Source organism: Luteibacter sp. 621 (assembly GCF_050435445.1).
Classification (GTDB): Bacteria; Pseudomonadota; Gammaproteobacteria; order Xanthomonadales; family Rhodanobacteraceae; genus Luteibacter.
On record NZ_JBNDKI010000003.1, the window covers coordinates 222284 to 337626 of the forward strand.

101 protein-coding genes and 3 tRNA genes (2 of these 104 running past the window's edge) are annotated in these 115343 nt (G+C 64.0%); 49 read left to right on the top strand and 55 right to left on the bottom strand.

The genetic code is table 11. The annotated features are described in order from the left end of the window. The 3 genes in view from ABIE56_RS05440 to ABIE56_RS05450 are tightly spaced (at most 6 nt apart) and all read right to left on the bottom strand, a layout consistent with a single transcriptional unit that may run on beyond the window. Positions 1 to 507 carry the beginning of a sensor histidine kinase gene (locus tag ABIE56_RS05440; protein WP_429242813.1) on the bottom strand. Its footprint begins 693 nt before the window's first position, so the window shows 507 of its 1200 coding nt (coding positions 1-507); the start codon lies at positions 505 to 507; the stop codon falls past the left edge of the window. A gap of 6 nt (positions 508 to 513) precedes the next feature. Then, positions 514 to 1293: an ABC transporter permease gene (locus ABIE56_RS05445; RefSeq protein WP_429242814.1), complete on the bottom strand. Its 780-nt coding sequence runs from the start codon at positions 1291 to 1293 to the stop codon at positions 514 to 516. Then, a complete protein-coding gene (locus ABIE56_RS05450; RefSeq protein ID WP_429242815.1) occupies positions 1290 to 2210 on the bottom strand; it encodes an ABC transporter ATP-binding protein in 921 nt (306 codons plus the stop codon). The genes ABIE56_RS05445 and ABIE56_RS05450 overlap by 4 nt, the downstream gene beginning before the upstream one ends. A gap of 256 nt (positions 2211 to 2466) precedes the next feature. On the opposite strand from ABIE56_RS05450, the gene ABIE56_RS05455 reads away from it, so the two are divergent. The 4 genes from ABIE56_RS05455 (at position 2467) to ABIE56_RS05470 (ending at position 8155) form a co-directional block, all read left to right on the top strand. After that, positions 2467 to 3963 (top strand): aminotransferase class III-fold pyridoxal phosphate-dependent enzyme, encoded by a 1497-nt coding sequence (locus ABIE56_RS05455; RefSeq protein ID WP_429242816.1) that lies wholly within the window; start codon positions 2467 to 2469, stop codon positions 3961 to 3963. 193 nt (positions 3964 to 4156) lie between these two features. Next, positions 4157 to 4471: a PsiF family protein gene (locus tag ABIE56_RS05460; protein WP_429242817.1), complete on the top strand. Its 315-nt coding sequence runs from the start codon at positions 4157 to 4159 to the stop codon at positions 4469 to 4471. A gap of 164 nt (positions 4472 to 4635) precedes the next feature. Continuing rightward, on the top strand, positions 4636 to 5274 hold the full coding sequence (gene upp, locus ABIE56_RS05465) for a uracil phosphoribosyltransferase (protein ID WP_429242944.1): 639 nt from the start codon (positions 4636 to 4638) through the stop codon (positions 5272 to 5274). A 145-nt stretch (positions 5275 to 5419) separates the two neighbouring features. Further along, a complete protein-coding gene (locus ABIE56_RS05470; protein ID WP_429242818.1) occupies positions 5420 to 8155 on the top strand; it encodes a lamin tail domain-containing protein in 2736 nt (911 codons plus the stop codon). A gap of 160 nt (positions 8156 to 8315) precedes the next feature. Here ABIE56_RS05470 and pip read toward each other — a convergent pair whose 3' ends face one another. Next, the gene (pip, locus tag ABIE56_RS05475; RefSeq protein WP_429242819.1) at positions 8316 to 9272 is read right to left on the bottom strand and encodes a prolyl aminopeptidase; all 957 of its coding nucleotides are present in this window, start codon (positions 9270 to 9272) and stop codon (positions 8316 to 8318) included. Positions 9273 to 9362: 90 nt separating this feature from the next. Beyond that, entirely contained in the window at positions 9363 to 10745 is a 1383-nt protein-coding gene (locus tag ABIE56_RS05480; RefSeq protein WP_429242820.1) for an FAD-binding oxidoreductase, read from the bottom strand. A 118-nt stretch (positions 10746 to 10863) separates the two neighbouring features. Between ABIE56_RS05480 and serA the strand changes: the two genes are divergently transcribed. The 3 genes from serA (at position 10864) to ABIE56_RS05495 (ending at position 16278) form a co-directional block, all read left to right on the top strand. Continuing rightward, a complete protein-coding gene (gene serA, locus ABIE56_RS05485; RefSeq protein ID WP_429242945.1) occupies positions 10864 to 12105 on the top strand; it encodes a phosphoglycerate dehydrogenase in 1242 nt (413 codons plus the stop codon). 80 nt (positions 12106 to 12185) lie between these two features. Continuing rightward, on the top strand, positions 12186 to 14156 hold the full coding sequence (locus tag ABIE56_RS05490) for a trypsin-like peptidase domain-containing protein (RefSeq protein WP_429242821.1): 1971 nt from the start codon (positions 12186 to 12188) through the stop codon (positions 14154 to 14156). A gap of 103 nt (positions 14157 to 14259) precedes the next feature. Then, complete coding sequence (locus ABIE56_RS05495) at positions 14260 to 16278, top strand: trypsin-like peptidase domain-containing protein (RefSeq protein WP_429242822.1); 2019 nt, start codon at positions 14260 to 14262, stop codon at positions 16276 to 16278. A gap of 15 nt (positions 16279 to 16293) precedes the next feature. On the opposite strand, the gene ABIE56_RS05500 is transcribed toward ABIE56_RS05495, so the two are convergent. Then, positions 16294 to 17754 (bottom strand): GGDEF domain-containing protein, encoded by a 1461-nt coding sequence (locus tag ABIE56_RS05500; RefSeq protein WP_429242823.1) that lies wholly within the window; start codon positions 17752 to 17754, stop codon positions 16294 to 16296. Between the two features lie 214 nt (positions 17755 to 17968). Between ABIE56_RS05500 and ABIE56_RS05505 the strand changes: the two genes are divergently transcribed. Beyond that, positions 17969 to 18286: an EF-hand domain-containing protein gene (locus ABIE56_RS05505; RefSeq protein ID WP_429242824.1), complete on the top strand. Its 318-nt coding sequence runs from the start codon at positions 17969 to 17971 to the stop codon at positions 18284 to 18286. A gap of 5 nt (positions 18287 to 18291) precedes the next feature. Here the strand turns inward: ABIE56_RS05505 and ABIE56_RS05510 are convergent, their stop codons facing one another. From ABIE56_RS05510 to uvrB, 19 genes are all read right to left on the bottom strand, one after another. Beyond that, positions 18292 to 19356 (bottom strand): linear amide C-N hydrolase, encoded by a 1065-nt coding sequence (locus ABIE56_RS05510; RefSeq protein ID WP_429242825.1) that lies wholly within the window; start codon positions 19354 to 19356, stop codon positions 18292 to 18294. A 106-nt stretch (positions 19357 to 19462) separates the two neighbouring features. After that, on the bottom strand, positions 19463 to 19903 hold the full coding sequence (locus ABIE56_RS05515; RefSeq protein ID WP_429242826.1) for a hypothetical protein: 441 nt from the start codon (positions 19901 to 19903) through the stop codon (positions 19463 to 19465). A gap of 166 nt (positions 19904 to 20069) precedes the next feature. Then, positions 20070 to 20146, bottom strand: a tRNA-Pro gene (locus tag ABIE56_RS05520). A 47-nt stretch (positions 20147 to 20193) separates the two neighbouring features. After that, a complete protein-coding gene (locus tag ABIE56_RS05525) occupies positions 20194 to 20550 on the bottom strand; it encodes a MerR family transcriptional regulator (protein ID WP_036114913.1) in 357 nt (118 codons plus the stop codon). Further along, positions 20531 to 20830 (bottom strand): integration host factor subunit alpha, encoded by a 300-nt coding sequence (gene ihfA, locus ABIE56_RS05530; RefSeq protein WP_144909793.1) that lies wholly within the window; start codon positions 20828 to 20830, stop codon positions 20531 to 20533. The genes ABIE56_RS05525 and ihfA overlap by 20 nt, the downstream gene beginning before the upstream one ends. Before the next feature lies 1 nt (position 20831). Further along, positions 20832 to 23213, bottom strand: a complete 2382-nt coding sequence (pheT, locus tag ABIE56_RS05535) for a phenylalanine--tRNA ligase subunit beta (protein WP_429242827.1) — start codon at positions 23211 to 23213, stop codon at positions 20832 to 20834. A gap of 35 nt (positions 23214 to 23248) precedes the next feature. Then, positions 23249 to 24241 carry a phenylalanine--tRNA ligase subunit alpha gene (gene pheS, locus ABIE56_RS05540; RefSeq protein WP_429242828.1) on the bottom strand — a complete coding sequence of 331 codons (993 nt, stop codon included), beginning with the start codon at positions 24239 to 24241 and terminating at the stop codon, positions 23249 to 23251. A 100-nt stretch (positions 24242 to 24341) separates the two neighbouring features. Continuing rightward, positions 24342 to 24701 (bottom strand): 50S ribosomal protein L20, encoded by a 360-nt coding sequence (rplT, locus tag ABIE56_RS05545; protein WP_072322974.1) that lies wholly within the window; start codon positions 24699 to 24701, stop codon positions 24342 to 24344. A 13-nt stretch (positions 24702 to 24714) separates the two neighbouring features. Beyond that, the gene (rpmI, locus tag ABIE56_RS05550) at positions 24715 to 24912 is read right to left on the bottom strand and encodes a 50S ribosomal protein L35 (RefSeq protein WP_045831437.1); all 198 of its coding nucleotides are present in this window, start codon (positions 24910 to 24912) and stop codon (positions 24715 to 24717) included. A gap of 186 nt (positions 24913 to 25098) precedes the next feature. Next, on the bottom strand, positions 25099 to 25626 hold the full coding sequence (gene infC / locus ABIE56_RS05555) for a translation initiation factor IF-3 (RefSeq protein WP_429242946.1): 528 nt from the start codon (positions 25624 to 25626) through the stop codon (positions 25099 to 25101). 44 nt (positions 25627 to 25670) lie between these two features. Continuing rightward, positions 25671 to 27572 (bottom strand): threonine--tRNA ligase, encoded by a 1902-nt coding sequence (thrS, locus tag ABIE56_RS05560; RefSeq protein ID WP_429242829.1) that lies wholly within the window; start codon positions 27570 to 27572, stop codon positions 25671 to 25673. A gap of 182 nt (positions 27573 to 27754) precedes the next feature. Further along, positions 27755 to 29647, bottom strand: a complete 1893-nt coding sequence (recD, locus tag ABIE56_RS05565) for an exodeoxyribonuclease V subunit alpha (protein WP_429242830.1) — start codon at positions 29645 to 29647, stop codon at positions 27755 to 27757. After that, complete coding sequence (gene recB / locus ABIE56_RS05570) at positions 29644 to 33297, bottom strand: exodeoxyribonuclease V subunit beta (RefSeq protein WP_429242831.1); 3654 nt, start codon at positions 33295 to 33297, stop codon at positions 29644 to 29646. The genes recD and recB overlap by 4 nt, the downstream gene beginning before the upstream one ends. Beyond that, on the bottom strand, positions 33294 to 36719 hold the full coding sequence (gene recC, locus ABIE56_RS05575) for an exodeoxyribonuclease V subunit gamma (protein ID WP_429242832.1): 3426 nt from the start codon (positions 36717 to 36719) through the stop codon (positions 33294 to 33296). Before recC ends, recB begins: the two co-directional genes overlap by 4 nt. A 70-nt stretch (positions 36720 to 36789) precedes the next feature. After that, positions 36790 to 37212 carry a CopD family protein gene (locus ABIE56_RS05580; RefSeq protein WP_429242833.1) on the bottom strand — a complete coding sequence of 141 codons (423 nt, stop codon included), beginning with the start codon at positions 37210 to 37212 and terminating at the stop codon, positions 36790 to 36792. Between the two features lie 68 nt (positions 37213 to 37280). Beyond that, positions 37281 to 37676 (bottom strand): hypothetical protein, encoded by a 396-nt coding sequence (locus ABIE56_RS05585; protein WP_429242834.1) that lies wholly within the window; start codon positions 37674 to 37676, stop codon positions 37281 to 37283. A 113-nt stretch (positions 37677 to 37789) separates the two neighbouring features. Further along, positions 37790 to 38500, bottom strand: coding sequence for an rRNA pseudouridine synthase (locus ABIE56_RS05590; protein WP_429242835.1), 711 nt, complete (start codon positions 38498 to 38500; stop codon positions 37790 to 37792). Positions 38501 to 38588: 88 nt separating this feature from the next. Then, positions 38589 to 38663 (bottom strand) — tRNA-Val (locus tag ABIE56_RS05595). A gap of 76 nt (positions 38664 to 38739) precedes the next feature. Further along, positions 38740 to 40761, bottom strand: a complete 2022-nt coding sequence (gene uvrB / locus ABIE56_RS05600) for an excinuclease ABC subunit UvrB (protein WP_429242836.1) — start codon at positions 40759 to 40761, stop codon at positions 38740 to 38742. A gap of 125 nt (positions 40762 to 40886) precedes the next feature. On the opposite strand from uvrB, the gene ABIE56_RS05605 reads away from it, so the two are divergent. Next, the gene (locus ABIE56_RS05605) at positions 40887 to 41411 is read left to right on the top strand and encodes a GspH/FimT family protein (RefSeq protein ID WP_429242837.1); all 525 of its coding nucleotides are present in this window, start codon (positions 40887 to 40889) and stop codon (positions 41409 to 41411) included. 47 nt (positions 41412 to 41458) lie between these two features. Then, positions 41459 to 41535 (top strand) — tRNA-Asn (locus ABIE56_RS05610). 43 nt (positions 41536 to 41578) lie between these two features. On the opposite strand, the gene ABIE56_RS05615 is transcribed toward ABIE56_RS05610, so the two are convergent. From ABIE56_RS05615 to ABIE56_RS05625, 3 genes are all read right to left on the bottom strand, one after another. Next, positions 41579 to 41812 carry a hypothetical protein gene (locus ABIE56_RS05615; RefSeq protein ID WP_429242838.1) on the bottom strand — a complete coding sequence of 78 codons (234 nt, stop codon included), beginning with the start codon at positions 41810 to 41812 and terminating at the stop codon, positions 41579 to 41581. Beyond that, entirely contained in the window at positions 41809 to 41997 is a 189-nt protein-coding gene (locus tag ABIE56_RS05620; protein ID WP_429242839.1) for a DUF3606 domain-containing protein, read from the bottom strand. The genes ABIE56_RS05615 and ABIE56_RS05620 overlap by 4 nt, the downstream gene beginning before the upstream one ends. Positions 41998 to 42063: 66 nt before the next feature. After that, complete coding sequence (locus ABIE56_RS05625; RefSeq protein WP_429242840.1) at positions 42064 to 42336, bottom strand: DUF2845 domain-containing protein; 273 nt, start codon at positions 42334 to 42336, stop codon at positions 42064 to 42066. Between the two features lie 173 nt (positions 42337 to 42509). Between ABIE56_RS05625 and ABIE56_RS05630 the strand changes: the two genes are divergently transcribed. Further along, a complete protein-coding gene (locus ABIE56_RS05630; RefSeq protein WP_429242841.1) occupies positions 42510 to 43646 on the top strand; it encodes a serine hydrolase domain-containing protein in 1137 nt (378 codons plus the stop codon). 84 nt (positions 43647 to 43730) lie between these two features. Here ABIE56_RS05630 and ABIE56_RS05635 read toward each other — a convergent pair whose 3' ends face one another. From ABIE56_RS05635 to grxD, 10 genes are all read right to left on the bottom strand, one after another. Then, on the bottom strand, positions 43731 to 44336 hold the full coding sequence (locus ABIE56_RS05635) for a DNA-3-methyladenine glycosylase (protein ID WP_429242842.1): 606 nt from the start codon (positions 44334 to 44336) through the stop codon (positions 43731 to 43733). Beyond that, entirely contained in the window at positions 44336 to 44470 is a 135-nt protein-coding gene (locus ABIE56_RS05640) for a hypothetical protein (RefSeq protein ID WP_429242843.1), read from the bottom strand. The genes ABIE56_RS05635 and ABIE56_RS05640 overlap by 1 nt, the downstream gene beginning before the upstream one ends. A gap of 80 nt (positions 44471 to 44550) precedes the next feature. Further along, entirely contained in the window at positions 44551 to 44706 is a 156-nt protein-coding gene (locus ABIE56_RS05645) for a DUF3309 family protein (protein ID WP_429242844.1), read from the bottom strand. Between the two features lie 131 nt (positions 44707 to 44837). Then, positions 44838 to 46235, bottom strand: coding sequence for a nucleotide 5'-monophosphate nucleosidase PpnN (gene ppnN, locus ABIE56_RS05650; protein WP_429242845.1), 1398 nt, complete (start codon positions 46233 to 46235; stop codon positions 44838 to 44840). A gap of 263 nt (positions 46236 to 46498) precedes the next feature. Then, positions 46499 to 49867: a TonB-dependent receptor gene (locus tag ABIE56_RS05655; RefSeq protein ID WP_429242846.1), complete on the bottom strand. Its 3369-nt coding sequence runs from the start codon at positions 49865 to 49867 to the stop codon at positions 46499 to 46501. A 411-nt stretch (positions 49868 to 50278) separates the two neighbouring features. After that, on the bottom strand, positions 50279 to 52735 hold the full coding sequence (locus ABIE56_RS05660) for a TonB-dependent receptor (protein WP_429242847.1): 2457 nt from the start codon (positions 52733 to 52735) through the stop codon (positions 50279 to 50281). 542 nt (positions 52736 to 53277) lie between these two features. Continuing rightward, a complete protein-coding gene (locus tag ABIE56_RS05665) occupies positions 53278 to 54990 on the bottom strand; it encodes a lysophospholipid acyltransferase family protein (protein WP_429242848.1) in 1713 nt (570 codons plus the stop codon). A 190-nt stretch (positions 54991 to 55180) separates the two neighbouring features. Next, positions 55181 to 55789: a YhgN family NAAT transporter gene (locus ABIE56_RS05670; RefSeq protein ID WP_429242849.1), complete on the bottom strand. Its 609-nt coding sequence runs from the start codon at positions 55787 to 55789 to the stop codon at positions 55181 to 55183. 26 nt (positions 55790 to 55815) lie between these two features. Next, positions 55816 to 56583 carry an SDR family NAD(P)-dependent oxidoreductase gene (locus tag ABIE56_RS05675; protein WP_429242947.1) on the bottom strand — a complete coding sequence of 256 codons (768 nt, stop codon included), beginning with the start codon at positions 56581 to 56583 and terminating at the stop codon, positions 55816 to 55818. Between the two features lie 2 nt (positions 56584 to 56585). Beyond that, a complete protein-coding gene (gene grxD / locus ABIE56_RS05680; RefSeq protein ID WP_429242850.1) occupies positions 56586 to 56909 on the bottom strand; it encodes a Grx4 family monothiol glutaredoxin in 324 nt (107 codons plus the stop codon). Positions 56910 to 57018: 109 nt separating this feature from the next. On the opposite strand from grxD, the gene sodB reads away from it, so the two are divergent. Further along, the gene (sodB, locus tag ABIE56_RS05685) at positions 57019 to 57600 is read left to right on the top strand and encodes a superoxide dismutase [Fe] (protein ID WP_429242851.1); all 582 of its coding nucleotides are present in this window, start codon (positions 57019 to 57021) and stop codon (positions 57598 to 57600) included. 155 nt (positions 57601 to 57755) lie between these two features. Here the strand turns inward: sodB and ABIE56_RS05690 are convergent, their stop codons facing one another. Beyond that, on the bottom strand, positions 57756 to 58856 hold the full coding sequence (locus tag ABIE56_RS05690; protein ID WP_429242948.1) for a 5-(carboxyamino)imidazole ribonucleotide synthase: 1101 nt from the start codon (positions 58854 to 58856) through the stop codon (positions 57756 to 57758). Positions 58857 to 58906: 50 nt separating this feature from the next. Next, positions 58907 to 59422: a 5-(carboxyamino)imidazole ribonucleotide mutase gene (gene purE / locus ABIE56_RS05695; protein ID WP_429242852.1), complete on the bottom strand. Its 516-nt coding sequence runs from the start codon at positions 59420 to 59422 to the stop codon at positions 58907 to 58909. A 72-nt stretch (positions 59423 to 59494) separates the two neighbouring features. Here purE and ABIE56_RS05700 point away from each other — a divergent pair, with 72 nt between their 5' ends. The 4 genes from ABIE56_RS05700 to ABIE56_RS05715 all read left to right on the top strand — a co-directional run bounded on the left by ABIE56_RS05700 (position 59495) and on the right by ABIE56_RS05715 (position 63445). Beyond that, entirely contained in the window at positions 59495 to 59785 is a 291-nt protein-coding gene (locus tag ABIE56_RS05700) for a Trm112 family protein (RefSeq protein WP_429242853.1), read from the top strand. Positions 59786 to 59863: 78 nt separating this feature from the next. Next, positions 59864 to 62149, top strand: a complete 2286-nt coding sequence (locus ABIE56_RS05705) for a DUF1631 domain-containing protein (protein ID WP_429242854.1) — start codon at positions 59864 to 59866, stop codon at positions 62147 to 62149. Between the two features lie 4 nt (positions 62150 to 62153). Beyond that, entirely contained in the window at positions 62154 to 63011 is an 858-nt protein-coding gene (nadC, locus tag ABIE56_RS05710; RefSeq protein WP_429242855.1) for a carboxylating nicotinate-nucleotide diphosphorylase, read from the top strand. 41 nt (positions 63012 to 63052) lie between these two features. Beyond that, a complete protein-coding gene (locus tag ABIE56_RS05715; protein WP_429242856.1) occupies positions 63053 to 63445 on the top strand; it encodes a DUF3301 domain-containing protein in 393 nt (130 codons plus the stop codon). A 41-nt stretch (positions 63446 to 63486) separates the two neighbouring features. Here the strand turns inward: ABIE56_RS05715 and ABIE56_RS05720 are convergent, their stop codons facing one another. The 5 genes from ABIE56_RS05720 to petA all read right to left on the bottom strand — a co-directional run bounded on the left by ABIE56_RS05720 (position 63487) and on the right by petA (position 67399). Then, positions 63487 to 63912, bottom strand: a complete 426-nt coding sequence (locus ABIE56_RS05720) for a ClpXP protease specificity-enhancing factor (protein ID WP_429242949.1) — start codon at positions 63910 to 63912, stop codon at positions 63487 to 63489. A gap of 123 nt (positions 63913 to 64035) precedes the next feature. Continuing rightward, positions 64036 to 64680 carry a glutathione S-transferase N-terminal domain-containing protein gene (locus ABIE56_RS05725; protein ID WP_429242857.1) on the bottom strand — a complete coding sequence of 215 codons (645 nt, stop codon included), beginning with the start codon at positions 64678 to 64680 and terminating at the stop codon, positions 64036 to 64038. Between the two features lie 70 nt (positions 64681 to 64750). Next, positions 64751 to 65503, bottom strand: coding sequence for a cytochrome c1 (locus ABIE56_RS05730; protein WP_429242858.1), 753 nt, complete (start codon positions 65501 to 65503; stop codon positions 64751 to 64753). After that, entirely contained in the window at positions 65496 to 66797 is a 1302-nt protein-coding gene (locus ABIE56_RS05735) for a cytochrome b (RefSeq protein ID WP_429242859.1), read from the bottom strand. Before ABIE56_RS05735 ends, ABIE56_RS05730 begins: the two co-directional genes overlap by 8 nt. After that, on the bottom strand, positions 66797 to 67399 hold the full coding sequence (gene petA, locus ABIE56_RS05740) for a ubiquinol-cytochrome c reductase iron-sulfur subunit (RefSeq protein ID WP_429242860.1): 603 nt from the start codon (positions 67397 to 67399) through the stop codon (positions 66797 to 66799). The genes ABIE56_RS05735 and petA overlap by 1 nt, the downstream gene beginning before the upstream one ends. A gap of 189 nt (positions 67400 to 67588) precedes the next feature. Here petA and ABIE56_RS05745 point away from each other — a divergent pair, with 189 nt between their 5' ends. Next, complete coding sequence (locus tag ABIE56_RS05745; RefSeq protein ID WP_429242861.1) at positions 67589 to 68770, top strand: S1C family serine protease; 1182 nt, start codon at positions 67589 to 67591, stop codon at positions 68768 to 68770. A 53-nt stretch (positions 68771 to 68823) separates the two neighbouring features. Here the strand turns inward: ABIE56_RS05745 and ABIE56_RS05750 are convergent, their stop codons facing one another. Beyond that, a complete protein-coding gene (locus tag ABIE56_RS05750) occupies positions 68824 to 69927 on the bottom strand; it encodes a lytic transglycosylase domain-containing protein (protein ID WP_429242862.1) in 1104 nt (367 codons plus the stop codon). Positions 69928 to 70174: 247 nt separating this feature from the next. Between ABIE56_RS05750 and miaB the strand changes: the two genes are divergently transcribed. From miaB to ABIE56_RS05775, 5 genes are all read left to right on the top strand, one after another. Then, on the top strand, positions 70175 to 71524 hold the full coding sequence (miaB, locus tag ABIE56_RS05755; RefSeq protein ID WP_429242863.1) for a tRNA (N6-isopentenyl adenosine(37)-C2)-methylthiotransferase MiaB: 1350 nt from the start codon (positions 70175 to 70177) through the stop codon (positions 71522 to 71524). Beyond that, positions 71521 to 72504, top strand: a complete 984-nt coding sequence (locus ABIE56_RS05760; RefSeq protein WP_429242864.1) for a PhoH family protein — start codon at positions 71521 to 71523, stop codon at positions 72502 to 72504. The genes miaB and ABIE56_RS05760 overlap by 4 nt, the downstream gene beginning before the upstream one ends. Continuing rightward, positions 72501 to 72968, top strand: coding sequence for an rRNA maturation RNase YbeY (gene ybeY, locus ABIE56_RS05765; RefSeq protein WP_429242865.1), 468 nt, complete (start codon positions 72501 to 72503; stop codon positions 72966 to 72968). The genes ABIE56_RS05760 and ybeY overlap by 4 nt, the downstream gene beginning before the upstream one ends. 63 nt (positions 72969 to 73031) lie before the next feature. Then, positions 73032 to 73883, top strand: coding sequence for an HlyC/CorC family transporter (locus ABIE56_RS05770; protein WP_429242866.1), 852 nt, complete (start codon positions 73032 to 73034; stop codon positions 73881 to 73883). A gap of 124 nt (positions 73884 to 74007) precedes the next feature. Next, on the top strand, positions 74008 to 75207 hold the full coding sequence (locus tag ABIE56_RS05775; protein ID WP_429242867.1) for a DUF4105 domain-containing protein: 1200 nt from the start codon (positions 74008 to 74010) through the stop codon (positions 75205 to 75207). On the opposite strand, the gene ABIE56_RS05780 is transcribed toward ABIE56_RS05775, so the two are convergent. Continuing rightward, positions 75208 to 76605, bottom strand: a complete 1398-nt coding sequence (locus ABIE56_RS05780; protein ID WP_429242868.1) for a hypothetical protein — start codon at positions 76603 to 76605, stop codon at positions 75208 to 75210. 215 nt (positions 76606 to 76820) lie between these two features. On the opposite strand from ABIE56_RS05780, the gene ABIE56_RS05785 reads away from it, so the two are divergent. The 9 genes from ABIE56_RS05785 to ABIE56_RS05825 all read left to right on the top strand — a co-directional run bounded on the left by ABIE56_RS05785 (position 76821) and on the right by ABIE56_RS05825 (position 86149). After that, positions 76821 to 77843 carry a magnesium and cobalt transport protein CorA gene (locus ABIE56_RS05785; RefSeq protein WP_429242869.1) on the top strand — a complete coding sequence of 341 codons (1023 nt, stop codon included), beginning with the start codon at positions 76821 to 76823 and terminating at the stop codon, positions 77841 to 77843. A 171-nt stretch (positions 77844 to 78014) separates the two neighbouring features. Next, complete coding sequence (locus ABIE56_RS05790) at positions 78015 to 79691, top strand: dihydroxyacetone kinase family protein (RefSeq protein ID WP_429242870.1); 1677 nt, start codon at positions 78015 to 78017, stop codon at positions 79689 to 79691. A gap of 113 nt (positions 79692 to 79804) precedes the next feature. Beyond that, positions 79805 to 80095, top strand: a complete 291-nt coding sequence (locus tag ABIE56_RS05795) for a hypothetical protein (RefSeq protein ID WP_429242871.1) — start codon at positions 79805 to 79807, stop codon at positions 80093 to 80095. 98 nt (positions 80096 to 80193) lie between these two features. Then, positions 80194 to 81678, top strand: coding sequence for a multicopper oxidase family protein (locus ABIE56_RS05800; protein WP_429242872.1), 1485 nt, complete (start codon positions 80194 to 80196; stop codon positions 81676 to 81678). 71 nt (positions 81679 to 81749) lie between these two features. After that, on the top strand, positions 81750 to 82868 hold the full coding sequence (locus ABIE56_RS05805) for a hypothetical protein (protein WP_429242873.1): 1119 nt from the start codon (positions 81750 to 81752) through the stop codon (positions 82866 to 82868). Further along, the gene (locus tag ABIE56_RS05810; protein ID WP_429242874.1) at positions 82868 to 83416 is read left to right on the top strand and encodes an SCO family protein; all 549 of its coding nucleotides are present in this window, start codon (positions 82868 to 82870) and stop codon (positions 83414 to 83416) included. Before ABIE56_RS05805 ends, ABIE56_RS05810 begins: the two co-directional genes overlap by 1 nt. A gap of 54 nt (positions 83417 to 83470) precedes the next feature. After that, positions 83471 to 83749, top strand: a complete 279-nt coding sequence (locus ABIE56_RS05815) for a hypothetical protein (protein WP_429242875.1) — start codon at positions 83471 to 83473, stop codon at positions 83747 to 83749. A 333-nt stretch (positions 83750 to 84082) separates the two neighbouring features. Continuing rightward, complete coding sequence (locus ABIE56_RS05820) at positions 84083 to 84910, top strand: helix-turn-helix transcriptional regulator (protein ID WP_429242876.1); 828 nt, start codon at positions 84083 to 84085, stop codon at positions 84908 to 84910. Between the two features lie 969 nt (positions 84911 to 85879). Next, positions 85880 to 86149: a hypothetical protein gene (locus tag ABIE56_RS05825; RefSeq protein WP_429242877.1), complete on the top strand. Its 270-nt coding sequence runs from the start codon at positions 85880 to 85882 to the stop codon at positions 86147 to 86149. A gap of 4 nt (positions 86150 to 86153) precedes the next feature. Here ABIE56_RS05825 and ABIE56_RS05830 read toward each other — a convergent pair whose 3' ends face one another. Genes ABIE56_RS05830 through ABIE56_RS05840 form a run of 3 tightly spaced genes read right to left on the bottom strand, consistent with a single transcriptional unit; the run spans position 86154 to position 89430 of the window. Continuing rightward, positions 86154 to 86666, bottom strand: coding sequence for a hypothetical protein (locus ABIE56_RS05830; protein WP_429242878.1), 513 nt, complete (start codon positions 86664 to 86666; stop codon positions 86154 to 86156). Between the two features lie 27 nt (positions 86667 to 86693). Then, the gene (locus ABIE56_RS05835) at positions 86694 to 87299 is read right to left on the bottom strand and encodes a hypothetical protein (RefSeq protein ID WP_429242879.1); all 606 of its coding nucleotides are present in this window, start codon (positions 87297 to 87299) and stop codon (positions 86694 to 86696) included. Between the two features lie 34 nt (positions 87300 to 87333). Beyond that, positions 87334 to 89430, bottom strand: coding sequence for a prolyl oligopeptidase family serine peptidase (locus ABIE56_RS05840; protein ID WP_429242880.1), 2097 nt, complete (start codon positions 89428 to 89430; stop codon positions 87334 to 87336). A gap of 192 nt (positions 89431 to 89622) precedes the next feature. On the opposite strand from ABIE56_RS05840, the gene ABIE56_RS05845 reads away from it, so the two are divergent. The 13 genes from ABIE56_RS05845 to ABIE56_RS05905 all read left to right on the top strand — a co-directional run bounded on the left by ABIE56_RS05845 (position 89623) and on the right by ABIE56_RS05905 (position 105005). Beyond that, positions 89623 to 90987 (top strand): hypothetical protein, encoded by a 1365-nt coding sequence (locus tag ABIE56_RS05845; RefSeq protein WP_429242881.1) that lies wholly within the window; start codon positions 89623 to 89625, stop codon positions 90985 to 90987. Positions 90988 to 91060: 73 nt separating this feature from the next. Further along, a complete protein-coding gene (locus ABIE56_RS05850) occupies positions 91061 to 91504 on the top strand; it encodes a pilin (RefSeq protein WP_429242882.1) in 444 nt (147 codons plus the stop codon). 308 nt (positions 91505 to 91812) lie between these two features. Next, a complete protein-coding gene (locus ABIE56_RS05855) occupies positions 91813 to 92271 on the top strand; it encodes a pilin (RefSeq protein ID WP_429242883.1) in 459 nt (152 codons plus the stop codon). Between the two features lie 72 nt (positions 92272 to 92343). Next, entirely contained in the window at positions 92344 to 94302 is a 1959-nt protein-coding gene (locus ABIE56_RS05860) for a tetratricopeptide repeat protein (protein WP_429242884.1), read from the top strand. A 49-nt stretch (positions 94303 to 94351) separates the two neighbouring features. Continuing rightward, entirely contained in the window at positions 94352 to 96304 is a 1953-nt protein-coding gene (locus tag ABIE56_RS05865) for a hypothetical protein (protein WP_429242885.1), read from the top strand. After that, entirely contained in the window at positions 96301 to 97521 is a 1221-nt protein-coding gene (locus tag ABIE56_RS05870) for a DegT/DnrJ/EryC1/StrS family aminotransferase (RefSeq protein WP_429242886.1), read from the top strand. Before ABIE56_RS05865 ends, ABIE56_RS05870 begins: the two co-directional genes overlap by 4 nt. Then, entirely contained in the window at positions 97518 to 98240 is a 723-nt protein-coding gene (locus ABIE56_RS05875; RefSeq protein ID WP_429242887.1) for a WbqC family protein, read from the top strand. The genes ABIE56_RS05870 and ABIE56_RS05875 overlap by 4 nt, the downstream gene beginning before the upstream one ends. Next, positions 98237 to 99235, top strand: a complete 999-nt coding sequence (locus ABIE56_RS05880; protein ID WP_429242888.1) for a hypothetical protein — start codon at positions 98237 to 98239, stop codon at positions 99233 to 99235. Before ABIE56_RS05875 ends, ABIE56_RS05880 begins: the two co-directional genes overlap by 4 nt. Before the next feature lie 536 nt (positions 99236 to 99771). Continuing rightward, a complete protein-coding gene (locus ABIE56_RS05885; RefSeq protein ID WP_429242889.1) occupies positions 99772 to 100539 on the top strand; it encodes an ATP-grasp domain-containing protein in 768 nt (255 codons plus the stop codon). Next, on the top strand, positions 100539 to 101969 hold the full coding sequence (locus ABIE56_RS05890) for a lipopolysaccharide biosynthesis protein (RefSeq protein WP_429242890.1): 1431 nt from the start codon (positions 100539 to 100541) through the stop codon (positions 101967 to 101969). Before ABIE56_RS05885 ends, ABIE56_RS05890 begins: the two co-directional genes overlap by 1 nt. Positions 101970 to 102301: 332 nt before the next feature. Continuing rightward, entirely contained in the window at positions 102302 to 103087 is a 786-nt protein-coding gene (locus ABIE56_RS05895; protein ID WP_429242891.1) for a glycosyltransferase, read from the top strand. Then, a complete protein-coding gene (locus ABIE56_RS05900; RefSeq protein ID WP_429242892.1) occupies positions 103084 to 103992 on the top strand; it encodes an NAD-dependent epimerase/dehydratase family protein in 909 nt (302 codons plus the stop codon). The genes ABIE56_RS05895 and ABIE56_RS05900 overlap by 4 nt, the downstream gene beginning before the upstream one ends. Then, positions 103989 to 105005, top strand: a complete 1017-nt coding sequence (locus tag ABIE56_RS05905; protein ID WP_429242893.1) for a glycosyltransferase family 2 protein — start codon at positions 103989 to 103991, stop codon at positions 105003 to 105005. Before ABIE56_RS05900 ends, ABIE56_RS05905 begins: the two co-directional genes overlap by 4 nt. A gap of 11 nt (positions 105006 to 105016) precedes the next feature. Here ABIE56_RS05905 and ABIE56_RS05910 read toward each other — a convergent pair whose 3' ends face one another. From ABIE56_RS05910 to ABIE56_RS05920, 3 genes are read right to left on the bottom strand one after another with little or no spacing between them, the layout of a single operon-like run. Further along, complete coding sequence (locus tag ABIE56_RS05910) at positions 105017 to 105991, bottom strand: glycosyltransferase family 2 protein (protein WP_429242894.1); 975 nt, start codon at positions 105989 to 105991, stop codon at positions 105017 to 105019. Positions 105992 to 105994: 3 nt separating this feature from the next. Continuing rightward, positions 105995 to 106771 (bottom strand): class I SAM-dependent methyltransferase, encoded by a 777-nt coding sequence (locus tag ABIE56_RS05915; RefSeq protein ID WP_429242895.1) that lies wholly within the window; start codon positions 106769 to 106771, stop codon positions 105995 to 105997. Between the two features lie 9 nt (positions 106772 to 106780). After that, entirely contained in the window at positions 106781 to 107635 is an 855-nt protein-coding gene (locus ABIE56_RS05920; protein WP_429242896.1) for a glycosyltransferase family 2 protein, read from the bottom strand. A 149-nt stretch (positions 107636 to 107784) separates the two neighbouring features. Between ABIE56_RS05920 and pilB the strand changes: the two genes are divergently transcribed. The 4 genes from pilB to coaE all read left to right on the top strand — a co-directional run bounded on the left by pilB (position 107785) and on the right by coaE (position 112472). Then, positions 107785 to 109512: a type IV-A pilus assembly ATPase PilB gene (gene pilB / locus ABIE56_RS05925; RefSeq protein WP_429242897.1), complete on the top strand. Its 1728-nt coding sequence runs from the start codon at positions 107785 to 107787 to the stop codon at positions 109510 to 109512. A gap of 144 nt (positions 109513 to 109656) precedes the next feature. After that, positions 109657 to 110922 (top strand): type II secretion system F family protein, encoded by a 1266-nt coding sequence (locus ABIE56_RS05930; protein WP_429242898.1) that lies wholly within the window; start codon positions 109657 to 109659, stop codon positions 110920 to 110922. Between the two features lie 81 nt (positions 110923 to 111003). After that, positions 111004 to 111873, top strand: a complete 870-nt coding sequence (locus ABIE56_RS05935; protein ID WP_429242899.1) for a prepilin peptidase — start codon at positions 111004 to 111006, stop codon at positions 111871 to 111873. After that, positions 111870 to 112472 (top strand): dephospho-CoA kinase, encoded by a 603-nt coding sequence (gene coaE, locus ABIE56_RS05940; protein WP_429242900.1) that lies wholly within the window; start codon positions 111870 to 111872, stop codon positions 112470 to 112472. The genes ABIE56_RS05935 and coaE overlap by 4 nt, the downstream gene beginning before the upstream one ends. A gap of 31 nt (positions 112473 to 112503) precedes the next feature. Here coaE and ABIE56_RS05945 read toward each other — a convergent pair whose 3' ends face one another. Then, complete coding sequence (locus ABIE56_RS05945; protein ID WP_429242901.1) at positions 112504 to 113757, bottom strand: putative bifunctional diguanylate cyclase/phosphodiesterase; 1254 nt, start codon at positions 113755 to 113757, stop codon at positions 112504 to 112506. Then, complete coding sequence (locus ABIE56_RS05950) at positions 113754 to 115004, bottom strand: HD-GYP domain-containing protein (protein WP_429242902.1); 1251 nt, start codon at positions 115002 to 115004, stop codon at positions 113754 to 113756. The genes ABIE56_RS05945 and ABIE56_RS05950 overlap by 4 nt, the downstream gene beginning before the upstream one ends. Before the next feature lie 139 nt (positions 115005 to 115143). On the opposite strand from ABIE56_RS05950, the gene msrA reads away from it, so the two are divergent. After that, a protein-coding gene (gene msrA / locus ABIE56_RS05955; protein ID WP_429242903.1) for a peptide-methionine (S)-S-oxide reductase MsrA crosses the window boundary here: on the top strand, positions 115144 to 115343 show its start. The gene runs 475 nt beyond the window's last position; 200 of the gene's 675 nt are visible here — the first part of the coding sequence; its start codon is at positions 115144 to 115146; its stop codon lies off the right edge, out of view.

Consider the following 115343-nt stretch of genomic DNA (forward strand, 5'->3'; position numbering starts at 1 on the left):
CGCGATGGCGACGAACAGGTAGACCATGCCCAGGATGAGCGTCGGCTGCCAGCCCCAGGCGCGCACGACATCCGCAACAATGATGTAGCCCGCCAGTACCGCCACGATGCGCGCGATGCAGACGCGGACCGAGCCGGTGTACGCCATGAACGAGCCGGCGAAGATCACATAGGACGTGCCGCCGGCCGAATTGACGCCCAGAGTGGCAAAGCCCAGCAGCGCCATGGCCAGGCCGTACCACGGGGTATCCCGGCACGGCCGGATGTAGGCCAGCGCATACAGGGCAAGGAACGTGACGAAGGACAGCGCCGTCACCCACCACCAGTCGTCGGTGACCGTGCCGTTGAAGGCGACATCGGCGAACGCCCAGACCACCCAGACCAGATTGAACATGGATGCCACGCGCGCCTTGCCACGGTTCGCAAGGCGAACCCACAGCGAATCGGGGGCAGGCTTGAACCACGACGACGCAGGCATGGGCAGTTCCGTGGAAAGGCTGGCTGCCATGCTACTTCAACCGTGCCGGGCCAGACGACGGGCGGCCAGGGTGAGGAACCCCGCCGTGAATGCCGCCAGTGCCACCACGTGGATCCACTCCCCGCCCTGCCCCATGCCGATCGCCGAGAGCGCCAACTGATCCAGGTGGTAGGCCGGCCACAGCGGTGCGATGGCCTGGATGAACTTTGGCATGACCGAGAGCGGGAACCAGAGACCGGAGAGGAAGGCCATGGGCAGGTACACCAGGTTCACCAGGCCCGGCGCCGACTGGCCCTTGGCCAGCGTACCCAGCAGCAGGCCCAGCGAGCAGAACGCGAGCACGCCCAGCACCTCGGTCACGAAGAACGTGGCCGCCTGGCCCGCGGTGAGTTGCACACCACCACCGAAGCGGGCGAGGCAGAGCATGAGCGTGGTGACGACCGCGGCCATCATCAGCGCCATGCACATCTTGCCGACAAGGTAGGCGCCGGGCGGCATCGGCAGCGCGCGCTTCAGCGTGAGCAACCCATGCTCACGATCGATGGCCAGCGACACACCGAAACCGAACAGGCCAGGCGCCATGACCCCGAACGTGCCGTACGACGCCAGCAGGAAGCGAGCCCCATCCGGCGAGTTCTGGTGCGCAAGGATGATGCCGAACATGAGGTAGAACACCGACGGGAACAACATGGTCGGCAACAGGAAGCCCGGCAGGCGCAGGTAACGCAGCACTTCCGCACGTGCTTCCTGCACGTAGGCATTGAACACCTGGCCCGTGCTCATAACCGGCGTGGCGGTGCTCTCGATGATGTTCATGCGGCCTCCTGCGCGGCATTGGCCGCTTCGCTGTCGCGGGTGATTTCGGTGAAGGCTTCGGCCAGGCCGGCACGCTGCACTTCCAGTTCGGCCAGGTCGGCATCGATCGCAAGCAGGCGGCGCACCACCGCTTCAGCATGCTGCGTGGCGATGACCATATGGCCCTGCTGCTGGGACGCCGTGTCCACTTCCGGCCATGCTGCGATGGTTTCCGCCGGCACGCTCGTCAGGCAGCGGATCCGTCGCACGGAGACATGGGCACGCAAGGCATCCACCGTGCCCTCGGAGATGACACGCCCGCGCGCAATCACACAGACGCGATCGGCCAGGGCTTCGGCTTCTTCGAGGTAATGCGTGGTGAGCACCACCGACGACCCGCTGGCCACCAGGCTGCGAATCGACGCCCAGAGCGCCTGACGTGCGGAAAGATCGAGCCCGACCGTCGGCTCATCAAGAAACAGGAGTTCCGGGTTGCCCGCCAGCGCCATGGCGAACTGCACGCGGCGCTGTTGACCGCCGGAAAGTGCCACATAACGGCGATCGAGCAGATCGGTGATGCCGGCGATCGTCGCGCACTCGGCGACGGACCGCGGGTTCGGATAGTAGCTGGCGGTGACGCGAACCAACTCACGCACCTTCAGCGTAGGCGGCAGGTTGGCCGATTGCAGCATCACGCCGATACGACGGCGCGCTTCGATGTCCTGCGGATCCTTGCCGAACAGGGAAACGGTTCCCTGGTCGGCGCGGTGCAGCCCAAGCAGCAGGCTGATGCTGGTGGTCTTGCCGGCGCCGTTCGGCCCCAGCAGCGCCAGCAGCTCGCCGCGGTGGATGGTGAGGTTAATGCCGTCCAGCGCGGTAACCGCGCCATAACGCTTGTGAACGCCTTCAAGGCGGGCGATGCAGGTGTCTTGGCTCATGGTGTCCTCCCTTGCGTCGCAACATAAACGGGCGCAACCCCTTGGCGGCAGTCGTTTGCGTCATTGTGCGGATGTGACAAGCGTCACCCGGGGGTTACGGGGCCAAAATGCGCATGTTATGCTCGGCCAATAATCCCTTTAAAGATAGATAGTTAGGGATATATCGAAGGATATGGGCCACGTCGGATCGCGCCCACGCGCGCTCCAGGAATATACGGCGGCAATGCCGCTACCACTGTAAGGGCGAGGAAGCTTTATGCACGTCATCGGTACCCTGCGCGAGATGCGCGACTTCGGCGGCAAGGCCCGCACCACCGGTCTGCCCGATGCCACCATCGAGCGCTTTGCCGCCCATGACGCCAGCCTGCGCCGCGCCATCGAAGATGCTGCCGCTTACCACAAGGGCCTGCAGGCTGAGATGGGCGATTTCCTGCGCATGGATGAAGACGCGCAGATCCACCACCTGCAGTGCGGCCTGGTGAACTTCTACCCCGATGACGGCGTGAACCCGTACGTGCCGGCCGCCGCGCGGGGCCCGTGGGTGGTGACGCTGAAGGGTGCGGTGCTGCACGACGATGGTGGCTACGGCATGCTCGGCTTCGGCCACAATCCGGAACACATCATCGAGGCCATGTCGCGCCCGCAGGTCATGGCCAACGTCATGACGGCCAACGTCTCGCAGCTGCGCCTGTGCGAAGCGCTGCGCAAGGAACTGGGCCACACCCGTGGCGGCAGCCCCTACTCGCATTTCCTCTGCCTGAATTCCGGTTCGGAATCGGTGACGCTCGCCGGCCGCATCGCCGACGTCAATGCGCGCCTGATGACCGACCCGGGTGCGCGCCACGCCGGCCGCACCATCAAGCGCCTGGCCGTGAAGGGCGCCTTCCACGGCCGCACCGAGCGTCCGGCCATTTATTCGGATTCCTCCCGCCGTAACTACCAGCAGCACCTGGCCAGCTTCCGTAACGAGGACACGCTGATCACGGTCGAGCCGTACAACGTCGCCTCGCTGAAGGCGGCCTTCGCCGAAGCTGACCGCAACGGCTGGTTCATCGAAGCCATGTTCCTCGAGCCGGTGATGGGCGAAGGCGACCCGGGCCGCGCGGTGACGCCGGAGTTCTACGCCGCCGCCCGCGAGCTCACCCGCGAACACGGCACGTTGCTCCTGGTCGATTCGATCCAGGCCGGCCTGCGTGCCCACGGCGTGCTGTCGATCATCGATTACCCGGGCTTCGAGAACCTCGATGCGCCGGACCTGGAGACCTTCTCCAAGGCGCTGAACGCTGGCCAGTACCCGCTGTCCGTGCTCGCCGTTTCCGAGCGCGTGGCCGGGCTGTACCGCAAGGGCATCTACGGCAACACCATGACCGCCAACCCGCGCGCGCTGGATGTGGCCGTGGCGACCATGGCCGAGCTCACCGACGCCGTGCGGAAGAACATCCGTGAGCGCGGCAAGGAATTTTTGCAGAAGCTCGAAGGCCTGAAGTCCGAGCTCGGCGGCCTGATCACCAAGGTGCAGGGTACCGGCCTGCTGTTCTCCTGCGAGCTGGCCCCGGAGTTCAAGTGCTACGGCGAAGGCTCCACCGAGGAATACATGCGTGAGCGCGGCATCGGCGTGATCCACGGCGGCGCGAACTCGCTGCGCTTCACCCCGCACTTCCGCGTCACCAGCGCCGAGGTGGACCTGATCATCGACGAGGTGCGCCACGCGTTGAAGGAAGGCCCGCGCCGCTCCGAAGAAAAGGCCGCGTAACGCCAAGGTTCTGTGTAGGAGCGCGCTTGTGCGCGATCGGGTCTTGCCGCAAGCACCCATCGCGCGCAAGCACGCTCCTACAAGGTCTATGCACGACAGTCGCCCAGCGCCAGCGACCTGCGACATCCCGGCGGTTGAGAAAAGGCGTAAGCTGCCCCACGCCGGGTTGGCCGGCGTCACGTAGGGGTTCGCCATGCGCGTGCAGTTTCGTGTCCTTGCCGTTTCCGCCCTCTTCGTTTTCGCCGGCTCCGCCTTCGCGGCAGGCCAGGCAAAGAAAGACCTGACGCCGCAGCAACAGCGGATGTCCACCTGCAACACCCAGGCCACCGGCAAAAAGGGTGATGAGCGCAAAGCCTTCATGTCCAGCTGCCTGAAAGGCGAGCAGCCAGCGGCTCCGGCCAAGATGACCCAGCAGGACAAGATGAAAGCGTGTAACGCCGATCCGAAGGCCAAAACCCTGAAGGGTGATGAGCGGAAGGCGTTCATGAGTTCGTGCCTTAAGGGCTGATTCGTTTAGGCGAGCACCCATCGCGTGCAAGCACGCTCCTACAAACGCCAGCCAGTACCTGCGCTGCGCGCTTTTGTAGGAGCGTGCTTGCACGCGATCCACGCATGCGCCAACGCCCGATCGTGCGAAAATGCCGCATCGAAACCAACGCCACCCAGCTGCCCATGAAAATCGTCGAAGTCCGCCACCCCCTCATCCAGCACAAGCTTGGCCTGATGCGCGCCGCCGGCATCAGCACCAAGGAGTTCCGCGAACTCGCCTCCGAAGTCGCCGCCCTGCTCACCTACGAGGCCACGGCGGATATGGAAACCGAGTGCAAGACAATCCAGGGCTGGGCGGGCCCGGTCGAAGTCACGCATATCAAGGGCAAGAAGGTCACCATCGTGCCCATCCTGCGCGCGGGCCTGGGCATGCTAAGCGGCGTGCTGGAAATGATCCCCGCAGCCAAGGTGAGCGTGGTGGGTCTGCAGCGCGATGAAGAAACCCTGCAACCGGTGGCGTACTACGAAAAGCTCAGCGGCCGCATGGATGAGCGCACCGCCATCATCGTCGACCCGATGCTCGCCACCGCCGGCACCCTGGTCGCTACCGTCGACATGCTGAAAGCCGCGGGCGCCAAGCGGATCAAGGGTTTGTTCCTGGTCGCCGCGCCGGAGGGCCTGAAGCGGATCGAAGCGGCGCACCCGGATATCGAGATCTACGTGGCCTCGATCGACGATCACCTGAACGAACTGGGCTACATCCTGCCGGGGCTGGGCGATGCAGGTGACAAGATCTTCGGCACCAAGCAGAAACCCGAATAACCCCCTGCAGGAGCGGGGTTCGTCACACCGGCTGTCACAAACTTGCGGCAGAATCCTGCGGCGGACCTGACAGGGGGAGCGCCGCCGCAGGGGATTGCGGGCGTCTTGGGTCGCGTACAACTCAACGACTCGAGGGGATTTTCGAATGCGTTCGACCAAACAGCAGCGCGCCCTGTGGGCGGCGCTTGCCGGCCTTATGGCCGCCTCGTCGCTCCAGGCGGCGGATCTTTCCATCACCCAGTTCCGCGTCCGCGGCCCCGCTGGCGGCAACGACGAATTCGTCGAAGTCCAGAACAGCGGCACCGCGCCGCTGGATGTGTCGGGCTACAAGCTCAACGCCTCCAACAACGCGGGCACGACCGGCACCCGTTTCACCTTCCCCGCCGGCATCACCATCGCCCCGGGCTGCTATTTGCTGCTGGCAAATACGGCAAGCGCGGGCTACTCCGGCAGCGTGGCGTTCGATCAGAAGTATTCGACCGGCGTGACCGATGACGGCGGCCTCGCGCTGCTGGATGCCTCGGGCACGGTGATCGACCAGGTCGGCCTGAGCGCCGGCTCGGCCTATAAGCTGGGCACGCCGCTGGCGAGCCTGGGCAGCACCAACGGCGACCAGGGCTACGGCCGCAAGACCAACGCCGCCGGCTTCCCGCAGTCCACCGGTGATAACTCCGCCGACTGGGTGAAGGTCGCGCCGACCACCCCGCACAACAGCGCCAGCACCTGCGTCGCGCAGGGCCCGAGCCTGTCGATCGCCGATGCCTCGGTCAGCCTGCGCAACGCCGATGACGTGCCGATGCCGTTCACCGTGACGCTGAGCCAGGCCGGCGCGGCGGACGTGACCGTGCATGCGGCCACGGCCGACGATACGGCCACCGTGGCCGCGGGCGACTACGACGCGGTGAACACCGATGTCACCATCCCGGCCGGCCAGACCACGGCCACCGTGACGGTGAACGTGCACGGCGCCAAGGCGGCCGGCCCGGACAAGGCGTTCAAGGTCAACCTGACCAACGCCTCGGGCGACGTTGCCCTGGCCAAGCCCACCGCCGTGGGCGCCATCCTCAACGAGATCCCGGTCGCCGCCGAAATCTGGCAGATCACCGGCCACGACCAGGTCTCGCCGCTGCTCGGCAAGCGCGTTTCCACCACCGGCAACATCGTCACGGCGGTGGGCCCGGCTGGCTTCACCATCCAGACCCCGGATAGCCGCGCCGACAACGATCCGCTCACCTCGAACGGCATCTACGTGTTCACCAGCACGGCGCCGACGGTGAAGGCCGGCGACCAGGTGAATGTCGAAGCGACCGTCGACAACTACTTCAACCTGCCGGAACTGAAGAACGCCACCATCACCACCACCATGCACGGCGCACGCCTGCCGACCGCCGTGGTGTTCAACGACAAGGTGCCGTCCAACGATCCGAACGCCCTCTCCTGCGGCACGACGAACTTCCAGTGCTTCGTGGGCATGCGCGTCTCGATCAACACCGGCATGATCACCACCGGCAACCTGCGCTTCAGCAACGAGCCGTTCGCCGAGGTGTACATCACCGCCAACGGCCAGCGCTCGCTGCGCAAGCCGGGCGTGCGTTACACCGTGCCGGTGCCCGATGGCGTGAACCTGCCGAACTGGTCGGGTAACCCCGAAGTGCTGAAGATGAACACGGCCGACTTCGGCGCCGTGGCCGCGAACACGCCGTTCAACGCCGGCACCACGTTCAAGGCCGAAGGCGTGATCTCGTACGCGTTCGGTGCGTACACCTTCATCCCCAGCAAGATCACCATCACCAAGGCCAACCCGCTTCCGCGCCCGGTCGACAACAAGCCGTTCTACGCGGTGCGCGTCGGCGCGTTCAACATGGAGCGTTTCTGCGATTCGGACTTCAACACCACCTTCACCTGCAGCGGCGGCAGCACCGAGCCGACGCCGGACGAAGTGAAGCTGAAGACGCAGCGCCTCTCCGCGTATGTCGGTAGCGTGCTGAAGCTGCCGGATATCCTTTCGGTGGAAGAAGTGAAGAGCCTGGCCGTGCTGCAGGGCCTGGCCAAGCAGCTGGGTGACGATTACCCGGCGCAGTACGAAGCGTTCCTGCAGCCGGGCCACGACCCGAGCGGCATCAACGTGGGCTTCCTCGTCCGCACCGACCGCGTCCGCGTGGTGGATGTGCGCCAGCTCGATGCGGACGCCACATGGGATGACGGCGGCACGCAATCGTTCCTGCATGACCACCCGCCGCTGCTGCTCACGGCCGATGTGCCGTCGATCATCGGCCGCATGCGCATCAACGTGATCTCGGTGCACCCGAAGGCACGCCAGAACGTGGACAAGACCGGCACGACCGCCGATCGCGACCGCCAGAAGCGTTTCCTCCAGGCCCAGTCGCTCGCGAAGCAGGTGCAGGCGCTGCAGACCGACCGGAAGAACCTGCTCACCCCGATCATGGTGGTGGGTGACTTCAACTCGTACCAGTTCAGCGATGGCTTCACCGATGTGGTGGGCCTGGTCTCGGGCAAGTACGACGATAGCCAGAACCTGCTGAAGCTCGGCAAGAACATCGTGAAGCCGGCCCTGTGGAACGCCGTGGATTCGGTGCCCGCCCAGGATCGCTACTCGTTCCTGTTCACCGAGAACTTCGGCAACATCCAGGGCCAGGCCCCGCGCTCGGTGCCGACGCACCAGGTGCTGGACCACGCGCTGCTGAACACCGTGGCCCGTGGCCTGTTCCTGCAGATGGAATACGGCCGCGGCAACCTGGATGCCCCGGTGCAGACGCTGGATGATGCGGCCAAGGAAACCGGCGTGAAGAAGGCGCTGGGTTCGTCCGACCACGATGGTTTCGTGGTGGACCTGCTGACGCTGCCGTCGATCCTGTTCTAAGCGAGAAACAAAAAGGGCGCCCGGGTAACCCCGGGCGCCTTTTTTTTGTGTGCGATGGCTCTGTGTAGGAGCGGGGGGGGGGGGGGGGGGGGGGGGGTGGGGGGGCCCCCCCCCCCCCCGCCCCCCCCCCCCCCCCCCCCGCTCCTACAAGGACGCGGTACTACCGGGCGAACTGATCGGTGGCGCGGACGAGCTCGCGCGTAATCCCCGGCTCGAATGCCGAATGGCCGGCATCCTGCACCACGCGCAGCTCGGCTTCCGGGAACGCACGATGCAGATCCCACGCACTACGCATGGGGCAGACCACGTCATAGCGGCCCTGCACGATCACCGTGGGGATGTGCCGGATCTTGCCCACGTCACGCAGCAGCTGGCCATCGACCTCGAAGAAACCGGCGTTGACGAAGTAATGGCATTCGATGCGGGCGAACGCGAGCGCAAACTCATCTTCACCGCTGGAGGCCATGTGGCCTTCATCCTGGTAGAGATAGCTGGTCGCAGCCTCCCACACCGACCATGCACGGGCCGCAGCGACGCGCGTGGCGGCATCCGCGCTGGTGAGGCGGCGGTGGTAGGCACTGATCAGGTCGCCATGCTCGGCCTGCGGAATGGCCGAGAGGTAGGTTTCCCACGCATCCGGATAGAGCTGGTCGCAACCGCCCTGGTAGAACCATTCCAGCTCGCTGCGGCGGAGCATGAAGATGCCGCGCAGCACCAGCTCACTCACCTGTTCGGGATGCGTCTGGGCATAGGCCAACGCCAGTGTGGAACCCCACGAGCCACCGAAGACCTGCCACTTATCGATGCCCAGGTGCTTGCGCAGGCGCTCGATATCTTCGACCAGATCCCACGTGGTGTTGTCGGTGAGCTCGGCATGCGGCGTGGACTTGCCGCAGCCGCGCTGATCGAACAGCACGATGCGGTACTTCTTCGGATCGAAGAACCGGCGGCAGCGCGGGTTGGTGCCGCCGCCCGGGCCGCCATGCAGGAATACCACCGGCTTGCCGTTCGGGTTGCCGCTCTGCTCGTAGTACAGGATGTGCAGGTCGGAAACCTGGAGCGAGCCGGTCTCGTACGGCTCGATCGCGGGGTACAGGTCGGGGGATTCCTGGGCCATGGTGGGGTGGTGCCTTGGGGGAAAGGGGGACGATAAGGGTAACGCCTGAGGGAAGGCTGTTGCGAGCCGGGGCGCCCCAAGCCCCCGAGGCTAGAGCAACTTCCCAGGGTTCATGACCCCATGGGGATCGAGCACCGCCTTGATCCCCCGCATCAACGCGATCTCCTCCGCGGACCGGACGCTCCCCAGCCATGGCTTCTTCACCAGCCCGATGCCGTGCTCCGCGGAAATGCTGCCCGCGTGCCGTTCCAGCGTTTCCACCAGCAAGGTGGTCACGTGCTCGCACTGCTCCACGAACGCCGGGTAATCCAGCCCCTCTGGCTTCAGCACGTTGATGTGCAGGTTGCCATCGCCGATGTGGCCGAACCACACCACATCGACATCCGGATAGCCCTCCTCCAGCAGCGCCTGCATCTCCGCCATGAACGCCGGCACGCGGGAAATGCGCACGGAGACGTCGTTCTTGTACGGCTTGTACTTCGCCAGGCTCTCGGTGATGCCCTCGCGCAGGCGCCACAGCGCGGCGGCCTGGGCATCGGATGACGAGATCACGCCATCCACCACCCAACCCTGCTCCAGGCAGGCCTCGAAGAACGCCAGGGCGCTCGCCTCCGCCGCCTCATCTGCCGCATCGAACTCGGTCACCACGTAGAACGGGTAGGTCTCGTCAAACGGCGCCTGCGCCCCATGCGCCAGCACGTGGTGCAAGGCGCGATCGGTGAAGAACTCGAACGCCTCCAGGCGCAGCGTGCGCTGGGCCTCGGCGAATACCTTCATCAGCGCATCCATCGCCGGTACCGCCAGCACCATCACCTGCGAAGCCGGCGGCGGGGAGGTGAGCGCCAGGGTGGCCTCGACCACGATGCCCAGCGTGCCCTCCGAGCCGATCATCAGATGGCGCAGGTCGTAACCCGAGGCGTTCTTGATCAGGCCCTTGTTGAGATCCAGCAGCTCGCCGCTGCCCGTGACCACCTTCAGCCCTGCGACCCATTGCCGCGTGTTGCCGTAGCGGATGACCCGAATGCCGCCCGCGTTCGTGGCGATGTTGCCGCCGATCTGGCACGAGCCGCGCGCGGCGAAATCCACCGGGTAGATCAGGCCGTGCTCACGGGCAGCGTTGTGCACTGCCTCCAGCGCGATGCCCGGCTGCACGGTCAACGTGCGGTCCACCTCGTTGAACGCCAGCACCTTGTTCATCCGGTCCAGGCTCACCACCAGCTCGCCGTGGGCGGCCACGGCGCCGCCCGAGAGGCCGGTACGGCCGCCGGAAGGCACCACCGCCACGCCATTTTCGTTGGCCCAGCGGACGATGCCCTGTACCTCGGCGATATCGCCGGGAAACGCGATGGCCAGCGGCGCCGGGGTCCAGCGCCGGGTCCAGTCACGGCCATGGTGCTCCAGGTCGCCTGGTTCGGTGGAAAGCTTCAGGCCAGGCAACTGGCTGGCAAGGTCGGTGAGGCGCGGATCGCTCATGGGGCTCTCGGATAAGGGGCCACCCGAGGGTGCCAGCGCGGCCGCCAGCCGTCCACTGCACTGCAACATCCCCGCCACGTTCTGGCATAGTGGGGGTTCGTTGAATTGACAGACCGGGCTGACCATGAAGCGCACGTCGTACCCCAAAGAGGACATCAAGGTTCTACTCCTGGAGGGCGTCAGCCGCAGCGCGCTGGATACCTTCCGCCAGGCCGGCTACACCCAGATCGAGTTCCACGAGAAGTCCCTGCCCGAGGATGAACTCCGCGAACGCATCGCCGATGCGCACATCGTGGGCATCCGTTCGCGCACCCACCTCACCGCCGAGGTGCTTGCCGAGGCGCGCCGCCTTATCGCCGTGGGTTGCTTCTGCATTGGCACCAACCAGGTCGATACGGCCGAAGCCGAACGCCTGGGCGTGCCGGTGTTCAATGCGCCCTACTCCAACACCCGCAGCGTAGCCGAGCTGGTGATCGCCGAAGCGATCATGCTGATGCGCCGCATCCCGGAAAAGAACGCGCAGTGCCATCGCGGCGGCTGGTCCAAGTCGGCCGCGGGCAGCTTCGAAGTGCGCGACAAGGTGCTCGGCATCGTCGGCTATGGCCATATCGGTACCCAGGTCGGCGTGCTCGCCGAATCGTTGGGCATGCGGGTGATCTTCCACGATGTGGAAGCGAAGCTTTCGCTGGGCAACGCGCGCCCGGCGGCTGACCTGGACGACCTGCTCGAACGCGCCGACGTCGTGACGCTGCACGTGCCGGAAACCCCGCAAACCAAGCTGATGATCGGCGCGGAAGAGATCGCGCGGATGCGCCCGGGCAGCATGCTGATCAACGCCTCGCGCGGCACGGTGGTCGATATCGATGCGCTGGCGGCGGCGTTGCACGCAAAGCACCTGGCCGGTGCGGCCATCGACGTGTTCCCGGTTGAACCCAAAGGCAACGACGATCCCTTCGTCTCGCCGCTGGTGGGCATGGATAACGTGATCCTTACCCCGCACGTCGGTGGCAGCACCGGCGAGGCGCAGGAAAACATCGGTATCGAAGTCGCTTCCAAGCTGGTGCGCTACAGCGATAACGGCAGCACGCTCTCGGCGGTGAACTTCCCCGAGGTATCGCTGCCCGGCCACCCGACCAGCCGCCGCCTGTTGCACATTCACCGCAATATCCCGGGCGTGCTGTCGAAGGTGAACGAGGTGTTCTCGCGCGCCGCGGTGAACATCGATGGCCAGTACCTGCAGACCTCGGGCCAGGTGGGCTATGTGGTGATCGATGTCAGTACCAGCGAAGAACACGCGGCCGCCTTGCGTAATGAGCTTGCGGCGATTGAAGGCACGTTGAAAGCCCGCGCACTTTACTGAGGCTTCATCGCAGGAACTTGCCAGTTCAATTCAGGCCTTTGCCTGCATTACCCTGCGGAAAATCCCCAGGGAAGATGAACATGGCGGTTCTGTTGAAGTGGTCGCTCGCGCTCGCCATCGGTAGCGCATTCGCATCGGCCGCTGCGGCGGCCACGCTTGATCCGGCGTTGCTGCCCACCGTGCGAGCGGCAACGTTTGAAGTCGTGGCGGCCAAGGCCGATGACAGCAACGTGACCTATGAGCGACCCTTGCCGCTCGACCAGTTGCCGTACCAGGAACGCAACGACCACTACCGTTCGATCGGCACGGCCTTTGCGATCGGCGAGGGGCGCTTCGTTACCGCCTTCCACGTTTTCCTTGATGGCGTGAACAGCTTGCAGGGGCCTTTGATGCTCCGCGATGAGCAAGGCCATGTGTTCGCGATCGACAAGGTACTGCGCACGTCGCCGCAGGAAGACTTCGTGGTGTTCAGCCTGACGAACCCGCCCTCCGTCGCGCCGCTACCGGTCGAACGTTCACCTGCGTTGAATGAGGCCGTCTTCGCGGTGGGCAACGCACTGGGTACCGGCATCGTGCTGCGCGATGGCCTGTACACATCGCAGACGCCCGAAGAAGTGGATGGCCGCTGGAAATGGCTGCGTTTCTCGGCCCCGGCCTCGCCTGGCAACAGCGGCGGCCCGCTCGTGGATGAGAAGGGCAAGGTCATCGGCGTGGTGCTGCGTAAATCGCCGAGTGAAAATCTGAACTTCGCCTTGCCGATCGATCGGGTGCTCGATGCGTCCGACAAGACGGCGAATATCGATGCCCCCGAGCATTTCACCGTGCCGTTCAGCCAGGAAACCCGCAACAGCCGTCTGAAGGCCACGCTGCCGCTACCCATGGCCTATGCGGAATTCAACAAGCGCTTCGGCGACATCTTCGACCACTGGGCGCACGACGAAGCCCAGGTCTGGATGAGCGCCCACCAGGCCACGCTCTTCCCCGAGGGCAAGGCATCACACGACCTGCTGACGCGCGGCCCGTGGACCGATAGCCTGCCGATCATGGTGAGCCAGGACAGCGATGGTAACTGGGTGCGCCGCCAGCCCCAGCGCAAGCGCACGCCCATGGCCAAGGGCTTCATCGAACAGACCGCCTACGGCCAGACCATGGTGTGGCATATCCACGCCGATGACGATAAGCCCGCCCTGGGGAATGGTGGCCGCAAGGTCATGGACCTGCTGCTCACCCAGGGCATGATCATGCGCGACATGGGCCAGGACAAAATCCGGATCACGTCGCTGGGCGCGCCGGTGGCCTCGGAAACCGTCACCGACCGCCAGGGCCGCAACTGGACGCTGCAGACCTTCGCCCTGTCGTTCAACGATGGGGCCGTGGTGTTGGCCACCACGCCGACCCCGGATGGTGCCGTAGGCATGTTCCGCTTCGCGCTGGCGCGGGATGCACGGCAAATCGCCCTGCAGCTGCGCCTGATGGCGGACATGGAGGACATCGCGTACCACGGGAGCCTGCCCCAGTGGCAGGCCTTCCTCGCCAACGGCACGCCGGCTACGGTGCTACGCGATGCAACGGTACGTCGGGAGGGTAACGTCGTGACCGTGGCAGTCGATGGCATGAAGGCCAACTGGCCAGGCGATCTCGTGCCCCTGGAAGGCCGCGCCGAAGTGGCGGTGGAACCCAGTTGGACCGACGAGGACGGGAAGGCGGCCCTGCATGTACGCACCATCGTGCTGCAGCAGCGCGATACGCCCGAGCCGCTGGTCCGGCTGGACCGCTACGAACGCTATTTCGAGGATTCCCAACCCCAGGCGCAGAGTTTCTGGCACGACTTGATGACCCACGCGCACCCACGCGACGGGCAGCCTGTGGACAAGGATGACCGGCGCAGCATCGCCGAGGTATACGACCCGGCCCATCCGGACCGCGCAAAGCACGCCTTCGGGGTGACCTACGCCGTGGGCGGCAAGGTGAGCGACGATGACATGCGGGCGCGGCTGAAGCAGGCGGCGGCAGGCGTGGACGTGCCGGACAGGAAGCCTTCGGCACCGTAACGGAACCCCGGCCACCCAGGGCGCCCTCGCGGCGCCCGCAACCCGTCTTCAAATCGCCCCCATGGGTCGCGTACGCTGTAGCGACCAACCAGGGGAATTGAACATGGCAGTTCTGAGGAAACGGATGATCGCCGCCGCGATGGCGCTGGCTTGTGCCGGCACCGCGGCCCACGCGGCCACACTGGATGCGGCCCTGCTGCCCAGGGTAAAGGCCGCCACCTTCGAGGTCGTCGCGGCCAAGGCCGATGATGGCAAGGTGGTTTACGAGAAGCCCCTGCCCCTCGACCAGATGCCGTACCAGGAACGGACCGACAAATACCAGTCGATCGGCACCGCCTTCGCCATTGGCGATAACCGCTTCGTTACCGCCTGGCACGTCTTCGCCAGCGGCGTGGGTAGCGTGCGCGGCCCGCTCTCCCTGCGCGACGAGCAAGGCCACGTGTTTGCCGTGGACAAGGTGGTGAAGTTCTCGCCGCAGCAGGATTTCGTGGAGTTCAGCCTGAAGCAGGCGCCTTCGGTGCAGCCGCTCGAGGTCGAGCGCACGCCGTCGATCAACGAGAACGTCATTGCGGTGGGCAATGCCCTGGGCACCGGCGTGGTGCTGCGCGATGGCCTCTACACCTCCGATACCCCCGAAGAAGTCGATGGCCGCTGGAAGTGGATGCGCTTCTCCGCGCCCGCCTCGCCCGGCAACAGCGGCGGCCCGCTGATCGATGACAAGGGCAAGGTGATCGGCGTGGTGCTGCGCAAGTCGCCCAGCGAGAACCTCAATTTCGCCCTGCCGATCAGTGCCGTGCTGGATGCTTCGGACAAGGTCGCCAGCATCGACCTCTCCATGGATTTCGGCACCACCTACAGCCCGCAGACCCGGCACAGCCGCCTGCGCGAGCAGATGCCCCTGCCGCTGAGCCAGGCGGAGTTCTACACGCGCATCGCGGCGGTCTCCGATAACGCGCTGGCAAAGGAAGCGCAGGCATGGCTCAAGGAGCGCGCTGATTCGCTGTGGCCACAGGGCGACAAATCCCACGAGCTGCTGACCCACAGCCCGTGGAGCGGCGGCGTGCCTGCCCTGGTGGTGCAGGACAACGGTGGCGTGTGGATGCGCACCGACAAGGATGAATCCCAGCGCTCGCAGTTGCCGAACAAGGGCTATATCGATCGCTCGACACTGAACGACACGGCGCTGTGGCATATCCATTCTGAAGCGGACAAGCCGGCCCTGACCGGCGGCCGCGCGGTGGGCGATGCGCTGCTGACGCTGGGCTTCATTACTCGCAAGGTCGGCCGCGAGAGCATCAAGATCACCTCGCTGGGTGAGCCCGCATCGACCGAATCCTTCACCGACCGACAGGGCCGCGCGTGGCGCGTGGATGCCTTCACCATCCCCTTCTTCGATATGTCGCTGCTGACGGCGACCACGCCGACGCCCGATGGCGCAGTGGGCATGATCCGCATGGCGGGTGCGGGCGATATCTTCGAGGAAACCCTGAAGATGCGCATGATGGCCGATATGGAGGACATCGCGTACACCGGCACGCTCGCGCAGTGGCAGGCATTCCTTGCCAATGGCACGCGGCCGATGGTTCTGCGCGATGCCGCGTTTGGCCAGGACGCCAAGGGCGCCACGCTTTCCGTCGATGGCGTGAAGGCAGGCTGGCCCAGCAGCATCGTGCCGCATGGTGGCCGCTCGGAAGTGTTCGTGGCGGGCGGCTGGACGGTCGAAGATGGCAAGCCGGTCGTGCGCCTGCTGCACCTGAGCCTCAGCCAGCAGGAAGCGCCGAATGCCATGGTCTACATCGATCGCTTCCAGCGCCCGTTCGCCGATTCGTCGCAGGATGCGAACAACCTGTGGGACGAGTTGGGCAAACATGCCCACCCACGCGACGGCAAACCGTTCGAAAGCGACGAGTGGCGGCTGATCAGCAAAGTCTACGACCCGGCCCAGCCGAAAACCGCCAGTTACATCTACACGGTGAGCTACGCCGTGCGTGATAAGGCGGCTGACGATGATATGCAGAAGCGCCTGGCGGAAGTCGTACACGGGACGCTGCTGCCCGGTGCATCACCGGCGGGCGATGCCACGGTCACGGCGTCTGCCGCGAAGGTGCCTGCCACTCCTTAAGCGCGCTTGCGCGGGTCAGCCTTCCGCTACCACGCGGTGGCGCCCGCGCTCTTTCGCCTTGTACAGGCGACTGTCGGCGACGCCGATGAAGGGGAGCACGCTGTCGCCCTCGCCCGGGACCAACGTGTTCACACCAGCGCTGAGCGTCAGGCGCTTGTCGTGGCCAACGCCGGCGTGCGGGATCAGGGCCTTGTCGACCAGATCGAGGCAGCGCCAGGCCATGGCCATGGCGGCGGCTTCATCGGTGTTCGGCAGGAGCAGCACGAATTCCTCGCCACCGAAGCGGCAGAGCAGATCGTCCGCGTTGCGCGCACTGCCGGAGAGCGCCCGGGCCACGCGCTTCAGGCATTCATCGCCTTCCAGGTGGCCGTAGTGATCGTTGTACTGCTTGAAGTAATCGATATCGAGCACGACCACCGATAGCGGCTGGCGGTTCTGGCGTGCATCGCGCCAGCGAGCTTCCACCACGTTATCGAACCGGCGGCGATTGGCCACACCGGTCAGGCCATCCTTGAACGAGAGCTCTTCGAGCTCACGCTGCATATCGAGCAATTTTTCCTCGGTACGCTTGCGCTCGCTGATATCGAACATGAAACCGATCAGCGCATTCGGCGTGCCATCGTCGTTGCGCACGACGTGCACCACATCGCGGATCCAAACGAATTCGCCATCCTTGCGCAGTGCGCGGTAGTCGGCCTCATGATCAATGCCGGCCTGGGATTGCGAAACGCAGAAGTTGAACACCCACTCGCGGTCTTCGGGGTGCATGCGATCGGCCCAGTCCTGCACGGTCTGCCACGATTGCGGCGACCAGCCAAGGAGTTCTTCGATCTGCGGGCCGATATAGGCAAAGCGCAGCGTCGCCCACTCGATCTTCCACGGGATGGCACGGGTCGATTCGAGCAGGGTTTTGTAGACCCCGATGTCCTCGGCAAGGATCGCGTCGTCAATGCTCATGTTCGTGCCCGTGGTGACAGCGTCTGGTACATCGTCCGCCAGCGCCACGCCTTCCAGCGGCAGCCCGGCCAGCAATTCGAGGATGGCCAGCGTTTCCTCCGGCGCTTCCGCCAGGGCCGCACTGCCATCGGGTACATGGATGTAAATACGGGGTGCCCCGCCCTTCTCGCCGCGAACATTCTCCATGAGCCACATGACGCTCTCGGGGAGGCTCCGGCGCAAGGTCTCGTGGTCGTAACGGCCACGCATCCCGGCTCCGGCAAGGTACACCTCTTTCACGATGCTGGGCACTTCCAGGCCACGCAGGGCTTCCTGGCAGGGGCTGGGGGTGTATAGCCCCGCAGCGTCGAGGCGGCCCACGGCGGTCACCGCGTGGCCCGGTTCGGCCCACGCGCCCTCGGGGGCCTCACCCAGGGAGAGGTCCAGGAAGAAGGGATCGACCTGCTTTAGCGCGGCCACCCTGGCCTTGGCCTGGGCAAGCGCCTCGCGGGCGCGTTGCCGTGCTTCCGTACCTGACATCGTGAAACCCCCATGGCCGGTAGCCATGCCCAGTTGCGTCCTCGGTTATCGGCCGGAATGGGGGTGTCTTGAGAACCAGGTCACATTTCTTGCGGGGTCCGGGACTGAACGGGGCGGCGCCACCGCGCCACGGGCAGAAAATTCACTGATTTACAGGGGGTGGGGCCGGGGGTAACGTCGGCTGATCCCGACCCCGGCTGCGTGGAGAGATGTCATGGCTTTTGGCAGGACCCTTGCTCTGGCCCTCGTGGCCGCCCTGTGCATTTCGCCCCTGGCCGCCACGGCCCAGACGGGTGCCGGCGCAAGGCTCGATTACGCCACGAAGCAGCTACATAACAAGTTCGTCCTGGCCGACAAGGACAAGGACGGTTTCGTTACCAAGGAAGAGGCCGAGGCAGGGAACATGCCCGCGACTGCCAAGAACTTCGACCAGATCGATACGACCAAGCGCGGCAAGGTTTCCGAGAAGGAAATCCAGCATTTCATGCTCAACCGGATGGCTGAGAAGGCCAAAGCGCCCCCGTCGCACTAAGTCGTTTAATGCAGGCCCGCAAAGCGGAACGGAGCGGCCGCAGTGAACTGGCCTGAGACCTCGCCCGCGTAGGTATGCTTTTGGTCCGGCCCCAGGTCGAGCTTGCGTACACCCGCGCTTTCCGCGAAATCGATCTTCTTCAGGTCCACCCAGAACGTGTTCGGCGTGATCGCCGATTCAAACAGGTACAGCTTTCGCTTGTGATCGAACACCGTGCGCCAGCGCGTTGATGAGATGTTCGGCTGGTCGGGCGTGGTGATACCCAATGGCACCGATGCATTGCGTATCACCGAGAACACGCTCGCCAGGGCAAGGTCGGGATCATCGTTTTTCGGGATCGCATTCACGTAGAACGATGCGCGCGCGAACCGGTCCGCTGAGCGATTCGTACCTGGCAGCATCACCATGCCGCCAATGTCCTGCCAGTAGGTGTTAAGTGCCAGCTGCTCATCGAACGTGGGTGAGTTAGTCATGACCTGGTACTTGCGGTCATGGTGGATCACCTGTTTGCCGCCGATGTACTCGACGATGGCGCTGTCGCCGCTCGCATCGGACATGGAAAGATGCAGCGTCGCCAGGCGTGGCTCGCCGGGCACTTCATCGGTGACTACGACGAAGGGTTCCTTCTCCAGCGCCTTGACCGCTTCATCCACGCTCGCGAAGTTATCCAGTACGTACTGGGCCCACAGCGCGATGCTCAGCGTATGGTCTCCGGCTTTCGGCTTGGGATAACTCGATTCCACCAGCCACAGCACATTGGCCATCAGGCCTTTTTCGTTCGCGCCATCCGTGGTCGAGACGTCATAGCCGGTGGCGATCACGCTGCCGTACTTCGACGTCCACGTGATCGAGCCCGGGCCTGCTTCCCCGCTATGCTTCGTGCCCCTGGGAAAGATCCAAAGGTTCGTGCCCACGTCGACCTTCCAGTCCATCGACCGGGCGGTGATGACATCGTCGTTCTGGCCGAGGTAGACCAAGCGGGTGCAGGCGTCGGCCACGTTACATAATGCGAACCACGCAATCCCGAGCATGCCCGCACCATGCAGTATGTGCGTTTTTATGGATTTCATCGCAATACTCCCAGCGCGTATGCACCCTCGACCGGGAGCATACGCCTGGAGATACACGCGGCAGTTCGGAAAAAGTACCTAGCCTGATGCGCGGCTGATGTCGATGTCAGGACGCTTCGGTAATGGCGGGCGCCGCTTCCTCGCGCTTGAAACGGCGCAACGCGTTGGCACCACGAACGGCGTTGACGAACGCGAGCCAGATGGCGGCCGCGAGGGCGAGACCCACCAGGCTCTTCGGCTGGGTGGTCCACTGGTAGATCTTCTCCAGCGAGAAGAAGGCCAGCCCGATCCATGCGCCGATCGTCGAGTAACGCCAGATGCTGATGCCGATGACGCCGAAAATAATGCCATCGATCATGGCCGCGCCGGTGACACCGAACGTCCGCGCGGCATCCGGAGCGGCGAACATGATGAAGGCGCCAATACCGATGTTGATGGCGGCGACGAGCCACGCTGCGAACGCCCCACCCTTCATCGCTTGCTGCGCATCAGCGCGGTTGCCGAGTTCCGAAAGCCAGTAATGCGTGTTTCCCGTCTTGCGTGCCATGCCTTGCTGCCCCCTATCCATGTGCGGACGCATGCAGCGGCGCATTGCGCGCCGCCAGGTGGTGTCCGATTGCCCCCTTGGGCGCCGTGGCGGCGCCAGCCACCGCAGCATAGGTGGAACGCGGGCAAAGAAAAAGGCGCCCCACTGGGACGCCTTTTCGAATAAATGGTCGGGGTGGCGAGATTCGAACTCGCGACCACTACACCCCCAGCGTAGTGCGCTACCAGGCTGCGCTACACCCCGACGAGCTAACGATTGTAGCAGCTTCGCCCTGCCCTGCGGAAGCAGGATCAGCGGCGGAGCAGCGTAAGCACCTCTTCCAGTTCCAGGCGAACCTGGCGCACGATCTGGTGCGACATGCTGGCTTCCATGCGGGCCTGGGGGCCCTCAAGGCGGGCGCGGGCGCCCGTGATGGTGAAGCCTTCGTCGTACAGCAACGAGCGGATCTGGCGGATCATGAGCACGTCATGGCGCTGGTAATAGCGACGGTTGCCGCGGCGCTTGACGGGCTTGAGGGCGGGAAATTCCTGCTCCCAGTAGCGAAGCACGTGCGGCTTGACGCCGCAAAGCTCGCTGACCTCACCAATGGTGAAGTAGCGCTTCGCCGGAATGGCGGGGAGTTCGGTGTTATTCCCTGGATCCAGCATAGCCCTCGACTCTTACCTTGAGTTTCTGGCCAGGACGGAAGGTGACAACCCGCCGGGCCGAGATGGGGATTTCTTCGCCGGTCTTCGGATTACGACCGGGCCGCTGATTCTTCTGCCGCAGATCGAAGTTGCCGAAACCCGACAACTTCACCTGTTCACCTTTCTCGAGGGCCTCGCGGACGACCTCGAAATAGGCGTCTACGAATTCCTTGGCCTCACGCTTATTGAGGCCCACGTCGAGGAAAAGCCGCTCGGCCATTTCCGCCTTGGTCAGCGCCATCTTATCCTCGCAATCTCGCCTTGCATGTCTGCTCCAATGCCTTCACCGCGTCTGCCACGCAAGCGTCGGCATCGTCGTCGGTAAGGGTGCGTGAAGCGTCCTGTAAAATCAAGCCCATAGCGAGACTCTTTCGCCCTTCCTCGACGCCCTTGCCCACATAGCGGTCGAACAGGCGGACCTCCTTGAGCACCGCGCCCAGGGCGGCGCGCACGGCACCCTCCACGCTCGCCCAGGCCACGTCATCGGGCAGGTCCATGGCGATATCGCGGCGAACGGCCGGGAAACGGGCCACGCGCGAAGCGCTGGGCATGCGCCGCGACAGGATCGGCGCGAGTGCCAACTCCATCACATACACGTCGGGGCCGAGGTCGAGTGCCTTGGCCAGCGCCGGGTGCAGCGCACCCAGGAAACCGGCCGGCTGGCCATCGCGCAGCACGCGGGCACTGCGGCCCGGGTGCAGCCACGCCGGCAGGCCGTCGGCGTCGACCGACCACAGCTGGGCTTCGCCGGTATGGGCGATAAGCGCATCCAGGTCACCCTTCAGGTCGAAGAAATCGACCGGACGCGAGGCCTCGCCCCACTGCTCGCCGCGGGCATTGCCGGAGGCGACGACGGCCACGCGGCCAATCTCATCCGGGGCGCCACCGGTCGCATGAAAGCTGCGGGCCACCTCGAACAGGCGCACACGATCCTGCTGGCGCGCGCGGTTATGCCGCAGCGCCTCGATCAGGCCGGGCAGCAGCGAGGTGCGCATCACGGCCAGGTCGGCCGAAAGCGGGTTGGCCAACGGTACCCAGCCGGCAGCCAAGTGCCAGGTCTTGAGCAGGTCGGCACTCACAAACGAGAGCGTTACGGCCTCGAAGTAACCGCGGGCCGCGAGCTGGTCGCGCAGGGCCATCTCGGGCAGGCGCGCCTCGGCCACCGGCTCCAGCGCGATCTTGCCGGCCGGGGTGGTGGTCGGGATGCGCTCGTAGCCGTGGATGCGGGCGACTTCCTCGATCAGGTCTTCTTCGATCTCGATATCGAAGCGGCTGCTGGGCGGGGTCACCTTCCAGCCATCCACGATTTCTTCCACGCCCATGCCGAGCGCCGTGAAGATGCGGGTGACTTCAGCGGCGGCCACATCGATGCCGAGCACGCGGCGCAGGCGGGCGTGGCGCAGCAGCACCGGCGCGTGATCGCGCAGGTCTTCGCTACGTTCGGCCACGGTGACCGGGCCCGCGTTGCCGCCGGCGATCTGGATCAACAGTTCGGTGGCGCGCTCGATGGCGCGCTTGGGCAACGCCGGATCCACCCCGCGCTCAAAGCGGTGCGAGGCGTCGGTGTGCATGCCGAGCTTGCGGGCACGGCCCATGATGGCGGCCGGCGCGAAGTGCGCGGCTTCCAGGAACACGTTGCGGGTGGCGTCGGTGACGCGCGAATCAAAACCACCCATGACGCCGGCAACGGCCAGTGCCTTCGCTTCATCGGCGATAACGACGAAGGACGAGTCGAGCTTGGCCTCACTGCCGTCGAGCAGCTTGAGCGTTTCGCTCTGGCCGGCGTGGCGAACCACGATCGAGCCGTTGAGCTGATCGTTATCGAACGCGTGCAGGGGCTGGCCCAGCTCCATCATCACGTAGTTGGTGACATCGACCACCGGGCTGATCGGGCGCAGGCCCGAACGGCGCAGGCGCTCGGCCATCCACAGCGGGGTGGCGGCCGTCGTGTCCACACCCTCGATGATGCGGCCGAGGTAGCGCGGCGCATCGGCGCCGGCTTCCAGCCGGACGCCACGCGTGCTACCGGTGGTAGCGGCGATCTCGGTGGTGCCGGTGCCACGCACACGGCTGCCGAACAGCGCGGCCACGTCATGAGCCAGGCCGTTGAGGCCGAGCACGTCGGGGCGGTTCGGGGTGATCTTCAGTTCGATGCTGGCATCGGGCAGGCCCAGGTACTCAGCGAGCGGCTTGCCCACGGGCGCATCGGCGGGCAGCTCGAGCAGGCCGGAGGCATCGGCATCGATACCCAGCTCCTTGGCGGAGCAAAGCATGCCAAACGATTCCACGCCACGCAGCTTGGCCGCCTTGATGGCGATGCCACCCGGCAGGCTGGCGCCGACGGTGGCCAGCGGCACGCGGATACCGACACGGGCGTTCGGCGCACCGCAGACGATCTGCAGCAGCTCGCCCTGCCCCGCATCCACCTTGCACACCTGCAGGCGGTCGGCTTCGGGATGCTTGGCGGCTTCGACGATCTCGGCCACGACAACGCCGTTCAGGCCATCACCAAGGGCGGTGACCTCTTCGACTTCCAGGCCCGACATGGTCAGTGCGTGCACCAGCGCCGCGCGATCCGCGTCGATGCTTACCAGTTCACGCAGCCAGTTTTCAGAGAATTTCATGGGAGCGACTCGTATGCGTTAAGGGCGGTTTTCGATCAGGCGAACTGACGCAGGAAGCGCAGGTCGTTTTCGAAGAACGCGCGCAGATCGCTCACGCCGTAGCGGAGCATCGCGAAGCGTTCCACGCCCAGGCCAAACGCGAAGCCGGTGTAACGCTCCGGGTCGATACCGCAGTTCTTCAGCACGGTGGGGTGCACCATGCCGCAGCCCAACACCTCGAGCCAGCGCGTGCTGCCGTCTTCGGCGTCCCAGCGGATATCCACTTCGGCCGAGGGCTCGGTGAAGGGGAAGTAGCTGGGGCGGAAACGCATCTCGAAATCGCGCTCGAAGAAAGCACGAATGAATTCGGCCAGCGTGCCCTTCAGGTCGGCGAAACTGGAGGTTTCATCGACCAGCAGGCCCTCGATCTGGTGGAACATGGGCGAGTGGGTCTGGTCGGAATCGCTGCGGTACACCTTGCCCGGCGCGATGATGCGGATCGGCGGCTGGCGCCCCTGCATCGAACGGATCTGCACCGGCGAGGTATGCGTACGCAGCAGGCGGCCGTCACCAAAGTAGAAGGTGTCGTGCATGGCGCGCGCCGGGTGGTGCGGCGGGAAGTTGAGCGCTTCGAAGTTGTGCCAGTCGTCTTCGATTTCCGGGCCATCGGCGCGCTGGTAACCCAGGCGGCCAAAGATGTCGGAAATGCGCTCGAGCGCACGGGTAATGGGGTGGATGCCGCCGTATTCGCCATCGCGGCCCGGCAGGGTCACGTCGATGCGTTCGGAGGCCAGGCGGCGGTCAAGCTCAGCCTGCTCCAGCGCCTGCTTGCGGGCGCCAATGGCATCGGTAAGGCGCTCCTTGACCCGGTTCACCTCGGCGCCGCGCGCCTTGCGCTCGTCACCGGTGAGCTGGCCCAGGGCCTTGAGGGCGGCGGTTACCGCACCGTTCTTGCCCAGCAGGGCGACACGCACGTTATCCAGCGCCTCCAGGGAGGCTGCCGATTCGATATCGCGCAGGGAGGCGTCGACGTTCTCGATCGATTCCATCGGTTTTCCTGACGTGGAAATAGAAATGGGGAGAAGGCAAGGCCTTCTCCCCACGTCATCCATCATCGCGCGATAAGACTACCGCGCGTGGTAAAGCGGATTACGCAGCCAGACTGGCCTTGGCCTTCTCTGCGATAGCGCCAAACGCCTTGATGTCGTGCACGGCGAGGTCGGCGAGGACCTTGCGGTCGACCGAGATGTTCGCCTTCGCCAGGCCGTTGATGAGGCGGCTGTACGAAAGGCCGAACTGGCGGGCAGCGGCATTGATACGGACGATCCACAGGGCGCGGAACTGACGCTTGCGCTGCTTGCGGCCGATGTAGGCGTACTGGCCAGCCTTGATGACGGCCTGGTTAGCTACGCGGAAAACCTTGCGGCGGGCGTTGTAATAACCCTTCGCACGGCCAATGATCTTCTTGTGACGACGACGGGCGGTTACGCCGCGCTTAACACGTGCCATGACTTAGTCTCCCTTAGAGATACGGCAGCATCCGAGCCACACCCTTGGTGTCGCACGGCTTGACGTGGTTGGGAGCGCGCAGGCCGCGCTTACGCTTGGTCGACTTCTTGGTCAGGATGTGCGACTTGAAGGCGTGACCGGCCTTGAACTTGCCGGATGCGGTCTTGCGAAAACGCTTCGCAGCCGCCCGGTTGGTCTTGATCTTGGGCATCGGAGTGCTCCCTTTTCAGGTTTCTGACTGATCCGGCGGCGGGCCCTGGGGACCTGCGCTTTCCTTCCTGCCGGGGACGGTTCACGGCCCATCCATACGGGCCGAGCCGGCGATTGTACACAGGAATTAAGGGTTTGTGTAGGCGCGCGCCCAACAAAAAAGGGCGCCGGGGCGCCCTTTTCTGGATCAGACCTTCTTCTTCGGGCCGATCATCATGACCATCTGGCGGCCTTCGAGACGGGGGAAGGACTCCACCACGCCGTCTTCGCCGATATCGGCCTGGATCTTCCTGGCCAGGTTCTGGCCCAGATCCTGATGGGACATTTCGCGGCCACGGAAACGGATCGTTACCTTGACCTTGTCGCCTTCCTCAAGGAACTCGCGCATCTTGCGGAGCTTGATGTCGTAATCGCCCGTATCGGTGACCGGGCGGAACTTCACTTCCTTGATTTCGACCTGCTTCTGCTTCTTCTTGGCGGCAGAAGCCTTCTTCTGGGCTTCGAACTTGAACTTGCCGTAATCCATGATCTTGCAGACCGGCGGATCGCCGTTCGGCTGGATTTCGACGAGATCCATGCCTAGCTCTTCGGCAGCCTTGATGGCGTCACGGGTGTCCATGATGCCCAACTGCTCGCCTTCGGCACCCAGCACGCGCACCTTCGGCACGCGGATCTCAGCGTTCTTGCGATTGCCCTTGTTATCGGTCGTAGCGATACCGCTATCCTCCAGAAGATTTATCTAAGTACCGGACCCGCGGCCTAGCGGCGGGTCTCGGCTTCCAAACGTTCGGCGAACTGGGCCACGGTCATGTTGCCCAGGTCCTCTCCGCCACGGGTGCGTACCGATATGGTACCCGTTTCTTTCTCGCGATCGCCGACCACGATGAGATACGGCACCCTCTGCAGCGTGTGCTCGCGGATTTTATATCCGACTTTTTCGTTGCGCAAATCGGCGTTCACCCTGAAACCTTGTCCGCCAAGGGCTTGCGCCACGTCTTGCACATAATCGGCCTGTGCATCGGTGATGCTGAACACCACGGCCTGAATGGGGGCGAGCCAGGTGGGAAGCAACCCGGCGTGATGCTCGATGAGGATGCCGATGAACCGCTCCATCGAGCCCACGATGGCCCGGTGCAGCATGACCGGGTGCTGGCGCTGGCTGTTTTCATCCACATATTCGGCGCCCAGGCGTTCGGGCATCATGAAATCGACCTGCATGGTGCCCACCTGCCAGGCACGGCCGATCGAATCCTTCATGTGGTACTCGATCTTGGGGCCGTAGAAGGCGCCCTCGCCCGGCAGCTCCTCCCATTCCACGCCCGCGGCGGAGAGCGCCTTGCGCAGTGCATCTTCGGCCTTGTCCCACACCTCATCCTTGCCGATGCGCTTTTCCGGGCGCAGGGCAATCTTCATGGCGATGTCGTTGAAGCCAAAATCCTCGTAGACCTTCATGGCCTGGGCGTGGAACGCCGCGACTTCGCCCTCGATCTGCGCCGGCGTGCAGAAGATGTGGCCATCGTCCTGGGTAAACGCACGCACGCGCATGATGCCGTGCAGCGCGCCGGAGGGCTCGTTGCGGTGGCAACCACCGAACTCGCCGTAGCGGATCGGCAGGTCGCGGTAGCTATGCAGGTTGGTGTTGAAGATCTGGATGTGGCCGGGGCAATTCATCGGCTTCAGCGCATAGGTGCGCTTTTCCGATTCGGTAAAGAACATGTTCTCGTGGTAGTTGTCCCAGTGGCCGGACTTCTTCCACAGGCTCACGTCCATGATCTGCGGGCCGCGCACTTCCTGGTAACCGCTCTTCTTGTAGACGCCGCGGACGTACTGCTCCACCGCCTGCCAGATCGCCCAGCCCTTGGGGTGCCAGAAGATCATGCCCGGCGCTTCTTCCTGCATGTGAAACAGGTCGAGCTGCTTGCCGATGCGGCGGTGATCGCGCTTTTCGGCTTCTTCCAGCTGGTGCAGGTAGGCCTTGAGATCCTTGTCGTTCAGCCACGAGGTGCCGTAGATGCGGGTCAGCATCTCGTTGTTGGAATCGCCGCGCCAGTAGGCGCCGGCCACCTTCATGAGCTTGAACGCGCGCAGCTTGCCGGTGTTGGCCACGTGCGGGCCACGGCACAGGTCGGTGAACTCACCCTGGGTGTAGAGCGAAAGCTCTTCGTTCGCCGGGATGCTTTCGATGATCTGGGCCTTGTATTCCTCGCCCAGGCCGCGAAAGAACGTAATCGCCTCGTCGCGGCTCTTCACCGAGCGCGTGACCGGGATCTGTTCCTTCACGATCTTCTCCATCTCGGCCTGGATGGCGTCGAGGTCATCGGGCGTGAAAGGCCGCTCGTAGGCGAAATCGTAGTAGAAGCCGTTATCGATAACCGGGCCGATCGTGACCTGCGCGCCGGGGAAAAGGCGCTGCACGGCCTGGCCCAGCAGGTGGGCCGTCGAATGGCGCAGGATATCGAGCGCCTCGGGGCTCTTCTCAGTGATGATCTCGAGCTTCGCATCGTGATCGATAGGGAAGCTGGCATCCACCAGCTTGCCGTCGACCTTGCCAGCCAGCGTGGCTTTGGCCAGGCCGGCGCCAATGGAGGCGGCAACATCCTGGACGGTAACAGCGTGGTCGAACGGGCGCTGGCTGCCGTCGGGTAGCGTGATCTGGATCATGGGGTGTGAATTCCGGACAAACAAAAAGGGCGCCAGGCGCCCTTCGGGAAACAACGAAGACGTGGCGGGGGGCTCAGGTTGGGAAGCGCGTAGTCCGCATGTCGCACACTCGGCCGGCGTTACCGCGGGCCACCTTTTCGTTGGGGTTACTACGTTAAAGCTAAGTCTTGTGGGGGTTGGTGTCAATCAGGGCCAAGGCGCCCCAACAGACCGGAGGCGCGCTGGGTCTTGCGGGCCACGGCATAGGCCAGGACATCGGGCGCCGCCAGCAGGGTGAAATGGCGGCGGGCGCGGGTGACCCCGGTATAGACGAGTTCGCGGGTGAGTACGGGGGATGGCTCAGGCGGCAATGCCAGTGCCGTGTGCTCGAACTCTGAGCCCTGCGACTTGTGCACGGTCATGGCGTAAACCGTTTCCACGGCGGTCAGCCGGCTTGGCGTCACCAGGCGGACACGTTCGCCATCACCTTCATCCATGACCAGGAAGGCCACGCGCAGGACAGTACCGCCCTGCCCATCCGGCATGGCAAGGGTGACGCCGATATCGCCATTCATCAGCCCAAGCGCGTAGTCATTGCGCACGATCATCACCGGCCGGCCTTCGTACCAGCCCGTCGTGGCGCGGATGAGCCCCCGATCGAACAGCCCCTGCGCGATGCGCTCATTCTGAGTCACCACACCGGCATCGCCGGCGCGCGTGGCGCATAACAACTGAAAACGGCCGTAGGCGACAAGGGCGCCGCGCGCCCACGCCATGTGCGCGTCATCGCCAGCGCCCGCAACGGGGCGATGGGCAGCGATCCATTCGAGATAGTGGCGGTGCCCAGGAGCATCGCCACGGCCATCGATCGACAGCGCCGCGACACCGGCGGACGTACCCGACATGCGACTGATATCGGCGAACATGCCACTGGCGAACGCCGCCGCAACGGCAGGCACGTCGCCCTGGTTAATCGCGCCCGCCAAGGCGCCGATACCGCTTTCGCTGCCGAAGCGGCGGCTTCGCCGGAGCATGGTGATGTGCTGGTCGAGCGGCCAGGCGCTGGCTGCATCTGTCCATGCCGTCACATCGGCGGCCGCCACATCGAGCAGCCATGTCCGCGTGGCCTCATCGTAATGGCCGGGTTCGGCACGTGCGCACAGGTCGCCAAGGACGGCGCCCGCCTCCACGGAGGAAAGCTGGTCCTTGTCGCCCAGCAGGAAAAGCCGCGCGCCCGCCGGAAGCGCGTCGAGAGTGGCCGCCATCATTTCCAGGTCGATCATCGATGCCTCGTCGATGACGAGAACATCGACGTGCAGCGGGTTATCGGCGTTGTGCAGGAACGCACGGGTGTCCGGGCGGCTACCCAGCAGACGATGCAGCGTGGTGACTTCGGCCGGTATGCCTTCGCGTACCGCGGCATCGACATCCAGCTGCGCCACCTGCGCGGCGATGGATGCATTCAGGCGTGCGGCCGCCTTACCGGTAGGCGCCGCCAGCCGGATTCGCAAGCGCGGCTGGCCTGCTGCCACGGCCAGCGTCTGCAGCAGGCCGAGAAGGCGCACGACGGTCGTGGTCTTGCCGGTGCCGGGGCCACCTGTTATCACGGCGAACGCGCTACGCGCAGCGATGGCGCAAGCGATCTTCTGCCAGTCGATATCCTCGCCAGCGCCCGCAGCGGGGAACAACCGTCCCAGCTCTTCGCGCAAGCCAGCGGGAACGGCCACTGGCGCAAGCCGCGCCACGATGGCGGCGGCGACACGCGCCTCGTCGCGCCAGAACCGGCGGAGATAGAGCAGCGAACCATCCAGCACGAGGGGTGATGCAGGTTCGCCACCGGGCAAGGCGACGAGCGGCGAGCTGGCCAGCCAGCCGGATGCACCGGAAAGGCCGGGCTCACGCTCGCCCAACGTGCTGACATCGACGCAGATGTGGCCTTCGGCAAGCTCACGGCTGAGCAGAGCCGCCGATGCGAGTACGCGAGGATCAGCCTGGGGATCCAGCGTACCAAGGAAGCGCGCGAACGCCCTGTCCATGGCCCGGAGCCTTCCTTCCTCAGCGGCACGATCGAGCCACGCATGGATGTCGGTGATCATGCGGCCCCCCCCTGGAACAGCTGATCCATGGCGTCGATCATCGCCTTGGGTGGCCGCTCGACGTGTACGCCATGGCCATGCCCATCCATGCCGCGCAGGTAGAGGTAGGCGGCACCGCCGATATGCGTGTCGTAATCGTAGGCAGGCCCGAGGCGACTACGCAGCAGGCGATGCAGCGCGAGGAGATACAGCGAGTACTGCAGCTCATACCGTGAATCCAGGATGGAAGCGCGCATGGCCTCGGCCGTGTACGCATGCTGGTCGGGGCCCAGCCAGTTCGATTTGTAATCGATGATGTACCAGCGCCCGTCATGTTCGATGATCAGGTCGATGAAGCCCTTGAGCATGCCGTTGAGCGTATCGCTGGTAAGCGCAACGCGTGATAGGCCCTCCAGGGTGTGTTCGCGCACGATGCGGTCAAGCGCAACCGTATCCACGTGGCGCGTCTCGAACAGGAACTCGAGTTCGGCGCGGTAACGCGACGGATCATCAAGTTCGGCAAGCGCCACGGCCCCGCCATCGGGCAGTGGCATCGGCGTGCGCAGCAGCTGGAGCAGCCAGTCGGCGAGGAGATCGATCGCACCCTGCCAACCACGGCGCTCGCAGCGGCGGGCAACCGTATCACGCAGGCGCGCGGGGTCGCCTGCGACCATGGCAAACCCCTCCTCGGCGATCCATTCGAGCAGGTCATGCAGGAACGTGCCCGCGTCTGCACCTCGGTGGAAGCCATGAATGCTATCGGGATCTGCCACCGTCGCGACCGGCTCGCTGACGTACTCGGCGATGACATCATCGCTGGCGGTTTCCGGCACCGGAAATTCCGGCGCCGCCTCGTCGTAACGGAGGCCGCTATAGCTGGCGATGCGCCAGGGTTCGGCTCGGGCGAGCCTGGGTTCTCGCGGAGGCAGCGGCTTGTCGTCGCGCACGGGCGGCAGGTAGCGGCGATCGTCCGGCGCCGGCATGTAATCGACGGCCACCGAAGGCTGCCCCTGGGCGAGGGATGTCAGCAGCCCGGCGAGGGCTCCGTTGTCAATTTCCACGCCGCCTGTCAGCAAATGGCCGAAGGCGCTGCGGTGCACCTGCGGCTTCTTCGCGTTGCCGGCCGCCACGGGCGCCACACCGAGCCAGCAGGCGTGACGGGCGCGGGTCAGCGCCACGTAGAGCAGGCGCAGGTCCTCCTGCAAGGCCGCACGCTCGGCGGCCTCCTTGGCCTCCGACACGGCCGGGCCACCCTGCTTCTCACTGAGCAGTTCGAGCGAGATGCCCTCGCCATCGTGATAGCGGTAACCCTGCCCCGAACGCGACCTGCCGCTGGCGCAGACAAACGGCAGGAACACCAGCGGGTATTCCAGGCCCTTGGATTTGTGGATGGTGATGACCTTAACGAGGTCATCGTCGCTTTCGAGCCGCACGATCTGGTCGTCGCCATGGTGGCTCGCCGTATCGGTGATGCGCTCGGCGAGATAGCGGATCAGCGCCTGTTCGCCTTCCAGTGCCGCTGCCGCCTGCTGTAGCAGTTCGGCCAAGTGCAGCACGTTGGTCAACGCACGCTCGCCATGCTCCATGGCAAGCAACCGCGCGGGCAGGTCGAAGACATGCAGCAGCCGGTGAAGCATGGCTAGCACGCCGGCATGGCGCCATGTCTCGCGCAGCTCCATGAGCTCCCTGCCGCGCGCCTCCCAGTGCAACTCATCGGTATTCAGGCGCTCCAGTTCGGCAAAGCCAAGGTGCAGCGTGCGCGTGGCTAGCGCCGCCCGCATGGCGGTATCGGACGACGGCTCCGCGACAGCGCGTAGCCAGAAGAGCAGGTCCCCCGCCTCCACGCTTTCCCACACCGAGTCGCGATCGGACAGGAACACGCTGCGCACGCGGCGTTCGCCGAGCGCCGCGCGCAACTCGGATGCCTCGGCATGACTCCGGACCAGCACCGCGATATCGGCCGGACGCAGCACCCGTAATTCACCGTCGTCACCCAGGAAGCCCGCTGTGCCACGGGCGGCCTCATCAAGCAGGCGCACGATCTCGCTGGCGCAAGCCGCAGCCATCTCCATGCGGTAGAAGCGCACGCCGATGGGTTGCTCGTCATCAAGCAGCCACACGTGCAAGGCGGCCTGTGCGGCACCGTTGCGCACGAAGCGCTCACCACGCCCGCGCGCGCGTACCGGCGCGAATGGGAGGCCGCGATCGTCGAAATGGAACGCGCCGGTAGCATGCCGTTCACCATTCGAAAACAGCGCATTGACCGCATCGACCATGCCCGTCGTGGAGCGGAAATTCGTATCCAGGCTGTAATGCGGCGCATCGGCTTCGGCGCGCGCCGCAAGGTAGGTATGGATATCCGCACCGCGAAACGCGTAGATGGCTTGTTTGGGATCGCCGATCAGCAACAGCCCTGACTCGCTGGCCGCGCGGTACACCGTGCGGAAAATGCGGTACTGCAGCGCATCGGTATCCTGGAATTCATCGATGAGCGCGAGTGGATACTGGCGGCGGATGGTCGCGGCGAGGTCCGTGCCTGCCGGCGTGGCCAGCGCACGGTCCAGTCGCGACAGCAGGTCGTCGAATCCGATCTGCGCACGCCGGCGTTTTTGGGCTGCGAACCGTTCGCGCACCCGCTCCACCGCATCCGCCAGGATGACGTGCCGCACGGCCACGCGCGACGCCTGCCATTCCGCCCAGTGTTCAAGGGCGGCGAACGCCGGATGTTCAGGGCGCGTCTTGCCCTTGCCCGTTGCCTTGCCCAGGCGGGCGCTGCCGTAACGTGCGATATCGAAACCGCCCGCGTCTCCGGACGCCGCCCAGCGGCGCATCGCCATCATGTCCGCGGGTATGCGATCGGGCTTGTACCAGCCGTTGTGCAACACCTTGCCAGCGACGGCATCGGTAACCTGCTTGCTTATCGCATCGGCATCGCCACCCCACGCACGCGCAGCGATCGCCATACGTTCGCGATCCTCATCATCCCAGGCACGGCGAGCCGCCAGTAAGGCTTCCAGCCCCTCACCCACGGCCAGAACGGCACCATCGACGCGCAGCGTCGCCTCGCCGCCAGCCAACAGCGGCTTGAGCGAGCGCAGAAGGTCGTCGGGTGTACGCCATTCGGACTGGATAGCGGCGAGCGTGGCTTCGTCCAGCGGATAAAATGTTTGCCGCCAGTAATCGCGCACGCACTCCGCGAGGAGCTCGCTCTCGTCAGGCTCCAGCGTCTGCGCAAAGGCATGCCCGCTGCCGAACGCATGCTGGGTGAGCATGCGCTGGCTCCAGCCGTGGATGGTGAAGATCGCGGCTTCATCCATCCATTGCGCGGCCAGCTCAAGGCGGCGCGCGCAAGCCGGCCGCTGTTCGGGCGCATAGGCACCGATGAGCTCATCCAGCAGCGGTTCGCCAGCCGCGCCGGCGCGAAAGCCTGTGGCAGCCTCGACCAGGCGTGCGCGGATACGCTCACGCAACTCCTGGGTTGCCGCCTCGGTGAATGTCACGACGAGAATCTGCGGGGGCAGCAGTGGCTGCGGCAAGCCATGGCCCAGTACCGCGCGTACGTAAAGCGCCGCAATGGTCCATGTCTTGCCCGTGCCGGCGCTGGCTTCGATAAGGCGCACGCCATGGAGCGGCAAGGCCAGTGGCTGCAGTGGTTCGACGGCGAACATCATGCCTGCTCCACCTTCAGCGCGCTGCGGAACGTGCGGAAGATGCCAAGCTGGTTCACGAAGCCAGCGGCCAGCATGGTGTCGAAATCCGGCCACGCACGTGCGAGGTAGGGGTCGCCATCCACCTCGCCCCGGGCGAATTCATCGGCCGGGGCGTAGGCGCGCCGCGCGGCGGCTTCGGCGGCCTCATCGTCACCCGCGGCGATCCAGGCAAGCGCCGTCTTCATGGCGACGGGAAGCGGCCGCGACATGCCCGCGCGCCACGCGCGCAACAGCGTACCCAGCGCTTCAATCGCAGCATCGCGCTCCATGGGTTCCATCACGATCGTTCCGTCGGGGCCGATGTAACGCGTCTCCACCGCAAACCCCGCGGCTTGTGCCACCAAGTGATCAACCCACGGCATGACCACGCGGTGCGCCAGTGGACGGCCTTCCGTGTCGAGTACGCCCGACGGCGAGACGAGCAGCGCGGCGAGCGCACCTTCGGCGTTCGCGCGCAAGCCCGCGAGCCAGTCTTCGATGCGAATGCCATCGATCGACAGACGGACCTCGCACTTTTCCGCTTCTACTGGCCAGCGCCGGCGCTCGGCCACGTATCGGCCATAAACGGCAGCCGCGCCTTCTTCGAGTTCGCGCCGCACGGGCCCTGCAAACCCGCCCATCGGCAGCATGCCACTGCGTTGCAGGCGGGCCGTGGCCGCGGCGATGGCCGTGCCCGATGATTGCGTTTCACGCAAGGCTGCACGCAGGACCGCGTCGGTCATGGTGTACCGATCAAGGCCATCCAACGCAAACGGCTCCAGCGCCTCGCTGGCAACATCCGGAAGCTCGAAGCGCACGCCAAGGCGCGCCTGGAAAAATTCGCGGACCGGATGGCGAAGGAAGCGACGCAGCGTTGCCAGGCCAATCGCACGATCCGCTGACCATGGCGGCAGGCTATCGCCCGCCGTGGCCGCAGCGCCATCATGCACGTGGCGCCACTCGTTAGCATAAGTAAACAGTCTGTCGTCGCCGGCACGGAAATACATCGGGCTGAATGGCTGCAACGGATGTTCAACGGTAAGCCGGTGCAAGAGTTTGCCACCCTCCGCATCGCGCCATGCCGCGGCAAGGTAATCGCGCAGCTGCCCCACCAGCACCGAGGGTGCGCGCTCGGCGTTGTCGCGCGCACTGCGCCCTACCCAGCCGATATGTAGTGCATCACGCGCGGAAAGGAGCGCCTCGAGGAAGAGGTAACGATCATCCTCGCGGCGCGAGCGATCACCAGGCCGCCATGCGCCCGGCCGCGCCATGAGATCGAAATCCATGGGCGGCCGCGCTCGCGGGTACGCTCCGTCGTTCATACCGAGCAGGCACACGAGGCGGAAAGGAATGGCACGCATGGGCATGAGCGTGCCAAAACTCACCGCGCCCGCGAGGAAACGCTTGGAGAGCCCGCCGTCATCGAGCTGGCCAAGCCAGGCCTCGCGAACCACATCGACCGGAATGGGCTCATCGAAGCCAGCCTCCAGGCAGGCACGCTCCCACGCATCGAGTGCATCGAGCAGACGCTCCTCGCGCATGCGGTCATCGGGATCGGTAGGCCGGAAGAAATCACGCAACAAGGCTCGGAGCCGCTCGCCCCAGACCGCCGCGGGCGCAGGCAGCGCCATGGCACGCCAGTGCGCCCCTAGCCGCTCCACCAGATCGGCAAGCGGGCCGACAAGCTGCGCATCGAGCCCACCCACTTCGCCATAAGGCTCGATGTCGCCCCATGCCTCGCCCTGGCCTACCGCGTACCCAAGCAGCATGCGGCGCAGGCCGAACAGCCAGGTGTTCTGTTCCAGGGCGGGCAGGCCCAGGGAAGCACGCTGCTCCGCATCGAGCCCCCAGCGGATGCCCGCACCCTCCACCCAGCGATGGAGTAGCGGCAAGTCGTCATCGCCGAGGCCGAAACGCTGCCGCAGGGCCGGGACATCGAGCAGGTCCGCCAAATCGCCCGCGCCGAAGCGGGATTCGATCATGCCCATGAGCATATCCAGCGCCATCACCATCGGGACCGTGCCGCGTGACGCGCGATCGGCAATGCTGTAGGGCACATAACGTGCGTCGTTCCGGGGCACCCGGCCGAAGACAGCATCGATGTGCGGTGCGTACGTATCGATATCCGGCACCATGACGATGACGTCACGCGGCAAGATCGGTTCGCCGCCGCGTGCCGAAGCCTCGAAGCGAGCCAGCAACTGGTCGTGCAGAATTTCGACCTCCCTCTGCGGGCCGTGCGCAACGTGGAAGGCAATGGAATCATCACCCGAGGTCACTTCGACCGGGTCAGCTGGCAACGGCTCCAGATCAAGGATCGCGCCCTGCACCTGGCCCAGCAGCGACGTCGACGGTGGATCCTCAAAGAAATCGATGCGCTCGTCCCACGCCGTGAACCGCTTGCGGTAGGTCTCCGGGTGATCGAATTCATCGAGCATGCGTATGTAATCGCGCCCCTGCTTTCCCCATGCAGCGAGCAGTGGATTGGCGTAGAGGTGCAGGTCGCCCTCGTCCGGCATGGCCGGGACACCTGGCTTGGCCTGCTGCCGGCGGCGTTCCGCGCGAAGCAACTCACGATCGTCGACGATATCGGCCCAGTAGTGCCGGCAAGGGTTCAATACGACCAGCACGACCTGCGACCAGCGCGACAACGCCGACAGCGCCTCGAGCGTCTGGCGTGGCAGCGACGACATTCCGAACACCACGATGCGCCGCGCCAGTGCCGCCGGCCGCACGGTGGCCGTGGCCGCGGCTTCGAGGAACCTGGCGTGCACGGCCGCGCGGTGTCCATCAGCCTCGGCCGGCCCGACATCCTCGAGCAGCCGCCGCCAGAGCGCTGCCTGCCAGCGATCGCCCTCCGCCATCGGGGCTTGACCACCCCGCGCATCGCGCATGACATCGTGCCCGGCGGCCCAGTCATCGAGCCAATCGGCGCGATACACCTGGTAGCCGTCGTAGAGATCGGCGAGGCGCTCAGCCAGTTGGTGGCATTTGCGCGCATCGCCGCCGTCGCCCAGGAATACGGCAAGCGGTTCGAATATCGATTCGCGCGCCAGCGCCGGCAGCAACCGCATCAGGCGCCAGATAAGCCGGGACTTGTCGAACGGCGATTCCGGCGGCACCGCGTCGCGGCCCAGTACGGCCCGGTACGCATCCCAAAGGAACCGTCCGGGCAGCTCCACGTGCACCGCGGCGGCGATGCCCAGCCCGCCATCGGCCTCCGCCCGCGCCAGAGCAAGGCGAAACCATTGTGCGATACCGTTGGACTGGACCAGCACGCGTTCATCCTCCAGCGGACGAAGCGGGGCCTGGCGGAGCCAGCCCACCAGGATATCGCGCAGATCTTCGAGGCGATTGCCGTGCAGGACCATGAGGCCTGGTTCGACGGGGTGCGTTTCGTTCAAGTGCCAGCTCCGTCGGCGGGGTGGATAACACGGGCCATCGTGGCTGAAACAGATCTCACGTGACGAGACCTCAGAACGGCTTCGCCACCACGAGGTACACGATGGCAAGTAGCACAAGCACCGGCAATTCGTTGCCGATGCGCAGCGCCTTCGACGAAGGCAGCGGGCCACCCGCCATGCTGCGCTTGAGCGCCCTGCCCGTCCAGATGAAGTACCCCAGCATGAGCACAACCAGCGCGAGCTTGGCGTGCAACCAGCCGCCCGCGATTCCGAAATACAGCCATAGCGCTAATCCGAAAATGAGCGCCATGCCGAACATGCTGTGGCCGAACTTGTACAAGCGGCGCCCCATGAGCTCCAGCCGCGCCTTGACCGCCGCGGGCTCGCCTTCCGCCTCCTTGATGTTCACCAGGATGCGCGGCAGGTAAAACACCGTGGCCATCCAGGCGATGACGAAGACGATGTGCAGGGATTTGATCAACAGGTAAGCCATCGGCGGCGCTCCCTTGGAAAGGCATGAGTGTAGCCCGCCGGCGGCTTACCGAGGTGCGGCAGGGAGCCTCATGGGAGGCGCATGACCTGGTACATGGCCTGCGCACCCGCGAAGCCAAGCGTACCGCCGAGTGCGGCAATGGCCGTGATCATGCCCCACAACCGGTGCCGGTACCGGATGAGATCCTGGACATCGCACTCGACGACGCGAAGGCGCCGGTCGATATCCTTGGTGTCGTGGCTCACGATACCTACGGCCTGCTCGATGTCGCCTGCTCGAGTTTCCAGCCGCTCCAGACGACCTTCCACCCGGTCAAGGCGGGTATCCAGGCGCTGAAAGTTCTCATTGGTGCGGCGTACGTGATCATCGAACCGGCTGAGGAACGCATCGAAGCGGGCATCGGAGCGCGCCATGCGCTCCTGCAGGCAGGTCCAGTCAGCGGCGGATAAGGCCCATTCGGTCATGGCTTTGGCATCCAGGCGGGGGGAGCCACAAGCATCCGCATCAGCGCGGGATACGAACAGGCGCCGGCGCTCGACAGGACACGTAGGAAAGCGCTGACAAACGCGTCAACGACTCAGAACCGGTCCGTGGTGGCCAGGTAGCGCCACTGGCCGGGCTCCATGCGAGACATGGAGATACGCCCGGCGCGGAGCCGCTTGATCCCCAGGACCTGTAGCCCAACCGCATCGCACATGCGCACCACGGTCTCTGGCGAAATACGCTTCAGTGCGAAGCGCAGGTGTGTTTCGTTCTGCCAACTCACCTTGATCGGCGGTAGCGCATAGTTATCAAACACCAGGCCATGGTTAAGCAGCGCCAGGCCATTCGGCGCGAGGCGGCCGGAAACTTCGACGACGAGCTCTTGCTCGATACGCTCAAAGTCTTCCTGCAGGCGCCGCTTCACCCGCCAATCCTGGGTGAACACCACCAGCCCGCTGGCCATGTCGGGCAACGGCAATACGGACTCAAGCCGGGCGAAGTGCCGGTGCAGGAGCCGAACCCCCGATGGGTCGTGCTCGATATGGTTTTCGACTCGCACGAGCGCCCTCGCGTCATCCGCGCTCATGCCTGCCGGCTTGTTCAGCACCATGGATGCGGGCTCGGGGGGCGTCAGCTTCGCATTGGGATCAATCTCGATGCGCTCATCCAGCACCTTGAACTGCGGCTGCTCCACGACCACGCCATCGACGCGCACCCAGCCGCCCTCGATATACATTTCGGCATCGCGGCGCGAGCACTGGGCCAGCGCGGCCACGCGCTTGGCAAGGCGGATGGGTTCGTTCATCAGGGAGACCCCGGGGCCAGGCAAGAAAAAAGGAGCCGCAGGGGCTCCTTAGTCGTCATCTTCGTCCCACATTTCCTATTGAGGAAAGTGGTGGGCGGTACAAGGATCGAACTTGTGACCCCTACCATGTCAAGGTAGTGCTCTACCGCTGAGCTAACCGCCCGAAGAGCTGCGCAGTTTACCGATGCCCGGCGGCGGGCGCAAGAGGGGCCGGATAAATTGAGTCCGGCCCGCCCGGCTCAGCGGAGCGCCCGCTCACGCAGCCTGTGGATTTCGTCGCGGACCTTGCCGGCCTCCTCGAATTCAAGATTCTGGGCGTGCTTGTACATCCGCGCCTCCAGCTTCTTGATCATCGAGCCCACCTGCTCCGGATTCAGGGCGCTGTAGTCGGCGGCCGCCTCGGCCACCTTCTTCGCTTCCTTGCCCTTCTTGCCCTTGCCCCGCGAGCCAAAATCGGAGCGCGCGCCTTCCATGATATCGGCAATACGCCGGACCACGGTCTTGGGGGTAATGCCATTGGCCTCGTTGTATGCAACCTGACGCTCACGGCGACGCGCCGTCTCGTCCATCGCCTCCTTCATGGACCCGGTGATCTCATCGGCATAAAGGATTGCCTTGCCGCGGACGTTTCGCGCCGCACGGCCGATCGTCTGGATCAGCGACCGCGTGGAACGCAGGAAGCCCTCCTTGTCAGCATCGAGCACCGCCACCAGCGATACCTCGGGCATATCCAGGCCCTCGCGCAGCAGGTTAATTCCCACGAGCACGTCGAATTCGCCCAAGCGGAGGTCACGGATAATCTCCGTACGCTCCACCGTCTCGATATCGGAATGCAGGTAGCGCACCTTCACATCGTGCTCGGACAAATAGTCCGTGAGGTTTTCCGACATGCGCTTGGTAAGCGTCGTGACCAGCACGCGATCGCCCATGGCGATACGCTTCCGGATTTCGCCAAGGAGGTCGTCCACCTGGGTCCGGACCGGCCGCACTTCCACTTCCGGATCGATCAGGCCCGTGGGGCGCACCACCAGCTCGACGATGTTGTTATCCGAATGCTCCAGTTCGTACTTGGCAGGCGTGGCCGACACGTAAATCGCGCGCGGCGCCCGGCGCTCCCACTCGTCGAACTTGAGCGGACGGTTATCCATGGCCGATGGCAGGCGGAACCCGAACTCAACCAGCGTCTCCTTGCGCGAGCGGTCACCTTTGTACATGGCGCCAAGCTGCGGCACGGTCACGTGCGACTCGTCGACCACCATCAAGGCGTCCGGCGGCAGGTAATCGAACAGCGTGGGCGGCGGCTCGCCCGGCCCGCGCCTGGTCATGTGCCGCGAGTAGTTCTCGATGCCCTGGCAGAACCCGACCTCGGCCATCATTTCCAGATCGAAGCGAGTGCGCTGCTCCAGGCGCTGGGCCTCGACCAGTTTGTTATCCCGGTAAAGCTGCTCCAGCCGCTCGGAAAGCTCGACCTTGATGGTTTCCATCGCATTGAGCACGCTTTGCCGCGTCGTCGCGTAATGCGTTTTCGGATACACGGTCCAGCGAGGCACTTTGCGCAGCACTTCGCCCGTCAGCGGATCGAACAACGACAGGTTTTCCACATCGCCGTCGAAGAGTTCAATACGCAGTGCTTCGGCTTCCGATTCCGCCGGGAACACATCGATGATTTCGCCGCGCACGCGATAGGTGCCGCGCCGCAATTCCATCTCGTTGCGGACATATTGCAATTCCGTGAGCTGGCGGATCAGTGCACGCTGGTCCACGTGATCGCCCCGGGACAGGATAAGGCGGAGGCTCATGTAATCCTCGGGATCACCGAGGCCATAGATGGCCGATACCGTGGCCACGATCAATGCATCCTTGCGTGAGAGCAAGGCCTTGGTCGCCGCCAGTCGCATCTGCTCGATGTGATCGTTGATGCTCGAATCCTTCTCGATGAAGGTATCCGATGCCACCACGTACGCTTCGGGCTGGTAGTAATCGTAGTAGCTGACGAAATACTCCACTGCGTTATTCGGAAAGAACTCCTTGAACTCGCCGTAGAGCTGCGCTGCCAGGGTCTTGTTCGGCGCCAGCACGATCGTCGGCTTCTGGACCTTCTCGATTACATTGGCAATGGTGAAGGTCTTACCCGAGCCGGTCACGCCAAGGAGCGTCTGCGAGGCGAGCCCCGCTTCAAAACCATCGGTCAGGCGGCGAATGGCCTCGGGCTGGTCACCGGAGGGCTGGTACGGTGAGACGAGCTGGAAACGGTCAGTCATGGCCGACAATATGCTGGCGAAAGCCTTGAGTTTAAAGGCGCTGCGCCTACACGGCGTGAGGCAGGCGGCTGACAGATGCGCGGCCTGACCTGCGCGATGCTGGGGAGCCCTGCCCGGATATCGCCATGCCTCGCCACCAGCGTGCCTTCACCCTCACCGAGCTCGCCGTGGTCGCGCTGATTCTCGCCCTTGCAGCGGCCCTTTCCGTGCCTGCGCTCGGCAACGCGATAGCCCAGGCCCGCCTGCGCACGGTGGCCGACACACTGGCTGATGACCTGGCTTCGGCCAGGCGGGCCGCCATCACGCGCGGGGGCGACATCACGATCTGCCCCAGCCGCGGCGGCCGTCGGTGCACGCCAGGAGCAAGCTGGCACCATGGCTGGATTATCCGCCACGGTGTTGTCGTCCTTTCGGCGCATGACCGCCTTCCGGGACGGCTCGCGAGCCACACATCCGGGGGCCACGACCGCATCGCGTTCGATGGGGGCGGCCGGTCGCCTGGCACCAATGCCACGATCACGCTGTGCGTCCGTAAACGGCCAGCCACGGCCATTTCCTTAGTCAATTCGGCGGCGGGCCGCATCCACGCCGAGCCTGCTGAAGCGCCTGCGGCAGGCGCCTGTGCGCGGTCGGGTGAAAACAATCGTTAAGAACGCTTGACAGCCCCCCGCAAGATCCACAAAATACGTGGCTCCCCGCCCGAATAGCTCAGCCGGTTAGAGCACTTGACTGTTAATCAGGGGGTCGTTGGTTCGAGTCCAACTTCGGGCGCCAAATTTAAAAGGCCGTGCAGCGATGCGCGGCCTTTTTCTTTGGCTCAGGAAACAGGTAACGGGATGTGGATCCAGTGACCTGCCTGGCTCTCCCGGAACACTTTTACAGCACGGCCGCGGTTCTTCAACGCGGTAGCTGATGAAAAGGCAAACGCGACCGCCTGCCCTTCACGCGCAAACTCGGTGCGCTCGCCACCGGGTACAACCACACGCCACATGCGCTCATTCATGGCCGGGAAAAAGATAAACACCGGCAGCACGCCCATCTTGTCATTCATTTGCTGCGGCGCCTGCGGAGTTCCATGCGAACATTCCAGGAGGTTTCGCCAACTAGCTGCACGGCGCTGATCAGGTCGAGCTCGGAAACGCCGAGAACCCGCGTCCAATAATTCACATCGGACGGACGGGCCAGATCGACCCGCGCGAGGTCGGCAGGCCGGGATGGGACAAGTTTGACGGGCATAACCTAGCCTCGGCCGGAAAGAACACTTGTCCCACCTCGGGTGTTACGTGCGTGTTACGCCCGGCACTAGCTCTCGATCTGCGTAATTGACACCACTTTTCCGCCGACGACCTCGACCTGCACACTCTTTCCGCCCTGGAAGTATTCCAGCCGGTAACCCTGCAAGCCGCCCCTCGACGTTTCGATGGGCGTTTCACGATCTGGCTTGCCAGCGACCTGGCGCAACCGCCCCTCACTGTCGCCCGTACTCACCACCTGGGAATTGACGCGCCAGGTATCGGAAGCGATGGCGGGCACGGCAAGGGCTGCGAGGAACAGCCCGACGATGACTCGCTTCATGCGTATCTCCTTGTCATGGTGTGGGGCAGCCTACGCCGCCCGTTCGGCAGCAACAAGTTGCGAAAGTGACGCCCCACAGGTGGCGTTCAGGGCGCTCGCCAGCACTTGCAGCACATGCCGACCTAATGTGCAGGGAACTAGATTGGGCCAACATCCCTTGCCGGAGCCTCCGCATGCTGCTTCACCGCCCTGGCAAGTCAGCATGCGCCGCCGCCCTGCTGTGCGGCGCAAGCATCGCGACGGCAGCCACCGTGCCGACCGACAACCCACGGCTAACGGCGATGGACAAGGCGCTCGATGTGGCTGCCACCACATTCTTCAGCAATACCTGCCACGCGGGCCTGTCTGTCGCCGTCGTGACGCCCGAGGGAAGCCGCGTATACGACTACGGGCTTGCGAACCGCGCAACCGGTGCGCCACCGCGGCCCGACAGCGTGTACGAGATCGCCTCGGTGACCAAGAGCTTTACCGCCGCACTGGCCGCTTATGCCGTTTACAGCGGCAAGATGTCGCTTGACGGGGACTTTCGACGGTATCTATCGGGCGCCTACCCCAACCTTACGCGCGATGGCCACCCCGTAACGCTTGCAGGCCTGCTTACGCACCGCTCAGGCATGCCGCGCGATATCCCCGACACCGATGCCGTTTATGCCGCGCAGGATCCGCGCGCGCTTCCTGCGGGTCTCATAGCGCTGGCACAGGGCCAGAATGGAAAGACGTTTCTCAGCGCGCTGAAGAGCACGCCGTTACGCAGCATCCCAGGCGCCGTCGAGCAGTACTCAAATGCCGGGTTCCTTCTGATCGGAGCCGGGCTCGAGCACATCTATGGCGTGCCCTATGCCGACCTCCTCAAGAAGCAGATCCTTGAACCACTACGCATGGCCTCCACGACGCTTGCACTTACCCCCGCATTGAAGGCGCGGCAGGTGACGGGTTACGACATGTTTGGCGAGCTGGCACCCGATCACCCGGCCAACGCCGGTGCGGCTTGGGGCATCTGGTCAACCCCTGAAGACCTTGCCCGGTACGTGCGCTGGCAACTGGATAGCGCGAATCCGGTGGTCGCCCTGTCCCACAAGCCGCTTGTGCACGGCACCGACGAGGATATCGCCATGGCCTGGCACCTTGAGCAGGCGCGAGGGGAGCCCATCATTTCCCACGGCGGCGGCAGCTTCGGGACCTCAAGCCAGATGGTGCTGTTCCCTCACAGCAACCAGGGCTTCGCACTGCTTGCCAACGACACCTGCAAGGGCACGGAAGGCGCACTCAAGAAACTGGCGATCGACGCGCATTTCGCCGTCGCCCCGTAAGAGCGAGGACTCCGCCTACACGCGAAGCCGACCTCAGAAACTCCTCGGTGTATCGCCTCGCCTAGCCACATCTTGAGGCGACTCTCAGGGCTTCGAGACGTTCGGGTTGCCGGCAATGTACCAACGCCATAGCAAGTCAGTGCCCTCACGGATGCCGATGCGCGCAGAGCCGGGAACGTTCTCCGGCGCCGGTGTTCCGTCATCGAGCACGGTGTAACCGTCGCGCGCGCGAACCAGATCAATGCCGTTCTGCTCGCCCGTGATACCCAGCGCCTGGGTCAGCCTGGCCGGCCCGCTGCATAGCTCCTTATCACGCCGGATTTTCGGCCGGGCCGCGCGCATCAGGTCCAAACCGGCTATTGGTTCCAGCGCGCGAATGAGTACGCCATTCCCCTCGCCCTCGTCGCCGCACACGGTGTTGGCGCACCAGTGCATGCCGTAGGTGAAGTACACATACATATGCCCGGCCGGGCCGAACATCACGGCGTTTCGTTTTGTCTTCCCACGATACGTATGGGCCGCCGGATCGATAGCACCCACGTAGGCTTCGACCTCGACGATGCGCCCCGCGCGGCCGTCCGCGCAGGCGAGCACCTTGTTCAACAGCTGTGGCCCCACCTCACGCGCATCGCGCTCGAAGAAGGATCGCGGAAGGATGTCGCCGGGCCAGGTCGTTCGACGACGCGCCATCAGGGATCGCGCGCCTCGCCGTCGCTATCAGGCTCGGGGCCTGGGCGCTCCACCGGCTCGTGGTCATACGGCGGCGGCGCGGTACCTGGCAGTGGGAGGTCGGTATCGGGAACGGGGCGATGGGGTCGGGGCATGGGGTCCTCCTCGCGCCGCCGCCAGGGCGCCGCGCATCCCGCCATGCTACCCAAGGATGCGCGGCAACGTGAGGGTCGCGTCAGAAGACGCCGAGCAACCAGCAGACCAGGATGATGGCGAGGATGACGCCAATGCCGCCGCTCGGGCCGTAGCCCCACGAGCGCGAATAGCCCCAGGTCGGCAGGCCACCGATGAGGGCGAGAATCAGAATCACGAGCAGGACGGTAACGAGCATGGGCGTGTCCAGGTAGCTTGGGTGCCTGCATCCTCACCCGCCGCCCCGTCTAGGCCCCGTGACGCCCGCACGGGCGCCCGTGTCACGTTCAGCGACTGGCAGGGCGGCGTGGCGCCGCCCTGCCCTTTGGATCACGTACGAACGACGTAGCAAGGCTCGTAGGCGGTGCCGCCCGGGAGCTTCATGCGGTGCTGCTCCACGAACGCCTTCAGCAGGTCGTCCAGGGCACGCATGATCTCCGGCTCGCCATCGATCACGAACGGGCCGTGCTCTGCGATGGCGCGCACGCCCTCCGGCTTGACGTTGCCAGCGACGATGCCCGAGAACGCACGGCGCAGATCGGCCGCCAGTTCGTGGCGCGGGCGATCGCGGTGCAATGCCAGGCCCGACATGGCGTTGTGCGTGGGCGGGAACGGCTGCTGGAACGGCAGCGGGATATCCAGCGCCCAGTTGAAGAAGAACGCATCCTTGTTGTCCAGGCGGTGGTTACGCACCTTCTCGATGCCCGACACCATCGCATGCGCCACGGCCGCCGGATCATCGATGATGATCTTGTAATGCTCGGCCACCGAATCGCCCAGGCACAGGCGCAGGAAGCGATCGATCTGCTCAAAGTACGGCGCCGAATTGCGCGGGCCGGTAAAGATGAGCGGGAACGGAATGCCCTTGTTCTTCGGCAGCAGCAGGATGCCGAGCATGTACAGGATTTCTTCCGCCGTACCGACGCCGCCGGGGAACACGATGATGCCGTGGCCCAGGCGGACAAACGCCTCGAGGCGCTTTTCGATGTCCGGCATGATCACCAGGTTGTTCACGATCGGGTTGGGCGACTCGGCCGCGATGATGCCCGGCTCGGTCACACCGATGTAGCGGTTGCCCTTGCGGCGCTGCTTGGCGTGGGCAATGGTCGCGCCCTTCATCGGGCCCTTCATGGCGCCAGGGCCGCAGCCCGTGCAGATATCGAGGCTACGCAGGCCGAGCTGGTATCCCACGCGCTTGGTGTACTCGTACTCGTCGCGCGAGATCGAGTGACCACCCCAGCACACCACCAGGTTCGGATCGACCTGCGGGCGCAGGATGCGCGAATTGCGCAGGATCTCGAACACGCTGTGGGTAATGCCCACGCTGTCGTCCAGATCGAACGCGCCGGCTTCCAGCTGGGTCGAGACGTAAACGATATCGCGCACGACGGCGACGAGCAGCTCGTTAATGCCGCGGATGATGCGGCCGTCGACGAAGGCCTGCTCAGGGGCGTTCTTCAGCTCGATCTTGATGCCGCGATCTTCCTGCAGCACCTGGATGTCGAAATCCGGGTACTGCTCGAACATCGAGCCCGGATCGTCGGAAAGGTTGCCCGAGGTGAGCACCGCCAGCGCGCAACGGCGCAGGAGCTGGTGCAGGCCCGACCCGCTGGCATCACGCAGGCGCGCCACTTCGTTACGGGAAAGGATATCGAGGCCGCCAGCGGGCGAGACCCGGGCGCTGACCGTCTTGCCGGTGATCGGCTCCCCGAAATGTTGAGCATTCATTGACTTACATGTCCTTCTGACCGCGAATTAGCGGCGAACCCCGCTCCGGAACAGGAGCGGACTGCCTAGGATCACGCGGGGGCGCGGCGGGGGTCAAGTCCGCCGCAACCCCGATCGCGTGCAAGCACGCTCCTACAGGGCCAACGCATGCCCAGGCAGGCCTGAGCCCTGTAGGAGCGTGCTCGCGCGCGATCCGTGAACCACAAAAAAACCGGCACCCTTGCGGATGCCGGTTTCGGTTCCTCATAAGGCCTAAGCCCTGCTTAGAACGTGTAGCGCACCGTCAGCGTGGCGGACCAACGCGAGACCGGGTTCAGCTTGGTCGCGCTGTTGTCGGTCGGCGCATCGTACACAGCCTTCGAACCCGGGGCGTAGTTGCCCTGCGAGTCGGTCGGGAGCTGGTAGATGTAGTTGCCGCTCGCATCCACACCGCCGAAGTTGGCCAGCGTACGGGTGTACGGGAAGCCGACGTACGACTGCTGTCCCCAATCCTTGTTGAGCAGGTTCAGGAAGTTGTAGACGTCGAGACGGATCTCACCCTTGTTGCCCTTGAAGATGCCCGGAATTTCCTGGCTAAGACCCAGATCGATCTGGTTCACCCATGCCGACGTCGCATCGTTGCGGCGAGCCACCTTGCCCTGGTTCTTGCGCAGGCTGCTGTTGCCCTGGATGTAATCGTAGAACTGGTTAACCAGCGCATCCGAAGCCGCGGCGCCGGCGGTGGTGCGGAACACCGTGCCGTCGTTGCGGGTCGGGATGTAGGCCAGGTCACGCGAGTACGAGTCACCATTGGCGTCGTTACCGAACACCCAGCTATACGGCACACCCGAGTGGCCATCGTAGAAGGCGCTGATCGTGGTGGCGTAATCACCGAAGAAGTTGTGCTGCCACGTCACCGAAGCGTTAAGGCGCTTGGCGATGTTGGTGTTCGACGTGGAAGCGACGTCTTCGTTCGGGTTGGTCCAGGCATTGTTCGAGTAGTTCGACGTCGCCTGGCTGGAGGTACCCGGGTTCACTTCGGTGGCGTGACCGCCGGTGGCGGCAACACTCCACGACCAGCCGTTTTCCATCGGCTTCGAGAACGACAGCGTGACCGTGTCAGCACCACCCTTGGAGGTGTTGGTGAGGTAGGTAACGCCCTGGGCAAAGCGACCATCGGCGCGAATACGCGAGTTATTACCCGTGACCGACGCACCGTTGCGCAGATTCGCATTGCCGGTGCAGTTCACGCCCGTGCTGCCGCCAACCGGGGTCGACCCGCCAATGCAGCCGTAATACGTGAACCGACCGTCCGGCATGATACCCGTCGGGTTACCGATATTCAGGTTCTGATAGAAGATGCCGTCCTGCACGTCGAGGTGCTGGTACTCAAGGCTGGCAATGATGCCCTGCCACGGCAGCTCGCGATCAAACGCGATCGACGACTTCCACACGCTCGGCAGCTTGAAGTTCTTGTCGACGGTATCGACAGCCTGCTGCGGAACCGTTCCGGGGCCGCTGGTCTTCTGATCGAGCGGATTTGCGCTGAACGCCGGGCACGGAAGGAACTGGGTGCCAAGCTTACAGGTCACGCCGTCCGGCTGGCGGTCGTAGGAGTACGTGACGATGTTGATACCGTTGTTCTGGTACGGGTTCGTCATCCACACGGTCGGCGGATCGGACTGGAACAGGCCAACGCCACCGCGCAGCTGGGTCTTGTACTCGCTGTCGAAGGTGTAATTGAACGACAGACGCGGCTCGACCAGCTTGCTGCCGTTGATCGTGTTTGCGTTGCTGAAGCCGTACTTCGACGCGAACGTCGCGTTGTAGAGCGGCTTGTCGTCGGTCAGGTACTTGTTGACGCGGAAACCGAACTGCACCGACAGGTTATCGGTCGGCTGCCAGGTATCCTGGAGGAAGAACGTATTGCGGCGCAGTTCCCACTGGGCGGCGATGTCGTTCAGGCTGTAACCCGGAGCCGGCTGGTAGAGCGAGTAGTTGCTGTACAGGCCCCTGGCGAAGCTATCGATGCCATTGCCGAAGGTATACGCACCGAACTCCGTGCGGCCAAACAGATTGTAGATGCGGTTGCGCTCCCACTCGAAGCCACCCTTAATGGTGTGCTCATCGAGGTAAAGCGTGCCGGCCCACATGGCGTTCAGGGTCTTCACCGACGCAGCGTTGTAGTGCGAGAACTGGTCCTCGCCGAGGTTGATCGTCGGACCGGTGTTCAGGTTTGCAGCGGCACCATTATTGACGCGAACGCCAATCTGCGGCTGCTGCGTGTCGACCGAGCGGTTCAGCGAGTAGTCGCTGTAGCCGATCTTGGTTTCCGACGAGAACACGTCGTTCCAGTCGTCGAACGACTGCAGCGTGTAGTTCTTGATATCGGAATTGACGGTGTACCAGTAGCTGGACAGGCCGATCGTGGAAGCGCCATTACCCTGCGGGTTGGGCTTCACTTCCTTGGTACGCGAGTACGCAAGGTTCATGCGGTGGCCGTCGGTGATGTTCCAGTCGATCTTGGCGATGTAGCGCTTGTCGGTGAGCGTGCCACCGTTGGCGCCGAGCGAACCCGGGGTGAGGCCCAGGCCACGGGCGGCATCGATCGTGCGCTGGAGATCCGTCGACGAGACCTTGTTGTTGGTCGAGTTCGGGATCGACGGATCGAGGCCGTTCACGGCGCCCGAGCTCAGGCCCGTCACTTCTTCCTTCTCGTAACCGGCGAAGAAGAACAGCTTGTCCTTGATGATCGGGCCGCCGACGGTGGCACCGGCCTTCCAGTTGCGGTCGAACTCGGTGTATTCGCGGTCTGCGCCGTTGTTGATCCAGCCGGCGTCGCCGACCATGCTCGAGGCGTTCTTGAAGCCGTAGTACACCGAGCCGTGGAACTCATTGGTACCCGACTTGGTCACGGCGTTGATGTCCGCGCCGATCGTGTCGGAGCCGACGTCGTAGTTGGCAGTCGAGACGTTGAACGACTCGAGGGTATCCATCGAGACCGGCGAGCCGACGGTCGGCAGGCCCGTGCCGTTCAGGCCGAACGGGTCGCCCACGCCAAGGCCGTCGACCTTGATGGTGTTCATGCGAGCGTTCTGGCCGTTGGCCGAGATAGCGCCGGTGCCGTGATCGACGTTCACGCGCGGGTCGAGGCGGGCGATATCAGCGATGTTGCCGCTGGGAGCCGGCGTCGCCTTCAGCTGCGCCTGCGAGATGGTGGTGCCCAGGCCCTTGTTCTCCGACGAGAACTGGCCCGACACAGCCGACACGGTAACGGCACCGAGCGCGGTGGCATCGGCAGCGTTGGCGGTGGCACCCGAGGTGAGGTTCACGGCGGTATCGGCACCGAGCGACAGGTACACATTGTCCTGGCGGGCAGACGGCGCGCCGTCCTTGTTCGCGGTGACGTCGAACGGGCCACCCGGGCGCAGGCCCTGGGCCGAATAACGGCCGCTGGCGTCCGTGGTCGTCGTCTTGGTGGTGCCCGACGGCTCGTGGACGATGACGACGGTGGCGTTGGCGACGGGCTGGCCGGCGCTATCGAGGACACGGCCGCTGATCGTCGACGACGTCTCCTGGGCAAAGGCGGCAGGCGACGCGATAAGCGACGCGATGGCCAGCGGCAGGAGTTTGGCGCGGATACGCTTCTGCATGTAACGAACCTCACAATTTCGCGAGAAAAAAAGCTGGAAAGAAGGGCGTCGCAACACGCCCATCCTCTGGAAGGCAACAACGATTTCTTCGGTTTTCCCCTGACCCGAGCGGCATCGCCCAGCGGTCTCGGAAGGACAGCGGTCCGTAAAGACTAGATGAAGTTTATTACATCGCCGTAACAAGTTGCGATAGGAAAAGGTCCAAGAACGTACGCCTTTCTGGCCTTTATTAGATCGATCAAGTACTTGCAAGTACATGATTTTACGCGCTTTCGTAAGAGCACGGAACCGTCGCCACGATCCTTGCGATCGGGCAGGCGTCGCTTGTCACATGAGACTTCGGCGTTAAAAAAAAAGGCGCCCCTCCGGCTGGAGGGGCGCCTTGTCAGGCCAGAACCTGGGTGGGTGCGCTTAGAAGAACGACGCGCCGAAGGTCACCATGACCGTACGCTCCGGCAGTACCGAGTAGTACGGGGCCGAGGCGTAAAGGACCACGCCGTTCGGATCCTTGATCTTGGCCGGGTTCGAGGCCAGCGACGAGGTAGCGTTCGAGGCGTAGGTGAGCGCCTTCTTGTCGGTCAGGTTATAGACGTTCAGCTTGATGTAGGGCTTGCGGAACATCGACGAGAAATCGTCGAAGTTCCAGCCAGCATCGAGGTTGAACGTGGTGTAGCCACCCACGCGCTCCGTGTTGGACCAGTCACCCCAGATGGAACCCTGGTACTTGGCGTTGATCGCTGCCCAGAACGGACCGTTGTCGTAGTTGAAGCTGACATAGCCGGCATTACGCGGGGCATTGATCAGCGTCTTGCCCTTCGTGTAGTAAATGCCGTCGCCCAGCGTATCGAGGTCATCCTGCATGCGCGAACGCAGGTAGGTGTAGTTCGCATAGAGCTTGAAGTGGTCGTCGAGCTTGTAGCTTCCTTCCATGCTCAGGCCGCGGTTATGCACCTTGCCCAGCTGGGTGTAGACGGTGAGGCCTGTGGCCTCGTCGTAGCCCGACACCTGCTTGTTGCTGAAGTTGGCAGCGAACGCATCAACGCTGAACGACGCGCGCTCACCGTAGAAGCGCCAGCCCAGGTCGGCCGAGGTCGCCGTTTCCGGCTTGTTCGGGAGCGGGTTGGCATTGTTCGAACCGGTGCCGTACAGGGCGTTGCTCAGCACCGCGCCGTTGATCGGGGCACGGAACGTGCGGCCAATGCCCAGGTAAACCTGGTTCTCGTCGTTGAGCTGGTACTTGGCACCGAACGTCGGCGTCCACTTGTGGAACGTGCCGACCGGCGATGCGCCGTACGCCGCGCTCTTGGTGCTGGTCTTGCCGGCCGTGGTGATCGTGCCATCCGAGTTCGGGAACTCGACGATGTCGCCATCGCGCTTGGACCACACGTAGGCCACGCTGCCGGTCAGGGTCAGCGCATCGGTCGGGTTCCAGTTATCCGACACGAACGCCTTCTCGTTGGTCGTGGTCGTGTACTGCTGGTACGACATCTGCGGGGTGCCGTCCGGGTAGGTGATGCGCGAACCCTTGCGTGCCCAGATGTCGTACGGGATGCCCGTGCTGTAGTCGGTCGGGATGAACGCCTGGTTCTGCTGCTGGCGCGGACGCTCAGCCCACACGCCGTATTCCAGGCTGTTGGTGTCGCTCAGGTCCTGGTTGAACTTGATGACGATACCCGGGCGGTAGGTAACCGAGGTGCTGTACGAGTTAACCAGTGCGGTGCCGCCCACCTTGCCATCGCCATTCAGGTCGTACGGCACGGTCTTGTAGTAGTTGCCGCCGGTGGCGCCCGCGTATTCCGTGAACGTGGTGCCCGAGCCGCCACCGCCGAAGCCGTACTGGAAGTACGGGATCACCGACAGGTGCAGGTTGCTGGACAGGGTGAACTCACCATCCAGGCTGGCCAGGTAGTTACGGAACGGGTTCTGGTGGAGCATGTAGAAGTTGGTGTCGTTGCTGCCCGGCTTGTAGATGCCCGGGTAGCTCTGCTTGTATTCGGTAGCAGCCTGCGCCTTGGTGAGCGACTCGTAGTTCGTCTTCACTTCGCGGTTGTACTGCACCGATGCCGTCACCGTGTTCTGGTCATCGATCGTCCAGACGGACTTCGCATCGACCTTGGTCACCTTCGAGGTGCCGCGGCCGCGCCACAGGTGGGTTTCGTTGTTCGAGTACGAGATCCACGAACGCACCGGGCCGGTGTCGCCGGTGTTCAGGCGGAAGAACGTGCGGTGGTAGCTGTTGCTGCCGAGCGACTGGCTGAAATCCAGGCCAGCGGTGTGCGACGGATCGACCGTCACCCACGCGATCGAACCACCGGCCGCGCCCGGGATCGGCGCGCTATTGTCCGGGTAGCCCTGCTGCACGGTCACGTCACCCATGTTCTCGGTGTCGCCGTATTCGGTCGGGTAGATCTTGTAGTTGCCGCTATCGTTGATGGGCACGCCGTTCACGGTCACGCCCACTTCATCGAGCGGGAAGCCACGCACGGTGGCGTTGCCATCGTTGGTGCCGGTGTAGTCATCGGTGGAAGCGACCACGCCCGGGATCGATTCAATGATCTGGGTGAAGTTGGCGCCCGGCGAGGCCTGCACGATGGCATCGCGGGAGATGGTCGAAACGGCCTTCGGGGCGTCCTGGATCTGCATCAGGCCGCCGCCCAGCGACAGCGAGTTCGCCTTGACCGACACCGCGCTCATCTGCTCGGCGTCACGGCGCGTGGCGTTGGCGTTGGAGGTGTTGGAGGTGGTGGTCACCGTGGCACGCTGTGCGGCGGTGGTCGCGGCCTGGTCCTGGCTGTCCTGGGCAACGGCGACGCCGGCGGCAAGACAGAGCGAGAAGGCGATCGCTGCCGAAAGGGTATTGCGATTCATCGACTGGTTTCCTGGTGTGATGCAAGTTGTTGGTAACGGGTAAATCGAAAAAACTTTCTTCTATCGCTATTAATTGCGATTAATTGGGCATTCGTTATTTATTACGCAGGCGCAAGAAAAAACGTTTTATCCGGACGCAGCAATGCGCTCGGTACGCATACCGAGCACAAAAGGTCCTTGATAGCGCCGCCCGCCGCGGCAACCCTGGTTGAAAAGCGGGTGGTCCCTGCCCTGAGATAATCAATAGGCTAGCATCACACAATGACAATTTGTCGAAACCTTGATGCTTTTTTCATGCGGGGCGATTCGGCTTTTCCTACGTTCGGAGATAATCGATCGAGAGGTTCATTCCCTTGCGTGAATGAACCGGTTCGATAGCGCGAAGCCGAAGGCGAGGCCGCCCGAATCGCACCAAAGAAAAAGGCCGCGATTGCTCGCGGCCTTTTCTGATTACCTCACGCTACGGCTTCCCTGCTTCGTAGGCTTATCGCGTGCAAGCACGCTCCTACAGGCCCAGCGCGTGCCAGGCCGGAGGCGGTGCGTCAGTCTTGTTTGCCCAGGTAGCGTGCGCGCTTGGCCGGCTTCAGGCTCATCAGGTCCAGCATCACCAGGCCATCCACGCAACCCGCGAAATCCGGATCCTCGCCGAACGCCAGGAACTGCACGCCCTCCGGATCCACCAGATCCACGTACTGGCGATACAACACCGGCAACGTCACACCCAGCGCATCCAGCCGATTCTTCAGCTTGCCCAGGCCACCGGCCGCATCCAGGCCTTCCAGCTCCGCACGCACCTGCGCCAGCGTCTCCTGCGGAATCACGAACGGCTGGCGCGCGGCTGCAAGGCCCTGCACGCCGAAGAAATGCTGGTGCGCCGCCGCGATCCATTCACGGCCTTCGCGCGGGATCGCCGCCGACATGCTCACCGGGCCGAACAGGTAACGGACATCCTTATGCCGCTGCAGGTACAAGCCAATGCCCTGCCACAGCTGGTCGAGCGCACGCGACCAGCGCCAATACGCCGGTGCGATAAAGCTGCGGCCGAGTTCCAGGCCCTGCGCCAGGCGAGACTCCAGCGCCGGCGAATAATCGAACAGGCTGGAGGTGTACAGCGAGCTCATGCCGCGCTCGGCAATCAACTTGCCACCGTGGCCGAAGCGGTAAGCACCGACGATGCGCAGCGCCTTCTCATCCCACAGCACCAGGTGCTCGTAATACGGATCATACGCGTCGAGGTCGCGGCGCTTGCCCGTGCCCTCGCCCACCCGACGGAACGTAAGCTCACGCAGGCGGCCGATCTCTCGCAGCACGGCGCTGTCGCTGGAACCCTGCACGAGCAACGCCTTCTTGCCACCACCGAGCTCAGCCAGCACTTCGGCCTTTTCCAGCTCGGCGACCACGCGTTCGATCGGCTCGGGATGCGCCAGCGGCGTTTGCCCACCGAAGATGAGGCCGCGCTGCTGGCCCACCCGGTAAACGTGGCGGCGCATCAGCTTGGCGGCGCGCTCCGAGGACCCCCCACTGACCTGCTTCAGCTCATCGGCATCCACCAGCTTGCCGATGCGGATGCCCAGGCGCTGCTTGCCCGAGGTGGCCTCGCGCGGAAGCATGGCCGTGCTCAGCGGCTTGGCCAGCATGGAGAGGCCGTAGAACGCCACCGAGTTGCGCGCATTGATATGGACAGGCAGCACCGGGATGCCGGCCTTCGCCGCGATACGGGCGAAGCCATCGGACCACTTGCCATCGCGCACGCCACTGGCGCGCACGCGGGATACTTCGCCCGCGGGGAACATCACCAGCACTTCGCCCGCTTCGATACTGCGGAACAAGGCGCGCATGCGCGAGGTGGCGCCCTTGCCAAAGATATCGACCGGCAACAACAGCGGCCCCATCTGCGGCACGGCGGCCAGCACATCGTTGCCCAGGATGCGGATATCGCGGCGCACCGAGGCGATCAACTGGACCAGGGCCATGGCATCAACCATGCCCAGCGGGTGGTTGGCCACGACGATCAGCGGCCCTTCTACCGGAATATTTTCGCGTTCACGCTCGGTGACCCGGCAGCTGACGCCCAGGTGTTCAAGTACGCGCTCGGCGAACTCAATGCCCTGGGTATCGCGCAGGGCTTCAAGGACACCGTTGAAACGTTGTTCGTGGGCCAGCGTACCGAGCAGCCCGGTGAGCGGCTTACGCAGCTTCGGGTGCTGGGCCAGCCATGGCAGGCGTTCCTGCAGGGTGCGATCGATGCTCAGCATGATGTGGCTCCCTTGGACGTCGGACGGTGCAGACCGTGCGGGCGCGGTGCGGAGTCGTGGTTTGTCATAGTGCCTTTGAACACCCTTCTTGGCCCCTTCCCGGGGCTTTGCCCATGCCCGGTGCCGGGTCAGTCCCGGCGCCGCCCATGCTCGCGGGCAATTATGACAGTTACCCTACCGCCACGTATGTTCATACGGCAATGTGTAAATAGGAGGAGAGGCCGCCCAGGAACATCTGCACCGAAAGGGCGATGAGCAGCATGCCCATCAGGCGCTCCATGGCGGTGAGCACGCTCTCACCCAACCATTTGAACAGGAAGGTGGAACTGAGCAGGATCACCGAGGTGGTGAGCCAGGCCAGGAACAACGCGATGCCCCACTCCGCCGTGCGGCCCGGCTGGGAATTGGTGAGCAGCAGCAGCGCGGCCATGGCCGAGGGACCGGCGACACCGGGGATGGCCATGGGCACGATGAACGGCTCGCCTTCGCCGGGCTTGCCGAACACGCCGCCCTCCACTGGGGGGAACACCATGCGGATGCCGATCAGGAACAGCACGATGCCGCCACCGATGCTGACCGATTCCTGGCGCAGCTGCAGCAGCCTGAGGATGAACTGGCCACCCAGCAGGAACGCCACCAGCACGCCCAGCGCGATCAGCAGCTCGCGAATCATGACCTTGCGGCGCCGCTGCGGCGGCACATCCTTCAGCAGGGCAAGGAAGAGCGGGATATTGCCCAGCGGGTCCATGATCAGGAACAGCAGGATGCCCGCGGATAACGTCGTCATCTGCGTTTCCATGGGGAGGTACTCCTAAAAGCGGTAAATCAGTGGGTGTGGCGTATATCCAGGACGGTGCCGCGTGCATCCGCACCCGCGCCGGAAAGGAGGTACACGATGGCTTCGGCGGAGGCCGTGGGCAGGGGCCGCTCAAGGGTGTTTTCGCCGTAGTAAGCGGCGCGCCGCAGCGCGGTACGCATGGGTGCGGGGAGCAACGCGTGTACGCGCATGGCGCCACCGCGGTGCTCGGCATGCAGTACGGCCGCCATGCGCTCCACGGCGGCCTTAGAAACCCCGTAACCGCCCCAGTGGGCACGCGACACCAGCTCGGGATCGTCCAGAACGAATACCACCGCGCTGTCATCGCCCCCGGTAAGCAAGGGCATGCACGCCTGGGTAAGCGCAAAGGGCGCGGAGACATTCACCTGCATGGCCCGCAGCCAGTCATCCGGCTTATGCATGGCCATGGGGGTCAGTTCGTTGAAATGCGCGGCTGCGTGCACCACGCCATCCAGCCGGCCGAATTCCTTCTCCAGGCCCTCGGCCAGCGCGGCGTAGTCATTGGGTGTGGCGCTTTCCAGATCCAGCGGGTGGATGACCGGCTGCGGCCCACCCAACGACACCAGTTCGTCGTAGAGCTTTTCCAGCGAACGCACCTTGCGCCCGGTGATCACCACCGTGCCGCCGGCGCGCAGGATGGCGCGCGCGGTCTCGCCACCCAGCCCGCCCGTGGCACCGGTAACGAGGAACACCCGGCCAGCGAGTGCGCCCGGCGCGGCCGCCCAGCCCTCAGGCAGGCGCGCGGAGGGCAACATGCTCACGACTCGGCCCCCGCCACATCGGCGGCCATGCGCTTGAGTTCACCCGCCGCATGCAGGTCTTCCACGATGTCGCAACCGCCAATGAACTCCCCTAGGAGGAACAATTGCGGGAACGTGGGCCAGTTCGAGTAGTGCGGCAGGCCGGCGCGGATGCGCGGATCGGCCAGCACGTTCACCGAATGGAACGTCGCGCCCGCCGCCTCCAGCGCCTTCACCGCACGATCGGAGAAGCCGCAAGTCGGGTATTCGGGCGTGCCCTTCATGAAAAGCACGATCGGATGTGCCGCCACGATGGCCTTGATCTCGTCTACGACGTCCATAGGTCGGGTTTCATCATTAGAATGCTGAATGTTTCATAGTGTAGCAGCCGCGCGGGCCGCGCCCTGCTTCATCCTTTCCCCCCCCAGCCACCGCTAAGGAGTCCAGACAATGGCGTTCGAACTTCCCCCGCTTCCTTATGAGAAGAATGCCCTGGAGCCGCACATCTCCGCCGAAACCCTCGAGTTTCACTACGGCAAGCACCACCAGACCTACGTCACGAACCTCAATAACCTGGTCAAGGGCACCGAGTTCGAGGGCAAGAGCCTCGAAGAGATCGTGAAGTCCTCGTCGGGTGGCATCTTCAACAATGCCGCCCAGGTGTGGAACCACACCTTCTACTGGCACTCGATGCGCCCGGCATCGCAGCAGGCCGAGCCGCCGGCCAAGCTGGCCGATGCGCTGACCAAGGCCTTCGGTGGCGTCGACAAGTTCAAGGAAGAGTTCACCAAGCAGGCTACCGGCAACTTTGGCTCGGGCTGGACCTGGCTGGTGCAGCGCCCGGATGGCTCGCTGGCCATCGTGAACACCTCCAACGCCGCCACCCCGATCACCGGCAGCGACAAGCCGCTGTTCACCGCGGATGTGTGGGAGCACGCGTACTACATCGATTACCGCAACGCCCGCCCGAAGTACCTTGAGAACTTCTGGGCGCTCGTGAACTGGGAATTTGCGGCGAAGAACCTGGCTTGAGGTAACACCGATCGCGCGCAAGCGCGCTCCTACAAGTGCATGGCCACAACCTTCGACGGCCTTCTGCAGGAGCGTGCTTGCACGCGAAAAGCCAGTAAACGAAAAGGCCGGGCTTCGCAGCCCGGCCTTTTTTTGCTTCTTTTGCGAACGCCGGGTCAGCCCAGTGCGTCGATCGCCGGCTGCACCTGGCCCTCGCGGCCCAGGCCCTTGCCTACGGCGGCCAGCTTTTCGCGCAGGCTGCCCGCATCCTGGGCGCACACGGTGGCATGGCCTACTTTGCGGCCCGGGCGGGCTTCCTTCCCATAGTCGTGCCAGTGGCCATCGGCCACGGACAACACCGGCGTGGGATCGGGCATCTCGCCGATCCAGTTCAGCATGGCGCTGGGGCCACGCACGCCCGTATCGCCAAGGGCCAGGCCCAGCACGGCGCGGATGTGATTCTCGAACTGGCTGGTATGGGCGCCTTCGATGGTCCAGTGCCCGGAGTTATGCACCCGCGGCGCCATCTCGTTGCCCAGCAGGCGGCCATTGCACACGAAGAGTTCCAGGGCAAACACACCGACGTAGTCGAGGGCCTCGGCCACCTTGCGGGCATGGGCGTTCGCCTCGCGTTCCAGCTCATCCGTGGAGCCCGGGGCCGGGGCAAGGCTGAGCGAAAGCACGCCATCGACGTGCCAGTTGCGGGTGAGCGGCCAGCTGCGGAACGCCCCATCGCGGCCACGCACGGCCACCACCGATACTTCGCGCTCGAACGGGACGAAGGCTTCCAGGATCAGGCCTACCTGCCCTGCCGCTTCGCCCAGCGCCGCCCAGGCGGCGTCGATATCGGCGGCCGTCTTCAGGCGGAACTGGCCCTTGCCGTCATAGCCGAGCCGGCGGGTCTTCAGTACGGCGGGGGCACCAATGCGCTCCACCGCGCGGATCAAGTCCTCGCGGGTATCGACCGGCTCGAACTCAGGCGTGCCCAGGCCGCATTCGCGGAACAAGGTCTTTTCGCTCAGGCGGTCCTGGGCCACAGCCAGCGCGCGTGGACCGGGAAACACGGGCACCTTGCCCGCCAGGCGCTCGGCGACCACTGCCGGAACGTTCTCAAAATCGAAGGTGACCACGTCCACCCGCTGCGCAAATGCATCCAGCGCGGCGTTATCGAACCAGTCGGCCACCACCAGCTCGGTCACCTGGCCCGCGCAGGCATCGGCGCTGCCATCCACCACGAGCGTGCGAACACCCAGCGGCGCGGCCGCCAGGGAGAGCATGCGGGCCAGCTGCCCGCCACCGAGGATGCCGACGGTGGGGAGCTTGCGGGTCACGTGCGCGGATCCGGGTTATCGAGGACCGTGTTGGTCTGCTCGGCGCGGAATGCGTCGAGCGCCTGGGCCACGGCCGGGTCATGCAGGGCCAGCACCGAGGCGGCCAGCAGGGCGGCATTCGTGGCGCCCGCGCGGCCGATGGCCAGGGTGCCCACCGGGATGCCCGCCGGCATCTGCGCGATGGAAAGGAGCGAATCCATGCCGTTCAAGGCCTTGGACTGCACGGGGACGCCGAAAACCGGCAACGCCGTCTTGGCGGCCAGCATGCCCGGCAGGTGGGCGGCGCCGCCGGCGCCAGCGATGATCACCTGGATGCCACGGGCGCGGGCGCCATCGGCATAGTCGAACAGCAGGTCGGGGGTGCGGTGGGCGGAGACGACGCGCACCTCGTGGATGATGCCCATGCGGGTCAGCATCGAGGAGGCGTGCTCCATCGTTTCCCAGTCCGAACGCGAACCCATCACCACGCCGACGCGCGGTCCGGAGGCTTCGCTACCCTTGTTGGCAGTCATGGCCGGAGCACCCAAAAGTCGTTATTGTACGTACATTCGATTTAATAAGGTTGGCCCGCCCGGGCCGCATCCATGGACAAGCGCCTCATCGACATCCTCTGCTGCCCCGTCAGCAAGCGCCCCCTGCGCCCCCTTACCGCCACCGAGCGCGACCAGCTCAATACCGCCATCAAGGCCGGTACGGTCGATACCGTGGCCGGTGAAAAGGTGGCCGAGCCCCTCTCCGAGGGGCTGATCACCACCGATGGCCAGGTGGTCTACCGGGTCGACGACGGCATTCCCGTCATGCTGCCCGAATCCGGCATTGGCACCACGCAGCTGGCAGGGTTTGCGGCAGACGCAGGTCGCGCGCACAATCCGTGACGAAGGTCACACTTTGAGGCCCTAGTTCCCGCACAATGACTTCCTCAGGCGGGGGCCTAGTTTTTTCCAGGATGCGCGATGAGTAACGCGAGCGAACCGTCCAACGTGGTCGATCTTAGCCAGCGCCTGGATCCGCGCAGCGACCGTGTGGGCGCTCTTCTGGCGACCGTTCGCGGCCTGGCGACCAAGCGCCTGCATGCGCTGGCCAGCAACATGTTCGAGAACATCGACGACGCGCTGTTCGACCTGGCTGAAAAAGCCGAGAACAACGCGGCGCAGACCCAGTTCTTCGATGGCATGCGCGAGGTGCGAAAAAAGCGCGCGATCGTCGAGCGTACCTTCCTCGGCCAGGTCGCTCGTGACCTGGCCGATTTTTCGGCGGGCCGCATGCGTGCCCCCGATGCCGATTCGCACACCCGTCCCCTCGCCAATATCGAACTGAGCCTGGTCGGCGAGAACGAGCTGGAAGAGTCGCTGGCGGTGACCTCCATGGTCGGCAAGAACGAGCAGCGCCTTGCGCGCGCCCTGTTCGCCGTGAACCAGCGCCTCTCCGTGATCTGCGGCGGCAACAAGATGGATGACGCCAGCAACCCGGTGGGTCCGGCGTCGCTGGCCAACGCGTTCCGCCAGGCGCTGCGCGAGCTGCTGGTGGAGGTGCGCGTCAAGCTCATCATCTACAAGCTGTTCGATCGCTACGTGCTGGCCGGCATCGACGAACTCTACGACGACATCAATAACGAACTGGCCGCCGCGGGTGTCCTGCCGCAGCTGCGCCACGAGATTTCCACCCGCCGCAGCGACGCCCCCGCGCCGACTGGCCCGGATTCCACGGCAACGCCGGTGGTGCATGGGCCTGCCGCGCCGGTGACCGATGCGGCGGCCGCTGAATTCATGCACTCGCTGCATGCCCTGTTCTCTGCACGTCGCGGCACCATGCCCGCCGATGCATCGGGCGCGGCCATGCATGCATCGGGCGTGGCCCTGCCGCTGGGCCCGCTGCCCAGCCCGGCGGAGCTGCTGGGCGCACTCACGCTCCTGCAAAGCCAGATCTCCACGCTGCCGGCCAGTGCCGCGCAGCTTGCCAGCCAGGGCGAGATGGCCCGTGACGTGGCGCAGCTGAAAGAACAGCTGCTCACACAGATCGGCCAGTTGCGCGGCCAGCACACCGCGCACGTTTCTGGCGTGGATGAAGACACGATCGACCTGGTGGGCATGCTCTTCGAGTTCATTCTTGAAGACCGCAACCTGCCGGCCGAGATGCAGGTGCTGCTTTCGCGCCTGCAGATCCCCTACCTCAAGGTGGCCCTGCTCGATCGCCGGATGTTCGCGCACAAGTCGCACCCGGCACGCCAGTTGCTCGATGCGCTGGCCGATGCCGCGAAGGGCTGGTCCAACGAGGGCGACCGCGATGGCCGCCTGTTCGATAAGGTGAAGTCAATCGTCGAGCGCTTGCTGCACGAGTTTGATGACGACATCGCCATCTTCGACCGCCTGGCCGCCGAACTGCAGGATTTCCTCGACGTCGCCCGCAAGCGCGCCGAGCTGGCCGAACAGCGCGTGGCCGAATCCACCCGCGGCCGCGAGAAGCTCGAACAGGCGCGCCGCCGCGCCGCGCAGGAGATCGTCGGCCGCACCGCCGGCGCCAATCTGCCGCCGCTGATTTATGGCGTGCTTACGCGCGCATGGGCCAATTACGTGGTGCTCACCCTGCTCCGCCAGGGCGAGGAATCCACGGAGTTCGCCGATTCGCTCCGCTTTATCGATCACTTCGTCGCGAGCGCCAGGCCGGTACACGACACGAACAGCCGTCGTGACCTGCGTGCGTTGCTCCCGGGCATTGAGCGCTCGTTGCGCCGGGGCCTTGCATCGGTCGCGTTCCAGGAAGCCGATACCGAGCAGCTGCTCGCCCAATTGCACGCGTTCTACCGCCAGCAACTGGGCGAGGTATCGCCGGAAGCCGAGAGTGGCACGCTGGTCGCGAGCGCCATGCCGCTGCCGGAGGCCATCCAGGCGATCGAAGAACCCGTGCTCGAGCCGGAACCCGACGACGAAGCCGAAGTGCTTGCCGATGAAGCCTTTGACGAGCGCTACCTCTCGCAGGCGCGCGAGCTGAAGGTGGGCCAGTGGCTGGAATTCACGGCCGAGGACGGCACCACCGACCGCGCCAAGCTGTCGTGGGTGAGCCCTATCAGCGGCCGCTTCCTGTTCGTGAACCGCCGCGGCCTGAAGGTCGCCGACCACAGCCTCGCCGGCCTCGCCCAGGCGTTTGCCCAGGGCACCGCCCGCGTGCTGGATTCCACGCTGTTGTTCGATCGCGCCATGGATGCCATCGTCGAGCGGCTGCGCACACCCGAAAACGCGTGAGCCGATGACCCATCCGAACCTTGCCGGCGCCGTGCCGCCGGCTAGCGAGATCCTCGCCGATATCGATCGCGCCTTCGGCGAAGATGTCGGCCCCGGCGACGCCACCGCCGACCTGCTCGATCCGAACGCCAGCGCCACCGCCGTGCTCACGTGCCGCGAGGATGCCGTGCTCTGCGGCACGGCGTGGTTCGATGCTGCCTTCCGCAAGCTCGACCCGGCCGTGCAGATCGAGTGGCTGGCCGCGGATGGTGACCGGGTGGCGGCCGGCTCGGCGATCTGCCGCATCGCCGGCAAGGCCCGTGCATTGGTCACCGCCGAGCGCACTGCCCTCAATTTCCTGCAGTTGCTTTCGGCCACGGCCACGGTGACGTCGCGCTACGCCGACGCTATCGCAGGCACGACGACGCGTGTGCTCGATACCCGCAAGACGATCCCCGGCCTGCGCCGCGCGCAGAAGTACGCGGTGCTTTGCGGCGGCGGCACCAACCATCGCATCGGCCTGTTCGACGCCATGATGCTCAAGGAAAACCACATCATCGCCGCAGGGGGCATCCCGGCCGCCGTGCGCGCCGCGCGGCGCATCCACCCCTCCCTGCCACTGATCGTGGAAGTGGAGACGCTGGATGAGCTCGCCCAGGCGCTTGAAGCCGGCGCCGATCGCGCCCTGTTGGATAACTTCACGCCCCAGATGCTGAAAGAGGCCGTCGCGTTTACCGCTGGCCGCATGCCGCTGGAGGTTTCCGGCAACGTGGAGATCGATACCATCCGCGCGATCGCCGATACCGGCGTGGATTTCATTTCCAGCGGCGCCCTGACCAAGAACATCCGCGCCATCGATCTATCGCTGCGCCTGGATCTCTAACGCCACTTGTGGTGGACGCGCTGCGGCCACACACTGGCGGCATGAACTCTGTTTCCGATCTTTTCTGGCTGCTGGGCCTCGCTGCGCTGATCGCGAGCTGGTACCGGCTGACGCGCGCGCGTGAGGTCGCCGTACGGGCCGCCACCGCCCTGTGCAAAAGGCATGGATTACAGTTGCTTGATCAATCCGTCGGCCTGCGCGCCATTCGCCTGCAAGGCGTGGATGGGGTGCGCCGCCTTGAGCGCTGCTATGCATTCGAGGTGAGCGAGGATGGGCAAAGTCGGCAGGCCGCCAAAATCTGGATGGCCGGCGACGAGGTAGCCAGCTATTCCCTGCCCCACTCGGGGAACCCGGAGCTGGAGACCGTGGTGGCCACCGAAACCGGGCTGCCGGGCAACGTCATCTCGCTCGCCGACCGCCGCCGGCTGCACTGATTCGACAAACGTGAAAAAGGCCGCCCTGGGGCGGCCTTTTTTTACTTCACCACCCGCAGGTGCGGGGCGCCACGCTTGGGCCGGTCATCGTCCCCGCCAGTGGCAGGGGCGTCGGCGGCCTCGTCGGCCCCCTCCATCGCCGCGGCCGCGGCATCGTTTTCATCGGCCGGGAACATCATGCCCTGGCCGTTTTCCTGGGCATAAAGCGCCAGCACGGCGGCCACGGGAATCACGATGTTCTGGCTGACACCCGAGAAACGGGCCTGGAAGGCGATGCGGTCGTTGCCCAGATCAAGGTTGGCGACGGCGCGCATGGCCAGGTTCAGCACCACCTGGCCGTTCTTCACCACGTGCGCGGGCACTTTCACGCCCGGCTGGCCTGCATCGACCAATACGTAAGGGGTCAGGCCGTTATCGCTGATCCAGTCGTAAATGGCGCGCAGCAGGTAAGGGCGATTGGAAGTCATGCCCTGGGTTTCGTTCGTATCCATTACACCATCCTCGTCGTACCCGCCGGTTGGTCGGGGGAACACCCAGGCCCCGGCAGGGCAAGGTTTCGATGAGAGTTTAAGGGATACGGCCGGTCAGGGCTAACCGGGGCTGAAATTGAAGTCCGGGCGCATGTCGCGCTCCTCGGGCGTGAGGCTGCGCGCAAAGCCCTGGCTGTGGAACAAACGCTCGCCGTAATCGACGATCGGCTTGCCACTGGGGCCCAGATCCACCCCCAGCCAGGGCAGGCGCCACACCACGGGGGCGACCAGGCAATCGATGAGGCTCATCTCAGGGTTCAGAAAGAACTTAGAGGCCTTGAACAGCTCCGAGGCCAGCAGCAGGTGCTCGCGCAACCGCTTGCGTGCCGCAGGGGCATCACGCCCGCCCGCCTGGATCGTCTCAATTTCGGGCAGCCAATCGTTCTCGATACGCCAGGTGGCCAGGCGCAGCCGGGCCCGCGAGAGCGGGTCGATCGGCATTAACGGGGGGTGCGGGTAGCGCTCATCCAGGTACTCGACCACGATCAGGGTGTCGTACACGGTCAGGTCACGGTCCACCAGCGTGGGCAGCGTGCCGTAGGGATTCAGCTCAAGCAGGTCGGGGGTGGGCTCATCCGGCTTCAGGATGATCCGGTCGTATGCCACGCCCTTGGCGGCCAGCACCAGGCGCGTACGGTGGCAATGGATATCGTCTGCGCTCGTGTAGAGCGTCAGCGCCGTGCGCGAACGAGCATTCTGAACCATGCTTTCGATCTCCCTCCCTGCTGCGCCGAAACGGAACGGGGCGACCCTGCGGCCGCCCCGGGGACATCAATCAGTGACTCTCGTGGACGTCCTTCCAGTATTCATGCTTCAGAAGGTACAGCAGGAAGGTCAGGCCGGCCAAGAACAGCAGCACCCAGATACCAACGGACTGGCGCTCCAGGGCCGCCGGCTCCGCGGTGTACTCCAGGAAGGCCGTGAGGTCGCGGGTGGCCGCCTGGAACTCTTCCGGGGTCATGCTGCCCTTGGTGTGCAGCTCGAGGCGTTCCACCGGCGCATCGGCGCCGGTTTTGCCTTCGGCGTGCACCGCCACCTGCAGGCCCTGCAACTCCCATAGCGGGTTGGGCATGGAGGCGTTAGGGAACACCGTATTGTTCCAGCCCACCGGGCGGCTCGGGTCCAGGTAGAACGAGTTCAGGTAGTTGTAGATGAAGTCCGGGCCCTTGGCTCGGGCTTCCAGGGTGAGATCCGGCGGCTCTTTGCCGAACCAGCCCTTGGCGCTTTCCGCCGGCATATGCGAGATCACCGTCTCGCCAAACTTGGCGCCCGTGAAGTTGAGGTTCTTCATCACCTCGTCTTCGGTCAGGCCCAGGTCGGACGCCAGGCGCGAATAGCGCACGTACTTCAGCGAGTGGCAGCCCACGCAATAATTGAAGAACAGCTTCGCGCCACGCTGCAGCGAGGCCTGGTCGTACACGTTGGCGCCTGACGGCGGAAGGTCTTCACCTTCGGCGGCAAGGGCGGGAACGGCGACGGCGGCAAGGCCCAGCGCGAGGGCAAGGGAGGAGAGATAGCGCTTAATCATGCATCGTCACCCGTTCCGGAACCGGCTTGGTCTTTTCGAAACCAAAGCGCGTGTAGATCCATACGAACACGAAGAAGCCGAAGTAGCCGAGCACCATGAGCCGGCCAAATGCGTTTTCCCACGTCGTGACATCCACGCCCGGGAACCATTCGGGTATGAGCTCTGCGGTGACGCCCGCGCCGACCAGGCCAAGGGCCAGGAACGAGATAACCAGCACGCCCAGCGCGATGCGGTAACCGAAGCCGCGGTAGCGTACGGAGCGCACCTGGCCCTGGTCGATCCACGGCAGCAGGCCCAGCAGCAGGATGGCGCCGAACATGCCCAGCACGCCCCAGATCGCCGTGCCGAAGAACGACGGGATCATGCGCAGGATCGCGTAGAACGGGGTGAAGTACCACGACGGCTTGATGTGGCTGGGCGTGACCAGGTTGTTCGCCGGCGTGAAGTTATCGTGCTCGAGGAACCAGCCGCCAAACGTGGGCGCGAAGAAGATGATGAACGCCGCGATCATCAGGAAGAAGCCGACGCCGAACGAGTCCTTCACCGTGTAGTACGGGTGGAACGGAATCGCATCGGTGGGCTTGTCGGGCGACCAGCGGTTGCCCTTCGGGCCGTGCTTCACATCCACGCCATCGGGGTTGTTCGAACCCACTTCGTGCAGCGCGGCCAGGTGCAGCACCACCAGCAGCAACAGCACCAGCGGCAGCGCGATCACGTGCAGCGCGAAGAAGCGGTTGAGCGTGGAATCGGCCGGCAGGTAATCGCCCATGATCCACTGCACCAGCGTATCGCCGATGAAGGGAATGGTGCCGAACAGCGAGATGATGACCTTGGCGCCCCAGAACGACATGTTGCCCCAGGGCAGCACGTAGCCCATGAAGGCTTCCGCCATGAGCACCAGGAAGATCAGCATGCCCAGCACCCACACCAGCTCGCGGGGTTTCTTGAACGAGCCGTACATGATGCCGCGGAACATGTGCAGGAACACCACGACGAAGAACAGCGAGGCGCCGGTGGAGTGCATGTAGCGGATGAGCCAGCCCCACTCCACGTCACGCATGATGTACTCGACCGAGTTGAAGGCTTCCGCCGCACTCGTCTTGTAGTTCATGGTGAGGAAGATGCCGGTGATGATCTGGTTGACCAATACCAGCAGGGCGAGCGAACCGAAGTAGTACCAGAGGTTGAAGTTCTTCGGCGCGTAGTACTCGGTCATGTGCTTCCGGTACATCGGCATGAAGCCCGGGGCACGCTCGTTGAACCAGTTTCCAAGACGCGACAATGTGCTGGCCATCAGCTCTTCCCCTCCGGATCCACGCCGATCTGGATGTGCGTGTCATCGACAAAGTGGTACGGCGGCACCGGGAGGTTCTTCGGAGCCGGTACGCCACTGAACACGCGGCCGGACAGGTCGTAGCGGGATTTATGGCAGGGGCAGTAGAACCCGCCCTTCCAGTTCGCGTCGAACGGCTCGGGCTTGATATCCGGCACGAAATCGGGGACGCAGCCCAGATGGGTGCAAAGGCCGATGACGACGAGCCATTCAGGCTTGATGGAACGGGTTTCGTTCTTCGCGTATTCCGGCTGCTGGCCGGCATCGGACGAGGAAGGATCGAGCAACCGGGGTTCAAGCCCCTTCAGCTGGGCAAGCTGGTCGGACGTGCGATTGACGACGAAAACGGGAAGGCTGCGCCAGGCGAACGTGACCTTCTGCCCGGCATCGATCGCGCTGATGTCTACCGTGACAGGCGCCCCCGCCGCCTTGGCTCTTGCAGATGGTTCCCACGACTTGATGAAGGGCACGATCGCCGCGACCACTCCCACGCCACCGACAACGGCCGTCGTCGTGGTAAGGAAGCGACGGCGCCCGTGATCGACGACTTCTTCGTTCGCCATCAGGCTCTCCGGAACTTTGCCATTGAGGTTTGCGGACCCCTATCGCCGGTTCGTTCGGAAATCGGCTTCCGCAAAATTACGTCAGTGTAACGTCAGCACTAGCCACGTACAATAAAGTGAACAAACCCCTGCCAGATGTAAAGACTTGGCAGCTAACTCCCCGCCAGGACGCGGAAAATTCGGCCACTCATGAACCAAGCCGCTCGCACGTTTGCCTTCGTCGCCCGCTTTGTCGTGCTTGGCCTCGCCATCGCCTTCGTCATCGGCCTGTTCTGGCCAGGCAGTGGCGCGTTCTTGCGGCAGCGCATCGCAGGGCATGAAGAAACGGCAGCGCCGGTGGCCACCGCCCCGGTGTCTTATGCGGATGCCGTGGCACAGGCGGCGCCTTCTGTCGTGAACATTTACGCGAACAAGCTGGTCACGGAGCAGCCCCGCCAGCTCTACTCCGATCCCGTGTTGCAGCGCATCTTCAGCGTACCCACGGGGCCGGTGCGCACACGGCGCCAGCAGAACCTCGGCTCGGGCGTCATCGTGAGCGACGATGGCTATGTTTTGACCAACAACCACGTCATCGCCAATGCCGATGATATCCAGCTGCTGCTCTACGACGGCCGCGTGGCCAGCGCCAAGGTGGTGGGCTCGGATGATGAAACCGACCTCGCGGTGCTCAAGGTGGATGCCGGCAACCTGCCGGCCATCAAGATGACCGATGCCGAAAGCCGGCCGCGCGTGGGCGATGTGGTGCTCGCTATCGGCAATCCGTTCGGCATTGGCCAGACCGTGACCATGGGCATCGTCAGCGCCATCGGCCGCCAGCTCAACCTGTCCAGCCTGGAAAGCCTCATCCAGACCGATGCGGCCATCAACTTCGGCAACTCCGGCGGCGCCCTGGTCAACGCGCATGGCGAACTGGTGGGCATCAACACCTCGCTTATCGGCCAGGCCGTGGGCGCCGAGGGCATCGGTTTCGCCATTCCGGTGCAGAGCGCACGCGATGTGCTCGACCAGATCATCAAGACCGGCCATGTGGTGCGCGGCTGGATCGGCGCCGACTATGGCCCCGTGCCGGTTTCGGCTGAAAGCGGCCTGCCCTCCGCCGCACGCGGCGTGGTGGTGAACGATGTATCGCCCGGCGGCCCCGCGGCACTGGCTGGGCTGGAGCAGCGCGACGTGCTGCTCAAACTGGGTGATGAGGACATCCTGGATGCCTCGGACCTGCGTCGGCATGAGGCGTCGCTGAAGCCAGGCGTGGCCGTGGAGGTATCGGGGCTACGTAATGGACAGCGTTTCTCCCTGTCCGTGGTGCCGACGCAGCGGCCGCCGACGTCACCGGTGCAGACCCAGGCGCCTGGGGCAGGGTTGGGGCAGTAAGCGGCTTCACCGGCTTCGGGCCCGCTGGCGCGCGATGGGCGCCGCGAAACCGCTCAGGACCCGCGCTCGGCCAAAGGAACCCCTGTACCAGGCCGCCTCAGCCCCTCGGTATACCGCTTGCGCAACAATCCCACCCGCTCGACGTAAACCTGGGTTTCGTCGTACGGCGGCACGCCGTTGTAGCGCTGCACCGCGCCCGGGCCGGCGTTATACGCCGCGGCGGCCAGCCGCTCGTTGCCGTTGAAGGTCTGCAGCAGGATGGCCAGGTAACGCGCACCACCGCGGATGTTCTGCGCGGGGTCGAACACATCCTGCACGCCCATGTCGCGGGCCGTACCCGGGATCAGCTGCATGAGGCCTTGTGCGCCGGCAATGGAGAGCGCCCGCGGGTTGAACCCGCTTTCCGCGTGGATGACCGCGCGCAACAGCGCCTCGTCCACGTGGTACTCGAGGCTGGCCGAGCGGATCACGTCGCCGAACGAGGTGAGGTTCAACGCCACGCTGTTGAAGTCGATGCGGGAATGGACATCGCAGGCGACGCAGGTGGCGATGTAGGTAAAGAGCATCTTCACGCTCTTGCCCTCACCACCCGCCTGGGGAATGTTCGTGTATTCCACCCCGCCATCGGCGCGGGTGATCCGGTAGACCGCGCCGCGCAGGACCCGGGAGCCCTTGGGGGCTTCCGGCGCCGGAGCCGCCGCGAGGTCGGCCGAGGCCGATTCCTTGTAATCCCAGCTGCCGCGAGGCGCGGTGATGGGCGGCAGGGCGGCCTTCGCTGCCTCGGCCCTTGCTTCGGCATCGGTCACGACGCCGCCGGTAACCCCGGCCAGCGAGGTCACCGGTTCGTCCGGGCCGACCACGCCACCCGACACCCCTTTGAACGAGGGCGCCAGCGGTCCGGTACCCGTGGCCACCGCCACCGAGGGCGCGGCCGACGCCAGGGGCAGGTCCGATCCGGGGGCTGGCGCAGCAACAGGGCGAGACGCTCCCGCTGGCCGGGCTGGGCGAGCGGCCGGCGTGCTGCCGATGCGTTTGCAATCCTTGTAGCCAGCAGTGCTGCCGGAAAACACTGTCTCGCCCGTGCTACCTGTGCAGCGGTACAGGCTACCCGCGAACGCAGGCGCCCCCGCCAGGCCCAACAGCAGGACAAAGAGCACCGCGGCCCCTTTCAGGACCGGCCGTAGAGCAAGGAAACGGCGGGCGTGATGGCCGGCGCTTTCCCCTGGCGTCGCGTCGTCAACCATGGGCGTGATTGTCCGCCACGGCCGGGCCGCCAGCAAGGGAGCAAGACGTGATGTTCTTCACGCAAGTCATTGATCCACCGCCGCCATCTGGCGCCTGCCCCGGCCCAGGCGTAAACTGCGCGGTTCGGTAATAGGCCACGCAACACGGTACCCAAGCCCCATGAGCGGCAAGCTTTTCATCAAGACCCACGGCTGCCAGATGAACGAGTACGACTCGGCCAAGATGGCCGATGTACTGCGCGCGTCCCACGGCCTGGAGCTGACCCAGGACGAATCGGAAGCCGATGTCATCCTGGTGAACACCTGCTCCATCCGCGAGAAGGCCCAGGAAAAGGTCTTCAGCCAGCTCGGCAAGTGGAAGGAGCACAAGAAGAACGGCAAGCCCGTGCTCATTGGCGTGGGCGGTTGCGTCGCGTCCCAGGAAGGCGATGCCATCCTCAAGCGCGCCCCCTACGTGGACCTGGTGTTCGGCCCGCAGACCCTGCACCGCCTGCCCGAGATGATCGAGGCCAAGCGTGCCAGCGGCAAGGCGCAGGTAGACATCAGCTTCCCCGAGATCGAGAAGTTCGACCGCCTGCCGGAGCCGCGCGCGGAAGGCCCCACGGCCTTCGTCTCGATCATGGAAGGCTGCTCGAAGTACTGCTCGTACTGCGTGGTGCCCTACACCCGTGGCGAAGAAATCAGCCGCCCGTTCGATGATGTGATCGTCGAAGTGGCCCAGCTCGCCGAACAGGGCGTGCGCGAAGTGAACCTGCTCGGCCAGAACGTCAACGCGTACCGTGGCCCCATGCATGACGGCAGCGTCGCCGACCTGGCCGTGCTCATCCACGCCATCGCCCAGATCGAAGGCATCGGCCGCATCCGCTTCACCACGTCGCACCCACTCGAATTCTCCGATTCGCTGATCGAGGCCTACGGCAGCGTGCCGCAGCTGGCGAACTACCTGCACCTGCCGGTGCAGGCCGGTTCCGATCGCATCCTGTCGGCCATGAAGCGCGGCTACACCGCCATCGAATTCAAGCAGAAGATCCGCAAGCTGCGCGCCGTGCGCCCGGATATCTGCATCTCGTCCGACTTCATCGTGGGCTTCCCCGGCGAAACCGAGGATGATTTCCAGAAGACCATGAAGCTGATCGACGATATCGGCTTCGACCAGAGCTTCTCCTTCATTTTCTCGTCGCGCCCCGGCACGCCGGCCGCCAACCTCGCGGATGACACCCCCGCCGAGGAGAAGCACGCCCGGCTTACCCGCCTGCAGGCCGCGATCAACGAGAACGCGCGCAAGATCAACGAGGCCATGGTCGGCAGCGTGCAGCGCGTGCTGGTGGAAAAGCCCAGCCGCAAGAACCCCAACGAAATGACCGGCCGCACCGAGAACATGCGTTACGTGAACTTCCCCGGCCATCCACGGATGATCGGCCAGTTCGTGGATGTGGTGATCACCGAGGCCATGAGCAATTCCCTGCGCGGCCGCGTCCGCCTCGATGAAGAAGTCGCCCTCGCCTCATGAATTCAGGTCTTTCCCAACGCGATTTCGCCCTCGATCCCGAGGACAACGCCCGTCTTGCCAACCTGTGCGGCCCGCTTGATGAGCACATCCGCCAGATCGAGCTGCGCCTGGGTATCGAGATCGACCACCGCGGCGCCCTGTTCCGCGTGATCGGCGACGAGGCCGCCGCCAGGGCCGGCGAGCAGGTGCTGCGCGCGCTGTACGCGGCGACCGAGAACGAAACCCTGAACGGCCAGGTGATCAACATGCACCTGGCCGAATCCGGCATCGACGCGCTGGCCGACCAGGCCGCCGAATCGGCGCAGGAAGTAGTGATCAAGGTCAAGCGCGGCGTGATCAAGGGCCGCGGCCCCAACCAGGCCCGCTACCTGCACGCCATCAACACCCACGACATCAATTTCGGCGTGGGCCCGGCCGGCACCGGCAAGACCTACCTGGCCGTGGCCAGCGCGGTGGAAGCGCTGGAGGCGAACCGCGTGCAGCGCGTGCTGCTGGTGCGCCCCGCGGTGGAAGCCGGCGAGAAGCTGGGCTTCCTGCCGGGCGACCTCAGCCAGAAGATCGATCCGTACCTGCGCCCGCTCTATGACGCGCTGTACGAGATGGTCGGTTTCGAGAAGGTCGCCAAGCTCATCGAGCGCAACGTGATCGAAATCGCGCCGTTGGCCTACATGCGCGGCCGCACCCTCAACGATTCGTACGTGATCCTCGATGAGGCGCAGAACACCACCGTCGAGCAGATGAAGATGTTCCTCACCCGCATCGGCTTCGGCTCGGTGGCGGTGATCACGGGCGACGTTTCCCAGGTGGACCTGCCCCGTCACATCCGCTCCGGCCTGCGCCACGCTATCGAGGTGCTGCGTGGCGTGGACGGCATCAGCTTCACCTTCTTCACCTCGCGCGATGTGGTGCGCCACCCGCTGGTGGCCAAGATCGTGCGCGCCTACGAGGCGTTCGAAGACAAGCAGGACGAGCGCCAGTGAGCCAGCTGGATGTCGCGGTGGGTTACGCCACCGCCTCGCGCAAGGGCATTCCCGCCCCGGCCAGCTTCCGCCGCTGGGTGGAAGCCGCGCTCAAGGGCGCCCGCCGGCGCAAGGCCACCGAGGTGGCCATCCGCATCGTGGATGCCGAGGAAGGCCAGGCCCTGAACCTGCAGTACCGCGGCCGCGACTACGCCACCAACGTGCTTTCGTTCGAGGCCGACCTGCCGCCCGGCGTGAACCTGCCCCTCATCGGCGACCTGGTGATCTGCGCCCCCGTGGTGGCCCGCGAAGCCGCCGAACAGGGCAAGAAGGCCAACGACCACTGGGCCCACCTCACCATCCACGGCACCCTGCACCTGCTGGGTTATGACCATATCGTGGATGCCGAGGCCGAGGCGATGGAAGCCCTGGAGACCCGGGTCCTGGCCGGCCTGGGCATCGCGGATCCCTACACGGTCCCCTGAACCGTCATGGAAATTCCAGTAGACTGACCCTTCCGCCCGGTATGGGCTGAACATCAAAGAGTAATGAACGAGGACCCTGGTAGTACCAACGGCCCGGCTCACCGATCCTGGTGGGACCGACTGGGCCATCTGTTTTCCAGCGAGCCGCGCAACCGCGGTGAACTGATCGAGGAGCTGCGTACCGCACAGGTCAATGGCCTCCTCTCCAACGACACCCTGACCATGGTCGAGGGTGCGATCAAGGTGACCGAACTCAGCGTCGATGACGTCATGGTGCCCCGGGCCCAGATCGTCAGCCTTCCGATCGATGCCCCCCTCCCCGATATCCTTGCCGCCGTCGTCGAATCCGGCCATTCGCGCTTTCCCGTGCATGGCGAAGATAAGGACGAAGTGCTGGGCATCCTGCTCGCCAAGGATCTGCTGAAGTATTTCGGCAAGGCCGAGTGCAGCGATATTCGCGGCCTGCTCCGCCCCGCGGTGCTCATCCCCGAATCCATGCGCCTGAACGTGCTGCTGGCGGAGTTCCGCCTTACGCGCAACCACATGGCATTGGTGGTGGATGAATACGGTGGCGTGGCTGGCCTTATCACCATCGAAGACGTGCTGGAACAGATCGTCGGCGAGATCGATGACGAGCACGATGACGAAGAAGATCCCGTCCTGGTGCAGTCGCTGGATAACGGCGCGCTCACGGTCAGCGCCCTGACCCCCATCGCGGATTTCAACGAGGAAACCGGTGCGCACTTCTCCGATGAGGAGTACGACACCATCGGCGGCATGATCACCTCCGAATTCGGTCACCTGCCTTCGGTAGGCGAGGAAATCGGCGTGGGTGATTTCCTGTTCCGCGTGACCGAAGCCGACGACCGCCGCGTACAGCAGTTTCATGTCACGCGAGTCAACGGCGCGGCATAAGCAGCTCGTTGTAGGAGCGCGCTTGCGCGCGATGGGGCGATGCGGCTTGCCGCGTCGCCGCTTCGTAGGCTTTTCGCGCGCAAGCGCGCTCATACATTTACCTAATTCGGAAATTTGACGCACGATGCGCCACGCCCTGCTGTTCCTCCTCGCCCTTTGCCTCGTGCCCTCGCTGGCGCGCGCCGGCATCGTCGACGCGCCCGCTTCGAGCATCGAGGTATCGCTACTTACGTATGGCCCAGGCGATATCTACTGGGAGCGCTTCGGTCACGATGCGCTCGAGGTGCGTGACACGGTGAGTGGCGAGGCGATCGCCTTCAACTACGGCGTGTTCGATTTCGACCAGGATGGTTTCATCCTGAATTTCGCGCGCGGCATCATGGCGTACCGCATGGATGCGGAGACCACCGCTTCCGATGTGCAGTTCTACAAGGGCGAAGGCCGCTACGTGCACCGCCAGGTGCTGGCCCTGGATGCGTCACAAAAGGAAGAGCTCCGCCGCTTCCTGCTGTGGAACATTCGCCCGGAGAACGCCGGCTACAACTACGATTACTACCTGGATAACTGCACCACACGTGTCCGCGATGCACTGGATGCGGCCCTGGGCGGTGCGTTGCATCGGCAGTGGGGCGCGCAGCAGGGCGGCATGACCTATCGCGAGCAGACCTCCCGCCTGATGAGCAACCAGGCGTGGCTCATGCTGGGCATGGACCTGGGCCTTGGCCCGTTCGCCGACCAGCCGATGACCTCGTGGCGCGATGCCTTCCTGCCCATGGAACTGGAAGCCCTGGTTCGCAAGACCCAGGTGGATGGCAAGCCGCTGGTGCTGAAGGACGAGAGCCTCGCCGAGGCCACGCTGGTGCCGCCGCCGGAACAGGCGCCTGATCTGCGCTGGCCGCTGCTGATCGCCGGCATCGTGCTCGCTATTCCGCTCGCCCTGCCCGCCTTCACGCGACACCGCGGTGCCCGCGGCGTGTTCGTCGCCGCGGGCACCCTCTTCACCGTGTTTGCCGGCGTGGCGGGCCTGTTCATGCTGGGCCTGTGGACACTGACGCTGCACCGCTCGGCCTGGGGCAACTTCAACCTGCTGGCCTACCAGCCGTTCGCGCTGCTGGTCATCCCGGGCATATGGCGCCTGCGTCGTGCCGGCCGCCCCATGAGCCGGCTGGCCTCACGCGTCACCGGCATCTCGTTCGCCGCTTGCGTCATCGGCCTGCTGTTGCACCTGTGGCCGGATTTCCCGCAGCGGAACATGCCCTGGCTGTTGTTCGCACTGCCGTGCTGGGCCGCGCTGTTCGCCAGCCTGTGCCGCCGGCACGATTGATCACACCTTCACTGGCTTGATCGATTCGGCCACCAGCTTTTCGGCGCTGGTGAAGGTGTAGCCACCCTCGGCCAGGTAACCGGCACCCCACTCCTTGAGCTTGTCGATATAGGCCACGCCTTTGTTGAAGGCATCCTGGGTGATCACCTCGCCTTCGTTGCTGAACATGCAAAGGATGCGCATCTTGTCGCCGCACAGGCCGCTGTTCAGCGTGAGCACCGGAATGACCGGGACGCGCATCGCGGTTTTTCGGTACCAGCGGTTGAAGGCATAAGGCTGGCGGTGCAGCGACGTCGGCTTGTCGCGCTGCAGCCACATCGCCTTCGCATCGGTCAGGAACAGGCGGATGCGGTAGAAGTCGTGCACCTTCTTCGCGAAGGCGACGAGCACTTCAATGGCGGAGAATGCGATCCCCGCGATCGATCCCGCCAGCCCCGCCGTAAGCCCCTCCAACGCGAGTGCCGTACCACCCTTCAGCACGTTGTAAACCTCGCCGCCCAGCGAGAGATCCATGCCGCGCTTAATGCCATCGATCGTGGTGGTGGGCACGCCTGGCACCAGGGCCACGCCCTTGCCGCGTGCATAGACGAGGAAGCGATCGCCACCGGCCTTGATGGCGCTAACCAGCCCCTGAGTCGCTGAGACGCCATTGGCGAGGAAGGGTGACATCTCATCCATCACCTTTTCGGCGATGTGATCGCAGACGGTCTGCAAACCACCGGGGATCGCGTTCCAGATCGCCTCGGTCTTGCTGCCTTCCCCGTCATCGTCGCCATTCGCCAACTGGGTGAACACCGCCTGGGTGACCGATGCCGCAACGCCCTTCAGCGCGTTTGCAACGCGTTGGCGCGTCGCCGTCCGCTCGGCCGACCCGGCTGGGTATGGCGTGAAGCACTTGGCGGCCTCCGTCGTACGCTTCACCGCCTTGCCAACCGTGCCGGAGCCCTTGCCGGCCATATCGATCAACCCGTTGGTGATGATCCGGTACTTGCCTTCATCGCAGGCGAGGTTCCCGAAAAGGTACAGAATGCCGAGGCGCGCATTGATCATGCCCTCGCTCATGAAGTCGGGGATGCCAAAGCCCTTGTCCGTATCGCCTGCCCCCTCGATGGCGTTGTAAAGCGCGGTGATGGTGAGCTTCTTGTTGCGGTCGCTCTTTTTCCAGGCGCCAACGCCACCGCTCTTGTCCTTGTAGCTCGTCCAGTCCAGCAACGCGTTGCGCATGACGGTGAGTGATGCATGTGAGGGTTTCGCGGTGTAGGCGTCCACGGCCTTGTCGAGCGTGGCGAATTTCGCCTTGCCGGTGGGATCGGTGAGGGACACGGTGAGATTCGTGTCCTTTTTCCAGGTAGCGTAGGTAAATGGCAGGGTCGGCAGGGCCGGGGTCGGGCTTGGCATCGGTTCGTTCCTTGAGGTGGGGTCCTGGTGGCAGTGCGCCGCGGGTCGTAAGTTCCTGCCCGTCACAAAATGCACCGCCCCACTACGGTATACAGGCGGGCGACTTTCCCCCATCGGGGCGCGCCCCAGTCGTTTCGTGGGGCGCGGCCTACGCCCATCAGTACTTTCCCGATATGGCGTTGCCGCTTCCCCCTACCCACGGCATCATTCCCTCCATGGCTACCCTCCCCCTGATTCCCGAACTCACGCCCGTCGACCACGCCGGCGGCATGATCGTTAACTGTGTCGCCTACCGGACCAATGGCAAGCGGATTGGCGATATATCGATCGAGGCCATCAGCGAAGTGCTGAAGGAACCCGATACGTTCGTGTGGGTCGGGCTGCATGAGCCTGATGAAGCGCTGCTGCTGAAGCTCCAGGAGGAGTTTGATCTGCATGACCTGGCGATCGAGGATGCCCAGCTTGCCCACCAGCGCACGAAGATTGAAACGTACGGCGATTCACTTTTCATCGTGGCGCAGACAGCCCAGTTGGTTGGCGGCAACATCGCGTTTGGTGAAACGCAGATCTTCCTCGGCCGTCGCTATTTCATGACGGTGCGCCACGGCGCATCGCTGTCGTATGCGCCGGCGCGGCGCAGCTGCGAGCAGACGCCCGAGCTGCTGGCCATGGGGCCGAGCTACGCGCTTTACGCCGTGCTCGATTTCATCGTGGATAACTTCCTGCCGATCGTGCGCGATTTCCGGGAAGAGCTACACGAACTCGAAACCGATATTTTCGCGGAAACGTACAACCGGCAGACCATCAAGCGCCTGTACGACATGCAGCGTGAGCTGATGACGCTACGCCTGGCGGTCGTGCCGCTGCAGGATATCGTGGCGCAGCTCACCCGCCTGCATCCGCACCTGATTCATGACGAGCTACGCGCCTATTTCCGCGACATCTACGATCATGTGTTCCGCGTGAACGAATCGATCTCGGCCATGCGCGAAATGCTGGGCGCGGCGATCGGCGTGAACCTTGCGCTGGTCACCTTCGGCCAGAACGAGGTCATGAAAAAGCTGGCCGGTTGGGCCGCCATGCTCGCCGCGCCCACGTTGATCACCAGCTGGTATGGCATGAACTTCGCGCATATGCCGGAGCTGGACAAGCCGTGGGCGTATCCCGCCATTACCTGCCTGGTCGCGTGCATCGTCGGCGGCATCTTCATCGCCCTCAAACGAAACCGCTGGTTCTAATACAAGGCCGTGCCGTTGTAGGAGCGCGCTTGCGCGCGATAAGTCGTGCGGCGAGCACCCATCGCGCGCAAGCACGCCGTTACAGATACAGGGTGGCGCAGGCTTGTATGCGGGCATATGCTCGGGGAAGCCCTCCCCCATCGCGCTGCTGCGCAAAGGTTCCGGTCCACCATGAAGAAGATCATCAACGATCCGCGCCATGTCGTCCGTGAAATGCTTGAAGGCTCGGTAGCGCGCTCGCCGGGACAGGCATTGCTTTCGAACCAGAACGTGGTGGTGCGCAAGACGCACGATGGGCATGCCACTGTTGCCATTCTTTCCGGCGGTGGCAGCGGCCATGAGCCGGCCCATGCAGGCTATGTCGGTGAAGGCCTTCTCGCTGCGGCCATTGCCGGCGATGTGTTCACCTCGCCCAGCGTGGATGCCGTGCTTGCTGCGATCCGCACGGTAGGTGGCAAGGCGGGCGCCGTGTTGGTGGTAAAGAACTACACCGGCGATCGGCTCAACTTCGGCCTGGCCGCTGAGATCGCGCGCAGCGAAGGTATTCCGGTGGAGATCGTTACCGTGGCCGATGACGTCGCCCTGCGCGATACGGTCAGCCCCGACCGGCGCCGCGGTATCGCTGGTACCGTGTTGATCCACAAGGTCGTCGGCGCCGCTGCGGCCGCGGGCAAGTCAGTCACCGATGTCGCCGAATTAGGCCGCCGAGCTGCGACGGGCCTGGGTTCCATGGGCGTCGCGTTGGGTTCCTGTACGGTGCCAGCCGCCGGGCATCCCGGCTTCGAGCTGGGCGAGACCGAGATCGAATACGGCCTGGGCATCCACGGCGAGCCCGGCGTGCGCAAAGGCCCCATCGCCCCGGCGGATGGGCTGGCCGAGACGGTGCTCGCCAGCATCGTGGAGGATCTGGCACTGACGAGCGGCCAGCGCGTGGCCCTGCTGGTGAATGGCCTGGGCGCCACCCCGCCCATGGAGCTGGATATCCTGCTGCGCGGCGCGCTGAACCACCTCAAGGCCCGCGGCATCGAGGTGGTCCGCGCATGGTGTGGAAACTTCCTCACCGCGCTGGATATGCCCGGCGCCTCGCTTTCCCTGCTGAAGGTGGATGACGAACTCCTCGCCCTCCTCGATGCCCCCGCCAGTGCGCCAGCCTGGCACGGCGGTGGCCAGCTCAACGATGCGCCGATCAGGGACGTACCGACGGCACCGGGCGAAGCCATTGCCACCGGATCGCCCACACCGGCAGGCGATGCCGTGCGCCGCGCCGCCCATGCCGCCGCCCAGGCCTTGCTCCATGCCGAGGATGAGCTCACCGAGCTGGACGCCAAGGCCGGCGATGGCGACCTGGGCGCCAGCCTGCGCCGTGGCGCCGAAGCCGTACTGACCCTGCCCGGCCACGCCTGGCACACCCCGGAAAGCGCCCTGCGCCACATGGCCGATGCCATGCGCCAGGCCATCGGCGGCAGCTCCGGGCCGTTTTATGCCACCGGTTTGATGCGCGCCGCCCGCGAGCTCAACGGCGTGGCCGAGCCGACCCCACTGCAATGGCATGCGGCGCTCGTGGCCGCGGCCGATGCCATTGCCAACCTCGGTGGCGCCAAAGCTGGTGACCGCACCATGCTCGATGCGCTCTACCCCGCGGCCGATGCCTATAAAGCGGCACTCGAAGCGAAGATGACGCCGTTCGAGGCACTGGAGGCCTTGCACCTTGCGGCCACCCGTGGGGCGGAGGAAACAGCGACGCTGAAGGCCCGTGCCGGCCGCGCCGCCTACCTGGGCGACCGCGCATTAGGCATCGCCGATGGCGGCGCGGTCGCGGTAGCTATCTGGATGGGCGCCCTGCGCTAAAGCCGTTCGAATCCGAAACAAACACTGCTTTCTGGAAAGACCCAAATGGCCCTGCCCCGGACCATAAGCACGCCGGCCATCCCGGCCGGGGCTTATACCCAAAAGGGCACACCATGAAAGCGAATGCATTCCTCGCCGGCGCGCTGTTCGGCGCGGTCATCTCTGTCGGCTGCGCCGCCGTCGCGCAAGAGCGCCCGTTCGTCGATATCGGCGAACGCCACGGCAACCTGCGCGATGCGCAGCAGCACATCGTGGCCGCGTGGCAGGCACTGAGCCGTGGCCAGCAGGCCAACAACGATGAACTGGGCGGCCACGCCGCGCGCGCCAAGGATCTGCTGAGTCAGGCGGATACCGAAGTGCGCCTGGCCGCCGATGTGGCCAACGAACATAACCGCAACTGGTAATGTTCGTTCGCGCTGCCCCTGTAGGAGCGCGCTTGCGCGCGATACGCCGTGCGGCGGCCTGGATCGCGCGCAAGCGCGCTCCTACAAGAGCATGGGTTGTGCTGCTTTTACTCGCGGGTACAGCGCAGGCGGCCGAGTTGCGCGAGCCGAAGCAATATACCTACGGGGCAGATGGCGTCACGACGGTGACGCTCACCGCCGCCGAAACCAGGGTGATGGTGGGCAATACGCCCTACACCTCCCTGGTCTTCAACGGCGATTACGATGCGCCGCTCATTCGCACGCGCCCCGGCGGCACGATCCGGCTGACGCTCGATAACCAGATGGATGAGCTCACCAACCTGCATTTCCACGGCATGCAGGTCTCGCCACTGGATGAAGGCGACAGCATTTTCCGCGACACCGGTCCGCATACCCAGGGCCAATACGTACTGCGCCTGCCGGATGATCACTCACCCGGCCCGTACTGGTACCACAGCCATTTCCACCGCGGTGCCGAACGCCAGGTCTCCGGCGGCCTTTCGGGCCCCATCCTCGTGGATGGCCTGAAAGACCAGTTCCCCGAATTGCGCCCCGTGCGCGAACGCATCCTCGTGCTGCGCAATTTCCAGAAGACATTCACGGGCAGGCTTGCCAGTGAAATCGTCACCGGCTCGCCCTCCATCCGCACCATCAACGGGCAACTTCAGCCGGAAATAGCGATCAAGCCGGGCGAAACGCAGCTGTGGCACATCTTCAACGTGGATGCGAACCAGTATTTCCGCATGCACCTGGCCGGCATGCATGTGCAGCTGCTGTCGCAGGATGCGGATACCGTCGTAAAGGACGTGAGCATCGACGAGATGCTGGTGGGGCCCTCGGCGCGCATCAGCATCCTGGTCACGGGGCCTGCCCCGGGGCGGTATCCACTAACGATGAGCGCGGCGAATACGGGCCCGGCGGGCGATACCTACGCCGCCACGACACTCGGCACCCTCGTTTCCGCCGGCGATAGCGTACCCACGGTGCGTATCACCAGCGCCTACCCGCCGGTGCGCGACCTTCGCCAGGACCCCATCGCGGCGAGCCGTCGCTTTGTGTTCCAGGATGCTGAGGACGACGGCAATACGTTCTACATCAATGGCCGCCGGTTCGATCCGGGCCGCGTGGATACCACGGTGAAGCTGGGTGATGTCGAAGAGTGGACGCTGTTCAACCCAAGCCAGGAATTGCATCAGTTCCACATCCACCAGCTCGATTTCCAGGTCACCAAGATCAACGGCAAGCCGGTGGACTTCATCGGCTACCGGGATAACGTGTTCATTCCGGCGCTGGGCTCCATCACCCTGCGCATTCCGTTTACCGATCCGGTGATCCTGGGCAAGTTCGTTTACCACTGCCACATCATGGAGCACGAAGATGGCGGCATGATGCAGATCATCCAGGTCGTCAAGCCTGAGGACTATGCGCAGGCCGTGAAGCTGGAGCCGCTGGGCGGTATTTACGGCGATAACCAGACGTGTGCGTACCTGCGTAACACCGGGCGTGAGGCGATCGACAAGACCGCGCCGGTGAATGCGCGGCCGTTGGGGGGTGCGCCGTGAAGGTTTCGGCGAGCACCCATCGCGCGCGAGCGCGCTCCTACAGGGGCCCGCGCGTTCATGTAGGAGCGCGCTTGCGCGCGATCGGCGGCGCGACTGCGTTGCTACTTTGCGGTGCCGCCACCGCCTCCACCGGCCGCTACCCCGGCTTCGGCATCGATTACGGCACCGCCATCCAGTACGACTTCAGCGGACTGAAAGCGCAGGATCAATCAAACAAGGTCACTACCAACGGCTACTTTGATATCACCAACGACCTGCACTTTCGCTTCAACCCGAATAACGAAATCTGGCTGAGCACCGAAATCAGCCCGGTCACCTCGGCCCGCCCTGGCGAGCGCCGCTGGCTCGGCGGCACGGGCCTTCAGGTCGCTGACCTCAACTGGTACCACCAGGGCGAGAAGGATACGTGGCGGCTGGGCAAGCTGGACCTGCCCTTCGGCCGCGCGCAAAGCGCGGCGCCCGGCCTGTACACCGGTGGCTTCGTGGCGCCTTATGCACTCGGCGGCGTGATCGGCGGCAGCTATGCGCGGCGCTTCTCCTCGTACACGCTCGGCACCCTGGCGCCGAGTATCAGCGTGTACGCCGCCGATACCTCGATCCTCAGCAATGCCTTCTTCCGGCCCTCGACGCAGGCGCGCCGTTCCGATGGCGGCGCAACGAACACTGGCAAGCCGAATAACGTGGCGGCCGTGCTCAACTGGCGCGCGCCGGCAGCGCTGCCGTATGTCGAAGTGCAGCTGGGCTACATGGCCAACCACAAGGGCGATACGAGCGCCGCGAACCCCACGGCGGCGAACGAACAATCGCGCACCGCATCCCTTCGTTACCTCATCCCTATTCCGGAAACGACACTGCTCTCGCCCACCCTGGCGGCGCGCTATATCGATCTCGTGCCATTCGTAGAGTACGTGCGCACGAACAACGAGAACGGCGTGCCCGGGTACGACACGTCGTATCTCACCACGTCACTCACCCTGGATACCGGGCGTATCGCCTGGGGCCTTACCCACACCAACCGGCACATTTCACCTTCTGGTAGCGGCAGCAGCACCGAATACCTGACCGAGGCCAGCGTGGTGTACCACCTGACCGGGCTGATCGACGTGGCGCTTTCGGGCGGCCGCTCACGGCAAGCGGGCGAAACCTCGAATTTGCTGGGTGTGCAGATCGTATTGAATGGAGCGTTCTGATGATCCGCTGGCTTGCGTTCCTCGGCCTGCTTTCTGCCATGCCAGCGCTTGCCGCCGGTATCGATGTCGGCGGCCCGTTCCAGCTCGTCGATCAGGATGGTCACGCCGTGTCCGATCGTACGTACCGGGGGCGGCCACTGCTGATGTACTTCGGCTACACCTCGTGCCCGGATGTCTGCCCGGTCGATGTCGCGAAGATCGTGCAGGTATCGCGCAGCGTGCGCGATACCACCGGCATCGCGGTGACCGCGGTGTTTGTCACCGTGGATCCTGCGCGGGATAACGCCGCCCGCATGAAGGCGTACGTGCGCGCGTTCGGGCCTGATGTCGTTGGCCTCACCGGATCGGAAGCCCAGATCAAGCAGGTAACCGACGCCTACCACGTGTATTTCAACAAGGTGCCTGCCAACGGCAGCTACCTCATGGATCACTCCACCGTGCTGTACCTGGTAGGCGCCGACGGCACCTTGCTGGATCACTACGGACGCAAGCTTCCCGAACAGGACGTGGCGGCCCGCGTGGCCGCCACGCTTGAGGCGCGCCGGTAACCGCGCCATGCACCGCCGGCCGCGCCGGCTCAACCCACGTACCAGGAGCCACCCATGTTCACTTCGCCACGCTACACCCTGCTCGCCCTTGCGCTTGTGGGCGCTACGTCGTTTGCCACTGCCACATTGGCCGATGGCAGCAAGGATTACCCCTCGTTTGCATCCATTTCGAAGGGCCAGAAGATGATTGATCGCGACACGATCACTCCGGCCCTCGAAAAGAAGTACCCGCGCCTGGAAGGCCTGAAGAGCCATTGGGATGATGCGGACCTGGATCACGACGGCAAGCTCAACCAGGCGGAATACGACGCTTACGCGTCGCAATCGCACTGACCTGCGGGGGTGGGCATGGGCACGCCGGCCGTGGTCGCAGCGGCCGGCTGCCCTCGTCTGCCCCACCTTCGTCACGATCGCAACGAGGCATGATCTTGCGGTTTCGGCAAATCCGTGACTACTATTTCGACAAGATGACGCCAGTCGCTGAGTCGCGGGGATGCGCGATGGCTGGCAGCCAGACTCAGGGGGTCAACGGTCTCGCCTAAAGGGAGAGCGGCCGTGGCGATGCGTCGTGTCGAAAATCACAGTGATGGCCTGGAAGGTTGTTTCACGGATGACACAGACCCTGTTACACCCCTTCCCGTTGTTCAACGGGAATTGGCATGGCGCATGCCTCATATTCCCCGACGGTGCACCGAACCGGTCATTGCCTCGCGCTGGACCTCGCCTGCCGTGGGTGGGCTGATAGCAACCACGCCGCCTGGTGCGCACATCGTTGCCATATTCCTAAGGGCTACCCGCGGTGTCCTTTGCGTGGATGGGCGCCCCTGGCACGCCGGAGCGATTCCTGCGGGGACGGCCGTGGTGACGGTACCCGAGCAGCAGGTCGCCGCCGAGTTCTTCGAACCGGTCGATAGCCTGCACCTGCGCATGAATAACGCTTTCGTCGAAGCCGATGCGGAGCTCGCCCGCGAGATCGCGGCCACGCCGTTGCAAGCCGGCATCTACCGCGACGAAGCCGTCGACAAGCTTGCCCGTGCGCTGCTCGCTACGCATGATGCGGGATGCATGACACGCTGCGCGGAATCGCTGGGTAAACCCATCGTAGCCCGCCTGCGTCACCTCAGCGCCGATGGTGCACGACACCACCCGGACCAACATCGCGGCATGTTGCAGAACTGGCGGCTGGTAAAGGTTACCCACTACGTGGATGCGAACCTTGGAAAGCGCATCACGCTGGCGGATATTGCTCGTGCTGCCGGGCTATCGCCCATGCACTTCGCGGCACGCTTCCGTGCCGCCACAGGGCATAAGCCGCATGAGTACTTGCAGCTGTGCCGCATCGAACGTGCGAAGCGGTTGCTCGCAGAAGGCAACCGCTCACTGATCGACATAGCGATGGAAGTAGGCTTCCGCACACAAGCCCACTTCACTACCGTATTCAAACGCTTCGCCGGCCGCACACCGCACTCCTGGCGCACAGGCCTCCACGACTAACCCGCCCTCTGTAGGAGCGCGCTTGCGCGCGATCCAAGGCTGCGAAACATCGGATTGCGAAGCGAACGCGCAGCACGCTAAGCTCCCCCACGGAGCCGCCTAAAGGACGCTTCTAAAGGAATCATCAAGCCGGTGAAAGATGATTCCCGCCCCCTTCCATGAAGGGCCCGAACGATAAGTGGGTATAAAGAGCCTCCGGTTTAGCGCCGTTGAAAGGGGTCCCAGTGGGACCCCAAAAGGTTGATCTGCCTGATCGACTTTCTGGCACGATGAGAGAGATCGTATGTGCCGGCTTGGCAAACATGTGACGCCCACTTGTACGCCGCGTACTTCACGACTTGCTCCAACGCAAACATGCATTGGAGCCGCCAGCCAAATCACTCAGTAGCGGGCAACTACATCACGATGCGTGAGGATTTGCCGGTTTGATCGTCGATAACGACTACAAACGATGTCCGTCATTCTTACAGACATCACCGCAGCAATTTGCTACGGTCGTTTCGTTGCCCGCGCGCGCTCATCATGCATACCGCGCAGGCAACCATCGCCCTCGGGCGATGAAAGCGCGGACCAGAGGTGTTTGCACCACCCCTGGCCCGCTAGCCACAACCAACTAAACAGGAGTTGATGATGGGTGTTACCGATCATACGGCACTCGCTCGCCCGCTGGATCCCCCCGGCGGCACCTCGATGGTGAACGGGCCGCCTGCGTAGCCTGCAGGCACGGTTGAAGAACCGCTGCGGCACCATCGCTTGAGGAAATTCTTGATCGAATGAGGCAGGCGTTGCGCCTGGAACGCCTCATGGATGGCTGCCGCCGCGACTACGTCGTCAATCACGCCGCCCGGCGCCCGGTCACGGGTAGCCGGAGGAATCGCGATCCTTATGGTCCGCGGCACGGCAGGTGTTTGCCTGGTGTGCCGCGTCAGGACGCGTCCTGGCGAAAACACTGGAATTGTTATGCAGCCCATGAACGCCCTAGGGAAGGCGCAGTACACGAGTGTCGGTGATGCGGATGCCCCCTCCTCCCATGAACTGTTCAACGAAGCCACGGAGTGGCTTCAGTATGCGCGAGGGGTGACGCAACTACTGGCCGATCTGATCCACGAGGCGGATGAAGTGGATTGCAAGCAGGTGGCGTTATCGCTCGAGGCGATCGGGGCGATGACGCGGCTGGGTATCCACGGCATGGGTGAGGCGCGCGCGTTGGCGTTATCAACACCCGGCATGCCGACTTGACGCTTCAATCCGCGCTCAGATCAAAAACCCGACGCAACGCAACGATGCCAAAGCCGGTCAAACCGCCCGCGAGAGCAAAACGCGTCCAACCCAACACGACGAGTTGGGACAAATGTAAGCCTATGGGCATGCCCATCATCTCGCCACCGTCCATCTCCCACAGCGAGCCAATACCCAAGGCAATAAGGAGTAACCCACCGAAGCCCGCCTTGAGTTCGAATCCAGCGGCTGGGCGGTCGATGTCGTCGAGCGTCCAGTAGCGGGTAACGATCGCGCCGAACGTCGCCGGGAGAACCGGCCAACACAGGACGAAGTAGATTGCCGTGAGATCCGGGAAGTCCGATTCCTGCGCCCAGTACCGTGCCGGGATGAAGGGCACGGCTTGCACAAGCGCGTTCAAGGTCGACCATGCCGCTTGGTAGTCCGCGGCAAGGCGTGTAACAACGGCTGCGACGGTGGCCGTCGCGATGCCGATCCCAATGCACCACTTGTGCGCGAGGTATTCTGTGGTGGTCATGGCTTTATCGTCATGGGGAAAGGTGCATCAGCCCAGGTTCTTGACCGTCTCTTCGGGAAGTGGAACGTGATCGATCAGGACGGGGAGCCCAATCCGGCTCGAATAGACGGGGATGCCACGTGATGCCACCTGTGCCTGGATCAGTTCAATCAGCTTATCGACGTTGTCGTAGTCGCCACGGAACCTGAGTTTCCAGGTACTCAGGTCGGTATCTGCACAGATGAGATATTCCCTCGCGCGGAATCGGCCCATGTCCAGGCAACGGATGCAGGCGATGTCGTCCCAGGCCACGTACCCGGAACGAAATCCGTAATGCTGACGCGCTATGCCTTGGGGCGTGACGACTATCGAGGGAAACAAAAATATCGCAGGAAGACCGTAGGCCGCGACGAAGCCCATGGCGATGGCGTAGGTACCGAGGCGATGTGGCCAATCGTCTGAAGGGCGAATTTCATGGCCGGCGAAGACGAGAGCCATGATCAGGACGCAGAGTGCGAGCATCCAATTGATGACCGCGTCGCCCGTCTTGAATACCCACTCGCCGTTCGTCATTACGCTTCCTTGTCGTTGAAAATCCTCGACCGGTCTTGCGGCGTCGAAGCCCGCATGTGAATCAAAGGAAACGGCGGCCAAAGCCGCCGTTTCCTTTGAACTCCCAATGCAGCGGTTACTTCGCGTTGGCTTCCGGAGCCGTCCACTCCTTCAACCACGCATTCACCGTCTCATGCCACTGCACGCTGTTCTGCGGCTTGAGCACCCAGTGGTTTTCATCCGGGAAGTGCAGCAGCTTGCTGGGGATGCCACGGCGCTGGAGTGCCGTGAATGCGCCCAGGCCCTGGGTATCCGGAATGCGGAAATCGTGGCCGCTGTGCACGATGAGCATCGGCACGCGCCAGTCTTTCACGTGGTTGATCGGGTTGAAGCGTTCGTAGTTTTCGGGGTGGTCGTACTGGGTGCCACCGTTTTCCTTTTCTTCGAACCAGAGTTCTTCGGTGTCGTAATACATGGCGCGTGCATCGAACACACCATCGTGGTCAACGAAGCACTTCCAGGGCTGGTTCCAGTTGCCGGCCATCCAGTAGACCATGTAGCCGCCGTAGCTGGCGCCGAGGGCGCAGGCGCGGTTGCCATCGAGGAAGCTGTACTTCTGCAGTGCGGCGCTCCAGCCGGCCTTCAGGTCTTCCAGGGGCTTGCCACCCCAGTCACCGGAGATCGCATCGGTGAAAGCCTGGCCGTAGCCGGTGGAACCGTGGAAGTTGACCGTGACCACGGCGAAGCCCTGGCCCGCATAGGTCTGGGCGTTCCAGCGGTAGCTCCAGCTGTTGGTCATGGCGCCCTGCGGGCCACCATGAATGATGAAGGCGACGGGGTAGGTCTTGCCCTTCTTGTAGCCGACCGGCTTGACCACGTAGCCCTGCACGGTTTCGTTGTTCCAGCCCTTGAAGGTGAAGAACTCCGGTTCGCCCACCTGGGCGGCCTTCATGCGCTTGGCGTTGTAGTGGGTGATCTGCTTGAGGCTCTTGCCCTTCAGGTCCGCCGTGTACAGATCGGCCGGGCGCTTCAGGTCGTCGCGCGAGAGCAGGATCTTCTTGTCGCCTATGGCGAAGGCGCTGACGCTGCCATCGGTGACCAGGGTGGTGACCTTGCCGGTGGCCGCGTCGATCGCGAACAGCGGGTGCTGGCCGTTATCGTCCGTGGTCGTGTACAGGGTTTTGCCATCGGCGGAGATCTGCAGGGTGCCGGCCGAGCGGTCCCACTGCGGATCCACCTCGTGCTTGCTGCCGCTGGCCAGGTCCAGGGCCCAGATGCCGAAGCGGTCGGCTTCCGAGCCAGGCTCCTTCATGGCGGTGTAGTACAGGGTTTTGCCATCGGGCGAGACCAGGGGGTTGGCGTCCCAGGCTTTGTTGTCCGCCGTGAGGTTGGCCGGGTTGGCCGAACCATCGGCGGGCACGCTGTAGATATCGAAGTTGGTGGACCACGGTTCGGTCGTGCCGGCAATGCGGGCATCGAAGAACACGGTTTTGCCATCGGGCGAGAAGGTGAACTCGTCTTCGCTGCCGAACGGCTTGCTCGGCACATCGCCATCGATGCCCTTGCTCAGCAGCACGGGCTGCGACGGGGCGTTGGCGTCAGCGATATAGAGCTGGGCGCGACGGCCATCGGCCCAGGTATCCCAGTGGCGAACAAACAGCTTGTCGTAGACGGTGCCGGTGGACTTGTCCTTTTCGCGACCGTCCAGGCGTTCCTTGGTGCAGCTCAGGTCGGCGCAGTCGGTGAAGACCTCGTAGCTCAGGAGGATCTTGGAGCCATCCGGGGAAACCTTATAGGCATTGACGTCCAGGGGCGCATCGGTGACGGCATCGCCCGTGGCCACCGTCAGGGCCAGGCCCTTCCCACCCTGCCCCGCATCGAAGGCGCGGTGGAACACCTGGGCCGTGCCGTCCTTGGGAGCCACGTAGTAGATGGACTTGCCATCCGGGGCCCAGCGGGCGGAGGAGCCCTTCTCGACCACCTTGACCGCCTGGGGCGGCTTATCCAGGTCCATCACATAAAGGGAAGTGACACCCTTGTTCGCGGCGTAATCCGTTGCCCGCACGGCAAAAAGTGCGTAACGGCCATCCGGGGAAAGCTGGGGATCGCCCACCCGGTCCATCATGACGAGATCGCGGATGGAGAAGGGGTGCGGCGTGGCCGTGTCGGCATCGGCTGCCAGCACGGGGCCGGAGGCTAGTGCGAGGGCTAGCGCGGCGAAGAGGGGTTTCATGGGTGGTGCTCCCTTGCGGTTGTGCTTTGCCGGCGACGGTACGGGGACTATCGCGGTGACGCAAGCGCGCCGCGGGTCGGTTGGCCGATACCGCACGTCGCCGCAAAGATCGCCCGCACGGCGTCATGCATGACTTACTCTATGGAAGTTTCGCCCCCGGCACGCGATCGGGCGGCCATTCAGGGGACGTGAATGCTTCAGACCCACAGATCGCCAGCCCATCGGACGAGCCTAGGCGCAGCCGCCATCATTGGCGCGGCTGGCGCCGTCATTGCGGTAGCGATGCGCTGGTATTTCGTCACCCACGCCCAGGTTTTTCAGCCGCTTGATAGTGCGGGCGAAACCGTCGATGCGATCGAATACTATCGTTATGCGTGGAATCTCGTTCATCACCACGTTTTCTCCCAAGCCGCCGCTGGCGTGCCCATCCCCACAGCTGATAGCTATCGGGATCCGGGATACCCGCTGTTTCTCGCGTTCTTCATGTGCCTGACCCACTCGTATGACGGATGGTATGCCTCCGTTCTTCTTGCACAGGCGTTTCTCGGGGGACTGTCCGTCGCCTGCATGACTCTCGCCGCGCGGGACACCCTGCCGCGCTGGGCGCTCGCGGTCGTTGCTCTGACCATGGCCCTATGGCCGCACTGCGTGAGCATTACGGCTTATGCACTTAGCGAGAACCTTACGGCCCCTCTTTGGGCGTTGGCAGTTCTTACGTTGCGCACCGCAATCACTCGCCATTCCGCATCCTTTACCGTCGCTGCCGGCCTTGCGCTGGCGGCAGCAAGCCTGACAAATGCTGCGCTTTCACCATTAGTAGTGCCCTTGGCGCTTGCGCTTAGCTGGAAAAAGCAGATGCGACCGCGGCTATTGTTCATCCTACTAGTGGTGGCCATCGCTCCAGTGGCTGCGTGGAATATGCGGAATGCCTTGGTAGCCACGGGACAGTCGTCATCATTCCGTGCGCAAATCAACCTCGTACAAGGCTCTTGGCCTACGTATCACCTGGCAACGCAGCTCGACGCGCACCACGTAGCGGAAGGCACTCAAACTGTCGAGGCCATAAATAGCGAAATATGGGCCATGCGAGCCGACCCTATGACAGGCTTCCGGATGATGGGGGCAAGGATGGGAGGGCGACCTGGAACCTATCTCGCGTGGTACCTGAGCAAACCGGCATTGCTGTGGGGGTGGCAGATCGGCCTGGGCGCAGGGGACATTTATGTCTATCCAACCCGCGACTCTCCATTCCTGACGCATCCCGGCTGGCGAATCATGGAAGGCATTGCGTTCGGCCTTAACCAGGTCATTGCCGCCCTTGCACTTGCCGGACTCATGTTAACGCTATGGCGCCGAGCCACCGACGCGGCGCTGGTCGCCATCGCCGTTACCCTGGCTTGGATCACACTGATCTACGGAATACTTCAGTCCGATCCGCGCTATGCCATCCCCTTCCGGGCAGGCGAGTTCGTGCTGGCTGCCGCCGCCATCCTCGGGGCGATCGAATGGCTGAAGGAACGTGCCCGGATCAGTGATGCCGCTCACGAAACGCACTAATCCGCGCGGACGACCATGATGATGGCATGAACCGTGCCTACACTCCGGTACGTCCAACAGGAAATCCGTACCCATGCGTCCGTTCCACCGCCGGCAGACTGGCTTCACCCTCATTGAGCTGATGATTGTCGTCGCGATTATCGCGATCCTCGCCGCCATCGCCGTGCCGCAATATCAGGACTACATGATTCGCACGCAGGTATCGGAAGGCCTCGAGACTGTGGCCGGCGCGAAGACGGCGATCTGGGAATTCCGCACGAATAGAGGTTACTTCCCTAAGTCCAACGAGTCGGCGGGATTGCCATCCGCCACATCCATTGCAGGAAAGTACGTGTCGTCGATAAAGCTTCTGGAAACGGGAAAAGTGGAGATCGCCTATGAGCAGGGCGATGCTAACGACAACCTGCACGGCAAGACCGTCGTCCTCTCGCCCATCGATAACGGCGGGAGCATCGGCTGGACCTGCTCGTCGAGCGCAGCGAATCGATACCTGCCGGCGACGTGCCGCTCGAACTGACGCACAGGGTCAGTTTATGACCTGTAGCGTCACACCAAAATGTGTCGCAATCCACTGAATACGCGAATTTTTCTGGTTGATTCGCAAGCGTGACAGGATGCACAATCCCGGCACCGGCAAATATGAGGGAATATGCCGGTCGCGAAAGCATGGCACGCTAGATGCAGGCTTTCCGGCGAGCTTCCTGGTCGTTCCTGACCAAAGCAAGTGAGGGAGCATTCCTTTCCTTTGCTCGGCAAGGGGGAGGTGCTAGGGCTCAGGGGGCATCACTTTTTTCGGTTAGTCGTACCCATAAACGAGGAATTTCCATGAAGAACGTCCAGAAGGGCTTCACGCTCATCGAACTGATGATCGTGGTCGCCATCATCGCGATCCTGGCTGCTATCGCCATCCCGCAGTACCAGAACTACATCATCCGCACCCAGGTGTCGGAAGGCATGAACCTGGCTGACGGCGCCAAGACCGCGGTCTCCGAGTTCTACAACAACAAGGGTCACTGGCCGGGTGAGAACAAGTCGGCTGGCCTGCCGGAAACGCTGAGCTCGATCAGCGGCAAGTACGTGTCGCAGGTCACCGTTGCTGGCGGCGCCATCACCGCGACCTTTGGCAAGGAATCGAACGACAAGATCACGGGCTCGGTGCTCACGCTCTCGCCGTACGACAACGGCGGCTCGATCTCGTGGAACTGCAAGTCGACGGCCACCGTCACCGGCGGTACCCCGACGAACGTGACGGAAGCCTACCTTCCGACTGCCTGCCGCACCTAATTCGCTTCAGGCTGTATGCTGAGAAAGGGCCGGTTTCCGGCCCTTTTTCTTTGTCCATTTCCGGCACCCCGCATGCAACGATTTGCACTTCTACTGATCGTTTCGACCCTCGTGCTGGCCATCGCGGCGTTTGCCTACCTGCCGGGCATGCATAGCGGGTTTATCTTCGATGATTTCGGTAACCTCCCCCTACTCGGAGCCACTGGGCGCGTAAACGACTTGCCTGCGTTCCTACGCTATATCACCTCGGGACCCGCCGATCCGACGGGCCGGCCACTATCGCTGCTGACCTTCCTCTTCAACGCGAACCACTGGCCTGCGGACGCTCTGCCTTTCAAGGCAACCAATCTTTCCATTCAGCTACTCAACGGCGTCTTGCTAGGCTGCCTGCTCGATGCATTGGGCCGGGCGCTGGGCATACCCACGCCGCGGCGGCGCCTCGCCGCATTTATCGCCGCAAGTGCATGGCTGCTTCATCCTTTCTTTGTCTCCACCGTGCTTTACGTTGTGCAGCGCGAGGCAATGTTGCCGTGCACATTCGTGGCGATTGGCCTGCTGTGCTGGCTAAAGGCCCGGCGCCAATTCGCCGAAGGCAACGGCAGCCCCTGGACCCTGGCCGCTGGCATCGTTGGGTGTACATTGCTGGCGACGCTAAGCAAGGCCAATGGCATCCTGCTGCCGTCACTGGTGCTCGTGTGTGAGTGCGTGCTGCCTCCCCTGACGTCACCGCGCGCTACGGTATACCGGCGCACCCTCGCCTGGTCGTGCCTTCCGACAACGGTCCTCGTGCTCACCGGCCTGGCGTGGTTATCCATATCGCCAGAATCACAGGACGCGCTAGCCGTTCGCGACTGGACCATCCAGCAGCGCTTGCTGACTGAACCGGCAATCCTTTGGCACTATCTGGGCGAGCTGTGGCTCGTGCTACCAACGAGCGGCAGCCTGTTCCATGATCAGTTCAAGGCGGCAACCGATCTCTGGCATCCTTGGTACACGCTGCCCGCGATCCTCGCCTGGGTAGCCTTGGCCGGCACCGCGTGGTACCTGCGCCGCAGGCAACCAGCATTCGCGCTGGCCGTTCTGTTTTTCCTGTGTGGTCACCTTGTTGAGTCAACTTCAGTGGCTCTCGAGCTGTACTTCGAACATCGCAATTACATCCCTGCCATGTTCATATTCTGGCCAGCAGCCCTGGCCATTGCTGGTCAGGCACACCGAAAGTGGCCGCTCGTGCTTGCCGCGGCGGCGCTGGCGGTCATGACAACCCTAACCCACCTGCAGGCCCTGCTCTGGGCCGAACCGATTGTGCAGGCCGACGAGTGGGCCCGGAAAGAGCCGGCATCTCCCCGCGCGCAAGCCTATGCTGCTCAGCTTGTACTTGCCGACGGGTGGCCTGCTGCAGCATTGCGCAGGCTGAGTCGGGTCAGGGCCAGCTTTCCCACCGAACCTCAGGTGCAGATGGCCTGGATAAGCGCGCGTTGCGCCACAGGACGTCTCACGGAAGCCGATGTGCAGCCGCTCGCCACAGCGCTGAGGGACGCGCGCCGCCTCCCCGGCCCAGAGCTTGTGAGTTGGCTGGGCGAACGGATCGATAAGCTTGGTAGACATACTTGCGACGGCCTTAGCGCGGAAACCATAGCCGAGTGGCTGGATGCCGCTGGCGTGAACGCGACACGCAGCGGCATCGCCGGGCGCAAGCAGGATGTATTGTATCTGCGCGGCCGCCTGGCGCTGGCCACCGGTTCCTCCGACGCGGCGCTGGCCAATTTCAACGCCGCGCTGGCCGTGGAACCCAGGCCCAACGTCGCACTCAATCAAGCTGCAAACCTTGGTGCGGCCGGCCGGCCCGACCTTGGCTTGGCTCACCTCGACTATTATCGCCACTTCCCCGCCGTGCATTTGCACCATCCGGGAAACGGCATGCCCTGGGTTCACGACCAGATCCTTGCACAACAGAATTACTGGAACCAGGAGCTGGCGCACTTGCGTGAAACCCTTCAGAAACATGTTGCCGGCCACGGAGCAGAGCAATGATTGAGTCGCGGCCTCGCAAGTCATGTTGAACGGCGGATACTGGCAACGCGTGGCACGCCGTCGTGACTGGCTCCTCATGCTCGTTGGCCTGTTGCTCACGACAATCGCCTACGCCCCGGGGATCGCCGAGGTGTGGATGTTCGACGATTTTCCGAACATCGTGGACAACCAGGATGTCCAGCCGCAGGAAGCAGACCTGTCGCACTTGCTTTCCGCAGCCCTCTCGTCACCGTCAAGCGAATTCAAGCGCCCGCTCGCTTCGCTATCGTTCGCAGCCAACTTCCTTGTGTCTGGCCTGAGTGCCAGCGCCATGAAGGCCACGAACGTCGCCATACACCTGGCAAACGGGCTGCTGCTGTTCCTGGTACTACGTCGTCTGTTTCGCGGCGACGAAGATGATGAGGCCACCCGGCGCGGCGCCGTCACGGCGGCGCTGGCGGCATGTGTCTGGATGCTGCTACCGATCAACCTGACTGCCGTACTGTATGTCGTGCAGCGAATGGAGAGCCTGGCGAACCTGATTGTGCTGATGGGCCTCTATGGCTACATCCGCGGCCGCCAGCGAATGCTGCATGACGGCCGTGGATTCGTGCTTGCGTCGCTTTCATTGGTGCTCGCCACCGGCCTGGGCATCCTGGCCAAAGAGACGGCGATCGTATTGCCGCTGTATGCGGCGATCGTGGAATGGCTGGTGTTCCGAGGAAGCGAAGCGCCATTTAGCAGCGGCAAGCCGCGCATTGATCGGCGAGTACTCGCCCTCTTCTTCTTTGTCCTCGTACTGCCGGCGCTCGCGGGATCGGCGAAGTTTTTGCCGGTCATGTTCGCCGGGAAAACATGGGCACCCCGTCCGTTCACGATGTCCGAGAGACTGTTGAGCGAGCTTCGCATCGTCGTCGACTACATTGCCTGGACGTGGCTGCCGACGCCTTCGTCGCTTTCGTTCTACCACGACGATTTCGTGATTTCTCGTGGATGGCTCACTCCCTGGACTACGCTCGCGAGTGCCGGTTTACTGGCAGCCCTCGCAACGCTTGCCTGGTCACAACGTCGCCGACGCCCTTTCATCGCACTTGGCATCGCCGTTTTTTTCGCGTGCCATCTGCTCACGGCGACGATCATTCCACTGGAACTCATTTACGAGCATCGCAATTACCCGGCGAGCATGGGACTTGCCCTGGTCTTTGTCTGCGCGTTGCGCGGATCGCCGCGTGACCTCGGACCGCCGCTCGCAAGCCGCCCCATGGCCACCTTGATCATTTCAATCGCCCTGGCCTACTGGGGGGCATTGACAATGTACACCGCATCACGGTGGAGCCATCCCGCCACGCTTGGCCTGGAACTGGCGAATCGCGCACCGGATTCACCGCGCGCCCAGTACGAATTGGGGCGCACAATGATCATCCTTTCCCACTACGACTCGGCTTCTCCTTATGCCGCGCGCGTGGAGGCACCCCTGAAACGAGCGGCGGCGCTTCCCGGCGCATCCATCCTGCCCGAGCAGGCCATTATCTTCTTCCAGGCGCGCATGCATCGCCCCATCGATCCGGAACTTTGGATTTCCATGAAACGGAAGCTGAGCGAACAGCCGGTGCGTATCGAGGACGAAAGTGCGCTTATGGCACTCTCCAGCTGCAAGCTACAGGATTTGTGTGACCTGCCCACAGATCAGCTTGTCGGTACATACCTTGCTGCCCTGAGCCACCCTAATCCACGCGCGCGCCTGCTCGCGTCGTACGCCGATCTTGCCTGGTTCGCGATGCGTGACCGCACCTTGGGATACCGCATGATCCAGGATGCCGTCGCCACTGAGCCGAGTGAGCCAGCCTACCGGGTAACCGCCGCTCAGCGGGCGCTTGCACTCGGCTACCGTCAGGATGCGGCGGAACAACTGGACGCGCTCAGACGCATGGATTTCGGCGGCCGCCTTGCGGCCGACATCCGCTCGCTCCAACATGCCATCGATGCCCGACCGGTTTCGCCATCCACGAGCAAGACACCATGAATGCCGCCCCCATCTCTCCGGCTTACGTCCCTGCCCAGCCCGAGAAGTCTGTGACGAAGCCAGGCGATCTCGCCATTGCCGGTGCGCCACCCGCCTTCGCTGCTCCCCTGCATGTAGGCGGCCCGAATGTCGGTGATCGTGAGGTCTTCTTGCGCCATGTAGGCGACATGTTCGACCGCCGCTGGTTCAGCAACAACGGCCCTCTTGTACAGCAGTTCGAACAACGCCTGTGTGAGGACCTTGGCGTGCGCCACTGCATTGCCATGTGCAATGGCACAGTCGCCCTTGAGATCGCGATCCGGGCCCTCGGCATGGAGGGTGAAGTCATCGTCCCGTCGTATACCTTCATAGCGACCGCCCATGCTCTCCATTGGCAAGGCATCACGCCAGTCTTCGCGGACATTGATCCAGCGACGCATGCCCTAGATCCGCTGGCGGTCCGCCGGATGATTACGCCACGCACTAGCGGCATTATCGGCGTGCATCTATGGGGGCGTCCCGCGCCCGCTGACGAGTTGCAAAAGGTAGCGGACGACCATGGCTTGCCGCTGATGTTCGATGCCGCCCACGCCTTCGGCTGCACGTACAAGGGCCGAAAGGTCGGCTCTCTGGGACAATGCGAGGTCTTCAGCTTTCATGCAACGAAGTTCTTCAATACGTTCGAGGGCGGTGCTGTCACCACTAATGACGACGAGCTCGCCGAAGCGATACGGCTGATGCGTAACTTCGGTTTCGCCGGCTACGACAACGTGATCCACCCAGGTACGAACGGCAAGATGGTGGAGATCTGTGCCGCGATGGGGCTTGCAAACCTCGATGCCGTGCCAGAGATAGTTCGTATCAACCAGCACAATCATGCCTTGTATTCGGCGCACCTGGTTGACGTGCCAGGTGTGTCGATCCTGCCCATGAGCGAAGGCGAGGAAAGCAATTTCCAGTATGTCGTGCTGGAAGTTTCCGAAGATGCGGGCGTCACGCGAGATGCTCTCGTTGAGGCACTCCATGCCGAGAACATTCTTGCTCGCAAGTACTTCTGGCCCGGATGCCACCGCATGAAGCCCTACCGCGAGATGTTTCCGCACGCAGGGCTAGTCCTCCCAGAAACCATCCGCGTAGCCGACCGCGTCGTCATACTACCCACTGGAACCAGCGTGTCCGCCGAGGCGATCGCCACCATCTGTTCGATTATTCGGGTCGTGGTGGAACGGGGCGCATGATCGTTGCCATCATGCAGCCGTACCTATTTCCATACATCGGCTATTTCCAGTTGATGGCGGCGGTCGATACGTTTGTGTTCTACGACGATGTCCAGTACATGAAGGGGGGCTGGGTAAACCGCAATCGTATACTTCACCAAGGTGCACCCGCCTGGATGACGTTGCCAGTCGTTCATGCCGACCATCGGGCCGATATCGCACAAAGACATTACACTGCTGATACGTCGGTTCGGGCTAAACTGGTGGATCGCGTACGCGTGGCCTATCGTGGCGCAGTCATGTTCGACAACGCAATTCGCCATCTCGAGGCATTTGCCGAAAGCCCCGTTACGTCCGTCGCCGCAGCCAATGCCGCCTCCCTCAAGGCGATAGCGGCTGAATTCGGAATAGATGCAAGGTTTATCAGCGCATCCACAATAGGCGGCCACCGACATCTTGCCGGCCAGGCGCGTGTTCTCGCTATGTGCAAAGAGCTCGGCGCCACGACGTATGTTAACGCCGCTGGTGGCGTCCTACTCTACGATGAGCGTGCATTCATCGAGGCAGGCGTTGAACTACGTTTCCTTCAACACGCGCTCCCGGCCTACGAGCAGTTCGGTCAGCCGTTTTGCCCGGGGCTTTCGGTACTGGATGTCATGATGTTCAACGACCGGACGGCGATTCGACACCAGTTATCCATGGCGAGAACCATCACGCCAGATGAGGCGCGGGCATCGTGAGCGATAACGCGATCGGCGGCTATTTCGGCTGGCAAGACCTTGCGCCCGACGTCGTTTTCCCGGTCCCGCCTCATGCGTTCCGATCTGCACGCAGCGCGCTGGCGGCGTTTCTCACCGATCGCCGGCCGTCACGCTTGTGGTTACCGTGGCAGGTGTGTGGCGCGGTAACGGATGCCGTTGCGTTCTCGGGCACGCCCATGGCGCGCTATTCGCTCGCGCCAGATCGTGGAGTACCCGATACGCTGGTACTGGCAGAGGGCGAATGGGTGCTCGCGGTGGATTATCTCGGCCTGTGCGACGCTCCCGTAAAGCGACTACTAGCCCGCTTTCCCCACGAACGTATCATCGTCGACGCGTCCCAAGCCCTGTTCCGCTCGCGCCTCGGCGGAGAAGCCGTTCTCTACTCCCCGCGCAAGACACTACCCCTGCCCGATGGCGGGTGGGTGGACGCCCCGAACGCACCAGCACCCGTGCGAGCGGATGAAGAGGGATCAATGGCCCGCACGGCGCCGATGCGCTTGCGAGCAGAAGGGAAGGTGACTGAAGGCTACACCGCGTTCCAAGCGGCTGAGGCCTCGCTCGAACCGCCCGAGCCCCTCGCCATGTCTGGCCTGACCCGGCACCTGCTTTCGCACCAGGATGTCGCAGACGTTGCCTCGCGCAGGCGCTCCAACCACGCCACTCTGGCCCGTGGCCTGGCCACACGCGGTGTCGTTGTCGCCCCCCCCGCCCCCCACGAGGTGCCTCTCTACACGCCCTTACGCGTCGCCGGCGCTGCGGCCGTGCGCGCGGAGTTGGCGAAGCGGCAGGTGTACTCGCCCACGTTCTGGCCGGATGCCTCCCCGCCCCCCGATGATCCTATCGGCCGAGCCCTGCGTGACGACACGCTCTACCTGCCCTGCGACCAGCGATATGATGACGAAGGCATGGGCCGGGTCCTAGCGGCCCTGGACGACGCGATGACAGCCAGCGGTCGTCACTACCTGAAGGATTAACCGACGTGTCAACGCTTGCACCTCCAAATGGCCACGCCCGCACGCGTGTCCTGGTATTTCCGTGTGGGGCCGAGAACGGGCTCGAAATCCTGGATGCATTGCGTTATTCCATGCATACGGAGGTGATCGGCGCTTCCAGCGTTGACGATCACGGGCGCCTTGCGTTTGCCACTTATGACGGGTCGTTGCCCCGGATAAGCGATGCCGGCTTCCTTGATGCGCTCACCGAGCTGGTTACCCGTCTCGGCATTGACCTAATCTTCCCCACACATGACAGCGTTTGCGATTTCCTGGCAACGCACGCCGCAAGCATCCCGTGCGAAATTGTTAACGGGGACGCAAACACGGCGCACCTGCTCCGGCGAAAACGCGCTACGTACGCCCGGTTCGCCGGGCGGCCCTGGGTACCGGAGGTCTTCGTCGCGCCGAGCGATGCGACGACCTGGCCTATCGTCGTCAAGCCCGACCAGGGCCAGGGCGGCCAGGACATCACGATAGCGCGGGATCCCGGTCACGCTGCGGAAGCCATGCGGAGCATGATCGATCCCCTGCTCGTGGAGTACCTCCCGGGGGACGAGGTGACGGTGGATTGTTTTACTGATCGCCACGGCAGGCTGGTCTTCGCCGGGGCCCGTACGAGAGAGCGCGTCCGCGCTGGCATCGCCATGCGCAGCCGCCCATTACCAACTGATCCCGCCATTCAGGCGATCACCGGGGCCATCAACGATGAGCTGGTATTTCGGGGGCCCTGGTTCGTACAGCTCAAGCGCGACCGCTTCGGCGAATGGAAACTGCTCGAAATTGCTTGCCGTGTCGCAGGGGCGATGGTGACGCACCGAGCCCAGGGCGTGAACATCCCGTTGCTTACCGTACTGGATTTCAAAGGCATGGATGTCGTGGCGCACGCTGATGACCGTATCGCGCTGGTCGATCGTCGCGTCACCACACGGGCCGACTTCATCTTCGAGTTCGACACGGTTTACATCGATTACGACGATACACTGGTGATCGACGGTAAAACCGTGCCTGCCGTCATCGCTTTCGTCTACCGCATGATCGCGCTGGAGAAACGTATCGTACTGATCACCCGCCATGCCTCGGACCTGGATGACAACCTGCGTGCCGCGCGACTGCATCCTTCGCTCTTCGACACGATCATCCACCTCAGGAATGGCGAGTCGAAGGCCGCGCACATGCACGCTCGGGCCATTTTTATCGATAACCACTACCCCGAACGAGCGGAGGCAGCGCGCGTCCACGGCATCCCAGTTTTTGACGTCGACGCCGTCGGTTTTCTTGGCTGATGGCATCGCGTCGCTCAGAAATACGTCAGGCAGCCTTATGGGGTACGGCTGAACTGGTTATCCGGTACGTCGTGCAGTTCGGCACGACGATAGCGCTCGCACGACTCATTGCGCCCGATGCGTTCGGCTTAGTCGCTATGGTGCTCGTCTTCACGGCATTCGGTAGCGTGCTTGTCGATTCGGGCAGTGGCATGGCGCTGGTGCAGCGGCAGCACACCACGCCGACCGAAGAGACCACCGTGTTTGTTGGCAACCTGGCCATTGCGCTGGTTGTATCGGCCCTGCTATGGGTCGCGGCTCCCGCCATCGCGACCTTTTACGGACGCCCCGAACTCACATCGTTCGTAAAGTGGATGTCGCTGATATTCCCGCTGAACGCCCTCGCCGTTGTGCCTGACGCGCTCTTAACCCAGCGGATGCATTTTCGGATACGCACGCGCGTAGAACTTGCCAGTTCCGTTGCCTCAAGCGCGGTTGCTATCGTGATCGCGGCGCGCGGGGGGCAGGCCTGGGCCCTCGTTGCGCAGGCCATCTCATCCATTGCAATGCGAGCACTCGCGCTCTGGTTTTTCTCCGGCTGGCGCCCCGCCGCGCGCCCATCGCTGCACGCCGCCCGATCTTTGTGGTCGTTCGGCGGTGTCGTGCTGCTGCTAGGTGTCATGGATACGCTGGCGACCCGACTGCAAGCAGTCGTTATCGGCAAACTATTTCCCGCTCGAGACCTCGGCTACTACACCCTGGCCCAGAACAGCCAGCAGGCGCCAGCGTCGTTCGTTGCCGCTGTACTGAACCGGGTAGGCCTACCGGTATTGGCCCGCGTCAAGGAAGACCGCGCTGTGCTTGGTAAAGCACTACGGGATGGCCTGCTCACGAGCACTCTTCTTTTCATGCCCGCGATGGTGATGCTGGGCGTTCTCGCACGGCCAGCCGTCGAACTGGTGTATGGCCCCGCGTGGCTGCCCGCGGCGCCCCTCCTCGCCGTACTCGCCCTGTCCACCATCCTGTGGCCATCGCACGTGCTTAATCTTGCCGCCATCAATGCGATAGGCCGCCCCGCGTTGAATCTCCGGCTCGAGTTTATGAAGAAGGGAGTAGCGATATTGCTGCTCGCGCTTGCAGCTCCACATGGCGTCATGGCCGTCGCCTGGTCCACTGTGGTCGCGAGCGTGGCCGCCTTCGGCGTGAACACCTGGTACGCCGGCGGGCTGTTCAATCTCGGGATGCGCCGCCAGGGCACCGACCTGCTCTACAGCATCTCAGCGGCCATTCCTGCAGGTATCGTGGCGCACGTAACGGCGAGCCGATTCGATACCCCCCTCATGGCATGTGCCGTGGGTGCCGTCAGCGGTGTGGCTTGTTACCTCGCTTGCTGCGTCATCCTGCGCCATCCGGCCCTGACTCCTTTAATTGCACTGATCAAACGCAAGTGACGACGCAAACTCCACTCAACGTCCTGTTTACCGCGACGTCGTACCCGGCCACGTTGGACGACTGGCGCGGGGTTTTTATGCGACACATCGCGGGCGCCCTGGCTCGGCGAGATGACGTCGCCCTGTCCATGTGGGCGCCGCCCGGCCCCATGCCGACAAACGCCCGTATAGCCACCACGACTGCCGAAGCCCGATTCCTTGCAAAGTTGATGGAGGATGGCGGCATATCGCACCTCCTGCGAACCAGTCCGCCGAACGGCGCGTGGCGGGCCGTTCTATTGATGCGTGGGCTCCGGCGGGCGATGCACGCCAGAACAGCGGATCTTTACCACGTGAACTGGCTACAGTGCGCCTTGGGTGTTCCCGCCGACAGAAAGCCGCTGGTCGCGACGGTGCTGGGCAATGACATGCGCTTGCTGGCGCTGCCCGGGGTAACCACATGGCTCAGGCGCGTCTTGCGCCATCGCCCGGCCGCGCTGTGCCCGAATGCGGCATGGATGGTCGAGCCGTTGCGGCAAATTTTTGGAGATCTCGCCCTTATTCGGGCGGTACCCTTCGGTATCGACCCCGGCTGGTTCGAGGTAACAAGGAAGCCCGAACAGCCGCCGCGCTGGCTCGCCGTGACACGGCTGACGCGCGACAAGCTCGGGCCTCTATTCGCCTGGGGCGAGCCAATGTTCAGCGATGGACACCGTGAACTGCACTTGATCGGACCCATGCAGGAACAGATCGAACTACCTTCGTGGGTCCACTACCACGGCCCTTTGGGCCCTGATGTGCTGAAGGATCAGTGGTTCCCTGCGTGCACCGGCCTGCTCACGCTGAGCCAACATGCCGAAGGCCGCCCCCAGGTCCTGCTAGAGGCATTCGCGGCCGGCATGCCCGTGGTGGCATCACCATTGGCCGCTCACGCCGATCTAATCGGGCAATCACCGGCAGGACGCCTTGTAACATCGTCACCATCCTTTGAGGAGGCCGTCGTGCATTTTGAGGACGCCACGGTTAACCAGGCAGCCGCCATTTCCGCTCGCGCGCTCGCGACGGCGGAAGCCGGCACATGGGACGATTGCGCGCAACGTTACATCGATGTCTACCGAGAGCTTGGGGCAATGCAATGAGCAAGCGAGTCCTTGTCGTTGGTGCGGGCGGCTTTATTGGCTCACGCCTGGTTGCGGCGCTGAGAGCCCAAGACCACAAGCCCGTACTTATCGGCCGCGTCAGCGCGAGTGCCAGTGACACGCCCGTACACTCCTGGTCCACGCTCGATGAGTCCTGGCTTGCAGACATGGCCGCTACGACTGACGCCATCTATTGGGTGGCTGGAACCACGACGCCGGGAAGCAGCGCGGGCCACCCTGACGTTGAGTTCAACGAGAATCTGGCTCCCCTGGTGACATTGCTGCGGGCGCTGCATCGTGCGCCACCCACTCGCCTGATCTACCTTTCAAGTGGCGGCACGATTTACGGCGATGTCCGTGCCGGCATTGCAAACGAGACGATGCCAACCGACCCGAAGTCGTACTACAGTGCAGGCAAGCTAGCTGGCGAGGCATTCCTGGCGGCACACGCACACCAGACGGGCTCGCGCGTGTTCGTTGTGAGGCCGTCGAATGTCTATGGCGCGGGTCAGTCGTTGCGGCCGGGCTTCGGTATCATTCCAACCGCGTTTCAAGCGATCAGGGCCGGAACACCCCTGATGGTTCGCGGAGATGGTTCTGCTGTGCGCGACTATGTGCACGTGGATGACCTTTCGAGCCTCCTGCTCGCCATGCTCGATGGCGACACACTTAATGAAATCGACGTCTTTAACGCTTCGAGTCACCAAGGTACATCCGTGAATGACCTGCTTGCGCTGATCGAGCATGCCGCGGGCCAGCGCGTGCCACGCCAGTACAGCGAAGCGCGAAGTTTCGACGTGAACCGCGTCGTACTGGACAACAGCAAGGCCCGCGAGCGATTTGGCTGGGAGCCGCGCGTCGAGCTTGCGCGGGGCATCCGGGAAGCTTGGGAAGCGATCGCATGACGCTTTCGGCGCACGTCACATGCAGCGTATGCATTGCCAACTACAACGGCATTGGCGTGCTCGAAGAGTGCCTCGCGTCCGTGCGTGCCCAGGATTTCCCGGGAACCATTGAGATCATCGTTCACGACGATGCCTCGAACGATGGCTCGCGGGAATACCTCGAGAATCAGCCTGATGTCATCTGCATTTTCAGCGAAACGAACGTAGGGTTCTGTGTCGCGAACAACCGGATGGGATCTATCGCTACCGGTGACTACCTGCTCCTGCTAAACAACGATGCGGCGCTGCACCCGGGTGCGCTGGCAGCCCTGCTAAACGAGGCCGTAAGCCGAAGCGTCCCAGCCGTGCTTACGCTGCCTCAGTACGACTACACGACCGACGAGCTCGTCGATCGAGCGTGCTTCCTGGATCCCTTCTACAATCCCGTGCCGCTCGACCGGCCGCACACGGAGGCGGCCATGGTGATCGGAGCATGCCTCTGGATACCTGTTGCATCGTGGCACGCGCTTGGCGGCTTTCCCGAATGGATGGGCTCGATTGCTGAAGACCTCTACCTTTGTTGTCTGGCCCGACAGGCGGGCATGGAAGTAGCGTGTACGTCGGGAAGCGGATACCGCCATCGACAGGGCCATAGTTTCGGCGGCAACCGCGCTGTCTCAAACCGCTTGTCGAGCACCTACCGCCGACGTTCACTTAGCGAGCGGAACAAGTCTTATGCGTTGGTGGTATTTACACCCTCGCCATGGCTTGTACCGTTGCTCACATTACATCTGCTGGCACTGATCGCCGAGGGTTTGGCGTTTGCATGCATAAAGCGGGAGCGGCGTGTCTTGACCGAGATCTACCTTGGGGCCATAACGGCCTTATGGCACCGCAGACGTCACCTTAGCGACGTTCGTAAAACGGTAGCGCGACTACGGGTTGTCGGCGCGCGTCGGTATTACTCGGCCTTCACCTGGGCACCGCGGAAGCTCGCCTTGCTGCGCAAGCATGGCGTGCCTACTGTGAACTGAACGGGCGAGGATCAGCGGTAGTATAGGATTCGCGGCGCGCTGCGCAGGATGGGACGACATGCCGCCGCAACGCTTTGGCGCAGCGCCTCCGCGGCAACGTTGTTCACGAGTGAGACAGCGAGTCGCCACGCCGATACACCGGATGCCTCCCGGCAGGTGCGCCACCACTTCGCAAACAGCGTGCGGTCTCTCAGGCGAACGGCGCGAAACGCAACGCGCCTTAGGAAGTCGGCGCATGCTCGTTGCCGCGTGGCAGCCGGCACATCCGGCAACCCATCGAGCAGCGCCTCCCAGTACTGCTCCCGTACGATGTCGTTCGTATTCCTGATAACCGACGTCGAGGCGTTGTATCGGTAACCTGCTAGCACCCCGGCGCTATACGCCATGGGACCGCGCCTGCAAAGGCTGATATGGATCCTGTAATCGAGAAACGGCTCGGGGATGGCGAGTACCGCTGCCTTGTACTCTGCCCGATATACCAGCGAACTATGGTTCAGGAAATTCCCCCGGCAGAGAAGATCAGCCAGCCCGAACTCACCCGAACGGGCATTGCTAAAGAACCCGATCGGCTGCCCGTCGCCGTCGAACACGAGCGCGTTAGTGCAACTCGCTACCGCGTGGGGACTGGCCTCCAGCAGCCGGAGCTGCGTGCGTAACTTACCTGGAAGCCAGATATCATCGCCATCCAGGTGGGCGATGAATTCGCCGTCGGCACGCTCTATCAGGAAACGGTGGTTCCCCGACGGGCCAAGGTTCTGTTCGTGACGAAAATAGGTGATGCGCCCCGGGAAACGCTCTTTCAAGGCTTCGACTACACCACGCGTACCGTCAGGCGATGCATCGTCGCCTATGAGCACGTGGAGGTCGGCCTCAACATCCTGTGTAAGCACGCTGCCAACGCAATCCGCAAGGAACGCATCGTGACGATAGGTCACGATGCAGATAGTGATGCGAGGGCGCGCTCGAGCGTGGCTGGCGGTGGCCACGCGCTAATCCTTGGCGAACAGCAGGAGGGGCTCGGCGGCATTGACGCCGGCCGCCCACGGATCGATGTCCGGCAGAATTTCCGCGTGGGTTGATGCCTTCGAACGGAGCCCCGACAAACCCGCAATGTAAGCGGCGATATCCGAACCAAACATCCGCACGTGGTCTTCCTGCCCATACAGCACCAGACGCGCATCGTCAGTGTTGATCCCCGCGTCCTCGAACGTTGTCAGAAGGCGCTGGCTGAAGGGCGTCTGCAGGATCGCGACGCCTCCCGGTGCGAGCACCCTGTTGAGTTCGGACAGGGCCGCAGGAAGGTCGCCTACGTGCTCCAGGACATGGTTGGCGATGATGACTTCGAACGACTCGGCTTCGAACGCCATCGCCGTCATGTCTACCCTTTCCACCTCGGGCCCGGGCGGGGCTATGTCGGCCAGGACGTACCGCGCCGGGCCCGCTTGGCGAATGCGTTCCGCAAGTGCCTTCTCCGGTGCGAAATGCAGTACACGCGCGCCCTTGATTCGCTCGAAGAGACCCACTTTCCCCATGTACATTAAAAGGTGGCGAAGCCGGTCATTAGCTCCGCAACGCGGGCACTCGAAGTTATCGACATCGCTTCCGCTCACATCAAGTGCGCGGATGGCGTCCGAAAGTGAGGCGGAGCCGTTGCGATAGGGCAAGAACCCGCCGACGCCTCGACCACAGGCGATGCAATGGCGCCGGCGCGGCAGTAGCCAGCCATACGCCACTGCCCGAGCAAGCTTCATGGGATGGATGCGCATCGTTTCGATTTATTCCGTCCGGCGGTAAGTCAACGCAGTGATCTGCTCCGAGACAAGGCCGATCAAGAACACGATGACGCCGAAGCTCCACATCAACGTACTTCCGTTGGTGAGCCGACCGAATCTGAAAAATGTGTACGCGTAGTTGGCGAAGCCAAGCAGGAAGAACGCTGCGCTCGCCGGAAAAAACAACTTCAACGGCGAATACAACGTAGCAATCTTGAAAATGATCAGAAGGAACCGCACGCCGTCCTTCAACGGCTTGATATGGCTCTTGCCCACCCGCTGCGCCGCCTTGATCGGCTCATACGCCACGCCATAGGCGCTACGGAAGAACGCCATGGTGCTGGTGGTCGGGTACGAAAACCCGTTCGGTAGCAGGTGAAGAAACTCGCGGAAACGCTCGGCCCGGGCGACGCGAAACCCCGAAGTGAGGTCGGCCACCGCCTGCCCGGTCATTTTGCTCGCCAGCCAGTTGTAAACCGTATTGGCCACGCCACGACCCACGCCCGCCTGGCTCTCCCAATCCCGGGCACCCACCACCATGTCGTAGCCCTGGTCCAACCGGGCGAGCAACCGCTGGATATCCACCGGATCATGCTGCCCGTCGCCATCCATGAACACCAGGATCTCCCCGGTGGCGGCACGGGCCCCGCGCTTGATCGCGGCGCCGTTACCCATGGAATACGGCGACGAAAGGCAGGCCACCCCGGCGGCCGCGCAAACGGCCCGGGTGTCATCGGTGGAACCGTCATCCACCACGATAATCTCGGCACCCGGCTGGGCGGCGGTCAGGCGTGGCAGGAGGTCTTTAAGGGCGGCCGCCTCGTTCTTGGCGGGCAGGATAATGCTGATACGACTCAAGAGATGTCCCCGTTGGCCGCTGCATGATAAGGCATGGATCCCGGCTCGGGATGGGGGAACGTGCCCAATGCGCAGTTTTCACGAATTCGACGTGACCCACACCACATTCTAGAGTAGATTCAGCACCATACTCGGGGACCGGACGGACCATGGCGACACAAATGCACCAGCCCACGCTTGCGGGCCTGACCGGCATGGCCAGGCGGCTTGTGACCGAAGGCGTCCTTGGCGAGGCGGAGGTCCGCAAGGCCGTGCAGGATGCCGCCGATAAGCGAACCTCGCTTTCGGCGTGGCTGGTGGATCACCACCTGGTCGAAAGTTCCAAGCTTTCCCAGGTGGCCTCGGCCGAGTTCGGCATGCCGCTCATGGATATCGGCAACATGGTGCCGGGCAATATGCCGCTGGATCTGGTGACCGAGGCCCTGATCACCAAGCACCAGGCGCTGCCCCTGTTCAAGCGCGGCAAGCGCCTGTTTGTGGGCATTGCCGATCCCATGCAATCGCACGCGCTGGATGAGATCAAGTTCCACTCCAACCACATGGTGGAGCCGGTACTGGTCGAGCGTGGTCAGCTGCGGCGCATCATCGACAGCGCCCTGGCAGCGGCGAACTCAACGGTGCCGGCGTTCGACAACGAAGCGCTCGACGAACTGGCGCTGGATGCCGGCCCGGACGATGGCGACGGCACCACCGGCATCGACGCCAACGCCAACGACGATGCCCCCATCGTCAAGTTCGTGAACAAGATCCTGGTCGACGCGATCAAGCGTGGCGCCTCGGATATCCATTTCGAGCCATTCGAAACCGTCTACCGCGTCCGCCTGCGCATGGATGGCATCCTGCGCATCGTCGCCTCGGCCCCGATCAAGCTGGGTACCCGCATCGCCTCGCGCCTGAAGGTGATGAGCGGCCTGGATATCGCCGAGCGCCGCGTGCCACAGGATGGCCGTATCAAGCTCAACCTGACCAAGACCCGCGCCATCGACTTCCGCGTCAGCACCCTGCCCACCCTGTTCGGTGAAAAGATCGTGCTGCGCGTACTGGATGGCTCCTCGGCCAAGCTGGGCATCGACAAGCTCGGTTACGAAGAGATCCAGAAAAACCTGTATCTCGATGCCATTGAGAAACCGTACGGCATGGTGCTGGTCACTGGCCCCACCGGTTCCGGTAAGACGGTGTCGCTCTATACGGCGCTGAACATCCTGAACACCGAGGGGCGCAATATCTCCACGGTAGAAGACCCGGTCGAAATCCGTGTCGAAGGCATCAACCAGGTCCAGCAGAACGTGAAGCGCGGCATGACCTTCGCCGCGGCACTGCGCTCGTTCCTGCGCCAGGATCCGGATGTGATCATGGTCGGCGAAATCCGCGACCTGGAAACCGCCGAGATCGCCGTGAAGGCCGCCCAGACCGGCCACATGGTGCTCTCTACCCTGCATACGAACGATGCGCCGCAGACCATCGCGCGCCTGATGAACATGGGCATCGCGCCCTACAACATCATCTCGTCGGTCACCCTCATCATCGCCCAGCGCCTGGCCCGCCGCCTGCACGATTGCAAGCGCGCCATCACCCTGCCGCCCGCCGCCCTACTGGCCGAGGGTTACACACAGGAGGAGGTCGACGAAGGCATCACGATCTACGAGGCCGTGGGCTGTGATGGCTGCAACGAGGGCTACAAGGGCCGTGTGGGCCTGTACCAGGTCATGCCCATGCTCGAGCCGATCCAGAAGATCGTGCTTGAGGGCGGCAACGCCATGCAGATTGCCGAGGTGGCCAAGAAAGCGGGCATCAACGACCTGCGCGCCTCAGCCCTGCTCAAGGTCAGGAACGGGGTCACCAGCCTGGCTGAAATCAACCGCGTCACCAAGGACTGACGCCCCCTGTCGGCGTGCGGCGCACCGATCTTGTGCGCCAGACGGCAGAAAGGCGTAGACCAAAGCTTCACACTAGAATAAGAGACAGGGGGAGCCGGCCGGGGCTGGACTCCTTGGAAATTCACCCGGGGGGAACACCGCGTCATGGCTACCGCCACCGCTACCAAGAACGCGCGCGCCGTTGGCGCCGCACGCTCTGCCGTCAGCCAGCTGACGATGTACGACTGGACCGCGCTCGACAAGCGCGGCAAGCGCATGAAGGGCGAGATGCAGGCCAAGAACGCCTCGCTCGTCAAGGCGGAACTGCGCCGGCAGGGTATGAACCCCCAGCAGGTGCGCGAGCGGGCCAAGCCGCTGTTCGGCGCGAGTGGCAGCACGGTCAAGCCGCGTGACGTCGCCATTTTCAGCCGCCAGATCGCCACCATGATGGCCTCGGGCGTGCCCATGGTGCAGGCCTTCGACATCATCGCCAACGGCCAGAAGAACGTCCGTTTCAAGAACATGCTGGTGGATGTGAAGACCAGCATCGAGGGCGGCGCCGCCCTGCACGAGGCCCTGGCCCAGTACCCGGTCCAGTTCGATGAGCTGTACCGCAACCTGGTGCACGCCGGCGAATCGGCCGGTGTGCTCGATACCGTGCTCGATACGGTGGCGACCTACAAGGAGCGCATGGAAAGCATCAAGGCCAAGATCAAGAAGGCCTTGTTCTACCCGATCATGGTGCTGGTGGTGGCCTTGCTCGTCTCCATGATCCTGCTGCTGTTCGTGGTACCGGTGTTCCAGCAGACCTTCGCGGAAGCCAAAGCAGAGCTGCCGGCGCCGACCCAGTTTGTGGTGGCCGCTTCGAAATTCATGCAGTCGTACTGGTGGGCCGTCATCGGCATCATCGTGGGCTCGGTGTTCGCGCTCATCTTCTTCAAGAAGCGCTCGCAGAAGTTTGCCCACTTCCTGGATCGCTTCTCCCTGAAGATCCCGGTCATCGGCGATCTGCTGCACAAGTCGGCCATCGCCCGCTTCGCCCGTACCCTCGGCGTCACGTTCCACGCCGGTGTGCCGCTCGTGGAGGCCCTGGATGCCGTCTCGGGCGCCACTGGCAGCGTGGTGTACGGCGAGGCGGTGAAGCAGATGCGCGACGACATCTCGGTGGGCCACCAGCTGCAGCTTTCCATGCGCCAGGTGAACCTGTTCCCGAACATGGTGGTGCAGATGACCGCCATCGGCGAAGAATCCGGTTCGCTGGACCACATGCTGTTCAAGGTGGCCGAGTTCTACGAGGAAGAGGTGAATACCGCGGTGGATACGCTCAGCAGCCTGCTCGAGCCGTTCATCATGGTGATCCTGGGCGTGCTCGTCGGCGGCATGGTTATCTCGCTGTACTTGCCCATCTTCAAGCTGGCCGGCACGGTCTGATCGCATCGCCGCGTAAGCAAGGCACAATACGAACCCTCCGCCCCCGGGCGGAGGGTTTTTTCTTGGGACCACGGACTTTTCATGCCTGATTTGCCCCTCGCCCTCTGGGTGGCCTTCGCCGGTGCCCTTGGCCTGCTCGTTGGCAGTTTCCTCAACGTGGTGATCCTGCGTGTGCCGGCGCGCATGCAGGCCGACTGGCGCCGCCAGGCCCGTGAAGTACTGGAGCTGCCCGAGGTGGACGAGCCCCGGCCACCCGGCGTGGTGGTGGAAGGTTCGCACTGCCCGAAGTGCAAGCACCCGCTGGCCGCGCACGACAACATCCCCGTGCTGGGCTGGCTGCTGTTGCGCGGCCGCTGCCGTTACTGCAAGGAACCCATCTCGAAACAGTACCCCCTGGTGGAGTTGCTATCCGGGCTGGCCAGTGCCGCCGTGGTGTGGCGGTTCGGGCCCACGGCGGGTGCGCTGGCCGCCCTGGTGTTCACGTGGTTCCTTATTGCGCTCTCGGGGATCGATGCGCGCACCCAGTTGCTCCCCGATGAACTGAACTACCCGCTGCTGTGGATCGGCCTGGGGCTCACCCTTCTCCCGGGTTGGCAGCCGCTGCCGGTCGCGCCCGCGTCGGCCATCCTGGCGGCGCTTATCGGCTACCTCAGCCTGTGGAGCGTCTACCAGGCGTTCCGCCTGCTTACCGGCAAGGAAGGCATGGGCTACGGCGATTTCAAGCTGCTGGCCGCACTGGGTGCGTGGATGGGGCCAATCGCCCTGCTCCCGATCATCATGCTTTCCTCACTGATCGGCGCGCTGGTCGGCGGCTCCATGATGCTGTTCTTCAAGCACCAGCGTGATGTACCCATCCCGTTCGGCCCGTACATCGCCGCCGCCGGCTGGGTATGGCTCATGGGCGGCGATCGTCTCTTCGACGCCTACCTGCACCTGACCGGCCTGCGATGAGCCGCTTCGTCGTCGCGCTGACCGGGGGCGTCGCCGCGGGCAAGAGCGCGGTGGAGCGCTGCTTTGAAGCACTGGGCGTGCGCGCCTACGATGCCGATGTGGCGGCACGCGCGGTGGTGGAACCGGGCTCGGAGGCGCTGGCGGAGGTCGCGCGCGTATTCGGCGCCGATGCCCTTGATAAGGACGGCCGCCTGGATCGGGCGGCCATGCGCCAGCGCGTGTTTGCCGACCCCGCGGCACGAACCACGCTGGAGGGCATTCTGCACCCACGTATCCGCGCGTGGCTGCGCGATGCGGCCGAGGCCGATGCCGGCCCCTACTGCATCCTTTCGATTCCGTTACTCGTAGAGAACCACGCGCATTACGCGTGGGTGAACCGCGTACTGGTGGTCGATGCGCCCGAAGACGTGCGTATCGCGCGACTCATGGGCCGCGACGGCATTGATGTTGATCTGGCGCGGAAGATGATCGCGGTACAGGCCACCCGCGAGGCGCGGCTGGCCATCGCCGATGATGTGATCGAGAACCACGGGGATGAGGTGGAGCTGGCGGCGCAGGTAGCGGCGCTGCATTCGCGATACCTCGAGCTCAGTCGCTAGCACCCATCGCGCGCGCGCGCTCCCGGTCCCCTCAGGCCACCGACCCGGCCGCCAGCCTCTGGGCCACGAAATCCGCGGCCAGCATGGGGTGGCCGATGTGGTAGCCCTGCACCATGTCGCAATCCATGGCCACGAGCCGCTGCAGCGTCTCTTCGTTTTCCACGCCCTCGGCCACGGCTTCCAGGCCCAGGCGGTGGGCCACTTCGATCATGGCGCGTACCACCTGCTCGGTGCGCGAATCGCTCACCATCGCATCGACGAAGGTGCGATCGATCTTGAGTTCCGTGGCCGGGAAGTGGCGCAGGTACGCGAACGAAGCGTAACCGGTACCGAAATCATCGATGGCGACACGGATACCCCGGTCGCGCAGGCGGCGCAGCACGCGCACGCTCATGTCCAGGTCGGTCAGCAGCGCGGTCTCGGTGATCTCCACGATCACCGAATCGGCCGGGACGCCCCAGATATCGAGCGCGCCAAGCAACTGCTCGGCAAAACCCTGTTCGGCGAACACGCGCGGCGAAAGGTTCACCGCCACATCGAGCGGACGCCCACCCCGGTGTAGCGCAGCGGCATGACGGAGCGATGCGTTAAGGCTCCACCGCGTGAGCGGCACGATCAGGTCGCTGCGCTCGGCGAACGGTACGAAATCGGAGGGCGGCACCTCGCCGTACGTGGCGGTCTTCCACCGCGCCAGCGATTCCACGCTCACCACCTTGCCGCGGCGCAGGTCGTACAGCGGCTGGAACATGACTTCGAGCTTGTTGGCCGCGATATCGTCGCGCAGCTCGCCGTAGAGAATTTCCACCGGGGTGGATTCGGGCTCATAGCAGGCGAACGGCTCGCCGATGCGCACCGCTTCGTCGTGGGCCAGCTCCGCACGGCGGAACAACAGTTCGGCGTCGGTACCGTGCGGCGGGCACAGGGCCACGCCCACCACCACGCGCCCGTGCCAGTTGCGGTCACCATGGATAAGCGGCGTATCGTCAATGGCCCCGACAATGCGCGTGGCGGCCAGCAGTGCGTGGGTACGGTTACGCACCGTGGGCAGCACGATGAGGAAGCTGTCATCGCTGGCCAGGTACACCAGATCGACATGGCGCACCACGCCGACGATACGCTCGCGCGCGGCCAGCATGATCTCATCGCCAAATTCGTAGCCGTGGCGCAATTGCGCTTCGCGCATGCCGCGCAGGCGCACCACCAGCACGGCGCATAGCCCCGGCTCCTGGCGGGCGCGATCGATGCGCGCCTGTACGGCGGGCAGGAGGTGGGCTAACTCGCTCATGCCAGGAAATACTCTGAAGGGTCGATACCGTAACTGCCGGCCGGCAGCGTGCGCTGGATCTCGCGATGGATGCCTTCGGCCTGGCGCATCAGATCGACGATACGAAATTCATCAAGCTCGACCTTGTCCGCACCCACAAGGATCGCCACCCGCGGTTGCAGCCGGCGGGACTGGTTCTGCACCATCACCACGGCCACCTCGCCGGTGTTCAGTTCCACGAGTGAGCCCGTGGGATACACCCCCAGGCAGGCCTGGAACTGCTCGACCAGCTCCCCCTGGTACTCCCGATCGCGCCCCTGGTACAGCTGGCGCAGCGCAAGGTGCTGCGATACCGCCGGCCGGTAGGGGCGCGGCGTACACATGGCATGGTAGGTATCGATAATGGCGGCCATGCGGCCCGCGAGAGGGATGGCGGTACCCGCCAGGCCTTCCGGGTAGCCGGAGCCATCGAACCGCTCGTGATGGGTCAACACCATGTCGCGTACCTCCTGGTCCGTCACGCCCGCGGCATCGAGGATGGCGCCGCCCTCCTCCACGTGATGGCGGGCGAGGTCCCACTCCATATCGTTCAGGGGACCCTCGCGCTCCAGGATCTCGCGGGGCAACTGGGCCTTGCCCACGTCCATCAACAGCGCGCCGGCCGCAAGGCTCACGATCGCATCGCCGTGAAAGCCCATGTGCCGACCGAACGATGCCGCCAGGGTGCTGCAGCCCACGGCATGGCGAAACGTGTAGCTATCGTGGCGGCGCAGGCTTTCGATCCAGAAGAAGGCATCCCCGCTGCGTAGCACGCTGGCCACCATGGGCCTGACGGCGGCATCCAGGGCCTGCGGGTCGATCGACTTGCCGGCATGGATATCGGCCACGAGCTGTTCGGCGAATTTCGATACCGTCTCGAAAGCCTCGCGGGCGCGGGGCATTTCGTCGTCAAACGATGCGGTATCCGTATAGGCGTGCTGGGTGATCAGTCGCGTATTCAGCGGAACCCGGGGCGGGGGTGGCTTTACGGCGGCAGGCTTGACCACGGAGGGCGGCGCGAGCCACGACGATGTGGCCACCTGGCGCTGGGTATCGACGAAGACGTATTTGCAGAATTTGGCGAGGTTATCGATATCCTCGCGCGAGGTGATCGGCACCCCCTGCAAAGGGAACGGTGTATCCGACCACTCGCAATCCAGGCGACTGACGAACATGCCGATCTGCAGATCGGTCACGAACACGCGTCGCTCCACCAGGTCGTACGCCACCTTCCCGTGCCTCCTCTCGCTGGGAATCCCCACGCCGTTCGGTATGTAACGGCCAGGGGGCGGCGTACTGTAGGGGTAGCCGCGTAATAAAACCATGCCGCCCCCGGTCTATTGGCTTATCCCCCATCGGAGAACCGCCATGCGCCGCCCGATCCTGCTCCCGTTTGTGCTTGCCGCCCTCACCGCCTGCTCGGCCGCTGCCGCCCGCGATGAGGGCCTGAAGCTGCCCACGCCGGCCGTTGATGCCGCCCGCGCACCGGGCGAGGCCACCGCGGTATTTGCCGGGGGCTGCTTCTGGGGCGTGGAAGGTGTATTCCAGCACGTCAAGGGCGTGAAAAG

Bases quoted from the DNA above. Each gene is read 5' to 3' on its own strand.
- pheT (WP_429242827.1), bottom strand. From the start codon at position 23,213: ATGAAATTCTCTGAAAACTGGCTGCGTGAACTGGTAAGCATCGACGCG.
- ABIE56_RS05590 (WP_429242835.1), bottom strand. From the start codon at position 38,500: ATGAACGAACCCATCCGCCTTGCCAAGCGCGTGGCCGCGCTGGCCCAG.
- recD (WP_429242830.1), bottom strand. From the start codon at position 29,647: ATGATCACCGACATCCATGCGTGGCTCGATCGTGCCGCTGAGGAAGGA.
- ABIE56_RS05900 (WP_429242892.1), top strand. From the start codon at position 103,084: ATGAGCAAGCGAGTCCTTGTCGTTGGTGCGGGCGGCTTTATTGGCTCA.
- ABIE56_RS05810 (WP_429242874.1), top strand. From the start codon at position 82,868: ATGATCCGCTGGCTTGCGTTCCTCGGCCTGCTTTCTGCCATGCCAGCG.
- pilB (WP_429242897.1), top strand. From the start codon at position 107,785: ATGGCGACACAAATGCACCAGCCCACGCTTGCGGGCCTGACCGGCATG.
- purE (WP_429242852.1), bottom strand. From the start codon at position 59,422: ATGACTGCCAACAAGGGTAGCGAAGCCTCCGGACCGCGCGTCGGCGTG.
- ABIE56_RS05625 (WP_429242840.1), bottom strand. From the start codon at position 42,336: ATGAAGCGAGTCATCGTCGGGCTGTTCCTCGCAGCCCTTGCCGTGCCC.
- ABIE56_RS05860 (WP_429242884.1), top strand. From the start codon at position 92,344: ATGCAACGATTTGCACTTCTACTGATCGTTTCGACCCTCGTGCTGGCC.
- ABIE56_RS05630 (WP_429242841.1), top strand. From the start codon at position 42,510: ATGCTGCTTCACCGCCCTGGCAAGTCAGCATGCGCCGCCGCCCTGCTG.
- ABIE56_RS05495 (WP_429242822.1), top strand. From the start codon at position 14,260: ATGGCAGTTCTGAGGAAACGGATGATCGCCGCCGCGATGGCGCTGGCT.
- ABIE56_RS05945 (WP_429242901.1), bottom strand. From the start codon at position 113,757: ATGAGCGAGTTAGCCCACCTCCTGCCCGCCGTACAGGCGCGCATCGAT.
- ABIE56_RS05795 (WP_429242871.1), top strand. From the start codon at position 79,805: ATGAAAGCGAATGCATTCCTCGCCGGCGCGCTGTTCGGCGCGGTCATC.
- ABIE56_RS05815 (WP_429242875.1), top strand. From the start codon at position 83,471: ATGTTCACTTCGCCACGCTACACCCTGCTCGCCCTTGCGCTTGTGGGC.
- ABIE56_RS05825 (WP_429242877.1), top strand. From the start codon at position 85,880: ATGAACGCCCTAGGGAAGGCGCAGTACACGAGTGTCGGTGATGCGGAT.
- ABIE56_RS05515 (WP_429242826.1), bottom strand. From the start codon at position 19,903: ATGGCACGCAAGACGGGAAACACGCATTACTGGCTTTCGGAACTCGGC.
- ABIE56_RS05855 (WP_429242883.1), top strand. From the start codon at position 91,813: ATGAAGAACGTCCAGAAGGGCTTCACGCTCATCGAACTGATGATCGTG.
- ABIE56_RS05585 (WP_429242834.1), bottom strand. From the start codon at position 37,676: ATGACCGAATGGGCCTTATCCGCCGCTGACTGGACCTGCCTGCAGGAG.
- ABIE56_RS05635 (WP_429242842.1), bottom strand. From the start codon at position 44,336: ATGGCGCGTCGTCGAACGACCTGGCCCGGCGACATCCTTCCGCGATCC.
- sodB (WP_429242851.1), top strand. From the start codon at position 57,019: ATGGCGTTCGAACTTCCCCCGCTTCCTTATGAGAAGAATGCCCTGGAG.
- ABIE56_RS05605 (WP_429242837.1), top strand. From the start codon at position 40,887: ATGCCTCGCCACCAGCGTGCCTTCACCCTCACCGAGCTCGCCGTGGTC.
- ABIE56_RS05445 (WP_429242814.1), bottom strand. From the start codon at position 1,293: ATGAACATCATCGAGAGCACCGCCACGCCGGTTATGAGCACGGGCCAG.
- ABIE56_RS05480 (WP_429242820.1), bottom strand. From the start codon at position 10,745: ATGAGCGATCCGCGCCTCACCGACCTTGCCAGCCAGTTGCCTGGCCTG.
- ABIE56_RS05730 (WP_429242858.1), bottom strand. From the start codon at position 65,503: ATGATTAAGCGCTATCTCTCCTCCCTTGCCCTCGCGCTGGGCCTTGCC.
- uvrB (WP_429242836.1), bottom strand. From the start codon at position 40,761: ATGACTGACCGTTTCCAGCTCGTCTCACCGTACCAGCCCTCCGGTGAC.
- ABIE56_RS05720 (WP_429242949.1), bottom strand. From the start codon at position 63,912: ATGACTTCCAATCGCCCTTACCTGCTGCGCGCCATTTACGACTGGATC.
- ABIE56_RS05660 (WP_429242847.1), bottom strand. From the start codon at position 52,735: ATGAATCGCAATACCCTTTCGGCAGCGATCGCCTTCTCGCTCTGTCTT.
- ABIE56_RS05875 (WP_429242887.1), top strand. From the start codon at position 97,518: ATGATCGTTGCCATCATGCAGCCGTACCTATTTCCATACATCGGCTAT.
- ABIE56_RS05785 (WP_429242869.1), top strand. From the start codon at position 76,821: ATGGCTACCCTCCCCCTGATTCCCGAACTCACGCCCGTCGACCACGCC.
- ABIE56_RS05455 (WP_429242816.1), top strand. From the start codon at position 2,467: ATGCACGTCATCGGTACCCTGCGCGAGATGCGCGACTTCGGCGGCAAG.
- ABIE56_RS05820 (WP_429242876.1), top strand. From the start codon at position 84,083: ATGCCTCATATTCCCCGACGGTGCACCGAACCGGTCATTGCCTCGCGC.
- ABIE56_RS05620 (WP_429242839.1), bottom strand. From the start codon at position 41,997: ATGCCCGTCAAACTTGTCCCATCCCGGCCTGCCGACCTCGCGCGGGTC.
- ABIE56_RS05775 (WP_429242867.1), top strand. From the start codon at position 74,008: ATGCGCCACGCCCTGCTGTTCCTCCTCGCCCTTTGCCTCGTGCCCTCG.
- rplT (WP_072322974.1), bottom strand. From the start codon at position 24,701: ATGGCACGTGTTAAGCGCGGCGTAACCGCCCGTCGTCGTCACAAGAAG.
- ABIE56_RS05830 (WP_429242878.1), bottom strand. From the start codon at position 86,666: ATGACCACCACAGAATACCTCGCGCACAAGTGGTGCATTGGGATCGGC.
- ABIE56_RS05670 (WP_429242849.1), bottom strand. From the start codon at position 55,789: ATGGAAACGCAGATGACGACGTTATCCGCGGGCATCCTGCTGTTCCTG.
- ABIE56_RS05470 (WP_429242818.1), top strand. From the start codon at position 5,420: ATGCGTTCGACCAAACAGCAGCGCGCCCTGTGGGCGGCGCTTGCCGGC.
- ABIE56_RS05885 (WP_429242889.1), top strand. From the start codon at position 99,772: ATGATCGATCCCCTGCTCGTGGAGTACCTCCCGGGGGACGAGGTGACG.
- ABIE56_RS05505 (WP_429242824.1), top strand. From the start codon at position 17,969: ATGGCTTTTGGCAGGACCCTTGCTCTGGCCCTCGTGGCCGCCCTGTGC.
- ABIE56_RS05735 (WP_429242859.1), bottom strand. From the start codon at position 66,797: ATGGCCAGCACATTGTCGCGTCTTGGAAACTGGTTCAACGAGCGTGCC.
- ABIE56_RS05890 (WP_429242890.1), top strand. From the start codon at position 100,539: ATGGCATCGCGTCGCTCAGAAATACGTCAGGCAGCCTTATGGGGTACG.
- ppnN (WP_429242845.1), bottom strand. From the start codon at position 46,235: ATGAATGCTCAACATTTCGGGGAGCCGATCACCGGCAAGACGGTCAGC.
- ABIE56_RS05490 (WP_429242821.1), top strand. From the start codon at position 12,186: ATGGCGGTTCTGTTGAAGTGGTCGCTCGCGCTCGCCATCGGTAGCGCA.
- recB (WP_429242831.1), bottom strand. From the start codon at position 33,297: ATGATGTTCGCCGTCGAACCACTGCAGCCACTGGCCTTGCCGCTCCAT.
- ABIE56_RS05790 (WP_429242870.1), top strand. From the start codon at position 78,015: ATGAAGAAGATCATCAACGATCCGCGCCATGTCGTCCGTGAAATGCTT.
- nadC (WP_429242855.1), top strand. From the start codon at position 62,154: ATGACCCATCCGAACCTTGCCGGCGCCGTGCCGCCGGCTAGCGAGATC.
- ABIE56_RS05450 (WP_429242815.1), bottom strand. From the start codon at position 2,210: ATGAGCCAAGACACCTGCATCGCCCGCCTTGAAGGCGTTCACAAGCGT.
- upp (WP_429242944.1), top strand. From the start codon at position 4,636: ATGAAAATCGTCGAAGTCCGCCACCCCCTCATCCAGCACAAGCTTGGC.
- rpmI (WP_045831437.1), bottom strand. From the start codon at position 24,912: ATGCCCAAGATCAAGACCAACCGGGCGGCTGCGAAGCGTTTTCGCAAG.
- ABIE56_RS05915 (WP_429242895.1), bottom strand. From the start codon at position 106,771: ATGCGCATCCATCCCATGAAGCTTGCTCGGGCAGTGGCGTATGGCTGG.
- pip (WP_429242819.1), bottom strand. From the start codon at position 9,272: ATGGCCCAGGAATCCCCCGACCTGTACCCCGCGATCGAGCCGTACGAG.
- ABIE56_RS05850 (WP_429242882.1), top strand. From the start codon at position 91,061: ATGCGTCCGTTCCACCGCCGGCAGACTGGCTTCACCCTCATTGAGCTG.
- ABIE56_RS05700 (WP_429242853.1), top strand. From the start codon at position 59,495: ATGGACAAGCGCCTCATCGACATCCTCTGCTGCCCCGTCAGCAAGCGC.
- ABIE56_RS05935 (WP_429242899.1), top strand. From the start codon at position 111,004: ATGCCTGATTTGCCCCTCGCCCTCTGGGTGGCCTTCGCCGGTGCCCTT.
- ABIE56_RS05580 (WP_429242833.1), bottom strand. From the start codon at position 37,212: ATGGCTTACCTGTTGATCAAATCCCTGCACATCGTCTTCGTCATCGCC.
- ABIE56_RS05760 (WP_429242864.1), top strand. From the start codon at position 71,521: ATGAATTCAGGTCTTTCCCAACGCGATTTCGCCCTCGATCCCGAGGAC.
- ABIE56_RS05675 (WP_429242947.1), bottom strand. From the start codon at position 56,583: ATGTTGCCCTCCGCGCGCCTGCCTGAGGGCTGGGCGGCCGCGCCGGGC.
- ABIE56_RS05640 (WP_429242843.1), bottom strand. From the start codon at position 44,470: ATGCCCCGACCCCATCGCCCCGTTCCCGATACCGACCTCCCACTGCCA.
- miaB (WP_429242863.1), top strand. From the start codon at position 70,175: ATGAGCGGCAAGCTTTTCATCAAGACCCACGGCTGCCAGATGAACGAG.
- ABIE56_RS05870 (WP_429242886.1), top strand. From the start codon at position 96,301: ATGAATGCCGCCCCCATCTCTCCGGCTTACGTCCCTGCCCAGCCCGAG.
- ABIE56_RS05715 (WP_429242856.1), top strand. From the start codon at position 63,053: ATGAACTCTGTTTCCGATCTTTTCTGGCTGCTGGGCCTCGCTGCGCTG.
- ABIE56_RS05655 (WP_429242846.1), bottom strand. From the start codon at position 49,867: ATGCAGAAGCGTATCCGCGCCAAACTCCTGCCGCTGGCCATCGCGTCG.
- ABIE56_RS05725 (WP_429242857.1), bottom strand. From the start codon at position 64,680: ATGGTTCAGAATGCTCGTTCGCGCACGGCGCTGACGCTCTACACGAGC.
- petA (WP_429242860.1), bottom strand. From the start codon at position 67,399: ATGGCGAACGAAGAAGTCGTCGATCACGGGCGCCGTCGCTTCCTTACC.
- ihfA (WP_144909793.1), bottom strand. From the start codon at position 20,830: ATGGCGCTGACCAAGGCGGAAATGGCCGAGCGGCTTTTCCTCGACGTG.
- pheS (WP_429242828.1), bottom strand. From the start codon at position 24,241: ATGGAATCGATCGAGAACGTCGACGCCTCCCTGCGCGATATCGAATCG.
- ABIE56_RS05615 (WP_429242838.1), bottom strand. From the start codon at position 41,812: ATGAATGACAAGATGGGCGTGCTGCCGGTGTTTATCTTTTTCCCGGCC.
- ABIE56_RS05705 (WP_429242854.1), top strand. From the start codon at position 59,864: ATGAGTAACGCGAGCGAACCGTCCAACGTGGTCGATCTTAGCCAGCGC.
- ABIE56_RS05780 (WP_429242868.1), bottom strand. From the start codon at position 76,605: ATGCCAAGCCCGACCCCGGCCCTGCCGACCCTGCCATTTACCTACGCT.
- thrS (WP_429242829.1), bottom strand. From the start codon at position 27,572: ATGATCCAGATCACGCTACCCGACGGCAGCCAGCGCCCGTTCGACCAC.
- coaE (WP_429242900.1), top strand. From the start codon at position 111,870: ATGAGCCGCTTCGTCGTCGCGCTGACCGGGGGCGTCGCCGCGGGCAAG.
- grxD (WP_429242850.1), bottom strand. From the start codon at position 56,909: ATGGACGTCGTAGACGAGATCAAGGCCATCGTGGCGGCACATCCGATC.
- ABIE56_RS05460 (WP_429242817.1), top strand. From the start codon at position 4,157: ATGCGCGTGCAGTTTCGTGTCCTTGCCGTTTCCGCCCTCTTCGTTTTC.
- ABIE56_RS05525 (WP_036114913.1), bottom strand. From the start codon at position 20,550: ATGCTGGATCCAGGGAATAACACCGAACTCCCCGCCATTCCGGCGAAG.
- ABIE56_RS05905 (WP_429242893.1), top strand. From the start codon at position 103,989: ATGACGCTTTCGGCGCACGTCACATGCAGCGTATGCATTGCCAACTAC.
- ABIE56_RS05745 (WP_429242861.1), top strand. From the start codon at position 67,589: ATGAACCAAGCCGCTCGCACGTTTGCCTTCGTCGCCCGCTTTGTCGTG.
- ABIE56_RS05645 (WP_429242844.1), bottom strand. From the start codon at position 44,706: ATGCTCGTTACCGTCCTGCTCGTGATTCTGATTCTCGCCCTCATCGGT.
- ABIE56_RS05845 (WP_429242881.1), top strand. From the start codon at position 89,623: ATGCTTCAGACCCACAGATCGCCAGCCCATCGGACGAGCCTAGGCGCA.
- ABIE56_RS05500 (WP_429242823.1), bottom strand. From the start codon at position 17,754: ATGTCAGGTACGGAAGCACGGCAACGCGCCCGCGAGGCGCTTGCCCAG.
- ABIE56_RS05510 (WP_429242825.1), bottom strand. From the start codon at position 19,356: ATGAAATCCATAAAAACGCACATACTGCATGGTGCGGGCATGCTCGGG.
- ABIE56_RS05690 (WP_429242948.1), bottom strand. From the start codon at position 58,856: ATGCTCTCCCTGGCGGCCGCGCCGCTGGGTGTTCGCACGCTCGTGGTG.
- ABIE56_RS05840 (WP_429242880.1), bottom strand. From the start codon at position 89,430: ATGAAACCCCTCTTCGCCGCGCTAGCCCTCGCACTAGCCTCCGGCCCC.
- ABIE56_RS05665 (WP_429242848.1), bottom strand. From the start codon at position 54,990: ATGCTGAGCATCGATCGCACCCTGCAGGAACGCCTGCCATGGCTGGCC.
- ABIE56_RS05770 (WP_429242866.1), top strand. From the start codon at position 73,032: ATGAACGAGGACCCTGGTAGTACCAACGGCCCGGCTCACCGATCCTGG.
- ABIE56_RS05930 (WP_429242898.1), top strand. From the start codon at position 109,657: ATGGCTACCGCCACCGCTACCAAGAACGCGCGCGCCGTTGGCGCCGCA.